Source organism: Streptomyces sp. NPDC091282, from assembly GCF_044757385.1.
In the GTDB taxonomy this organism is placed as follows: domain Bacteria; phylum Actinomycetota; class Actinomycetes; order Streptomycetales; family Streptomycetaceae; genus Streptomyces; species Streptomyces gramineus.
Map to the genome: position 1 here is coordinate 673,561 of NZ_JBIVUX010000005.1, position 114,044 is coordinate 787,604.

Consider the following 114,044-nt stretch of genomic DNA (forward strand, 5'->3'; position numbering starts at 1 on the left):
GTGACCTGTTCGCCGTACACGACGCGCAACTCGGCCGCCAGCCGGTGCGCGAGCCCGTCGTCCCCGCACACCACCATGTGCGCCGGGGCGCCACCACCTTGATACGGAACGCTCGCCACAAGGGAAAAGACTGCCTCAACGGCGTGCATGGTTCCAGCAACGAGGTGAACGGCCGCCGCCGCCCGCCCGTAGGGAAGAGGAGGGAGCACCCTCCCGGATCTGAACGAAGTGCCGGAGGTATCGGACCCGTGGCCATCACCGAGAAAGCCGCCCCGTCCGGCGGCGCGCCCGGCGACGGGACCGCGGGCCCCGAACCCGCCCGCACCCCGCCCGCCCAGGACGGCTGGCACCTCAGCTCGCCGCTGGCCCTGACCCTGCTCCTCGTCCTGGTCGTGGTGTTCCAGGGGCCGGTCCGCGGCGCGCTGTCACGCCCGGTGATGCAGAGCTGGATGACGGTGTTCGTGGCGGTCGTCGTCCAGGCGCTGCCCTTCCTCGTCCTCGGTGTGCTGCTCTCGGCGGCGATCGCGGTCTTCGTGCCGCCGTCCTTCTTCGCCCGCGCCCTGCCCGGCCGTACCGCGCTGGCCGTTCCGGTCGCCGGTCTGGCCGGTGCCGTGCTGCCGGGCTGCGAATGCGCGTCCGTGCCGGTGGCCGGCGCGCTGGTCCGCCGGGGCGTCACCCCGGCCGCGGCGATCGCCTTCCTGCTCTCCGCGCCCGCGATCAACCCGATCGTGCTGACGGCGACGGCGGTGGCGTTCCCGCGCGACCCCGAGATGGTGGTGGGCCGGTTCGCCGGCAGCCTGCTGGTGGCCTGCGGGATGGGCTGGCTGTGGCAGCGTCTGGGCCGTACGGACTGGCTGCGCCTGCCGGCGCACGCGCACCACGAGGGCCAGACCAGGGCGGAGGCGTTCTGGGACTCGGTCCGTCACGACACCGTGCACGCGGGCGGCTTCCTGGTCCTCGGCGCGATGGCGGCGGCGACCCTGAAGGCGGTGGCCCCGGCCGAATGGCTGCGCACGGCCGCCGCCAACCCGGTGGTCGCGATCCTCGCCCTCTCGCTCCTGGCCGTGCTGCTGTCCATCTGCTCGGAGGCGGACGCGTTCGTGGCGGCGTCCCTCACCCAGTTCTCGCTCACCGCGAAGCTGGCCTTCCTGATCGTGGGCCCGATGATCGACCTCAAGCTCTTCGCGATGCAGGCGGGCACCTTCGGGCGCGGCTTCGCCCTGCGGTTCGCACCGGCCACCTTCGCCGCGGCGATCGCCGGCGCGGTCCTGACCGGGGCGGTGCTGCTGTGAACCGGCAGGCCCAGGCGGCGGTGATGTTCCTGGTGGGCGTGGCCCTGCTGCACGCGGGCGGGACCAACCTCTACCTGCGCTACGTCAAGGCGGGCCTGCAACCGCTGGTGCTGGCCGCCGGCGCCGTCCTGATCGTCTCCGCGCTGGCGACGGCCTGGTACGAGTGGAAGCGCGCCCGCGCCCGCAAGGAAGCCACGGCCACGGCCGCCCCCACGGCACCGGCCGGGACACACCCCGAGGCGGACGCGCACTCCGAGGCGCACGTCCACCCGGAACCCCGCATCTCCTGGCTGCTGGTCCTCCCCCTGCTCGCCCTGATCCTCGTCGCCCCGCCCGCGCTCGGCTCCTACAGCGCGCTGCGCACCGGAACGGCCCTGCAACAGCCGTACGGCTATCTGAAGCTGCCCGCGTCCGACCCGGTCCCGCTGAACCTGGTCGACTACGCGGGCCGCGCGGCGTACGACCACGGCCGGTCGCTCGCCGGCCGCCAGGTCCGGATCGCCGGTTTCGTCGCCGTCGACTCGTCCGGCACCCCGTATCTCGTCCGCATGGCCCTCAACTGCTGCGCGGCGGACGCCCAGCCGGTGAAGGTCGGCCTCACCGGCACGATCCCCCCGGTGCTCCAGCCGGACGCCTGGCTCCAGGTGACGGGCACCTACACGACCAAGCGGAGCCGCGACCCGGTGAACAACGGCCCGATCCCGTTCATCAAGGTCACCGAGGCCAGGCCGATCCCGACCCCGGCGGACCCGTACGACGAGACCTGGAACAACTGACGGGCCCGGTGGGTGCCGTACGGGCCCCGCCGAGAGCCGTCTCAGGCGCGGTGGACCGTGTCCGGTTCCTCCGCGCCGGCCTGGGCGGGGATCATGGCGTCGGCCGGCAGGGGCTCGGCGGTCGTGGACCGGCCGGTGAGGCGGCGGGCCAGGGGTTCGGTGTAGCGGGCGGTGAGCGGGCCGAGGACGACGAGGATCAGGACGTAGGCCGTGGCCAGCGGGCCCAGGGACGGTTCGATGCCGGCGGTGACGGCCAGGCCCGCGATGACGATGGAGAACTCGCCGCGGGCGACCAGGGTGCCGCCGGCCCGCCAGCGGCCCTTGGCGGAGATACCGGCGCGCCGGGCGGCCCAGTACCCGGTGGCGATCTTCGTCAGCGCGGTGACCACCGCCAGCGCGAGCGCGGGCAGCAGCACCGGCGGAATGCTCGCCGGGTCGGTGTGCAGGCCGAAGAAGACGAAGAAGACGGCGGCGAACAGGTCCCGCAGCGGCGAGAGCAGATGGTGGGCGCCCTCCGCCACCTCGCCGGAGAGCGCGATGCCGACGAGGAACGCGCCGACGGCCGCGGACACCTGGAGCTGCTGCGCGATCCCGGCGACCAGCAGGGTCAGGCCGAGCACCACCAGGAGCAGCTTCTCCGAGTCGTCGCTGGAGACGAACCGGGAGATGTGGCGGCCGTAGCGCACCGCCACCAGCAGCACCAGCCCGGCCACGCCGAGGGCGATCGCCAGCGTGAGGCTGCCCGCGGCCAGGCCGGCACCGGCGAGCAGCGCGGTCACGATCGGCAGGTAGACCGCCATGGACAGGTCTTCGAGGACCAGGATGCTCAGGATCACCGGGGTCTCCCGGTTGCCGAGCCGCCCGAGGTCGCCGAGGACCTTGGCGATGACCCCGGACGACGAGATCCAGGTGACACCGGCCAGCACCACGGCCGCCACCGGGCCCCAGCCCAGCAGCAGGGCCATGGCGGCGCCGGGCAGCGCGTTGAGCGCGGCGTCGACCAGGCCCGCCGGGTACTGGGTCTTGAGGTTGGAGACGAGATCGCTGGCCGTGTACTCCAGGCCGAGCATCAGCAGCAGCAGGACGACACCGATCTCGGCGCCGATCGCGACGAACTCCTCGCTGGTGCCGAGCGGGTAGATGCCGCCGTTGCCGAAGGCGAGACCGGCCAGCAGGTAGAGGGGGATGGGCGAGAACTGGAGGCGTCCGGCGAGCCGGCCGAGCAGGCCCAGGCCGAGGATGATCGCCCCGAACTCGATCAGGAAGACGGCGGAGTCGTGCACGGAGGCCTCACTCCCGCCCGAGTATGACGGCGGCCGCGTCGACGCCTTCGCGGGTGCCGATCACGATGAGCGTGTCCCCGCCGGCCAGCCGGAAGTCGGGCGCGGGGGAGGGGACGGCCTCGGCGCGGCGCAGCACGGCCACGATGGACACCCCCGTCTCGGTGCGCATCCGGGTCTCGCCGAGGAGCCTGCCGTTCCAGTACGACGTGGCGCCCAGCTCGATCCGCTCGGCCACCAGGCCCAGGTCGGTGGTGGAGAGCAGGTTCGGGCTGTGGTGGGTCGGCATCAGCGCGTCGATGAGCGCGTCCGTCTCACCGGAGGACAGCCGTACCGACAGGGCGCAGGCGTCGGGGTCGTCCTGGTGGTAGGCGCTCACGATCCGCGAGCCGTCGCGGTGCGCGACCACGGAGAGTCTGCGCTGTTCCCGTGTGGTGAGGTCGTACCGCACACCGATTCCCGGCAACGGCGTCCTGCTCAGGCGTGGAGCCCCCAAGGCTGTCTCCTGTATCTCGTCGGTCTCGTTCCGCAGTCCCTTTGCGATTTCTTTAACGACACCCTAACGGTCCAGCGGGTGTCGCGGGATCTGCGGACGGGACGGACGAGCGGGCGGGGGCGGCCGTCAGTCCGGGTAGCGGGCGTAGCAGTCCAGGGCCGGGTGGTACAGGACCTCCCAGGTGCGGCCCTCGATCACGCCGCTCTCCGGGAGGCCGTGGCAGACCTGGATCCACTCGACCTTCTTCAGCGTCAGGTCGCCGTAGCGCCCGTCGGCGGCCAGCTTCGGCGGCACGCCGCCCCAGGCGTTGCTGAGGCACTGCGCCTGCCGGACCGCGGCGCCGGTGCTGCCGTAGGTGAGGGTGGGCCGGTAGTCCGAGGACACGTAGGAACAGCGGCCCTCGGTGCCGGCCGCGGCCGTGTGCGGCACGGCCAGGCCCAGTGCGGCGGCCGCGCCCAGTGCCGCGGCCGTGGTGAGCAGTCGGTTCCGTCGCATGCGCGCTCCTTCAAGGCCGACTCCTGCCATGGTCGCGCGCGGGCGGTGACCTCCGCGAGTCGGACACGGACCGGACACGGGGCTCTGCCTCGCCGCCGCACCGGTCCGCGACTCGCCCGGACCCGCCGCGTCAGCGCGGGCGCCGCGCCCCGGGGGCCGACGCGAGGGGGCCGGCCGGCCCCGCGACGTCCTCCCGCGCGGTCCGGTCCGCCGTCCCGGCCGCCGCCCGGAGGCCCGCGGTCCGGCGGTCGCGGACGGCGACCGTCACGCCGAGCAGCGCCGCTCCCAGGCAGCCGAGCACGATGACGGCGGACGGCGCCTTCAGCATCGACAGCCCGGACCCGGTCAGCAGGACGACCAGCGCCCAGCGCACCGCGCCGCCGGCGACCCGGCTGGAGACGACGGACCCGAGCAGCACGCCCGGCACGGCGCCGATCAGGAGGGTCGCCGCGAGTCCCAGGTCGGCGTCGCCGACCAGCAGGTGGCCGAGGGCCGCGGCGGCCACCATGGGGATGGCCTGCACCAGGTCGGTGCCGACGAGATGGTTCGCCTGCAGACGCGGGTGGGCCAGCATCAGCATCACGATGATCAGGGAGCCCGAGCCCACCGAGGTCATCCCCACGATCACACCGCCCACCAGCCCGATGAGCAGCGTCGCCACCGGCCGTACCCGGACCTCGGCGTCCTCGGCGTCCTCGGATCCCGCCCCGCCGACGGCCCGACGGCGGTCCAGCCACAGCCGGGCGAGCATCCCGGCGACGGCGAGCAGCAGCGCCGTACCGACGACGTACTTGACGCGTTGCTGCAGGTCGTCGCCGTCGCCGAGGGCGCGGAGCAGGAAGACGCCGCCGAAGGCCGCCGGGACCGCGGTGGGCAGCAGCAGGCGCACGATGTCCCAGCGCACGGTGCCCGCCCGCTGGTGCACCAGCGCGCCGAACGGCTTCATGAACACGGACGCGGCCAGGTCGCTGCCGATGGCCGCCGTCGGGTTCACCCCGAACACCATGACCATGATCGGGGTCATGAGGGCGCCGCCGCCCATGCCGGTGAGGCCGACGGCGAACCCGACCAGGGCTCCCGCGAGGACGATCGGGCCGGTGGAATCCATGCGGCGGACCCTAGAGACCATTCCTATGGGAAAGATATGGAAGCGGGGTCGGGGAGCGGCACGGAACGCGGGGTCCCAGCGCCCTGAAACCGTCCGGCCCGCGCTGAAACCCGGCTGAAGCCGTGCTGAACCGCCGCGGCGGCACGCTCTGCGGCATGACGACGACAGACGACGAACTCGCCATCGAGGCCACCGCGTTGCGCAAGGCCTACGGGGACCGCACGGTCCTCGACGGCATCGACCTGCGGGTGCCGGCCGGCACGGTCTTCGCCCTCCTCGGACCGAACGGCGCCGGCAAGACCACCGCGGTCAACATCCTCTCCACCCTGATCTCCGCCGACGGCGGCGAGGCCCGGATCGCCGGCCACGACATCCGCGGGCAGGCCCAGTCGGTGCGGGCCGCCATCGGGGTCACCGGACAGTTCTCCGCCGTGGACGGCCTGATCACCGGCGAGGAGAACATGCTCCTCATGGCCGACCTGCACCACCTCCCCAGGGGCGAGGGGCGCCGGGTCATCGCCGAACTGCTGGACCGCTTCGACCTCACCGAGGCGGCGGGCAAGCCGGCGTCCACCTACTCCGGCGGCATGAAGCGCCGCCTCGACATCGCCATGACCCTGGTCGGCAGCCCGCGGATCATCTTCCTCGACGAGCCGACCACCGGCCTGGACCCGCGCTCCCGCCACACCATGTGGCAGATCATCCGCGAACTGGTCTCCGGCGGGACCACGGTCTTCCTCACCACCCAGTACCTGGAGGAGGCCGACCAGCTCGCCGACCGCATCGCGGTGCTCAACGGCGGCAGGCTCGTCGCCGAGGGCAGCGCGCAGGAACTCAAGCGGCTCGTCCCCGGCGGCCACGTACGGCTGCGGTTCTCCGACCCGGTGACCTACGAACAGGCGGCCACCGAACTGCGCGAGACCACCCGCGACGACGAGGCGCTCGTCCTCCAGGTCCCGAGCGGCGGCAGCCAGCGCGAACTGCGCGCCATCCTCGACTGGCTCGACGCGGCCGGCATCGAGGCCGACGAACTCTCCGTGCACACCCCCGACCTGGACGACGTGTTCTTCGCCCTGACCGGCACCCCCGCGGCGGCCGCCGCCTCCACCGACAAGGAGACCGTCCGATGAGCACCGCATCCCCGTCCCCGCGCGCCCACGCCCTCCGCGACAACCTCACCATGCTGCGGCGCAACCTCCTGCACGCCCGCCGCTACCCCTCCCTCACCCTGAACCTCCTGCTCACCCCGGTCGTCCTGCTGCTCCTGTTCGTCTACGTCTTCGGCAACGTGATGAGCGCCGGCATCACCGGCGGCCACGCCGACCGCTCCGACTACGTCGCCTACCTCGTCCCGGGCATCCTCTTCCTGACCCTGGCCATGACCTCGCTCGGCACCTCGGTGTCCGTGGCCACCGACATGACCGAGGGCATCATGGCCCGGTTCCGCACCATGGCCATCTCGCGGTCCTCCGTGCTGATCGGCCATGTCCTGGGCACCGTGATCCAGACGCTGATGGCGCTCGTCCTGGTCCTCGGCATCGGCCTGGCCATCGGGTTCCGGCCGGACGCGACCCCGGTGGAGTGGATCGCGGCCGTCGGCCTGATGGCGCTGGTCAGCCTCGCGCTGACCTGGATCGCGGTCGGCATCGGCCTGGCGAGCCCGAACCCCGAGGGCGCCAGCAACATGGGCTACCCGCTGGTCATGCTGCCGTTCCTGTCCAGCGCGTTCGTCCCGGTGGACGCCATGCCGGGCTGGTTCCGCTGGTTCGCCGAGTACCAGCCGTTCTCGCCCTTCATCGAGACCCTGCGCGGCCTGCTGCTGGGCAGCGGGATCGGCACGAGGAACGCGGTGCTCTCCCTCGCCTGGTGCCTGGTGCTGATCGCGCTCGGCTACCTGTGGTCCCGGGCCCAGTTCAGCCGCGAGCCCCGGCGGTGAGCTCGTGCAGGGCCGCCAGACGCAGTTGATCCCGCCCCAGGGCCGCGTACTCCGACAGCGCGTCGGCGTACGCGGCCCGGTCCGCGTCCTCGGCCGCCCGCCGGGACCTCTCCCGCGCCAGCGTCGGGACCTCCCGTACCGCGGGCAGCCGCTCCGCCAGCGCCACCAGCCGTACGGCGGCGGTGTCGCCCGCGGCCAGCCCGGCGAAGCCGAGCGCGAGCAAAGCGGCCCCGTACGCGGGGATTTCGAGCACGGAGCCGTCCGCGCCGGGGGACCGCTCCGGAAGGCCGCGCCCGCCGGGACCGTCGGCCGGTGTCCCCGACAGCATGCCGAGGAGCCGTTCCCGCAGCTGCCCGGCCAGCGCGGCCACCGGTTCGAGCCGGCCGTGCTGCGCGTGCGCCGCGAGCGCCGCCGACTGCACCTGGAGCGCCCAGGGGTCCACGAACGGATCGCCCGCGAGCACCACGGCGTCCTCCCGGATCCGCTCCACCGCCCGGCGCCACAGCCCGAGCCCGACCTCGGTCAGCCCGCGGGCCAGCGCGATCTCCGCACGGGCCACCAGATCGGGCGCGTAGACACGCGTCGACTCCGGCTGCTGGTCCATGGCCGCGAGGTCCAGCCAGTACTCCGCCTCGTCGATCTCCCCGCGCTGCAGGCAGGCGAGCACCAGCCCCCAGCGGACGCCGATCGAGTCCGGCCAGCCCTCGAACTCCTCCAGCGTCCGCAGCGCGGCCCGCAGATGGTCGTACGCCTCCTGGCCCAGGTCGGCCTGCATGCACAGTTCGCTGATCCGCCCGTGGCTCAGCAGCCGCATGGCCGGGTTGCCCAGGGTCCCCAGCGTCCCGGGCAGCCGGCGGGCGCACTCCAGGGCCCGTGCCGTGTCGTGCCCGGCCTCCCAGACGTAACTGGCGATGCTCAGCGCCGTACCCGCCAGCAGCGGCGCGTCGGAGGCGCAGAGTTCTTGAAGGCGCGTGTACTCGGGCGGCCGGATGTCCGGGGTCGCGCACAGCACCAGGGCCATCGCGCGGACGACCGTGTCCGGCGGAGCGGGCGGCAGACCGCGCAGGGTGACGAGCTGCCGTACCGCGTGCGGGCCGAGCCCCACGAAGAGCGCGCTCGTGCACACCGCCGCCGCGCTGCGGGCCGTCTCCACGTCCTCGGGGCTGTCCGGCCCCGGGCGGAAACGGGACAGCGGGCCGCCGGTCTCCGCGCACAGGGTCACCAGCCGGCCGTAGCTGGAGTCGGTGACCCACAGGGCGGCGAGCACGGCGGTGGCCGCGGCGGTGGCGGGCCCGTCGGCGCGGGCCAGCGCGTACCGCAGGGCCAGGACCAGGTTGTCCTGCTCGGCCCGGATCCGGAACCACGCGGGCAGCGGGTCGCGGCGGAACAGCGCGTCGTGATGGGCCCGCCCGAAGTCCCGGGCCCAGACCAGGAACCGGCCCGTCACCGCCTCCTCCTCACCGGCCTCGGCCCGCCGCACGGCTCCGAACTCCCGCAGCGTCTCCAGCATGTGGAAACGCACCCCGGACGGCCCCTCGCCCACCTTGAGCAGGGACTGCCCGGCCAGATGCTCCAGCAGCGCCAGCGCGTCCCCGCCCTCGCCCAGCAGGCACTCGGCCGCCTCCTCGGTGAAGCCGCCGGGGAACACCGACAGGGCGCGCAGCGCGGCCCGGCCGTCGGGCTCCAGCAGATTCCAGCTCCACTCGACCACGGCCCGCAGCGTGCGGTGCCGCTCCGGCGCGTCGCGGGCGCCGCCGCGCAGCAGCGCGAAACGGTCCGACAGGCGGCGCGCGATGTCCGCCACGGACAGCACCCGCACCCGGGCCGCGGCCAGCTCCACGGCCAGCGGCAGCCCGTCCAGGTGCCGGCAGATCTCGGCGACCCGGTCGGCGGGCAGCTCCACGCCCGGCCGGGCCGCCCGCGCGCGCTGCGTGAAGAGTTCGACCGACGTCGCCGGCGACAGCTCCGCCAGCGCGTACACGGACTCCGAGGTCAGCCCGAGCGTGGCCCGGCTGGTGACCAGGACCCGCAGCTCCCTGGACCGCGAGACCAGCGCCTGGACGAGAGCGGCGGCGCCGGAGATCACCTGCTCGCAGTTGTCCAGCACCAGCAGCGCGGGTCCGGTGCCCAGCGCGGCGACGATCCCGCTCGGCGCGTCCGCGCCCCCGCCGAACCGGCCGCCCTCCCCGGCGCCGACCGCCGAGGCCACCTCGCCGGCCACGTCGTCGTCGGCGCGGACACCGGCGAGCGACACGAAGTGCACCACGGGCTGTTCGGCGGCCCGGCTCACCGCGTGCGAGAGCCGGGTCTTGCCGAGCCCGCCCGGACCGACGACGCTGACCACCCGGGACGTCCGCAGCAGCGCGCCCACGGCGGCGACGTCCGCGTCCCGCCCGAGCAGCGGGTTCGGCTCGTGCGGCACCCCGTGCCTGACCCGGGGCACGTCCGCCCGCACCAGTTCCTGGTGCACGGACCGGAGTCCGGGCCCCGGATCGCTGCCCAGCTCGTCCCGCAGCCCGCGGCGGTAGGCGTCGTACCGGGTCAGGGCCGCGGCCCGGCCGGTGGTCGCGGCCTCGCACCGCAGCAGCTCCGCCAGCACCTCCTCGTCCCGCGGCAGCTGCCTGGCCAGCGCGGCCAGCGGCGCCACGGCCTCCGCCCGCCGCCCCAGCCGGGCCAGCGCGAGCGCCCGGGTCCTGACCAGCGCGCGCCGCGCCCCGACCCGTCCGGCGCGCAGTGCCACCAGCGGATCGTGCAGGTCCTCACCCGCGCCGGCGCCCACGTTCCCGTCCCAGAGCGCGAGTCCGGCCTCGGCCCGCGCCAGGGCACCCGCGTGGTCCCCGGCCCGTGCCCGCTCGGCGCTCGCCGCCTCGCACACCAGCAGCGCGGAGCTGTCGACCTGCGTCTCCTCCAGCGCCAGCCGGTATCCCGTCGGCGTGCTCGCGATCAGCTCGGCACCCAGCTGCGACCTGAGCCGCGACACCAGGATCTGCACGGCCTTGCCGGGCCGCTCGGGCAGCTCCTCCGCCCACAGCCCCTCCACCAGCCGGCCGGTGCTGCACCCGCCGCGCAGATCCTCCGCGAGCAGCGCCAGCAGGCCGCGCAGCCGGGGCGCGGTGATCTCCCGTCCACGACAGGCGACTCGGGGCAGCAGGATCAGGTCGGTGGTCACCCGTGCAGAGTAGCCAGGGGGCCGGTGGAACGCCGGGCGGATACCGGGCGGCGACCCCGGCACCCGCGCCCGCACCCCGTGCCCGACCCACCCGGCCGAATTCCCTTGCGTGTGAGTCCAGTTGTCCGCCTCCCACTCCCCGCCGCCCCGTCCGCGCCGAAAGCCGCATCAGCCGATCGGCCCTCAGAAACCCTCCCTGTCCCCCCGGATGGCTTCCTCGAAGGGCGCCGGGCCGGATGTCGATCTAGCCTCCGAGATGAGCGCCGAGTGGATTTTCTGACGATCCGCTCATTTTTCCCGGAGGAGGAGATATGACCAGTTTTCGCAAGGTTGCCGTGGCGGTGGCGATCATAAGCGGTGTCGGATTCCTGGGCGCCGGCCCTGCCAGCGCGCAGGTCATGCACGGCATGCACGGCATGCAGGGCGGCGGGTGCAGGTCCCATGACCTGAACCTCGACGTCCTCGGTGAGGTGGGCATCCTCAACGGCCTGGGCGGCAACCTGCTCAACGGCGAGGGCAGCCCGGGTGCGCAGGGCACGGACATCGGCTCCGACTGCGACCGCGGCTGGTAGCCACCTCACTCCCTCCGACGACCGCCACAGACGCCCGGCCGGGAACCTCCCCGGCCGGGCGTCCCGCATGGTCGGGCCCGCACCCGTCCGGGCCCGGCACGGTTGGTGCGGACGGGGGGTCAGGTGGCCGCGAGCCGAGGCGAGCCGCGGAAGACCTGGGCGGTGTGCCAGGCCCGGTGCGTCTCGGCGACGGGCCGGATGCCGGGCTGAGGGCCGATCAGCTGCCGTCCGGCGAGTGCGGTGACGTGCTCGCGGGCGGCGGGGCTGCGGCCGACGAAACGCTGCGAGACCAGGACGCGGTGCCCCTCGCCCATCCCGAGGACACCCATGTCGAACAGCTTGTGGTGCAGCGAGCACAGGCAGAGCCCGTTGTCGACGTCGTCCGGGCCGCCGTACGCCCACCAGCGCACATGCGCCGCCTCCAGCCCGACGGGCACGGCACCGATCATGCCGTCGTAGCCGCAGAAGGCGCACTGGTACTCGTACGCGGTCAGCACCATCTCCCGCATCCGGCGGTCACGTCGGCGCTGCTCGGGGGCCGTCAGCGCCTCCGTCTCCGCCAGCTCCAGCTCCAGTCCCACCGCCTCGCACAGGTCCTGGTGCAGCGACGGCGGGAAATGCAGGTCCAGCAGCACCCGCGCCATCCGGCCCAGCAGGGACGGCTCCCGCCGCAGGGCCGCCCGCAGGTCCGGCGCCAGTCGCCCGACGGCGCCACCGGACCGCAGTTCCCGTACGCCCGTGCCGGGACTGCCGGGGCCGCGCTCGGTGCGGACCTCCCACACCTCGTCGCTGACCAGATGGTGGAAGGGATAGGCGGGCGAGGTCCCGCGCGCCGGACCGTACTCCGCCAGCAGCCGCTTCAGGTCCCCCTCCACCGCGGTGTAGCGCAACTCGCCCTCGGCATCGGACTGGAAGCGGGCCAGCGCGTACAGCAGCAGCAACGGCTTGTGCGGTGCCCGCACCCCGTGCCGGCTCCACTGCCTCAGCTTCGCGGCCCGCTCCAGCCAGTCCATGACGGCGATCGTAGTGATGCGCCGCCGCGCCTCACGCCGTGCGGTCCGCGCCCCCTCCCGCGCTTCCCGCCGGGGCGACGGGTTCTCCCGCGGACCTGCCGGCCCGCCACTCCAGCGCCTGCGGTTCCTCGGTGAACTCGATCAGATGCTGTCCGGCGAACCGCTGCAGTGCGTCCCGCACCTCCATCGGGGTCGCGTAGAAGAACTCCTTGCGGCTGTTGACCTGGTTGACCCGGCGCGCGGCGAACTGCCGGTGCAGTTCGGTCTCCAGGCCGACCGCGTCCTTGCTGAAGATCAGCGCGTGGACGTCGAACCGGAACGGAACCGCCGCACCGCTCAACTCGTAGATCCGCTCCAGCGGTTCGAGCCGACGGGTCATGCCGATCTTCACCATGCGATCGCCGAAGGCGCCGATGTTCGAGATGACGTACACGTACCCGGCGCGGATGTTCGCCGCGCGGGACTCGACGTCCTGCAAGGCGTTCTCGATCTCCGCCAGCTTGGCCCGCATCTCCGCCACGGCCGCCTCGTCACCGCGCTCGCGCAGACGGTCGAGCGCCACCTGGTAGTGGCCGAGTTCCTTGTTCAGCTTCTCCCGCTGACGGTCGAGTTCCCGCTGGACCGCGGCCTCCTCGCGCTCCCGGGCGCGCGCCTCACGCTGGGCCTCCTTCTCCTCCTCCTTCTTCTGCAGGTAGTCGGCCGTGAGTTCCAACTCCCGCACCCGCGCGTTGTGGTACTCGTCCGCGATCCGGATGTGCATGGTCGCGCCGAGCCGGGCGATCGTCTCGCGGCTCTTGTAGAGCCGGTCGACGAGGGAACTCAGCCGGTGCGGCCGCATGGACCGCACGGCGTAGTCGGCCTCGGCGTTGTAGGCGCGCAGCATGAGCTTGGAGAAGTCCCGGACCATCTTCTGGCCCTCGCGCTTGGAGCCGTTGACCGTCCAGTCGGTGGCGGCGAGAACGGCCCGGCCCGCGCGGGCGAGCGTCTTGATCTCGTTCTGGAGTGAGTCGAGCCGGCTGCGATACGCGATCGCGTCGTGCAGCGCGTGCCGGTACGCGTAGACCCCGGCCTCCTGGAGCATCGCGAGTTCGTCGGTCGCGACGATCCGGGCCTGCAGCTCGGCCAGCCGCCGCTCGGCGTCGGACGCCTCCCGACGGTGGCGGTCGGCCTCCTTGCGGACCCGCTCGGTCTCCTTCGCCGTCCGGCGCGCGTCGCCGAGAATCTCCTTCGCCGTCTCACGCGCGTCCTTGAGGATTCCCTCGGCCTCCTCGGCGGCCTCGGCGGCCGCTCTGTCCCGCAGCGCGGCTGCCTCCGCCTCGACCCGCCGGACGAGACCCGCGACCTGCGCGGCGTCCAGCCCCTGTGTCCGTGCGATCCAGGCGCGCAGCTCTTCGGCCTCGGAGACCGCACCCGCCCGCCGCCGCCCGAACAGCCCGCCCTTGCGCGGAGTCGGCACCGCCGCCGTACTCCCGGCAACGGTGACGTCGGGAGCGGGAGCGGGAGCGGGTGGGTGTGCGCCGGTGGCCGTGGCGACGCCGGACGCACCTGCGGCCGCGGCCGCGGCCGCGTCGGAGACCGCAGCCGCGTCGGACGCACCGGAGGCCGCGGCTGCCTCCGGAACCCACAGCTGCCATCCCGCGGGCATCGCGGGCCATGACGGATCGGGCCGCCAATCCGGCGGCGGCATCCACCCGGCGGGCGGCACCGGCCAGCCCGGCGGCGCATTGAATCGGTAAGCACTCATGTCCCAGCCCCCCTCGTTCCCGAGGCGTCCCAGCGCCCCGGGCCGCCGGACAAGTCCGGCAATAAACGGAGAGCAACATTCTGTGCTCGTTCCCGCACGCGCAAGCGGCATGTGCCACCTCGTGACCCTCTTGTGACCCTGGGTGAACGGTTGTTGTGGGTGACGCACGGCCCGCCGCACCCGAAGGCTGTGCGGAACCACCAACTACTCCCCACCACAAACGTGTTGGAATTCCCTCATGGCCACTCCCGCTGACGGAACCACCCACCTGAGTCCGGACGGGCCCGAGCGCCGCCTGCGCGCCGAGATCGAGCGGCTGAGGGACGAGGCGACGCGGCAGCGGGCACTCGCCCACCGCCGGTCCGAGTTCTGGACCAAGATGGACATCGCCCTCGGCTTCCCCGCGGCCCTGCTCGCCGGCACGGCGGGCACGGCGGGACTGGCCTCGGCGGACGCCCGCGTACCGGCGGCCCTCGCCGCCCTGGCCTCCGCCGGATTCGCGGCGGGAGCGGGCTTCCTGCGCAGCGACACCAGGCGCCGCGCCAACAAACGCGCCCGGCATGCCTGGGCCTCGGTCGAGGCCCGAGCCACCGTGGCCCTGACCCAGGAGCACGTGACCCCGGAGATCCTCGGCGACCTGCTGGAATGCCGCCAGACCGCACTGGCGGCCTACGACGGTGACGAACCCCGGCCCGGACCGTCCTGACCCGCACGGGACACGACGGTCCCGGGCTCCGCTACAGTCCCGCCGTGGACATGCCCAGGTGGTCGCTCTGGATCGTTCTCGGCCTCGTCGTTCTGCAGATCCTCGGTCTGCTTCCCGTCATCCACCGACTGCGCGGACCCGACGCGTCGGCACGTGCCCGCGCGCGCCTCGACCTGCTGGAGACCGTCGCCTCCCTGCTGCTCTTCGGCGGCATGCTGCTGGCCGGCGCGGTGGCGGAATCCTGGTTCTGGCTCGCCCTGGCCGGTTTCGTCCTCCTGACGGTCCTCTACGCCGCACAGGGCGTCCACCGGCTCCGCGCCCGCCGGTCTCCCTCGGCCGGACCCGGTGTCAGTGGCGATCGCTAGCGTGACCGCGTGACTCCTGCCGACGATCTCCGTTTCCCCGAGGCCCTCGCCGCCGCGCTGTCCCTTCCGTTCGAGTACGACGACGGGGACGGCGTGGACTTCGAGCCCTTCCCGGCCTTCCTGTCCGCCGAGGAGACCACCGACTGGTTCCGCTCCTGGACGGGCAACGCGGAGCTGACCGGCGACAGCTTCCGTGTGTTCGGCCAGGACGGCACCGGCGGATACGCGGCGTTCTGGCTCGTACGACCGGACCGCCCGCTCGTCGACCAGCCCGTCGTCTTCCTCGGTTCCGAGGGCGAGACCGGCGTCGTCGCCCGCGACCTGGGCGCCTTCCTGTGGCTGCTGGCCGGGGGCTACGGTCCCTGGGAAGCGGCCACGTCATACGAACCCGACTGGACTCCGCGCCGAAACCAGCAACTGACGACCATCGCCGAACACTTCGCCGCCGCCCACCGCCAACCGGCGTCCACGGTCGTCGAGCAGGCGACCGGAGAGTTCCCGCACTTCGACGACACCATCATGGAACTCTGCCGCTGACGGCACGACGGCAGACGGGATCGAACCGGCGTCCTCTACACCTCCGCCACCGGCATGCCACGCGGCGCCGACGCCGGCCCGATACACCTTCCGCCAGGCGCTCCATGGGTTCCGACCGTGATCCAGACCGGCGCCGTGGCGGGTGACGAGGACTTCGGCGTCGATCCTCAGCGGCCGGAAGCCGCAGCACGTTGGAAACTCGACCAGGTCGAAGAACCCGTGATGGCCGACATCCTCAACGGCATACACGTAGACCTCGTACGACGCCTTCGCAGGCAGGCCCTCGAACCAGCAGGGAAGGCTGCAACTCAGCGGCTGCTTTGGGTGGTTGTGATGCTGCGGGACTGTGCCGCGGCTCGTCGTCGAGCATCGGCTGCTTGGTCGGCGGAGTCGGCGGAGTCGGCGCACAGGAGGATCTCTCGGGTCCACAGGATCGAGAGCCTGATGTCGCCGTTGAGCAGGTTGGTGGCAACGTCGACTTCCGTGCCGTTGCCGGTGACGTCGTACACGTCGAGGTCCGGATTGCTGCTGTAGGCACCCATGCAGGCGAGCATGCCTGAGCCCGGTTCCAGGGCGAGGCGCTGGGCCGTCGAGTAGCAAGTGAACCTAGATCCTTCGCCCGGTGCCGTGGTCATGGGCGGGATCTTCGGTGCGCAAAAACGCCAGCGGTAGCCACGCAGGAAGCGGTGGTCACTCGGCTAGACACGATGCCCACAACAGATCAGCCACCGACTCACGTGAGTCGGTGGCTGATCTACTGTTTCGGCTGTCGGGGTGGCGGGATTTGAACCCACGACCTCTTCGTCCCGAACGAAGCGCGCTGCCAAGCTGCGCTACACCCCGGTGTCGCTGCGTCCTGCTCGCTGCGGCGACGTCGTTTACTCTAGCCCACCGGTGGCGTGAGACGAAATCCGGTTTATGGGCGGCGGCCGACGGGGTTCGGGCGGGCGTGGTCGAGGGCGACCAGGAGGACCGCGAGGCCGTAGATGGCGAGGCCCAGCAGGAGTGCGTTGGCGAGGGCGCCGCGGTAGCCGTGCTGCTCGGCGTCGAGGAAGGAATAGAGGTAGCGGCCCGGTGTACCGGGCAGCGACAGCTCCGCTCGGGTCAGGAAGAACGCCAGGTAGGCCAGGGGATAGAGCATCCAGGCCGCGGTCTGGCGCAGGTGCAGGCGGCCGGGCGGCGTGAGGATCAGCCAGTCCACGAGGGCCATCAGCGGGGCCGCCGTGTAGAGGAGCTGCAGGGCCAGCCACTGGCCGTGCCAGGCCACCGGCGGGTGGGCCGAGCCCGTCATGGAGAACGGCGGCGTGGTGTGGCCCAGCAGCAGGTGGTAGACCAGGCCCGAGATCACGATGTAGAGCAGTGCCGCGCCCGTCAGGGCCGAGGACAGCGGGCGGGACGCCTGCCAGGCGCGGCGGGCCGAGGCCAGGCCGGTCAGGGCGAGGATCACCGCCGCCTGGACGCCGAAGTAGCTCATGATCCGGTCCGAGCTGCCCAGCAGCAGCTCAAGGGCCACGCCCGCCGCCGCCACCGCCGCCGTCACGAGGCGGAACACCGCGGTCGCGGGGCGCCGGATGGGGGCCACCACCGCCGTCGCCGGGACGTAGCCGGGCAGCAGCACGGGCGTGCCCGGGACCGCGGGGAGGTCCGGGATGTCCCGGGGTATGGGAGCCGTCATGCCCTCAAATTAGGAACAAGGGGGCATGACCGGCACGTTGTCCTACGCCGAGTGGGTTACGCCGGGGCCTGGTCCCGGGGCACGAGCGTCAGCAGGGTCGCCTCCGGCGGGCACGCGAAGCGGACCGGCGTGTAGCGGTTGGTGCCGCAGCCCGCCGAGACGTGCAGGTAGGACGTACGGCCCTCCGCCGTGTGCCGGGAGAGGCCCTTGACGCGGTCCGCGTCCAGGTCGCAGTTGGTGACCAGGGCGCCGTAGAAGGGGACGCAGAGCTGCCCGCCGTGGGTGTGGCCGGCCAGGACCAGCGGGTAGCCGTCGGCCGTGAAGGCGTCCAGGACCCGCAGGTACGGCGCGTGGACCACGCCCATCGAGAAGTCCGCCGTACTGGAGGGGCCGCCCGCCACCTGCACGTACCGGTCCCGCTTGATGTGCGGGTCGTCCAGTCCGGTCAGCTCCACCGAGACGCCGTCGATCTTGAGGACACCGCGGGTGTTGGTCAGGTTCAGCCAGCCCGCGCCGTCGAACGCGTCCCGCAGGTCCTCCCACGGCAGGTGGATCGCGCCGACCACCGGCGGATTGCCGTTCAGGCCGTGCTTGCCGTTGACCTTCTCCAGCAGGTAGCGGGCGGGGTTGCGCGGCTTGGGGCCGTAGTAGTCGTTGGAGCCGAAGACGTAGGCGCCGGGGAAGTCCATCAGCGGGCCGAGCGCGTCCAGGACCTCGGGGATGCCCTCCGGGTCGGACAGGTTGTCGCCCGTGTTGAGCACGAAGTCCGGGCGCAGGCCCGCCAGCGACTGGAGCCAGCGCTGCTTCTTGCGCTGTCCGCTCACCATGTGGATGTCGGAGACCTGGAGCACGCGCAGCGGACGCATCCCCGGCGGGAGGACCGGGACCGTCACCCGGCGCAGGCGGAAGGATCGGACCTCGAAGCCGGCCGCGTACAACACACCGGCGGCGCCGAACGCCGCGATTCCCAGGGGTACTCCGTATCGAGCGCGCATACGACCATCGTGTCAGACGCGCGGGGGGACTCATGACCGGCCACCGGCCCCGTCCGCGGCCGGAGCCGGAGCCGGTGCCGGTGCCGGTGCCGGGAAAACGGCGGGCGGTCCGCGTGAGGCACCTGCGACAATCGGAACCATGACCACCACGCTCAAGTCGAAACTGCACGACGACCTCAACTCCGCGATCAAGGCACGCGACGAGCTTCGCTCCTCGACGCTCCGGCTGACCCTCGCCGCGATCACCAAGGAGGAGGTCGCGGGCAAGGAGAAGCGCGAGCTCTCCGACGACGAGGTGCTCAAGGTGATCGCCAAGGAGGCGAAGAAGCGCCGGGAGGCGGCCGAGGCCTTCGCGCAGGGCGGCCGTGCCGAGAGCGCCGAGCGGGAGAAGGCCGAGGGCGTGATCCTCGACGAGTACCTGCCCAAGCAGCTCAGCGACGAGGAGCTGGCGGGGATCGTCGCCGCGGCCGTCGAGGAGGCCAAGGCGGCGGGTGCCGAGGGGCCGCGGGCCATGGGGGCCGTGATGAAGATCGTGAACCCGAAGGTGGCCGGGCTGGCCGAGGGCGGCCGCGTCGCCGCCGCGGTGAAGCAGCGCCTCCAGGGCTGACACCCGAGGCCACTGGGGATCACCTTCCGGGCGGTACGACGGCGGGGCCGCACCTCTTTCGCAGAGGTGCGGCCCCGCCGTCGTACCCGTCGATGGACCGGAGCCGGCCGGATGCCGGCGGCCCGGTCAGTGCCTGCGGCCGCCGTTCCCGTTCCCGCCGCCGTTCCCGTTGCCCTGGATGAAGCCGTCGGGGAAGGAGAAGCCCGGGTTCGGAGTGGAGTTGCCGCCGTTGTTCCCGCCGTTGTTGCCACCGCCGTCGCCCGCGCCGCCGACGAGGCCGCCGATCAGGCCGCCCGTGTCGTTGCCGCGGCCGTGACCGTTGCCGTTCCCGTTGCCCTTGTCGCGGTCGGGCTCGTCCGGGATGTCGACGAGGTTGAAGGACTCCGACTGCTTGCCCTCCAGGGCGCCGGTCATGGCGTCCTTCCAGATCGGGCCGGGCGTGTCGGCGCCGAAGACCTCGGAGTGGTAGACACCGCCGATGGTGATGTTGGTCATCTCGATGTTCTGCTTCGCGCTGCCGACCCAGACCGCGCCCGCGAGGTTGGGCGTGTAGCCGACGAACCAGGCGTTCTTGCGCTGGTCCGTCGTACCCGTCTTGCCCGCGCTCTCGCGGTCGTCGAGGCCGGCCTCCTGACCGGTACCGGAGTCGACCACACCGCGCAGCAGGGTGTTGATCGTGTCGGCGGTCCGCTCGCTCATCGCACGCGAGCAGGTCGACTTCGGCACGGGCAGGGACTTCTGCTCGTTGCCGGCCTTCTGGGTGATCGACTCGATGGCGACCGGCGTGCAGTACATGCCGCGGTCGGCGAAGGTGGCGTACGCGCTCGCCATGGTCAGCGGCGAGAGACCGATCGCGCCGAGGGCGATGGCCGGGGTCTGCGGGAGCTTCGAGCCGTCGCCCTGGTGGACGTGGAGCGCGTCGGTCATCTTGACCACCGGGCACAGGCCGATGTCGGAGATCAGCTGGACGAAGTAGGTGTTGATGGACTTCGCCATCGCCTTCTTCATCTGGTACGGCCCGACCTCGGACTCGTTCTCGTTCTCGACCTGCTCGTTGGTCGTGTTGACCCACTGCTTGCCGTCGCACTGCTGGACGGGGCTCGGGTAGGCCATCTTGTACGGCGCCGAGTACTCCTGCGCCGCCGGCTTGCCGCCCTCGATGGCGGCCGCGGCCACGAACGGCTTGAACGTCGAACCCGTCGGGAAGCCGAAGTTGGACCCGCCGTAATCCCGGTCGACCGAGAAGTTGTACTCGGTCTCGTTCTTGTTGTAGCCGTACGGCTTCGACTGGCCCATCGCCAGGATCTTGCCGGAACCGGGCTCCACCAGGGTGGCGGCCGCGGCGACCGAGTCCGCCTTGTAGACGTGGTCCTTGACCGAGGCCTGCACCGAGTCCTGGGCCTGCGGGTCCAGGGTGGTGCGGATGGTCAGGCCGCCCTGGTTCCAGAGCTTGGCCCGCGCCTCGCGGGTCTTGCCGAACGTCGGGTCGGTGAGGAAGACGTTCTCGACGTACTTGCAGAAGAACCCGGCGCCCTTGGTGGCGGTGATGCAGCCGTTCTTGGGCTGGGTGACGTGCAGGCCGAGCGGGGCTTCCTTGGCCTTGTCGGCCTCCGCCTGCGAGATGTCACCGAGTTGGGCCATGCGTTCCAGGACGATGTTGCGCCGCTTGGTGGCCTCGGCCTCGTCGTTGACCGGGTCGTAGCGGCTGGGCGACTGCACGATGCCCGCCAGCAGCGCCGACTGCTGGAGGTTGAGGTCCTTGGCGTGCTGCGAGAAGTAGCGCTGGGAGGCGGCCTCGATGCCGTAGGCCTGCTCGCCGAAGAAGGTGATGTTCAGGTAGTTCTCGAGGATCTTCTTCTTGCCGAGCTTCTCCTCCAGCTGGATCGCGTACTTCAGCTCCTTGACCTTGCGGCCCAGGGTCTGCTGGGTGGCCTCGGCGACCTTGGTGGGGTCGTCGCCGGCCTCCTCGATGAAGTAGTTCTTCACCAGCTGCTGGGTGAGCGTGGAGGCGCCTTGGGCGACCCCGCCGCTCACCGCGTTCTTGTTCAGCGCGCGCAGGACGCCCTTCAGGTCGATGGCGCCGTGCTGGTAGTAGCGCGAGTCCTCGATCGCGACGATCGCCTTCTGCATGTACGGCGAGATGTCCTTGAGCTCCACCACCGTGCGGTCACGGGAGTAGACCTGGGCGATCTGGTTGCCCTTGCTGTCGAGGATCCTGGTCCGCTGGCTCAGCTGCGGGCTCTTCAGGTTGGCCGGGATGTCGTCGAAGCCCTGGACCGAGCCCTTGGCCGCGAGGCCCAGGGCTCCGGCGGCCGGCAGTGCGATGCCCGCCATCACGGCTCCCGCGAGCACACTGACACCGAGGAACTTGGCGGCCTGCTGCGTGGTCGACAGACCACCGCCCGAGCGCTTCTTTGGCATGGGGGCAGCCTAATCCGTAGGGATGAGCATTCCGCGTGAGCGGGCGGCTCTCGGGATGTTCGGGTGCCGGATCGTGACATAGAGGACGACACCGCCGGCACGGCCCGACGGCACGGCGGCATGAACGGTCTACCTTGTCATTCGCCGGACACGCGCGCAGGCCTTGGCCTAAGCTGCTCTCAACTGTCACAGCAGTGCGGCCACGTATCAATACGTCCGGCGACCCCGAATCGTTCCGGACCCGCCCACATTTCTTCGGGTGATGTGTTGATGGTGTGTCCGAATCCGCCTCGTGTGTCATCCGGCGTCCGTTGTGACGCGCCACGGCTGTCCCGCTTTGCCGGGATGATCACGCATGTCGCCAGCTCACTCCCGCGGGTGATCTGCCGCTTACCCATAGTCCGTTCGGGCCATTCAAGATTGGGCCCGAAGGGGGTGTTGCGCTGTGCCCACCTTCCGTAACGTCCTCAACTGGCGGCGGTGAATATGCCGCTGCCGCCGTGGGGGAGCCTCGATTCGGGAGAGGACGGCGCCGGTATGGGCTGGGTAACCGACTGGAGTGCGCAGGCCGCCTGCCGCACTACCGATCCGGATGAACTGTTCGTTCAGGGAGCAGCGCAGAACAGGGCCAAGGCGGTGTGCACCGGGTGTCCGGTACGCACGGAATGCCTGGCCGACGCGCTGGACAATCGCGTCGAGTTCGGCGTGTGGGGAGGAATGACCGAGCGGGAGCGCCGCGCACTGCTGCGCAGGCGACCCACCGTGACCTCCTGGCGCAGGCTCCTGGAGACAGCGCGTTCGGAGTACGAGCGGGGGACCGGCATCGTCCCCCTCGACAACGACGAGGTGTACGAGAACTACGCGGCGGTGAGCTGAGCCACCCGCCGCACCACCGACTGGACGGCCTGTCCGCAGCGCTGGCTGGACGGCCTGTCGGGTGACCGGCTGACCGAACCGTCGGACCTGCCGGAGGCATACGCCTCCGGATGACTCCACGGGCGCGTTACCGGGACGCCACGGGCAGCCTGCGGGTGTACGGCCGACCACCGGTGCACAGCCACGGCGACTCGGCTGTGGCTGCGCGGCTACGGCAGCTCCGAGCGTCCGGCCGCGAGCCGGTCGCCGATGTCCCGCAGTCCCGCGAGGTCGTGCACGTCGCCGGGCAGCGCGGCCACCTCCACCACGGCCACCTCGGGGTGGCGCGCGGTGAAGCGGTCACGTGTGCGCTGCTCGCGGGAGAGCAGCTGCATGCGCTCGGCGTGCAGCCTCAGCAGGCCTGCGGTGAGCTGGTCCACGGTGCGGCCCGGATCGCCGTCCGCGTGGGGTGCCGGGTGGGTCCTGGGCGCCGTCGTCCCGTCGAGTCCGGACGAGGGGGATTCGTCGGACTCGGACGCGGATGATTCAGAACTGCCGTACGTGTCGGGAGAGTTACGAAGTCCAGCTTTCCCGCCCCCCTGATCGACAATGCCGGACTCCTCAAGATTTTCCGCACCCTCGGGGTGCTCCGCGCCCTCGATGTTCTCCGCGGCGGAGAGCGCGCGCTCCGCGGACAGCCGGTCGGCGCCGCTGCCGTGGACACGGTTGAGGACCAGACCGACCAAGGGCATGTCCTCCGCGGCCAGCCGCTCCACGAAGTAGGCGGCCTCGCGGAGCGCGTCCCGCTCCGGAGCCGCCACCACCAGGAACGCGGTACCGGGCGCCTGGAGCAGCTTGTACGTCGCGTCCGCGCGCGTACGGAACCCGCCGAACGTGGTGTCCATGGCGGCGACGAACGTCTGCACGTCCTTCAGCAGTTGCCCGCCGAGCAGTTTGCCGAGGGTGCCGGTCATCATCGACATGCCGACGTTCAGGAAGGCCATGCCGGCGCGGCCGCCCAGCTTCGCCGGTGCGGTGAGCAGGCGGATCAGCTTGCCGTCCAGGAAGGAGCCGAGCCGCTTCGGCGCGTCCAGGAAGTCCAGCGCGGAGCGGGAGGGCGGGGTGTCGACGACGATCAGGTCCCACTCGTCCCTGGCCCGCAGCTGGCCCAGCTTCTCCATCGCCATGTACTCCTGCGTGCCGGCGAAGCCCGCGGAGAGCGACTGGTAGAAGGGGTTGGCCAGGATGGCGGCCGCCCGCTCGGCGTCCGCGTGCGCCTCGACGACCTCGTCGAAGGTGCGCTTCATGTCGAGCATCATGGCGTGCAGTTCACCGCCGCCCTTGCCCGGACCCCGGCCCGCCTCGTCCCCGTCGTCCGTGGCCGGACCGTCGTCCGCTGTCGGATCGTCGTCCGCTGTCGGATCGCCGTCCGCTGTCGGTTCGTCGTCCGAGGGCTCCGCGCCGTCCGCGGTGTCCACGTGCCGCGCCGGGTCCGGTGCCGCCTCGCCCTGGGACGCCTCGCTCCGGTCCTCCGTGCCCTTCACCTTCCGCGGCACGTTGTCGAGCGAGTCGATGCCCATCGACTGCGCCAGCCGCTTGGCCGGGTCGATGGTCAGGACGACCACCTTGCGGCCGCGCTCCGCGGCCCGCAGCCCCAGCGCCGCCGCGGTCGTCGTCTTCCCGACCCCGCCGGAACCGCAGCACACCACGATCCGGGTGTTCGGGTCGTCGAGCAGCGCGTCGACGTCCAGCGCGGGCGCGTGGGCCAGCCGGCGGCCGCCGTCCTGCGTCGGGTCCGGATCCGGCTCCGCAGTCATGACATCCCCTGTTCCCGCAGCTCGGTGGCGAGTTCGTACAGGCCCGCCAGGTCCATCCCCTCGGCGAGCAGCGGCAGTTCGTGCCGCGGCAGGTCCAGCTCGGCGAGGACCGCGCGCTGCTCGTGCTCCAGCGCGTACCGCTCGGCGTACTCGGTGGCCTGCGCGAGCAGCGGGCCGACCAGCTGCTCGGCCTTCCCGCCGCGCCGCGCCCCGCCCAGCCCCGCGGCGGACAGCGACTGCGCCACGGCGGTGCGCGGCACGCTCCGTACGAGTTCCAGATCGGCCGCGTCCAACACCTGCGGCCGCACCATGTTCACGATGACCCGGCCCACCGGGAGACGCGCGGCCCGCAGCTCGGCGATGCCGTCCGCGGTCTCCTGGACCGGCATCTCCTCCAGGAGCGTGACCAGGTGCACGGCCGTCTCCTTGGACTTCAGGACCCGCATCACGGCCTGCGCCTGATTGTGTATCGGGCCGATCTTGGCGAGGCCGGCCACCTCGTCGTTCACATTCAGGAAGCGGGTGATGCGGCCGGTGGGCGGGGCGTCCATGACGACGTAGTCGTAGATGAACCGCCCGGCCTTGTCCTTCCTGCGCACCGCCTCGCACGCCTTGCCGGTCAGCAGGACGTCCCGCAGACCGGGCGCGATGGTGGTGGCGAAGTCGATCGCGCCGATCTTCTTCAGGGCCCGGCCCGCCCCGCCGAGCTTGTAGAACATCTGGAGATAGTCCAGAAGGGCCAGTTCGGGATCGATGGCCAGCGCATGGACCTCACCTCCCCCCGGCGCCACCGCGATCTTCCGCTCCTCGTACGGCAACGCCTCCGTCTCGAAGAGCTGGGCGATGCCCTGCCGACCCTCGACCTCCACGAGAAGCGTCCGCTTCCCCTCGGTCGCGAGGGCCAGCGCGAGTGCGGCGGCGACCGTCGTCTTTCCGGTCCCGCCCTTGCCGCTGACGACCTGGAGCCTGCTCACATCTTCGAGACTAACCATTCGTCCGCAGACTCACGCGGGAGGCTGTGGACAACCGTGCGTACGGGGGGCCGCCGACGCGGGCCGGGGCCGGTCCTCACCTGCCCCGCGGCCGACCACGTGTCCCGCCCGTCACAGCGGATAAAGTCGCCCCCATGACCAAGTGGGAATACGCAACCGTGCCGCTGCTCGTCCATGCCACGAAGCAGATTCTGGACACCTGGGGCGAGGACGGCTGGGAGCTCGTCCAGGTCGTGCCCGGGCCCAACCCCGAGCAGCTCGTCGCCTACCTGAAGCGGGAGAAGTCCTGATGAGCGCCGTCGAGGACAAGCTGGCCGCACTCGGCCTCGCGCTTCCCGCGGTCGTCCCGCCGCTCGCCGCCTACCAGCCCGCGGTCCAGTCGGGCGTGTACGTCTACACCTCCGGCCAGCTGCCGATGGTGGACGGCAAGCTCCCCGTCACCGGCAAGGTGGGCGCCGAGGTCACCGCGGAGGAGGCCAAGGAACTGGCCCGCACCTGCGCGCTGAACGCCCTGGCCGCCGTGAAGTCCGTCGCCGGTGACCTCGACCGCGTCGCGCGGGTCGTCAAGGTCGTCGGGTTCGTCGCCTCCGCGGCCGACTTCACCGGCCAGCCCGGCGTGATCAACGGCGCCAGCGAACTGCTCGGCGAGGTCCTCGGCGACAAGGGCGTGCACGCGCGCAGCGCGGTGGGCGTCGCGGTGCTGCCGCTGGACGCACCCGTCGAGGTCGAGGTCCAGGTCGAACTGGTGCCGTGACCGTCCCGGCCGGCGCGGTGTCCGCGCCGGCCGGCGGCACCTCCGGGTGCTCCGGAGCCCCTCTCGAACATTCGCTCCCCAGGGGATAGCCTCCGGTAATGGCCGATGGACAGTGGTATCCCCCGGAGTGGCCGGACCGCATCCGCGCACACGCGGAGGGCACCCTCGTGCCGGTGACCCCGAAGCGCGCGGCGACCGTCCTGCTGCTGAAGGACACCCCCGGCGGTCCCGTCGTCCACATGCTGCGCAGACGCGCCTCCATGGCCTTCGCCGGAGGCGCGTACGCGTATCCCGGCGGCGGCGTCGACCCGCGCGACGACGACCGGCGGATCGGCTGGGCGGGCCCCACGCGCGCGTGGTGGGCGCAGCGGCTCGGCGTGGACGAGGCGGGCGCCCAGGCGATCGTCTGCGCCGCCGTGCGCGAGACGTACGAGGAGGCCGGCGTCCTGCTCGCGGGCCCGGCCGCCGACGCCGTGGTCGGGGACACCACCGGGGACGACTGGGAGGCCGACCGCGCCGCCCTGGTCGCCCGTGACCTGTCCTTCGCGCAGTTCCTGGACCGGCGGGGCCTGGTCCTGCGCTCGGACCTGCTGGGCGCCTGGACCCGCTGGATCACCCCGGAGTTCGAGACCCGCCGCTACGACACCTGGTTCTTCGTCGCCGCCCTCCCGCAGGGGCAGCGCACCCGGAACGCCTCCACGGAGGCCGACCGCACGGTGTGGATCCGTCCGGCGGAGGCGGCCGCCGGGTACGACACGGGCGAGCTGCTGATGATGCCGCCCACCATCGCCACCCTGCGCCAGCTGCTGCCGTACGGCACCGCCGCCGAGACGCTCGCGGCGGCGCCCGCGCGGGACATGACGCCGGTGCTGGCCGGCGCCCGCCTGGAGGACGGCGAGATCGTCCTGAGCTGGCCGGGCCACGGCGAGTTCACCAAGCGCATACCGATCGACCTCACGAGCGGGGGAGCCTGAGCATGACGAACGCAGCAGCCCTGCCCGGTCAGCCGCGCGGCGGGGTCCTGTCGGGTCCCGCCACCGCGCGGGCCGTCAACGTGCTGGCACCCAACGCCTCCGTGATGACCCTGGACGGCACCAACACCTGGATCGTCGCCGAGCCGGACTCGGACCTGGCCGTCGTGATCGACCCGGGTCCGCTGGACGACGCTCACCTGGAGAACGTCGTCGACACGGCCGAGAAGGCCGGCAGACGCATCGCCCTCACCCTGCTGACCCACGGTCACCCCGACCACGCCGAGGGCGCCGGCCGTTTCGCCGAGCTGACCGGCACGCGCGTGCGTGCACTCGATCCGGCGCTGCGCCTCGGCGACGAGGGACTGGCGGCCGGCGACGTGATCACGACCGGCGGTCTGGAGCTCCGGGTGGTGCCCACCCCGGGCCACACCGCGGACTCCCTCAGCTTCCATCTCCCGGCCGACCGCGCGATCCTGACCGGCGACACCGTCCTGGGGCGCGGTACGACGGTGGTGGCCCATCCGGACGGCAGGCTGGGCGACTACCTGGACTCGCTGCGGCGGCTGCGCTCCCTGACGGTCGACGACGGCGTCCACACGGTCCTGCCGGGCCACGGACCCGTCCTGGAGGACGCCCAGGGGGTCGTCGAGTTCTACCTGGCCCACCGCGCCCACCGGCTCGCGCAGGTCGAGACGGCCGTGGAGAACGGCTACCGCAGCCCGGCCGAGGTCGTCGCGCACGTCTACGCGGACGTGGACCGCTCCCTGTGGCCGGCCGCGGAACTCTCGGTACGGGCCCAGCTGGACTACCTGGGCGAACACGGGCTGATCTAGCCCGCAGCCCGCAGCCCGCAGCCCGCAGCCCGCAGCCCGCGCGCTGGGCGTGGGCGTAGGCGTCCGGTCAGTCCCAGCCGTCGGGTCTGGGGGTCTTCACGCCGTGCACGCGCGCGTACTCGTCCGCCAGCCACGGGCCCAGGTCGTCGACGTACGACCGCAGCACCGCGCGGTCGCCGACCGGCTCCTGCCCCAGCTCCGCCGCGCGGCGGAGCTGTCCGCCCCGCTTTGGGTAGTAGCCGGCGAACGCCTCGGCCATCTCTCCCAGATCGCTGGTCCAGCCGTTCCAGCGGGGCATGACGAGGGTGAAGCCGGTCCGTACGAGATGCCGCGACATGAACCGCACCAGGGGCCGCAGGGCCTCCTCGGTGTCGCCCGCGGCGGCGATCCGCCGCCGCCAGCGCGGCAGGAGCCCGGCCAGGTCGCCGTTGGTCTCGCGGGCGAGCAGGGAGTCGGGACGGTAACGGGGCAGGAACTCGGCGAGGTCCTCGCCGAGCAGCGGGGTGCACTGGCAGGCCACGAACCAGCCGACGTCGTACCGCTCCCGCTCGTCGAGCACACGCGCGCGGGAGTAGAGCAGGATCCCGACCCCGTCGATCTGCGGGAACTCCTTGTCGACGGCCTCGCCGAGGGCGCGGGCCGCGTCCCGGTCGCCGCCGGCCGGCTCCGCCCGCAGGACGACCACCAGGTCCAGGTCGCTGCGCCCCACGCGGGCCGTGCCGCGCGGCACGGACCCGTAGAGGTAGGCGCTGTCCAGCCGCGCTCCGAAGACCTCAAGGAGCCGGTCCCGGACCGCGGCGACCACGGGGCGGAAGACGAGCGGCACGCGCGCGTGCGAGCCCTCGCGCTCGATGAAGCCCAGCGGATCGAGTCCTCTGGGCGAGACCGTTTCAGCCATGGGGTGTTGCAGCCGTGGAGCGACCGGGTCCGGGGGCGGCGCCCCCGGATTCGGCGACTACCGCGAACGCTTCGCCAGGCGCTCGACGTCCAGCAGGATCACGGCCCGCGCCTCCAGGCGCAGCCAGCCGCGCTGGGCGAAGTCCGCCAGCGCCTTGTTCACGGTCTCGCGGGACGCGCCGACCAGCTGGGCCAGCTCCTCCTGCGTGAGGTCGTGGACGACGTGGATGCCCTCCTCGGACTGCACGCCGAAGCGGCGCGACAGGTCCAGCAGGGCGCGCGCGACACGGCCCGGGACGTCCGAGAAGACCAGGTCGGACATGGCGTCGTTGGTCTTGCGCAGCCGGCGGGCGACGGCACGCAGCAGGGCGGTGGCCACCTCCGGACGGGCGTTCAGCCAGGGCTGGAGGTCGCCGTGGCCGAGGCCCAGCAGCTTGACCTCGGTCAGCGCGGTGGCGGTCGCCGTGCGCGGGCCCGGGTCGAACAGCGACAGCTCGCCGATGAGTTCGCCGGGGCCGACGACGGCGAGCATGTTCTCGCGGCCGTCGGGGGAAGTGCGGTGGAGCTTGACCTTGCCCTCGGTGACGACATACAGCCGGTCGCCCGGGTCGCCCTCGTGGAAGAGGGAGTCGCCACGCGCGAGGGTCACCTCACTCATGGAGGCACGCAGCTCCGCGGACTGCTCGTCATCGAGCGCCGCGAAGAGCGGGTTGCGCCGCAGAACGTCGTCCACGAGTTCTCTCCTTGTCGACCTGCTCAGGGGATCTTGCTTCCCCTTGGTACCAGGGGACCGTGCTCCCCATTTTGCCGGACGAGTCAAACAGTGTGATCTGTCACAAGGATGCCGCACAGGTGTCCCGAGGTAAGCGGCAGGGGTCCAATCGGGGGCTGATCTTCAGGGTCCGGGGCGGATGTCGGCGCCGGGCTCTAGGCTGGCCGGGTGTCCAAATCGCCGGTGAGAGCACAGGCCAAGGGGGCTGGGCGGGTGGTTGTACGTCGTGATTCCGCTGTGGGCGAACAGGGGTCCGATACTGCCCCGGCTGAGCCAAAAAAGGCGACGAAGGCGGCGAAGGCCGTAAAGAAGGCAACTGTGAAGAAGACGCCCGCGAAGACGACGTCAGCGAAGAAGGCCGTGGCGAAGAAGACGGCGAAGAAGACGGCCTCCGCGGCAAAGGCGGCCGTACCCGCAAAGGCGACCGAATCGGTGGAAAAGGCCGCTCCGGCGAAACGGGCCGCGTCGGCGAAGAAGGCCGCACCGGCCAAGACCGCCGCACCGGCCAAGAGCGCGCCCGCGGAGACCGCAACGGCCAAGTCCGCGGCCGCCAAGACCGCGCCGAAGAAGGCCACGGCCAAGAAGGCCGCGGCCGGTCGGGCGGCCGCCGAGAAGCCGGTGGCCGCGTGGAAGCCCGAGTCGCGCACCGCCCTGGTGCGCCGGGCCCGCAGGATCGACCGCGAACTCGCCGAGGTGTACCCCTACGCCCACCCCGAGCTGGACTTCGAGAACCCCTTCCAGCTCCTGGTCGCCACGGTGCTCTCCGCGCAGACCACCGACCTGAGGGTCAACCAGACCACCCCGACGCTGTTCGCCAAGTACCCGACCCCCGAGGAGTTGGCCGAGGCCAACCCGGAGGAGGTCGAGGAGATCCTGCGGCCGTGCGGCTTCTTCCGGGCCAAGACCAAGTCGGTGATAGGGCTCTCCAAGGGCCTCGTGGAGTCGTTCGGCGGCGAGGTGCCGGGGCGGCTCGAAGACCTCGTCAAGCTGCCGGGCGTCGGCCGCAAGACCGCCTTCGTCGTCCTGGGCAACGCCTTCGGACGCCCCGGCATCACCGTGGACACGCACTTCCAGCGCCTGGTGCGCCGCTGGCGGTGGACCGAGGAGACCGAACCCGACAAGATCGAGGCGGCCGTCGGCGCGCTGTTCCCGAAGAGCGAGTGGACCGACCTCTCGCACCACGTGATCTGGCACGGCCGCCGCATGTGCCACGCCCGCAAGCCCGCTTGTGGCGTCTGCCCCATCGCCCCGCTCTGTCCCGCCTACGGCGAGGGCGAGACCGACCCGGAGAAGGCGAAGAAGCTGCTCAAGTACGAGAAGGGCGGCTTCCCGGGCCAGCGGCTGAAGCCGCCGCAGGCGTACCTGGACGCGGGCGGCAGGCCGGCGCCGCCGCTGGGTGCCGTATCCGGGACGTGACCGGCTGACCTGGGGGATGTGCCCCAAGGGTCTTCTGAGGGGCGGGACACGGAACGATCAAGGAGTCGTCGGGCGTTGGAACAGGCAGGCCGGGGCAGCAGGGCGGGACGGGGAATGCCATGACACAGGGCGGCAAGGCGCACACGGAGGATCCGCACGCGGACGTGGCGCTCAGCAAGGACGGCCTGCCGGAGTGGCTGGACCCGGTGGTGCGGGCCGCCGAGACGGTGCAGCCGCTCCAGCTCAGCCGCTTCCTGCCGCCGGAGGACGGCGCGGGCCGCCAGTCGGCCGTGCTGATCCTGTTCGGCGAGGGCGAGCAGGGCCCGGAGCTGCTGCTGATGGAGCGGGCCGGTTCGCTGCGCTCGCACGCCGGGCAGCCCTCCTTCCCCGGCGGCGCCCTCGACCCCGAGGACGGCGACCCGAAGGCCGACGGGCCGCTGCGGGCCGCTCTCCGCGAGGCCGAGGAGGAGACCGGGCTGGATCCGGCCGGGGTGCAGCTCATCGGCGTGCTGCCCAGGCTGTACATCCCGGTGAGCCAGTTCGTGGTCACCCCGGTGCTGGGCTGGTGGCGCGAGCCGAGCCCGGTCGGGGTGGTGGATCCGAACGAGACGGCGAAGGTGTTCACGGTCCCCGTGGCGGATCTCACGAATCCGGCCAACCGGGCCACCGCCGTGCACCCCAGCGGCCACCGAGGTCCGGCATTCCTGGTCGAATCGACCTTGGTGTGGGGGTTCACGGCCGGGGTGATCGACCGGCTGCTGCACTACGCGGGATGGGAGCGCTCCTGGGACCGCGAGAAGCTGGTCCCGCTCGACTGGCGGTCATGACAGGGTGTCCACCGTGAATGTGCTGGACATCCTGTTGCTGGTCGCCGCCGTGTGGTTCGCGATCGTCGGCTACCGCCAGGGGTTCGTCGTCGGCATCCTGTCGGTGATCGGCTTCCTGGGCGGCGGACTCGTCGCCGTCTACGTCCTGCCGGTGATCTGGGACGCGGTGACCGACAACGCCGAGGTGAGCACGACCGCCGCGGTGGTCGCCGTGGTCGTCGTCATCGTCTGCGCCTCGATCGGACAGGCCCTGACCACGCACCTGGGCAACAAGCTGCGCCGGTACATCACCTGGTCCCCGGCCCGCGCCCTGGACGCCACCGGCGGCGCGCTGGTGAACGTGCTGGCGATGCTGCTGGTCGCCTGGCTGATCGGCTCCGCGCTCGCGGGCACCACGCTGCCGACGCTCGGCAAGGAGGTCCGCAGCTCCAAGGTGCTCCTCGGAGTGTCCAGGGCGTTGCCCAACCAGGCCGACACCTGGTTCGCGGACTTCTCCACGGTCCTCGCGCAGAACGGCTTCCCGCAGGTCTTCAGCCCGTTCGCCAACGAGCCGATCACCAATGTGTCGCCGCCCGATCCGGCCCTCGCGAACAGCGCCGTGGCCACCACCGCCCAGCGGTCCATCGTCAAGGTGACGGGCACCGCGCAGAGCTGCGGCAAGATCCTCGAAGGCACCGGCTTCGTCTTCGCCGACCGCCGTGTCATGACCAACGCGCACGTGGTCGGCGGCGTCGACGAGCCCACCGTCCAGATCGGCGGCGAGGGCCGCAAGTACGACGCCAAGGTCGTCCTGTACGACTGGCAGCGCGACATCGCGGTGCTCGACGTGCCGAACCTGCCGGCGAAGGCGCTGAAGTTCTCCACGCGGGACGCCGAGACCAGTGACAGCGCGATCGTCGCCGGGTTCCCGGAGAACGGGTCGTACGACGTCCGCGCCGCGCGCGTGCGCGGCCGTATCACCGCCAACGGGCCGGACATCTACCACCGCGGCACGGTCCGCCGTGACGTCTACTCGCTGTACGCGACCGTCCGCCAGGGCAACTCCGGCGGCCCGCTGCTCACGCCCGACGGCCGCGTCTACGGGGTCGTCTTCGCGAAGTCACTGGACGACGCCGACACCGGATACGCCCTCACCGCCGACGAGATCCAGGCGGACATCGCCCGGGGCCGTACGGCGAATCAGCAGGTCGGTACCGACAGCTGCGCCCTGTGAGGGATCATGCGCGGGCGTGGCGCAGACGGACCGAGACCCAGCGGGCCCGGCGGCGCAGGATGTGCGGAATCCCCACCCTGAGGTCCGCGCCCGGCAGCTGCGGGGCGGCTCCTCGATGGGAGGTCAGACCGCCGGTCGAACGGCGGTTGCGGGGTGCGTCACTGTAGTCGTGCGTCCAGCCCATACCCCGACGTCTGCCCCCGCCCCAAGGTCGATAACCTCCGGCGCGCCCCTCAATCGGCCTATGCGCCGGGCATGTGGCTGTTCGTAGAACAGGTGTGCAGCTCCGGATACCGGGCGCGGCCGCTCGGTCACCGATCGGGTTCGGGATCCTTCAGCCAGCTGATCAGTTCGGTGGAGAACGCGACCGGGTCCTCCTCGTGCGGGAAGTGCCCGAGGCCGTCGAACAGCCGCCAACGGTAAGGGGCTTCGACGTACTCGCCGGAGCCGGCCGCACTGCGGGTGCGGGCCACCGGATCCAGGGAACCGTGCAGATGCAAGGTCGGCACGCGCACCGGACGCTTCATCCGGCGGTTGAACTGGATACCGTCCGGACGGGCCAGCGAGCGCACCAGCCAGCGGTACGGCTCGATCGCGCAGTGCGCGGTGGAGGGGATGCACATGGCCCGCTGGTACGTCTTCACCGCCTCGTCCTCGGGCAGCCGCGGGCCCGACCAGTCCCGGATCAGCCGGCCGACCAGCGCGCCGTCGTCGGCGGTGAGCTGCCGTTCGGGGATCCACGGCCGCTGGAAGCCCCAGATGTAGGAGGCGGCGGCGGACTGCCTGCGGTCCCGGAGCATCGCCGAGCGCCAGCGCCTCGGGTGCGGCATGGAGACCACCGCGAGCCGTCGTACCAGCTTGGGACGCATGGCGGCCGCCGTCCACGCCAGGTAGCCGCCCAGGTCGTGTCCGACCAGCGCGGCGTCCGGCTCACCGAGGGAACGGATCACGCCGGTGATGTCGAGGGCGAGGTTGGCCGGGTCGTAGCCGCGCGGGGTCCGGTCGCTGCCGCCGACGCCCCTGAGGTCCATGGCGACGGCCCGGAAGCCCGCGTCGGCGAGCGCGACCAACTGGTCCCGCCAGGTCCACCAGAACTCCGGGAAACCGTGCACCAGCATGACCAGCGGGCCGTCGCCGAGTTCGGCGATGTGGAAACGCGCGCCGTTCGCGGCGACGTCCCGATGGGTCCAGGGGCCTTCGAGCCGTACGGCCGAGGGGGCGGGATCGCTCATGACGACGAGCGTCCCACAGCTTCGATGGCGGGCATCTCGTCCCTCGGCAGCGCCGGACGCGGATGCGGCTTGGCGTTCTGCAGCACGCCCGCCGACTCCTTCATCGACGCGGCCACCTTCTGCGGGCCCTTGCCCTTCTTGGCCTTCTTCGCGAACACCACGCCGATCAGCGCGAGGGCGACCGCCACCAGGACGTTCGCCGCGAAGGAGAGCAGGAAGCAGATCGCCAGGTTCCAGTTGCTCCAGGTCCGAATGCCGTACGCCAGCGCGAAGTTGAGCATCGGCAGGGAGAACAGCAGCAGCGCGCCGGCCACCGAGAAGGCGCCGCCGCTCGTCGCCCCCCGCTTGACGTCCTGCTTCAGCTGGGCCTTGGCCAGCGCGATCTCGTCGTGCACCAGCGCCGACATCTCGGCCGTGGCCGAGGCGAACAACTGGCCGATGCTGCGTTCGGCACCGACCGGGCTGCCGTCGGGTGCGCTCATCGCGGTCTCCCTCTGCGTACGTGTCATCGTCTTTTGTACCGTCTCGTCAGATCATGCCGGACGGTTGCCCTGCGCGCCTGCCCCGCCCGGCACTTCGGCACGCGCGTCGTGCCGGTTCCGGCATCCCGTCGGCCCCTATCCGGCGGACCGCCCGGCCTTCTCGGCGGCGATCCGACGGTGTTCGGCGGCCTTCCGGTCGTAGATCTCCGCCATCCGCAGGTGGTAGGCCGGGTCGTCCTGCTCGTAGACGTCCGGGATGCCGTCGAGGTCCTCGTCCCGCTCCTCGGCCTCGACCAGCCGCCGGTAGCGGGCATTGCGGATCTTCAGCAGCACCGTGGCGCACAGGGCCGCGATCAGCGAGCCGCAGAGCACGGCGGCCTTGACCTCGTCGGTGAGCACGGCGTCACCGGCGAAGGCGAGTTCGCCGATGAGCAGCGACACCGTGAAGCCGATCCCGGCGAGCGAGGCGACCGCGAAGACGTCGGCCCAGGCCAGGTCCTCGCTGAGCGAGGCACGGGTGAAACGGGCGGTCAGCCAGGTCCCGCCGAAGATCCCGACGGTCTTGCCGACCACCAGTCCGAGGACCACCCCGAGCGTCTCCGGCTTGCGGAACACGTCCCCGAGCGCCCCTCCGGAGACCGCCACACCGGCGTTGAAGAGCGCGAACAGGGGTACGGCGAGCCCCGCCGACAGCGGCCGCACCAGGTGCTCGATGCGCTCGCCGGGCGAGCGCCGCTCGCCCTCACGGGTGGTGCAGCGCAGCATCAGGCCCATGGCGACGCCGGCGATGGTCGCGTGCACGCCGCTGTTGTACATCAGCGCCCAGATGACCACGGCGAGCGGCACGTACACGTACCAGCCGCGTACGCCCATGCGCAGCAGCAGCCAGAAGACCGCCAGCCCGAGGAAGGCGCCGCCGAGCGCGACGAAGTCGATCCGGGCGGTGAAGAAGACCGCGATGATCAGGATCGCGAACAGGTCGTCGACGACCGCGAGGGTGAGCAGGAAGGCGCGCAGCGCGCCCGGCAGCGAGGTGCCGATGACGGCCAGCACGGCCAGCGCGAAGGCGATGTCGGTCGCCGTGGGCACCGCCCAGCCGTGGGTGGAGCCGCCGCCGGTCACGTTGGTGAGGGTGTACACGAGCGCCGGTACGGCCATGCCGCACAGGGCGGCGACCACCGGCAGCGCGGCCGCCTTCGGGTCGCGCAGGTCGCCGGCCACCAGTTCGCGCTTGAGCTCGATCCCGGCGACGAAGAAGAAGACGGCGAGCAGGCCGTCGGCGGCCCAGTGGGTGACGGAGAGGTTCAGGCCGAGGGCGCCGGGGCCGAGGTGGAAGTCGCCTGCCGCCTCGTAGCTCCGGTGCAGTGCCGGGATGTTCGCCCAGACCAGCGCCGCCACGGCGGCGAACAGCAGCAGCACACCGCCCACGGTCTCGGTCCGCAGCGCGTCGGCGACGAAGGTCCGCTCCGGCAGGGAGAGCCGGCCGAGGACCCTGCGGACGGGCGTGGTGCGGGGCGCGGACACGGGGACCTCCGGTCGGTGGGCAGGGCTGAGCTACTTGCCGACCAGACTTCCCGGCACACCTTGAGAGACACGCTGCATTGCTTAGTTTACCTAAGGTGTGCCGGTGGTTGCCAGGTGAGTCTCACGGTAGGGGCAAAAGGAACGCCCGGCGCGTTCGCGCCGGGCGTCCTCGGGGTCGTCGAGAGGGGTCAGTCCTCGCTCGGCGCCGCCGGGAGCTTCGCCTGGATGAGGTCCATGACCGTGGAGTCGGTCAGCGTGGTCACGTCGCCCAGCTGGCGGTTCTCCGCGACGTCGCGGAGCAGCCGGCGCATGATCTTGCCGGAGCGGGTCTTCGGCAGCTCCGCCACCGGCAGGACCCGCTTGGGCTTGGCGATCGGGCCGAGCGTGGCGCCGACGTGGTTGCGGAGTTCGTCGACGAGGCCCTCGTCCTCGGCGTTCGCCGTGCCCCGCAGGATCACGAAGGCGACGATCGCCTGCCCGGTCGTCTCGTCCGCCGCGCCGACCACGGCCGCCTCGGCGACCGACGGGTGCGACACCAGCGCGGACTCCACCTCGGTCGTCGAGATGTTGTGCCCGGAGACCAGCATCACGTCGTCCACCCGGCCGAGCAGCCAGATGTCGCCGTCGTCGTCCTTCTTCGCCCCGTCACCGGCGAAGTACTTGCCCTCGAAGCGCGACCAGTAGGTGTCGAGGAACCGCTGGTCGTCGCCCCAGATGGTGCGCAGCATCGACGGCCACGGCTCGGTCAGCACCAGGTAGCCGCCACCGCCGTCGGGCACCTCCTGGGCCTCGTCGTCCACCACGGTCGCCGAGATGCCGGGCAGCGGGGTCTGCGCGGAACCGGGCTTGGTCGCGGTGACGCCCGGCAACGGCGAGATCATCATCGCGCCGGTCTCGGTCTGCCACCAGGTGTCCACGATGGGGGTCCTGTCCGCGCCGATGTGCTTGCGGTACCAGATCCAGGCCTCGGGGTTGATCGGCTCACCCACCGAACCCAGCACCCGCAGCGAGGACAGGTCGAACTTCGCGGGGATGTCGTCGCCCCACTTCATGAACGTCCGGATCGCGGTGGGCGCGGTGTACAGGATCGTCACCCCGTACTTCTGCACGATCTCCCAGAACCTGCCCTGGTGCGGGGTGTCCGGGGTGCCCTCGTACATCACCTGCGTCGCGCCGTTGGCCAGCGGTCCGTACACGATGTACGAGTGGCCGGTCACCCAGCCGACGTCGGCCGTGCACCAGTACACGTCCGTCTCCGGCTTGAGGTCGAACACCGCCCAGTGCGTGTACGACGCCTGGGTGAGGTAGCCGCCCGAGGTGTGCAGGATGCCCTTCGGCTTACCCGTCGTACCGGACGTGTAGAGGATGAAGAGCGGGTGCTCGGCGTCGAAGGCCTCGGGCGTGTGCTCGGCCGGCTGCCGGTCCACGATCTCGTGCCACCACACGTCCCGCGTCTCGTCCCAGGCCACTTCCTGCCCGGTGCGCCGTACGACCAGCACGTGCTCGACGTTGCCGGCCTTCCCGGCCGCCTCGTCCACGGCAGGCTTGAGCGCGGACGGCTTGCCGCGCCGGTAGCCGCCGTCGGAGGTGATGACCACCTTGGCGTCCGCGTCCTGGATGCGGGTGGCGAGCGCGTCGGCCGAGAAGCCGCCGAAGACCACGGAGTGCGCGGCGCCGATCCGGGCGCAGGCGAGCATCGCGATCGCCGTCTCCGGGATCATCGGCATGTAGACCGCGACCCGGTCGCCCTTGCGGACTCCCAGCTCCAGCAGCGCGTTCGCCGCCTTGGAGACCTCGTCCTTCAGCTCCGCGTAGGTGATGGCGCGGCTGTCGCCAGGCTCGCCCTCGAAGTGGATGGCGACCCGGTCGCCGTGGCCGGCCTCCACGTGCCGGTCCACGCAGTTGTACGCGACGTTCAGTTCGCCGTCCTTGAACCACTTGGCGAACGGCGGGTTCGACCAGTCCAGCGTCTCGGTCGGCTCCTTGGCCCAGGTCAGCCGGCGGGCCTGCTCGGCCCAGAAGCCGAGCCTGTCAGCCTTGGCCTGTTCGTACGCCTCGGCCGTGACATTGGCATTCGCGGCCAGGTCAGCGGGCGGCGCGAAGCGTCGCTCCTCCTTCAAGAGGTTGGCCAGGCTTTCGTTGCTCACGACATCTCCCTTTCCAAGGGTGTCCGTTGTGTCCCAGGCCACAGCTCATCAGACCTGGGGGTCCGGTGACAAGGGCCGCCGAAAAATTGGTTTAGACCTGTTGTGTGCGACGGTACGCACGGAGCCCGCCGGCGCCGGCCTGGACGGCACCTGCGGATCCCGCACCGCCTTCCCTCAGGCCGGGCCGCGCAGCTCCCCGACGCCCGTCACTCCCTCGAACACCGCTCCCTCGTCCTCGCCGTCGGCCCGGCGCAGCAGATAGGACTGCGCCTCGCCCACATGGAAGTACATCCCGTGCAGTTCCAGCTCGCCGGCCGCCAGCGCGCGCGACACCGACTCGTGCGCCCGCAGGTGGTCCAGCTGCTGGACCACATTGGCCAGACAGAGCCGTTCCGCCGTGTCCGCCGCCGCCCGCCCGGCCAGCCGCACTTCCGGCTCTGCGTCCTCGGCCAGGCGGGCGAGGCTCGGCAGCCCGTGCCGCAGCCAGCGCCCGAGCGGGCTCGTGCCGTCCTCGGACCCGGAACCCAGCAGCGCATGCATCGCCCCGCACCCGGAGTGCCCGCACACCGTGATGGACCGCACCTTCAGCACGTCCACCGCGTACTCGATCGCGGCCGCCACCGAGTCGTCGCCGTTCTCCTGGCCCGGAAGGGGGACCAGGTTTCCGACGTTGCGGACCACGAAGAGGTCGCCCGGACCACTGGAGGTGATCATCGAGGTGACGAGCCGGGAGTCGGCGCAGGTGAGGAAGAGCTGCGACGGCCGCTGTCCCTCGCGCGCCAGCCGGGCCAGCTCCTCCCGCACCAGGGGCGCGGTCTCGCGCTGGAACACTCCGATCCCGTCGGCGAGTTCATGCCCCGTGCCGGCCGGTCTGCCGCCGCCCCAGCGGGCGAGGGCCGGCCCGACCCGTCCCGGTCCGTGGCCGTGACCCGCACGGATCCCGGGACGCGACCCGGGCGCCGGCTCCCGCTCCGGTCCTCGCCCCTGTTCCCGCTTCCCGCTCCGCTCCGGTCCGTGTCCGTACTCCGGTGAGCGCACGCCCAGCCGGCAGCCGGTCAGCTCGGCCGAACCGCCCCGCGCGGTGTGGGCCCTGCGCCAGTCCCGCAGCGACTCGTACGCCGCGTGGTCCATGAACGAGCCGTCCAACTCGACCACGGCCCGTGCGCCTTGAGGTACGAGATGCAGGGCTCTGCTGAGCCGGGGCACCGCCAGGAACGTCAGCTGTCCTCTTACGTGCACACGGTGGACTCCTTCCTCTTCCTCATGGGTGATGCGGGTGTGGGCGAGACGGCGCAGGGCGACGGCGACGGCCACCGCGACCCCGAGGAGCACGCCCTGCAGGACGCCGAGCAGCACCACACCGAGCGTGGTGACGGCGTACACCGCGACCTCACGGTGGCGGGTCACCGTGCGGATGTGGTGCAGGGACACCATCTGGATGCCGACGGCCATCACCAGGGCGGCGAGCGAGGCGAGCGGGATGAGGTCCAGGACCGGGACCATCAGCAGCGCGGCGGCTACTACGAAAACGCCGTGCAGCATCGTGGAGTTCCGGCTGACGGCACCGGAATTCACATTCGCCGAACTGCGCACCGCCACTCCCGCGACCGGCAGTCCGCCGAGCGCCCCGGAGACGATGTTGGCCGCGCCCTGGCCGAGCAGTTCGCGGTCCAGGTCGGAACGGCCGATCCGGGACTGGGGCCCGGAGCGGCCGGCCACCAGCTTGTCCACGGCGACCGCGCCGAGCAGCGACTGCACGCTGCACACCAGCGTGGTGGTGAGCACGGCGGCGACCAGGCCGAGCACCGGCCCCTCGGGCAGCCCGGCCAGGGCATGGCTGCTCCAGGACGGCAGGTCGACCCGGGGCAGGGCGAGCCCGGTGAGCGAGGCGGTCGCGGTGGCACCGGCGACGGCGACCAGGGCCGCCGGAACCCTGCGCAGCACGCGGCCCGCTCTGCCGGGGATGCAGGGCCAGCCGAACAGCAGGGCCAGGGTCAGCGCGCTCATCGCCACGGCGGCCGGATGCAGGTTCGCCAGCTGGGCGGGCAGCGCCCGGACGTTGTCGAGGACCGCGCTCTGCGGGTTGCCGCCGAGCACGATGTGCACCTGGGCGACGGCGATGGTGACACCGATGCCGGCCAGCATGCCGTGCACCACGGCCGGGCTGACGGCGAGCGCGGTGCGGGCCACGCGCAGGCAGCTCAGGCCGAGTTGGGCCAGGCCCGCGAGGACGGTGATGCCGCAGGTGGCCCGCCAGCCGTAACGGTGGATGAGATCGGCGGTGACCACGGTGAGCCCGGCGGCCGGGCCGCTGACCTGGAGCGGGCAGCCGGCGAGCCGCCCGGCGACCAGGCCGCCGACGGCCGCCGCGACCAGACCGGCCTGCAGCGGTGCGCCGGTGGCGAGGGCGATGCCGAGGGAGAGCGGCAGCGCGATCAGGAAGACCGAGACGGACGCGGACAGGTCGGCGCTCTCGATCCGCGGGCCGCGGCGCGAAGGACCGGCCGGAGCCGGCGCCCGGCCGGCGTGCCCGACGGGCTGGGGGCTCGGGGCCTCGGCAGGGGCTCCGGAGCGGGCCGGGCCGGGGCTCTCGGGGTGGGTGGGTACGCAGGCTGATGACATGTTTCCCGTCTCCTCCGGGGCAGCGCGGTCGCGGAACAGGGGTCCCCTCGCCAGCGGGCCGGGGGCGTGGTCGCGGCCGTGGGTCACGGGCGTGCAGTGGCGGGATGAATCAACACTCGGTAAACGAATCGTAATGCAGAGTAAAGGTCAGGCATATATATTCTGCGCAAATGGGGCACCTCTTCACCTCCATGGGTGAAGTGAGCAGTTCATCGGCTTGTCGTATTAATCCCTCTCTCGGTCCTATGCGACCTTGGCGGCGCTGTCGGCACATCACCGGCAGACCGCCATAAAACGCCGTGATCGGCGTTCGCCGAGAGAAGGAAGAAGGTGGGCGGAATTGGCCGCCACCCAGAGGATCGCCGTCGGCGCCGTGGCCGCTGCGGCCTGTGCCGCGTCGCTGGCGGGCTGCGCGACCGGCACCAACACCAAGGAAGGGGCGCCCGGTCCGGAGAAGGGAGCGCCGGCGCCCCAGAGCGTGGTCCGTCTGATCGGTGACGGATCCACCGCCTACACCGGCGCGCAGCCCCACCTGCCCCGGCCGGAGAAGCTCAAGCCGGGCGAGAAGCCCCCGCAGTTCGTGGTGTTCTCCTGGGACGGCGCGGGCGAGGACAGCCAGAAGCTGTTCTCGCACTTCCGCAAGCTCTCCAAGGAGAACAACGCGACGATGACGTACTTCCTCAGCGGCGTCTACATGCTGCCCGAGGAGAAACGTGACCTCTACCGTCCGCCGCAGCACTCTCCCGGCCGTTCCGAGATCGGCTTCAACGACGAGCAGGGCATCTCCGACACCGTCAAGCAGCTACGGCTCGCCTGGCTGGAGGGCAACGAGATCGGCACCCACTTCAACGGGCACTTCTGCGGCCCCGACGGAGGTGTCGGCGAGTGGTCGGTGGCCGAGTGGAAGAGCGAGATCGCCCAGGCCAAGCGGTTCGTGAAGAGCTGGAAGACCAACACCGGCAAGAAGGACGCCGCGCCGCTGCCCTTCGACTACGACAAGGAGCTCATCGGAGCCCGCACCCCGTGCCTGGAGGGACAGAAGAACTTCGTAAAGGCGGCGAGCCAGCTCGGCTTCCGCTACGACACCAGCGGCGTCAACGACCAGGTCTGGCCCAAGAAGCGCGAGGGGCTGTGGGACCTGTCGATGCAGCTCGTCCCCTTCCCCGGCCACACGTTCGAGCAGCTGACCATGGACTACAACTTCATGGTCAACCAGTCCGGCACCTCGACCCAGGGCGACCCCGACAAGTACGACTACTGGGGCGACCAGATGCGTGACGGGCTGATCCAGGGCTTCAACCGGGCCTACAACGGCAACCGCGCACCGCTCGTCATCGGCAACCACTTCGAGTCCTGGAACGGCGGCACCTACATGCGGGCCATCGACGACGTCGTCGAGAACGTCTGCAACAAGCCCGAGGTGCGCTGTGTCTCCTTCCATCAGCTGGCCGACTGGCTGGACGCCCAGGACCCGAAGGTCCTGGCGAGGCTGCGCACCCTGGAGGTGGGCGAGGCCCCACGGCAGGGCTGGGCGTCCTTCCTCTCCGGCCGTCCCGCCCCGGCACCGAAGGGGGTGCCGGGGGCACCGGCGGTCAAGCAGTAACCGGTGGGCGGGCGCGGCGTCCCGCCGGCGGAGTGCCCACCTCCGTCAGACGGGCGCCGCCACACCTTCGCCGAGCACGAAGCCGGGGTCGATCTGCGCCGCCAGGTCGGCCCCGGTGCGTTCGTTGCCCCACGACTGGGCGTTCTTCAGGTGGAAGTGCGCCATCTGCCGGGTGTAGCGCTCCCAGTCCCGCAGCTCGTACGTGGCGTCGGCCGCGGTCTTCAGGGTGCGCAGGGCGCGGGAGTTGGCGTCCTCCAGGAGCTCGAAGCGGGGCGGGCGGCCCTTCTCCATGGCGCGCACCCAGTCCGAGTGCCCGACCGTGACCAGCAGGTCGTCCCCGACCTCCGCGCGCAGGAAGTCGATGTCGTCCTGGCCCTGCACCTTGTTGCCGACGACCTTCAGCACGATGCCGAAGTCCCGGGCATAGTCCTTGTACTGGCGGTAGACGGAGACTCCCTTCCGGGTCGGCTCGGCGACGAGGAACGTGATGTCGAAGCGGGTGAACATGCCGGAGGCGAAGGAGTCCGAACCGGCCGTCATGTCGACCACGACGTACTCGTCGGGACCGTCGACCAGGTGGTTCAGGAACAGCTCCACCGCTCCCGTCTTGGAGTGGTAGCAGGCCACTCCCAGGTCGGCGTCCGTGAAGGACCCGGTGACCATCAAACGGACGGCGCCGCCGTCGAGTTCCACGGGACGCGCGCAGGCGTCGTACACCGGATTGGGTTCCCGGACCCGGACCAGGCGGGAGCCCTCGCCGGGCGGGGTGGTCTTGATCATCGTGGCGGCGGAGGCGATGCGCGGGTTGTGGCCGCGCAGGTAGTCCTTGATCACGGAGAGCCGGTCGCCCATCGCGGGCAGTGCCGCCGACTCCGCCTCGTCGAGGCCGAGCGCGGGGCCCAGGTGCTGGTTGATGTCGGCGTCGACGGCGACGACCGGCGCGCCGGCGGCCGCGAGGTGGCGGATGAACAGGGAGGAGAGCGTGGTCTTGCCGCTGCCGCCCTTCCCGACGAAAGCAATTTTCATGTTCACGAAGAGTAGTCGCACGATAGCTGTACGTGTCAGGCGAAGTGAAGAAGACCACTCCTTCGTGGAGCGGCGGGCAGGGGATGCGTAGGGTCGTACTCATGAGTACGACACGTGCGACCGCCGATCCGCTCGCGGCCCTGGGCTCGCTGCCCGGAGTGGCCGAGTCCGTGGAGTCCGTGCGCAAGGCCGTGGACCGGGTCTACGGGCACCGGGTCATGCGACGCCGCAGCCACGCCGTCACGTCCGAGGCCGCGCTGCGCGGCGCCCGGGGCAGTGCGGCGTTGTCCGGTGCCGACTGGGCGCTGGAGGAGGTCCGGCGGCGCTCCGACTTCGGCTCCGACGACGAGGCGCGGGTGGTGGGCGCGGCGCTGCGGCTGACCGCGGAGGCGGGGCAACTGCTCTCCGTCTGGCGGCAGTCACCGCTGCGTGTGCTGGCCCGGCTGCACCTGGTGGCGGCCGCGACCGGCGGCGACGAGGTCGGACGGCCGCGCCGGGCGGGCGAAGGTGCCGACGAACCGCTGATCGAGCTGCCGCTGCCGGGCGCCGACGAGGTGTCCGGGCGCCTGGACGGGCTCTCCGAGCTGATCATCGCGGAAAGTGCCGCGCCGGCGCTGGTGACGGCCGCCGTGGTGCACGGCGAGCTGCTCGCGCTGCGGCCCTTCACCTCGCACAACGGGCTCATCGCGCGCGCGGCCGAACGGATCGTGCTGATCGGCAGCGGCCTCGACCCCAAGTCGATCTGCCCCGCCGAGGTCGGCCACGCCGAACAGGGCCGCGCTTCCTACGTGGCCGCGCTGGAGGGGTACGTCTCGGGCACGCCGGACGGCATGGCGGCCTGGATCGCGCACTGCGGCCGCGCGGTCGAGCTGGGGGTCCGGGAGTCGACCGCGGTCTGCGAGGCGCTTCAGCGCGGCGCGGCGTAGCGGTCCGGCACGGCCGGAGGGCCTGCCGCAACGGGTTGCGGCGGTACGAGGACTCGTACCGCCGCTGGCATGTTCACCGGGTTACCAGGCGTCCTCGGAATGTCGCCCATCAGGTCGGGAACTTTGCCCGTCACCTGGTGCGGCTGGCCCGTAATCGACGGGTCGACGTCGCGTGGGTGCTCGGTGTCCATGCTGGGTCCGTGGGGCCGAATGCGTTGGAAAAGGTGATCCTCTCGGATGTCCTCAGGTCTCGCGGGCCGCTAAACCCTTTGTACTGCAAGCCCGGGGCAAGCGGAACCCCTGCCTGCAGTTCTTTACTTTTGGCCTCAAAGGCGGACTAAAGGAAGCGAAAGGTGCCTCGGTGGGAGTGAACGGGTGAAAGGGGAGGCCGGCGCGGCCGTTCAGGCGACGGTGTTCCGGCGCCGGCTCGCGTACCAGACCAGACCCGCCGTGGCCGCCGCCGCTCCTATCGCCGCCGCGGCGACCAAGGCGGGCCGCGGGGGTGCGGAGATCCGCTGCTTGAGCCGGACCGGGCGGTGGAAGTCCAGGATCGGCCAGCCGCGCCCGAGCGCCTCGCGGCGCAGCGCCCGGTCCGGGTTCACCGCGTGCGGGTGCCCGACCGCCTGGAGCATCGGCAGGTCGGTCGCCGAATCGCTGTACGCATAGCTCCGGTCGAGGTCGTACCCCTCGGAGGCGGCCAGTTCCCGGACCGCCTCGGCCTTGGTCGGGCCGTAGGCGTAGTACTCCACCTCGCCCGTGTAGCAGCCGTCGTCGCCGACGACCATGCGGGTGGCCACCACCCGGTCGGCGCCCAGCAGTTCGCCGATCGGCTCGACCACCTCGGCGCCCGAGGTGGAGACGATGACGACGTCCCGGCCGGCCCGGTGATGGGCCTCGATGAGGGAGGCGGCCTCGTCGTAGATGATCGGGTCGATCAGGTCGTGCAGGGTCTCGGCGACGATCTCCTTGACCTGCTGGACATTCCAGCCACGGACCAGGCCGGACAGGTAGGCGCGGGTGCGCTCCATCTGGTCGTGGTCCATACCGCCGACCAGGAACACGAACTGGGAGTACGCGTTGCGCAGCGCCGCCCTGCGGTTGATCAGACCGCCTTGGTAGAACGACTTGCTGAAGGTGAGCGTGCTCGACTTCGCAATGACCGTCTTGTCCAGGTCAAAGAAGGCCGCTGTGCGGGGCAAGGAGTGGTTTTCCACGTCCCCGAGCATAGGCGCCCACCATTCGGCGTAAGGTGGGGCGCGTGGGTTTGCCTGAGAGGGCTCTCGGGTACACCATGGAAGTCACGGATCGTTCGCGACCGTGCTAACCCGGTCCGGCTCCTCCCCCCCCGAGTCGGCCGTGGAGACGACCCCCACTCTCCCCCCCGGTGGGGGTCGTCGCATGTCCGGACGGGTTTTTCCCCTCCTCTCCCGACTTCGAAGCCTCGGCCGGGCGGCTGCCGCCCGGCCTTTCATGCGTCCATGATCCGTCACCCTGGGTAGTCGTCGCGCTGCGCTGTGGAAGTCGCACAGAGCCCAGAACGGGCCTCACCGGTATGGGTGACGGCGATATTCACAGCCGCCGTCCTGTCCACAGTTTTCCACCAAGATCCACACGATTTCCGGGTTCGTCGCACCGTGATTCCAGCGCGCTCCGACGGGCGGCGAGTTCATGGCCGGTTCCGTTTGTCGGGCGCCCATGGCCGGTTTCTGTCGGCCGTGCATATGGAGACCGCAAGCCGGTTCTTCACACGTATGGGAATCGCGCGGCCCCGGAGGCCGCGCGCACGAACGCAGCCGAGGGGGAACCTCACGTGGCCGGAACTGTCACCTACGAATCACCGTCCGCCGCCCCGGGCAGGCCCGGACGCCCGATGATCGTCACCGAGGACGCAGCACTCCTCGACGACCTGCTGCGCCTGTGCGCGGCGGCCGGCGCCAAACCCGAGGTGCACCACGGACTGCCGGAACGCGGCGGCGGCTGGGAGTCCGCCCCGCTCGTCCTCGTCGGCGACGACGCCGCGTGCCGGGTGCGCGGAGCCACGCGCCGACGCGGGGTGGTGCTGGTCGGCCAGGACCAGGACGACCCCGACGTGTGGAAACGCGCCGTCCAGATCGGCGCCGACCACGTCCTGATGCTGCCCGACGGCGAGCAGTGGCTCGTGGACCGGATCGCCGACGTCGTCGAGGGCGTGGGCCGCCCGGCCCTCACCGTCGGGGTGATCGGCGGCCGGGGCGGGGCGGGAGCCTCCACACTCGCCTGCGCGCTCGCCGTCACCTCCGCGCGAGAAGGACTGCGCACCCTCCTCGTGGACGCGGACCCGCTGGGCGGCGGAATCGACGTCCTCCTCGGCGCCGAGACGACCGAGGGACTGCGCTGGCCCGCGTTCGCCGCCTCGCGCGGCAGGCTCGGCAGCGGCGCGCTGGAGGAGTCGCTGCCGGAACTCCACTCGCTGCGGATCCTCAGCTGGGACCGCGGCGACAGCGTGGCCGTCCCGCCGCCCGCCGTCCGCGCGGTGCTCGCCGCCGTCCGCAGGCGCGGCGGCACGGTCGTCGTCGACCTGCCGCGCCGCCTGGACGACGAGGTCGCCGAAGTCCTCACCCAGCTCGACCTCGCCGTCCTGGTGGTCCCCGCCGAGATCCGCGCGATCGCGGCGGCGGGCCGGGTGGCGGCCACCGTCGGCATGGTCGTGCGCGATCTGCGGGTGGCGGTACGGGGCCCCTACGCACCGGGACTGGACGACCGCGAGGTGGCCCGGCTGCTCGGCCTGCCGCTGGCCGGCGAAGTACCCGCCGAACCCGGCCTGTCCCGCCCGAACCGGAAACCGCCGGGCTCCGCCGCACGGGGACCGCTGGCCCGCTTCTGCAAGGGCTTCTGGGAGCGCACGCTCGTCGAGGCGGGCGGCGCATGAGGCCCGGCACGGCGGCGGCCGACGGCCCGGCCCTGCTCGACGGGGTCCGGCGCTGGCTCGCCGAGCACGGCGCCGAACCGACCCCCGCGCGCGTGGCGCAGGCGCTGCGCGCACAGGGCCGGGTACTCGGCGACGCCGAGGTCCTCGGAGCGGCCGAACTGCTGCGCTCCGAACTGATCGGCAGCGGCCCGCTGGAGCCCCTGCTGGCCGACCCCACGGTCACCGACGTCCTGGTCTCGGCCCCGGACCGTGTCTGGGTCGACCGCGGCGGCGGCCTGGAACTGACCCCGGTCACCTTCCCGGACGCCGCGGCCGTACGGCGGCTCGCGCAGCGCCTGGCCGCGGTGGCCGGTCGGCGCCTGGACGACGCCCGGCCCTGGGCGGACGCCCGGCTGCCCGACGGCACCCGCCTGCACGCGGTGCTGCCACCGGTGGCGGTCGGCTGCACCAGCCTGTCGCTGCGGGTGGTGCGACCGCGGGCGTTCACGCTCGGCGAACTGGTGGCGGCCGGGACCGTGCCGCCGGGCGGTGACCTGATCCTGCGCGCGCTGCTGGCGGCCCGGCTCTCCTTCCTGGTGAGCGGCGGCACCGGAACCGGCAAGACGACCCTGCTCAGTGCCCTGCTCGGCCTGGTCGGCCCGGGGGAGCGGATCGTGCTCGCCGAGGACTCGGCGGAGCTGCGGCCCGACCACCCGCACGTCGTGCGGCTGGAGACCAGACCCGCCAACCAGGAGGGCGCCGGCCTGGTCACCCTGGAGGACCTGGTGCGACAGGCGCTGCGGATGCGCCCCGACCGGCTGGTCGTCGGAGAGGTGCGCGGCCCCGAGGCCGTCGACCTGCTGGCCGCGCTCAACACCGGGCACGAGGGCGGCTGTGGCACGGTCCACGCCAATGCGGCCGCGGACGTCCCCGCCCGCATGGAAGCGCTCGGTACGGCCGCCGGGCTCGACCGGGCGGCCCTGCACAGCCAGTTGGCGGCCGCGCTGTCGGTGGTGCTGCACCTCGTGCGGGACCGCGCGGGCCGGCGGCGGATCGCCGAGGTGCACGTCCTGGAGCGGGACTCCTCGGGTCTGGTGCGGACGGTGCCGGCCCTGCGCTGGGGCACCGAGGCCTTCGAGCGCGAACCGGGGTGGGAGCGCCTGCGGGGGCTGCTGCGAAGTGACGAACGTGATCTGTGAGCCGGAAGGGCTGTGTGCGATGGGTGAGATGACGGTCGGTGCGGCTGTGGTGTGCGGCGGGATCCTGGCATGGCTCCTGGCCGAGCGGCAGCGCGAGGTACGGCGGACACGGCTGTTGCTCGCCGGGGGCGGGGCGATGGCGGCAGGACCGCCCTCCTGGGAGCGGACGGCCGGGGAGCTGAGGCGGCTGCGCGCCCGCTGGCGGGGCGAGTGGTGGGCCCTGGCCGCCGGCATCGCGCTGGCCCTGGTCGCCGCCTCGGTGATTCCGCTGCTGGCGGGGGCGGCCGGGGTGCCGGTCCTGCGCCGGCTGCGGCTGGCCCGAGAGGCCGCCCGGGTCCGGCAGGCACGTGCGGACGCGGTGATCGCCTTCTGCGGGACGCTCGCCGGTGAGCTGCGTGCCGGACGACAGCCCGGTGAGGCGCTGCTGCGGGCCGCGCGGGACTCCGGCGGACTCGGTGAGGCCCGGGCGGCCGTGGTGGCGGCGGCCCGCTTCGGCGGGGACGTCCCGGGCGCCCTCGTGACGGCAGCGCGCCGGCCGGGCGCCGACGGCCTGCTGGGGCTCGCCGCGTGCTGGCGGGTGGCCGTCGACCAGGGCGCCGGGCTCGCGGCCGGACTGGGCCGACTGGAGACGGCTCTGCGTGCCGAACGGGACCAGCGCGCCGATCTGCGCGCCCAGTTGTCCGGCGCCCGGGCCACCGTGGTGCTCCTCGCCGCCCTGCCCGCCCTCGGTCTGCTGCTCGGCTCGGCCATGGGCGCCGACCCGCTGCGCGTGCTGCTGCACACCGGGGCCGGGCTGGGCTGCCTGGCCGCCGGAGCCGTGTTCGAGGGCGCCGGGATGTGGTGGGCGGCCCGGATCGTGCGGGGAGCTGAGGCGGCATGACCGCGGATCTCGGGCTCGGGACGGCGGCCCTGGCGCTGTCGGCCGCGGGCTGGCCCGCATGGCGGCTGTGGACCGCGGGCCGCGGACGCCTGGCCCGGCGCAGGGCGGCCCAACTGCTGGGCCTGGAGCTGCCGGAGCGGCGGTCCGGCAGCGGCCGCGCCGTCCGCCGGTGGCTGCCGGCGGCCGGTGCGGTGTGCGGCGGCTGGGTGCTGGTCGGCGGAGTCGTCGGCGTGCTGGTGGGGCTGGGCGTCGCGGCGGTGCTGTGGCGCCGGCGGTCCCGGGAGGCGGACGCGGGACGGGCGGCCGAGGCCGAGGCGTCCCGGGCCGCCCGTCAGCTCCCGCTCGCCTCCGACCTGCTGGCCGCCTGCATCGCCGCCGGGGCGGCCCCGGCGGTCGCCGCCCAGGCCGTCGGCGAGGCGCTCGGCGGCCCGGTCGGCGAGGGACTGGCCCGCGGTGCGGCGGAAGTCCGGTTGGGCGGCGAACCGGCGGACGCCTGGAAGCGGTTGGCGGCGCTGCCGGGAGCCACGGCCTTGGCCCGGCTGCTGGAGCGCGCGGCCGAGTCCGGCCTCCCGGCGGCCGCCCCGGTCGCCCGGCTCGCGGCGGACGCCCGCGCGGAATGGGCCAGGGGCGCGACCGAGCGGGCCCGGCGGGCGGCCGTGCTGATCTCCGCCCCGGTGGGGCTGTGCTTCCTGCCCGCGTTCATCGCGGTCGGCGTGCTGCCCGTGGTGATCGGGCTGGCCGGCGGGGTGCTGCGAGGGGGTGGTGGATGAAACCGCTGATACAGGCTCTCAAGCAATCAGATCATCGGAATTCGTAATGCTTCGGAATATCAAGGAGTCGGGATGTACGGGAAAGTGCGGAAGGCGCTGCGCCGGGACGCGGGAATGGTCACCTCCGAGTACGCGATGGGGATCATCGCCGCCGTCGCCTTCGCGGCGGTCCTCTACGCGGTCGTGACGAGCGGAGAGGTCAGCGCCGAACTTCAGGACATCGTGAAAAGGGCCCTCAGTGCGCGGATGTGAGCGGGAGCGCGGGGCGGACCGCGGGTTCGTGACGGCGGAGACGGCCGTGGTGCTGCCGGTGCTGGTGGCGTTCACGATGGCGCTGGTGTGGGGGCTGCTCGTGATCGCCGACCAGATCCGGTGCGTGGACGCGGCCCGCACCGGAGCGCGGGCCGCCGCGCGGCAGGACGCCGAGGGCGCGGTGGTCACCCTGGCGAAGGAGGCCGCGCCGGACGGGGCGTCGGTCACCGTCGGGCGGGAGGGCGACCTGGTCAGGGTGACGGTGGTGGCCAGGCCGCCGGTGCTCGGGGCACTGCCGTTCGAGGTGCGGGAGTCCGCGGTGGCGCTGGCCGAGGAGGCGGGGCCATGAGACGCCGGTACTCGGACCGGGGGTCGGCCACCGTCTGGAGCGTCGGCGCGATCGGTGTCCTGTGCGCGGTGTTCGGCGTCCTGCTCGGGCTCGGGCAGGCGGTCGTGGTCCGGCACCGCGCGGCCGGGGCCGCCGACCTGGCGGCCCTCGCCGCGGCGGCCCACTGGGCCGAGGGCACGGCGGCGGCCTGCGCCCGCGCGGACCGGGTGGCCCGGGCGCAGGGGGCACGGCTGACGCGGTGCGTGATCGTCGGGGACGTCTCGGACGTGACGACGGCGTCGGGCGGCGGACCGTTCGGAGCGGAGGTCCGAGCCAGAGCTGGCCCCGCCGCACCGGCCCGCGCCGCGCCCACCCCGGCCCGCACTGCCATCACACCGGCCCGCGGCGCCCCCGCCCCACCCCACGGCGGCCCGGCCTCCGGAGTCGGGTCTATCGGGCCTGGTCGGGAGCCCCCTTCAGCAGCACCGTGAGCAGGCGTACCGCCCCTCGCTTGTGCAAGGGATCGTTCCCGTTCCCGCACTTGGGCGACTGGATGCAGGACGGGCAGCCGGCCTCGCACTCGCACGCGGCGATGGCCTCGCGGGTGGCCGTGAGCCATGTGCGGGCGGTGTGGAAGGCGCGTTCCGCGAAGCCCGCGCCGCCCGGGTGGCCGTCGTAGACGAAGACCGTCGGGAGGAGGGTGTCGGGGTGCAGCGGGATCGACACGCCGCCGATGTCCCAGCGGTCGCAGGTCGCGAAGAGCGGGAGCAGGCCGATGGAGGCGTGTTCGGCGGCGTGCAGGGCGCCGCCGAGGATCTCCGGCGTGATCCGGGCCTCGTCGAGCTGGTCCTCGGTGACGGTCCACCACACGGCGCGGGTGCGGAGGGTGCGGGGCGGCAGGTCGAGTTTCGTCTCGCCGAGGACCTCACCGGTGATGAGCCGGCGGCGGAGGAAGGAGACCACCTGGTTGGTGACCTCGACGGAGCCGTAGCAGAGGCGACCGTCGCCCCAGGGGATCTCGGTGTCGGTCTCCAGGACGGAGATGGCCGTGGTGTCGCGGGCGACCGTGGAGTACGGCGGCTCGGCCTGTTCGACGAGCGCGACCGAGTCCTCCAGGTCCAGGGAGCGCACCAGATAGGTGCGGCCCTGGTGCAGGTGGACCGCGCCCTCGTGGACCGTGGAATGGGCGGCGCTCGCGTCCACCGTGCCCAGCAGCCGTCCCGTGCCCTCCTCGACGATCTGCACCGGGCGTCCGCCCTCGCCGCGGATGTCGGTCAGGTCCGCGGCCCGCTCCCGCCGGGTCCAGTGCCAGGCCTTGGTGCGGCGGCGCAGCAGCTTCGCGGCCTCCAGTTGCGGCAGCAGCTCCCGGGACGCGGGACCGAACAGGTCGAGGTCGTCGTCGGTCAGCGGGATCTCGGCCGCGGCGGCGCACAGGTGCGGGGCGAGGACGTACGGATTGTCGGGGTCGAGGACCGTCGATTCCACCGGTTGGTCGAACAGGGCCTCGGGATGATGGACGAGGAAGGTGTCCAGCGGATCGTCGCGGGCCACCAGGACCGCCAGGGCGCCCTGGCCGGAGCGGCCGGCCCGACCCGCCTGCTGCCACACAGAGGCCCTCGTACCCGGGTACCCGGCGATCAGTACGGCGTCGAGCCCGGAGACGTCCACGCCCAGCTCCAGGGCCGTCGTGGCGGCAAGTCCGAGGAGCTCCCCGGAGTGCAGCGCGCGTTCCAGGGCGCGCCGCTCCTCGGGGAGGTAGCCGCCGCGGTAGGCCGCGACACGCCGGGCCAGGGACCGGTCCACCTCGGCCAGCCGTTCCTGGGCGATGAGGGCGATCAGCTCGGCGCCACGCCGGGAGCGCACGAAGGCCACCGACCGCACGCCCTGCACGGCGAGGTCGGTCAGCAGGTCGGCGGTCTCGGCGGTGGCGGTACGGCGGACCGGGGCGCCCTTCTCGCCGTGCAGCTCGGTCAGCGGCGGCTCCCAGAGGGCGAAGACAAGTTCGCCGCGCGGCGAGGCGTCGTCGGCGATCTCCACCACCGGCAGCCCGGTCAGGCGGCGGGCGGCGACGGCGGGCTCGGCGGCGGTCGCGGAGGCCAGCAGGAAGACCGGGGAGGCGCCGTAGCGGGCGCACAGGCGGCGCAGCCTGCGCAGCACCTGGGCGACGTGCGAGCCGAAGACGCCCCGGTAGGTGTGGCATTCGTCGATGACGACGTACTTCAGCGACTTCAGGAAGGAGGACCAGCGGGCGTGCCCGGGAAGTATCCCGCGGTGCAGCATGTCCGGGTTGGTGAGCACGTAGTTGGCGTACTGGCGCACCCACTCCCGTTCCTCGTACGGGGTGTCACCGTCGTACACCGCGGCCCGTACGGCCGTGTCCAGCGGTTGTGAAAGTTCCTTCACCGATCGCCACTGATCCGCCGCGAGCGCCTTGGTGGGCGCCAGGTAGAGGGCGGTGGCACCGCGGCCGTTGGGGGCCTCGGAGCCGTCCAGGAGGGTGGAGAGGACCGGTACGAGGTAGGCCAGCGACTTGCCGGAGGCGGTGCCGGTGGCCACCACCACGGACTCGCCGTCCAGGGCGTGCTCGGCGGCCAGCGCCTGGTGCTCCCAGGGATGGTCGATGCCCGCGGCCTGCACGGCGGCGACCACCTCCGAACGAATCCGGTCAGGCCAGACGGCATGCCGACCCGCCCGCGGGGGCAAGTGCTCCGTATGAGTGATGCGCGAAGCCCGGCTCGGCCCGGAGGCCAGCCGGCCCAGGACCGTGCCCGGGGAGGACCCGGAAGCGGCCGGAGCCGAGGGTCGATCGGATCGGTGATTTATGGCCATCGGGACCGAGTGTGTCACCGGCGTGACGGACAATGGGGCCAAGGCGTCGTGCACGCCTGCCGGTAAGTGATTGAATGCCATCGCGGCTGGCGTACCGTCCCGGGGGCCGCAAGCCGAGGTGTCCCAAGGGGCGACCCGCTCGATAGCAAGGTGCTGGAGGATCCGTGGACCTGTCCCTGTCGACCCGTACCGTCGGCGATCGTACGGTCGTCGAGGTCGGTGGTGAAATCGACGTATATACCGCGCCCAAGCTGCGCGAGCAGCTGGTCGAGTTGGTGAACGACGGGAATTTCCACCTCGTCGTCGACATGGAGGGCGTGGACTTCCTCGACTCCACCGGACTCGGCGTGCTGGTCGGCGGCCTGAAGCGGGTGCGTGCCCATGAGGGCTCGCTGCGCCTGGTCTGCAACCAGGAGTGCATTCTGAAGATCTTCCGCATCACCGGTCTCACCAAGGTGTTCCCGATCCACACCTCGGTCGAGGAAGCGGTGGCGGCCACCGACTGACCCGGGCCGGCCGACGGCTTCCGGACCGCGGATCGGTCCGGGTGCCGTCCGGCCGGCCTCTGACACGGGCTCGTACGGAACCGTACGCAGGGCCCGTGTCGCTCCCGCCCGCTCGGGCCCGCATGCCCGTGCCGGCAGCCGTTCACGGGTCGCAGGCCCGTGGCGGACGCAATTCATCGGGGGGCCCGGGTTTTCGGCGACCCGGCCCCCTACCGCACGCCCGTAGTTCCGAGGGGGACGTATGGCCACCGTTGAACTCCGCTTCAGCGCGCTGCCCGAGCACGTCCGCACCGCCCGACTGGTGGCGGCGGCGGTGGCGCGCAGGGCCGGAGTGGACGAGGCCGTCCTGGACGAGGTCCGGCTGGCCGTCGGCGAGGCCTGTTCCCGCGCTGTCGGACTGCATCAGAGCGCCGGCATCAACGAGCCGGTGCGCGTGGCGCTGATCGAAGAGGAGAAACAGTTCTCCATCGAGGTCGGCGACGACGCACCGCGATCCGTTCCCGTCGACCGGGCGACCGGTGCGGCGCCGGACGCGGACGTGGAGGCCGAGGAGGACGAGATGGGCCTCGCGGTCATCAGCGGCCTCGTCGACGACGTGGAGGTCACCGCCGGCGAGCACGGCGGCCTCATCCGCATGAGGTGGCCGACCACTCCGCCCGGGGTCACGCTCGTCTGAGCGCACCCGACCGGGCGTCACCCGATCATGAGCAGGGCCCTGCCGAGCAGGGCCCTTCCTGTTATTTTCCGGCCGATGTCATCCGTTCGCCGAATTCGTGAAAGAATTCACGATCGAGGGCTCCGGCGGATCGCCCGATAATTTGATCAAGCGCCGAATAGGCCAGTGGTGATCGTCAATGCTTTTAGGGCGTTACCGCTTTCGGGTTCGCCGCCGTGACCTCGATCATTTGCTGAAGAGCACGAGAAGGCCAATTCCGCTTACCGTCCCCTTTTTAGATCACTCGCGGGTACCTAGAATCCGTCCACATCTTGAGCTCAGCCCAAGCGTCAAGGAGGACGAATGGCGGGGCTTTCTACCCCTCATCAGCTGGGTCACCCCACAACCCTCGCGGCGGCGGTCCTGACCGACGACAACCGGGTCCTGGTCGCGGTGATCGCCGTCGTGGCGCTGGCCGCGCTCGTGGTCGCCTGGATCCTGGTACGCCAGGTCCTCGCGGCCGGCGAGGGCACCGACAGCATGAAGAAGATCGCGGCGGCGGTCCAGGAAGGCGCGAACGCCTATCTGGCCCGGCAGTTGCGCACTCTCGGCGTATTCGCCGTCGTGGTGTTCTTCCTGCTCCTGCTGCTGCCCGCGGACGACTGGAATCAACGCGCCGGCCGATCGATCTTCTTCCTGATCGGCGCGGCGTTCTCGGCGGCCACCGGCTATATCGGCATGTGGCTCGCCGTACGCAGCAATGTCCGTGTCGCGGCGGCCGCCCGGGAAGCCACCCCGGCCGAAGGCGAACCGGAAAAGGATCTCACCGCCGTCTCGCACAAAGCCATGAAGATCGCTTTCCGTACGGGCGGCGTCGTCGGCATGTTCACCGTGGGCCTCGGCCTGCTCGGCGCCTCCTGCGTGGTGCTGGTGTACGCGGCCGACGCGCCGAAGGTGCTCGAAGGCTTCGGCCTGGGCGCCGCCCTGATCGCCATGTTCATGCGTGTCGGCGGCGGCATCTTCACCAAGGCCGCCGACGTCGGCGCCGACCTGGTCGGCAAGGTCGAACAGGGCATTCCGGAGGACGACCCGCGCAATGCCGCGACCATCGCCGACAACGTGGGCGACAACGTCGGCGACTGCGCGGGCATGGCCGCCGACCTCTTCGAGTCCTACGCGGTGACCCTGGTCGCCGCGCTGATCCTCGGCAAGGCGGCCTTCGGCGACGCGGGACTCGCCTTCCCGCTCCTGGTCCCGGCCATCGGTGTGCTGACCGCCATGATCGGCATCTTCGCGGTCGCCCCGCGCCGCAGCGACCGCAGCGGCATGAGCGCCATCAACCGCGGGTTCTTCATCTCCGCGGTGATCTCGCTCGCGCTGGTCGCGGTCGCGGTCTTCGTGTACCTGCCGGGCAGCTACGCCGATCTCGACGGGATCTCCGACGCGGCCATCAAGGCCAAGGACGGCGACCCGCGGATCCTCGCCCTGGTCGCGGTCGCCATCGGCATCCTGCTGGCGGCCGTCATCCAGCAGCTGACCGGCTACTTCACCGAGACCAACCGGCGTCCGGTCATGGACATCGGCAAGTCGTCGCTGACCGGCCCGGCCACCGTGGTCCTCGCCGGCATCTCGATCGGCCTCGAATCGGCCGTCTACACCGCCCTGCTGATCGGCCTCGGCGTCTACGGCGCGTTCCTGCTCGGCGGCACGTCGATCATGCTGGCGCTGTTCGCGGTGGCGCTGGCCGGCACCGGCCTGCTCACCACGGTCGGCGTGATCGTCGCCATGGACACCTTCGGGCCGGTCTCCGACAACGCCCAGGGCATCGCCGAGATGTCCGGCGACGTCGAGGGCGCGGGCGCGCAGGTGCTCACCAACCTGGACGCCGTGGGCAACACGACCAAGGCCATCACCAAGGGCATCGCCATCGCCACCGCCGTGCTCGCGGCGTCGGCGCTGTTCGGGTCGTACCGGGACGCGATCACCACGAACGTGCAGGACGTGGGCGCGAAACTGACCGGAGCCGGCGCGCCGCTGACCCTGTCGATGGACATCTCGCAGCCCAACAACCTGGTCGGGCTCATCGCCGGCGCGGCGGTCGTCTTCCTCTTCTCCGGACTCGCCATCAACGCGGTGTCGAGGTCCGCGGGTTCGGTCGTCTACGAGGTGCGGCGGCAGTTCCGCGAGCACCCCGGGATCATGGACTACACGGAGACGCCGGAGTACGGCAAGGTCGTCGACATCTGCACCAAGGACGCCCTGCGCGAGCTGGCCACGCCGGGACTGCTCGCCGTGATGGCGCCCATCTTCGTCGGGTTCACGCTCGGCGTCGGCGCGCTCGGCTCCTATCTCGCGGGCGCGATCGGCGCGGGCACCCTGATGGCCGTCTTCCTGGCCAACTCCGGCGGTGCCTGGGACAACGCCAAGAAGCTCGTCGAGGACGGCCACCACGGCGGCAAGGGCAGCGAGGCCCACTCCGCCACGGTCATCGGCGACACCGTCGGCGACCCCTTCAAGGACACCGCGGGCCCCGCGATCAACCCGCTGCTCAAGGTCATGAACCTGGTCTCGCTGCTGATCGCACCGGCGGTGATCAAGTTCTCGTACGGCCATGACAAGAGCATCGGGATCCGGATCACGATCGCGATCCTCGCGCTGCTCGTGATCGTCGGCGCCGTGTACATCTCCAAGCGGCGCGGCATCACCGTCGGCGACGACGACGAGGACGGCGCCGAACGCGTCGCCAAGTCGGCCGACCCCGCGGTGGTTTCGTAGGCGGCCTTACGGCGGCCGGCACGGCTCGCGCGAGCGGGCCGGGCCAACGGGCGGGCGGACGGTGTGTGCTGACACGCCGTCCGCCCGTTTCGCGTGCCGGGGGCCGCTCGCCGGTGCGGGCACGTGGTGGGACGTGGTCCCGCGCGCCGGTCCGGGTGTGCCCGGCGTCTCGTCGTGAGCCTTCTCTCTCCCCGGGCAAATCAACCTAAAAGCATCTTTAAAGCATGGTCTCCATGAGGGTGCTGTCCGTGCGCCGTGTAGATTCCGGGGGCCGAGAGCCATTGAAGGGACCTATCCGGTGAACAAGAAGCTCGCGGCCGCACTGTCCGGCGGTGCGGTACTCGTAGTGGCGCTGTCCGGGTGCAGCAGCAACAAGGGGACCGATCCCAAGCTGATCTCCTGGGCCAAGACCGTGTGCGACGCGGTTCCGGCGCAGGACGCGAAGATCAAGGCGGCCAACGCGGCGATCTCGCAGACGGCCTCGGACACCACGAGTTCGCCCGCCACCATCCAGAAGACCGACTCCAAGGCCTTCCAGGACATGTCCGACGGCTACAAGGCGCTCGCCGCGGCCATCAGCGGCGCCGGTGCGCCTCCTGGGATCGACGACGGCGCCAAGCGCCAGCAGGACGTCGTCAAGAACCTCAACAGCCTCTCCGCCTCCTACGCCGACCTGAAGAAGAAGGTCGACGCGCTGGAGACCAAGGACCAGGCGAAGTTCGCCTCCGGTCTGCACGACGTCGCCTCCCAGATGGCGAACCTGGAGACGCAGAACAAGAGCGGCACCGCCGCGCTGGAGGCCCTGGAGCAGGGCGAGGTCAAGGACGCGATCGCCGAGCAGGCCAGCTGCAAGAAGGTCTCCGCGACGGCGTCGGCGTCCGCCTCGTCGACCGCGAGCTGAGGCGGTCCGCGTGCGGGGGCGCGGGCCACAATGGAGGGCGTGACTGACTCCGGCCTCGCCACCCTGCCCGCCTCCGACCGCCCCGACGTCGCCGCCCTGCTGCGCACCGCCCTGCTGGGCGCCTCCTTCACGGCCGACGGACTTCTGGAACTCCTCGGCGCGCCCGCCTACGCCGCGCTGGCCCGCAGCGAGACCGTGCCCGCGCTCCGGGCCACCCGCGGCGACACCCCGCTGGAGATGCTGGTCCGGCTGTTCCTGCTCCAGCAGCCCGTTCCGCACGCGCGCGTGGCGGACACGCTGCCCGTGGACGGCCTCCTGGAGAGCGGCTGGCTGGTCCACGCCGGCTCCGACGAGGTCGCGGCCACCGTGGACGTCCGGCCGTACGGCGGACCGGAGGGCGAGGACTGGTTCATCGTCTCCGACCTCGGCTGCGCGGTCGGCGGTGCCGGCGGCATCGGGCAGCGCCACGAGGGCGTCGTCCTCGGCGTCGGCGGCGCCTCCACGACGCTGGCCGGCATCACCGTCCGTACGCCCGTCTCCGCCGCCCTCGACCTCGGCACCGGCTCCGGGATCCAGGCCCTGCACGCCGCCCAGCACGCCACGCGCGTGACGGCGACCGACCTCAACCCGCGCGCGCTGCACATCACTGCGCTCACGCTGGCCCTGTCCGGCGCCCCGGCGGCCGACCTGCGCGAGGGCTCGCTGTTCGAGCCCGTCAAGGAAGGGGAGTCGTACGACCTCATCGTGTCCAACCCGCCGTTCGTGATCTCGCCGGGCGCCCGGCTGACGTACCGGGACGGCGGGATGAGCGGGGACGATCTGTGCCGGTCGCTCGTTCAACAGGCCGGGGAACGGCTGGCCGAGGGCGGGTTCGCGCAGTTCCTCGCCAACTGGCAGCACGTCGCGGGGGAGGACTGGCAGGACCGGGTCAGGTCGTGGGTGCCGCGCGGGTGCGACGCGTGGATCGTGCAGCGCGAGGTCCAGGACGTCAACCAGTACGCCGAGCTGTGGCTCCGGGACTCCGGCGACCACCGCGGGGACGTGGCGGAGTACCAGGCGCGGTACGACGCGTGGCTCGACGAGTTCGAGGCGCGGAAGGTGAAGGGGGTGGGCTTCGGCTGGATCACGCTGCGCAGGACGGACGCCGCCGACCCCGTGATCACCGTGGAGGAGTGGCCGCATTCGATCGAACAGCCGCTCGGCGAGACGATCCGCACGCACTTCGACCGCCTCGACTACCTCCGTGCCCACGACGACGCGGATCTGCTCGAAGGCCACTTCAGGCTCGCCGTCGAGGTGGTCCAGGAGCAGGTCGGGCTGCCCGGCGCCGAGGACCCGGAGCACGTGGTGCTGCGCCAGCACCGCGGGATGCGCCGCGCGACCAAGGTGGACACGGTCGGCGCGGGCTTCGCCGGAGTGTGTGACGGTTCACTGAGCGCGGGGCGGATTATCGACGCCATCGCCCAGCTGATGGGCGAGGACCCGGTGCTGCTGCGGGACCGCACGCCCGCGCAGATCCGGCTGCTGGTGGAACAGGGCTTCCTGGAGCCCGTGGGCTGACCGCCCGGAGGGTCGGCGGGTCGGAAACCGGTCGGTTCGGCGGGCGCCGGGGGGTGGTCCGGCGGTCCGGAGGACACGCCGGAGAAGGAAAAGGGCCGGAAAAATGTGGCCGGAATGTTCGTCTCGTAGTCAGTCGGTCGAATGTTCGAGATGTCGGCGGTGCCTCGTTCACCTCGATTTCGCCCGCCGGCCTCCCGTCCGCCGTCCGTCCGTGGCAGTCTCCCGGCGCTGGGCAGTCACGGGCGGACGGGAAGGGGCGCACGGGCCATGGAGAGCGGACCGGCGATCTTCGCGGGGGCGGTGTTCGCCCTGTTCGGAGGCGCACTGCTGGTGTGGACCGGCGTCCGGGTCCGGCGCGGTGAACCCGTCGCCCACGGCGTGAGCCAGGGCGCGTCGGCGACCCTCGCGAGCCTCGCCGCGGTGATCGCGCTGGGCCTCGGGGCGTACTGCCTGACCCGCCTGTGAGACCCGCCTCCCGGTGACCGGAGCGTCACGCTCCGGACAGGGCCGGGAGAACGGCCGGGGACTCCGGGCGGCAGGAATGGCGGTAGTCGGGTTACCGTTCGAGTGGCCGTTGCGGGCTTTTCCCGTTTGACACGGGGGCGGGATGTACCGTCACACTCCGCAGCGTCACCAAGTGAACGGGCACCCGTGCCCGTGCCGCGCCCCCGGGAGCAAGGCCTGGGGAGGCCCCAGCGTCGACCGGAGAGAAGAGCGAAGTTGTCCCCGACCAGCGAGACCGCACAGGGCGGCCGCCGACTCGTCATCGTCGAGTCGCCTGCCAAGGCGAAGACGATCAAGGGCTATCTGGGCCCCGGATACGTCGTCGAAGCGAGCGTCGGGCACATCCGTGACCTTCCCAACGGCGCCGCGGAGGTGCCCGAGAAGTACACCGGCGAGGTCCGGCGCCTCGGCGTGGACGTCGAGCACGACTTCGAGCCGATCTACGTCGTCAACGCCGACAAGCGGGCACAGGTCAAGAAGCTCAAGGACCTGCTGAAGGACTCCGACGAACTCTTCCTCGCCACCGATGAGGACCGCGAGGGCGAGGCCATCGCCTGGCACCTGCTGGAAGTCCTCAAGCCCAAGGTCCCCGTCAAGCGGATGGTCTTCCACGAGATCACCAAGGACGCGATCCGCGCGGCCGTCGCCAACCCGCGCGACCTGAACCAGCGCATGGTCGACGCCCAGGAGACCCGCCGCATCCTCGACCGCCTCTACGGCTACGAGGTCTCGCCGGTCCTGTGGAAGAAGGTCATGCCGCGCCTGTCGGCCGGCCGTGTGCAGTCCGTCGCGACCCGGCTCGTGGTGGAGCGGGAGCGCGACCGCATCGCGTTCCGTTCCGCCGACTACTGGGACCTGACCGGCACCTTCGCGACCGGCCGGGCCGGCGATCCGTCCGACCCGTCCTCGCTGGTCGCCAGGTTGCAGGCGGTCGACGGCAAGCGCGTCGCCCAGGGCCGCGACTTCGACTCGCTCGGCCGGCTCAAGACCGCGAACACCCTCCACCTCGACGAGGCGAACGCCCGCGCGCTCGCCGCCGCCCTGGAGAACACCCGCTTCGCGGTCCGCTCGGTCGAGTCCAAGCCGTACCGCCGCTCGCCGTACGCCCCGTTCCGTACGACGACCCTCCAGCAGGAGGCCAGCCGCAAGCTCGGCTTCGGCGCCAAGGCCACCATGCAGGTCGCGCAGAAGCTGTACGAGAACGGCTACATCACGTACATGCGTACCGACTCCACGACGCTGAGCGACACCGCCGTCGCCGCCGCGCGGGCCCAGGTCACGCAGCTCTACGGCGCCGACTACCTGCCCTCGTCGCCGCGCGTGTACGCCGCGAAGGTCAAGAACGCCCAGGAGGCGCACGAGGCGATCCGCCCCTCGGGTGATCGTTTCCGCACCCCGGCGGAGACCGGCCTGACCGGCGACCAGTTCAAGCTCTACGAGCTGATCTGGAAGCGGACCGTCGCCTCGCAGATGAAGGACGCGACCGGCAACAGCGTCACCGTGAAGATCGCCGGCACCGCCGCCGACGGCCGGGACGCCGAGTTCAGCGCCTCCGGCAAGACGATCACCTTCCACGGCTTCCTCAAGGCCTACGTCGAGGGCGCCGACGACCCGAACGCCGAGCTGGACGACCGCGAGCGCCGGCTGCCGCAGGTCGGCGAGGGCGACGCGCTCTCCGCCGAGGAGATCACGGTCGACGGGCACTCCACCAAGCCCCCGGCCCGCTACACCGAGGCCTCGCTGGTCAAGGAGCTCGAAGAGCGCGAGATCGGCCGCCCGTCGACGTACGCGTCGATCATCGGCACGATCCTCGACCGCGGCTACGTCTTCAAGAAGGGCACGGCCCTCGTGCCGTCCTTCCTCTCCTTCGCCGTGGTCAACCTGCTGGAGAAGCACTTCGGCCGGCTGGTCGACTACGACTTCACCGCGCGCATGGAGGACGACCTCGACCGCATCGCCGCCGGCCAGGCGCAGGCGGTGCCGTGGCTGAAGCGGTTCTACTTCGGCGAGGGCGGCGAGGACACCGCCACCGGCGGCGCGGCCGACGCGGGCAACGGCGACGGCGACCACCTCGGCGGCCTCAAGGAACTGGTGACCGACCTGGGCGCGATCGACGCGCGCGAGGTGTCGTCGTTCCCGGTGGGCAGCGGCATCGTGCTGCGGGTCGGCCGCTACGGGCCGTACATCGAGCGCGGCGAGAAGGACTCCGAGGGCCACCAGCGCGCGGACGTGCCGGAGGACCTGGCACCCGACGAGCTGTCCGTCGAGCTCGCGGAGGAACTGCTCGCCAAGCCGAGCGGCGACTTCGAACTGGGCGCCGACCCGGAGACCGGCCACCAGATCATCGCCCGCGCGGGCCGCTACGGGCCGTACGTCACCGAGGTGCTGCCCGAGGGCACCCCGAAGACCGGCAAGAACGCGGTCAAGCCGCGCACGGCGTCGCTCTTCAAGACCATGTCCCTGGACACGGTCACGCTCGCGGACGCGCTCCAGCTGATGTCGCTGCCCAGGGTCGTCGGCGCCGACGCCGAGGGCCAGGAGATCACCGCGCAGAACGGGCGCTACGGGCCGTACCTGAAGAAGGGCACGGACTCGCGCTCGCTCACCTCCGAGGACCAGCTCTTCACGATCACCCTCGAAGAGGCGCTGGCGATCTACGCCCAGCCCAAGCAGCGGGGCCGGGCCGCCGCCAAGCCGCCGCTGAAGGAACTGGGCACCGACCCGGTCAGCGAGAAGCCGGTCGTGGTGAAGGACGGCCGCTTCGGCCCGTACGTCACCGACGGGGAGACGAACGCGACCCTGCGCTCCGGCGACAGCGTCGAGGAGATCACCCCGGAGCGCGGCTTCGAACTGCTCGCCGAGAAGCGGGCCAAGGGTCCCGCCAAGAAGACGGCGAAGAAGGCGCCCGCGAAGAAGACGACGGCCGCCAAGAAGGCCGCCCCGGCGAAGAAGGCGGCGGCCAAGAAGACTGCCGCCAAGACGACGACCGCGAAGAAGACGACCGCCAAGAAGGCGACGGCCGCGAAGGCCGCCTCCTCCGAGGACTGAGCCCCCCTCAGGCACCTATGACGGTCGTACCGGTTCACGCCGGTCGATCCGGTCCATATCGGTCGCACTGGTTCACACCGTCTTCGCAAAGCACACGCCCCGGCATCAACTTGGTGTCGGGGTGTGCGTACCTGTGGACGGTCGCGTCAGCCTGTCGGCGGCTGCCGATAGGCTGAAAGCATGACGCCAGCCGAGCAGCCAACGGCCCCCCAGACAGAACCGGACGACGCACTGGTAGCGGATTCCCGCGAACGCGCCGTCCGCTCGCTGCTGCGCCGACCCGAGCTGAGGCGGTTGTGGAGCGCCCAACTGGTCAGCGGAGTCGGCGACACGCTGGCACTGCTGGTGCTTGTCGTGCTCACGCTTCAAGCGGCGATCACGCAGGGATCGTTCGGCGGGGGCTACCGCGGCGTGGCGTTCGCGGTGGCGGTCGTCTTCGGCGTGCGCATCCTGGCCACCCTGCTCTTCGGCGCGGTCCTGCTGGGCCCGCTCACCACGCTGACCGCTCAGGACGGCCCGCTGGACCGCCGCTGGACGATGGTCGGCGCCGACGGCCTGCGCGCGCTGCTGCTGATCGTCGCCCCGCTGTGGATCGACTGGACCCCGGACAACGCCCCGGCGGTGCTCCTGGTGACGGCCTTCGTCACCGGAGTCGCCGAGCGCTTCTGGACGGTCTGCCGGGAGGGCGCGGCCCCCGCGCTGCTGCCCGCCCCGCCCCCGGAGGGCGCGACGGTACGGCCGCTGCCGGACCACCTGGACGCACTGCGCCGCCTGTCGCTGCGCACGACCTTCCTGGCCGTCCCGCTCGCGGCCGCCGCGCTGGTCGTCGCCTCCCTGATCAACAACCTGCTGGGCACGGGCATCGCCTGGTTCGCCCAGCACCAGGCGGCCCTCGGGTCGTACGTGGCGGCGGGCCTGTTCGCCGCCTCCCTCTCGGTCCTGGTCTACCTGGAGGTGCCCGGCACGCGCACCCCGCGCCCGCGGTCGCCGCTGGAGGGCCTGCGCCGTCCCAAGGCCGGCACCGGCACCGACCGGGGCCGTACCGGCGTCATCCCGCTGCTGGTGACGGCCTGCGCCGCCGTCGCCGGTGCCGTCTCCGCCGCGGTCGCCGTCTCCGTGCTGCACGCCAAGGACCTGGGCGGCGGCCCGGTGCTCTACGGCCTGCTGGTGCTCGGGCTGACCGGCGGCGTCGCCGTCGGCATCCGCACGGCACCCGCGCTGCTGCCGACGCTCTCCCGGCGCCGGCTGCTGTCGCTGGCGATCGCCTTCACCGGCATCGCACTGCTCGCCGGCGGCCTGGTCCCGGACGTCACGACCGTGCTGCTGATCGTCACGCTGGCCGGCGTCGGCGCGGGCGTCGCCGCCAACACCGGGCACACCCTGCTCGACCAGGAGACCGAGGACCAGCGCAAGGCGCGCACCACCGAGCACCTGCACGCGGTGGTCCGGGTAGCCATCGCGGCCGGCGCGCTGGTCGCGCCCCTGATCGCCGCCCTGATCGGCCCGCACCGCCTGGAGAACGGCAAGTTCGTGTTCGCGCACGGCGGCGCCGCGTTCACGCTGATGCTGATCGGCGCGCTGCTGCTGCCGGTGGCCGCGCTGGTGCTGGCCAAGGTCGACGACCGCGCGGGCGTACCGCTCCGGCACGACCTGCGCGACGCGCTGCTCGGCGGTGACGACCCGACGCAGGCGCCCACCTCCAACGGCTTCTTCATCGCCCTGGAGGGCGGCGACGGCGCCGGGAAGTCCACCCAGGCCGAAGCCCTCGCCGAGTGGATCCGCGCCAAGGGCCACGAGGTCGTCCTCACCCGCGAGCCCGGTGCCACCCCGGTCGGCAAGCGGCTGCGCTCGATCCTGCTCGACGTCTCCTCGGCCGGTCTGTCGCACCGCGCGGAGGCGCTGCTGTACGCCGCCGACCGCGCGGAGCACGTCGACACCGTCGTCCGGCCCGCCCTGGAGCGCGGCGCGGTCGTCATCTCCGACCGGTACATCGACTCCTCCGTCGCCTACCAGGGCGCCGGCCGCGACCTGTCCCCGACCGAGGTCGCCCGCATCAACCGCTGGGCGACCAACGGACTCGTCCCGCACCTGACCGTCCTGCTGGACGTGGAGCCGGAGACCGCCCGCGAGCGGTTCACCGAGGCTCCCGACCGGCTGGAGTCGGAGCCCGCCGAGTTCCACGCGCGCGTGCGGGCCGGTTTCCTCACGCTGGCCGCCTCCGACCCCGGCCGCTACCTTGTCGTCGACGCGGGCCAGGAGCCCGAGTCGGTGACCACCGTGATCCGGGCCCGGCTCGACACCGTGCTGCCGCTGTCCGAGGCCGAGATCAAGGCCGCCGAGGAGGCCCGCAAGGCCGCCGAGGAGGAGGCCCGGCGCAAGGCCGAGTTGGAGGCCGCGCGCAAGGCCGAGGAGGAGCGCGTCGAACGCGAGCGCCAGGAGCAGCTCGCCAAGCTCCGCGCCGAGGAGGAGGAGCGCAAGCGCCGCGAGCTGGAGGAGGCGCAGCGCCGCGAGGCCGAACGGCAGGCGGAGGAGGCCCGGCTGCGTGCCGAGGAGGCCCGTCGCCGTGCCGAGGAGGAGCAGGCCCGCCTGCTCGCCGAGGAGAAGGCGCGCGAGGAGGCGGAGGTCCGCCGCCAGGCCGAGGAGGCACGGCGCCGCCATCAGGCCGAGGAGGAGGCCCGGCTGCGCGCCGAGGCCGAGGAACTGCGCCTGGAGAAGCAGCGCAAGGCCGAGGAAGCCCTGCTCAAGGCCGAGCAGGCGCGCCGTGCCGCGGCGGAGGCCGCGGCCGCGGCCGACGTGGCGGCCCGCGAGTCCTCCGCGCCCCGGCCCACCGCGCCCGGTGTCACCCCCGAGGCGACGACCATGCCCACGCCGGTGGTCCGCCCGGACGACGAACCGCCGGCGGCGCCGAGCCGCGCGGCGGACGAGACGGCGGTGCTGCGCCCGGTGCGCGCCGACCGCGAGCCCGCGGCCCGCGAATCCGAGTCCGAGGTGACCACGCAGCTGCCGCAGCCGCCGGCGGGCGCGGCCGACGAGACGGCGGTACTGCCTCCGGTGGTGCCGGGGGCCGCGGACGAGACGGCCGTGCTGCCCGCGGTGGGCGCGGCCGACGAGACGGCCGTGCTGCCTCCCGTGCGCGACGAGGCGGCCCCGCCGGCCGACAGCCCGGCGGACCGGATGCCGTCCGGCTTCTTCCGGGACGAGCGGACGGACGGCGCGGCCGGGAACCCGGACGGCTCCGAGGGCCGCACCCGCGAGCTGCCGCAGGTCGACGACGGCACGGGCCGGCGCCAGCGGCCCCGGCCCGACTGGGCCGAGGAGACCCCGCTGGACGACCTGCCGTCGCTGGCCGACGAGCTGCTGGGCTCCTCGTACGAGGAAGAGGAGTACGACGAGGGACGGGGCCGCCGGGGCCGCGGGCGGCGGGGCTGACCCGTCACGCGGACCGGAGACGCTCGTACGGGGGCGGTGCGGGTCGGGGTGCCGACCGGTGCCGCCCCCGTCGTCGTGGGCGCCCGGTTGTCAGTGGGCGCCCGCACAATGGAGTCCGGTCGAAAAGCGATGGCCGGAGAACCGGTGGCCGAAGAAGCGGTGGCCGGCAGGCCGGTCGCCGGGACCGGGAATCGGGGATCAGGACGTGGCACGGACGGAAGGGCGGCGTGACCCATGACCGTATGGGACGACCTCGTCGGGCAGGAGCGGGTGAGCGAGGTGCTCACCGCCGCCGCCCGTGACGCCGACGCCCTGGTCACCGCCGCCGCGGCCGACCGGCCGCCGCCGGAGACGTCGAAGATGACGCACGCCTGGCTGTTCACGGGCCCGCCGGGCGCCGGGCGCAACCAGGCCGCGCGGGCGTTCGCCGCCGCCCTCCAGTGCGTGAGCCCCGACCGGGCCCTCGGCGGAGCCCCCGGCTGCGGCTTCTGCGACGGCTGCCACACCGCACTCGTCGGCACCCACGCGGACGTCAACTCGGTCGCCGCCGTCGGCGCCGAGATCCTGGTCAAGGACATGCGCGACACGGTCCGCAAGTCCTACACGGCCCCGGCGACCGGCCGCTGGCAGATCATCCTCGTCGAGGACGCCGAGCGGCTGAACGAGAAGTCGGCCAACGCCGTCCTCAAGGCCGTCGAGGAGCCCGCCCCCCGCACCGTCTGGCTGCTGTGCGCGCCGTCCGTCGAGGACGTGCTGCCCACGATCCGCTCCCGCTGCCGCCACCTGAACCTCACCACCCCCTCGGTGCAGGCGGTCGCCGACATGCTCGTACGGCGGGAGGGCATCGAGCCCGAGGTGGCCGCGTCGGCCGCCCGCGCCACCCAGGGGCACGTGGACCGGGCCCGCCGCCTGGCCACCGACCCGGCCGCCCGGGCCCGCCGGGCCGCCGTGCTGAAGCTGCCGCTGCGGCTGGACGAGATCGGCGCGTGCCTGAAGGCCGCCCAGGAACTGGTGGACGCGGCGGCCGAGGACGCCAAGCAACTCGCCGAGGAGACGGACGGCAAGGAGACCGAGGAGCTGAAGGCGGCGCTCGGCGCGGCCGAGGGCGGCCGGCTGCCACGCGGCACGGCGGGCGTGATGAAGGACCTGGAGGACATGCAGAAGCGCCGCCGCACCAGGACCCAGCGGGACAGCCTCGACGTCGCCCTCACCGACCTCACCGGTTTCTACCGCGATGTCCTCGCCCTCCAGCTGGGTTCCAGGGTCGCGATCGCCAACGGGGACGCCGAGGAGGCCCTGGAGCGGCTGGCCCGCGCGGGCTCGCCCGAGGCCACGCTGCGCCGGATCGAGGCGATCGCCGCCTGCCGGGACGCCCTGGACCGCAATGTGGCGCCGCTGCTCGCGGTGGAGGCGATGACGATGGCACTGAGAGCGGGCTGACACGACCGCGGCGGGGCCGGGGTCCCGTGAGCCGGTGGATCCGGCGCTGCGAGGCTCGTCCGTCGGTCTGTCGGTCCGTCCGTCGGTCCGTCGGTCCGTCGGTCCGGCGCCGGAGGGCGGTGGTCGGCCGGTTGACCGGGGTCACCCGTACGAGCCACGGTCAACACGCACCGCACGGAGATCATCTCTCAGCGTTACGCTCGATTGATGCACATCAGGCGAACCCCCCGCCGTACCAGGACCCGGACGCGCACCGGCGCCCTGACCGCCGCCGCCCTGCTCTCGGCCGCCGCCCTGCTCGTCTCCGCGTGCTCCGGCCGGGACGGCGCGTCGACATCGGCCTCGGCCGGCATCGCCCAACTGGCCGCGCTGCCCCGCTCGACCCCGTCGGCGCTCGCGTCGTACTACGACCAGAAGCTCAGCTGGCGCAGCTGCGGAGTACCCGGCTTCCAGTGCGCGACGATGAAGGCCCCGCTCGACTACGCGAATCCCGGCGCGGGTGACGTCCGGCTGGCGGTCGCCCGGAAGAACGCCACCGGCAAGGCCGAGCCGCTGGGTTCGCTGCTGGTCAACCCGGGCGGTCCGGGCGGCTCGGCGGTGGACTACCTCCAGCAGTACGCCGGCATCGGCTACCCCGCCGAGGTGCGGGCGCGCTACGACATGGTCGCGATGGACCCGCGGGGCGTCGCCCGCAGCGAACCCGTCGAATGCCTCGACGGACGGCAGATGGACGCGTACACCGAGACCGACGTGACGCCCGACGACCAGCAGGAGACGGACCAACTGGTCGGCGAGTACAAGAAGTTCGCGGAGGCGTGCGGGGCGCACTCGGCGGACCTGCTGCACCACGTCTCCACCGCCGACTCGGCACGCGACATGGACATCCTGCGGGCGGTGCTCGGCGACCCGAAGCTGAACTACGTGGGGGCGTCGTACGGCACCTTCCTCGGCGCGACCTACGCGGGGCTGTTCCCGGACCGGGTCGGGCGGATGGTCCTGGACGGCGCGATGGACCCGTCCCTGTCCGCGCGCCAGATGAACCTGGAACAGACCGCCGGGTTCGAGACGGCCTTCCAGTCGTTCGCGAAGGACTGCGCGAAGCGCACGGACTGCCCGCTGGGCGCGAAGGGCAGCACGCCGGCCCAGATCGCGGACAACCTCGGCACGTTCTTCCGCAAGCTCGACGCACACCCGATCCCGACCGGCGACCCGGACGGCCGCAAGCTCACCGAGTCCCTCGGCACGACCGGGGTGATCGCGGCGATGTACGACCAGGCGGAGTGGGAGCGCCTGCGTGACGCGCTGCACACCGCCATGAAGGAGAACGACGGCGCCGGCCTGCTCGCCCTCTCCGACAGCTACTACGAGCGGGACGCGGACGGCCGGTACTCCAACCTGATGTTCGCCAACGCGGCGGTGAACTGCCTGGACCTGCCGCCCGCCTTCACCGGCCCCGAGCAGGTCGAGAAGGCGCTGCCCGAGTTCGAGAAGGCCTCACCGGTGTTCGGGGCCAACCTGGCGTGGGCCTCGCTGAACTGCGCGTACTGGCCGGTGCGGGCCACGGGGCAGCCGCACCGCATCGAGGCGAAGGGCGCCGCCCCGATCGTCGTGGTCGGCACCACCCGCGACCCGGCGACGCCGTACCCGTGGGCCCAGTCCCTGGCCCGCCAGCTCAGCTCGGCCCGGCTCCTCACCTACGTCGGCGACGGCCACACCGCGTACGGCCGGGGCAGCGCCTGCATCGACTCGGCGATCAACACCTACCTCCTCAAGGGCACCCCGCCGGCGGACGGAAAGCGCTGCTCATAGCCCCTGCGCACGCCCCGGGAGCCCGGCTGCCGGGGCGTGTCCCGAGCACCCTCGGAAACTGTGTAGACTTACCGACGTCGCTGATCGCACCATAGTGCGGGCGACGCGCCGCCTTAGCTCAGATGGCCAGAGCAACGCACTCGTAATGCGTAGGTCTCGGGTTCGAATCCCGAAGGCGGCTCCATCGAAACCCCAGGTCGGACTTGTCCCGGCCTGGGGTTTTTCGTCGGGGTGGGGTGCGTCAGCCGGTCGGCGGGGTGGAGTCGCCCAGTTCCGGGAGGCGTTCGGCGAGGCGGGTGCCGAGGTTCGCGTGGCGGAACTGGTAGGTGCGGCCGAACTGGATGAGGACGTCCCGGCTGTGGAGGGCGTCCAGGTAGGTCCCGATGCGCCAGGGCAGGCGGCCGTGCAGGGCGTGCCAGGCGTGGCCGACCGTCACCGGGATGGAGGCGGTGTAGCAGGACGCCAGGATCCAGCCGATGGCCAGGCCGAAGAGGACGCCGTGGTGGACGTGGAGGACCAGGACGGTCCTGCCGTCGTGGTTCAGGAGCCGGTCGCCGAAGCCGTGGACCACGGTCGCGGCGCCGGCCGTCTCCAGGAGGGTCGCGCCGAGGACGCAGCCGGCCAGGACCCGGCGGTCGTTGGTGAGGGAGCCGCGGGCCGTCGCGGAATCGCCGTCCGGACGGTGCTGGTTGTACCAGAGCAGCAGCCCCGCGAGGATCCCGGTCGGTACGCCGAGGCAGAGCCCGAAGACCACGATCAGCGCGGTGCCGTAACTCCAGCCGAACTGCAGGGTGAGGAACAGCCCGGCCAGGCTGCCGATGCCCACCGCCGGGACGATGCCGCGGACCAGGCAGAGCCAGAGCTGCTGGAGCCGCGGGCGGTTGGTGAGGGCGACGCGGCTGGCCTCGGGAGCCGCGGCCGGCTCGGACAGCCACCGGCAGGTGAGGGTGCCCAGGCCGGTGCCGATCAGCATCGAGCCGTACGCCTGGAACCAGCCGCCGCCCTTGGGCAGCTGCCAGCCGCTCAGCAGCAGCGCCGCCACCACGAGGGTCCCCGCGACCGGTACGGCGAACAGCGCGCCGATCGCCCGGCCGCGGGACGCGCCGGTCAGACGCGGCAGCAGCAGGAGCACGGCCGTGAAGGCGCAGCCCAGTTCGAGCGCGTCGATCACGCCGCCGCGCAGGTCGATCAGCGCGGTGCCCACCGCGGCCACCCCCGCCGCCCCGGCGATGCCGGTCAGCACCTCGGCTCGTGGCCAGCCGGACGGGCGCGGTTCGCTGTCGCGCAGCATGCCCATGGTCAGGACCGTCGTGAAGCCGATCGTCAGGCCGCGGGTGAAGCCCACCGGCATGTGCAGCCCGAGGAGATAGCCGAGGACGAGCACCGGCGCGCAGGCGCCGACCAGGACCCCGTGGGGTGTCCAGGCGGTGATGCCCCACCAGGTGAGCACGCCGGGGGTCGCCGTCCGGCCGTGGCCGGTCCGGTCGGCCAGCCAGGCGGCGTGGTAGGCGGCCCGCCGCGCACCCGGCAGGCTCGGTGTGCGCGGGTCCGCTCCGGACCGGGTCCGGCGCCGGTGGAAGGCGACGGCGATGAAGCCGTCCATCAGAGCGGTGCGCGTCCGGTCGGGAGCCTCCCGGGCCAGCGCCGCCAGTGCGCCGGGTGTGGCCGGCAGCGCGGTACCCGGCGGCGCGTCGCGGCCGCCGTACAGCCGCCAGGCCATGTCCAGGTAGAGAGGCACGGTGAGGAGTCCCGCGACGGCGTCGGATCCCTGCCGGAGTTCCTGGATCAGCGGCTCCCAGCGGGCCAGGGTGCCCGAGTCGGTGGCCAGCTGGGTCAGATAGCGGCGGACCCTGGCGGGTTCGGGCGGCAGCAGGTCGAAGCGGCCGAGGCGGCGCGCGGCCAGTCCCTCGGCGAGCAGGGAGGCGAAGTCCGGGCGGGCGAGCACGAGCAGCTGGCGTTCGGCGGAGATCTCCCGGAGCTGGGAGACGGCGTCCTCCCAGGCCTCCCGCGGGATCTCGTCGGCGCCGTCGAGGATCAGCCATACGTCGGGGCTGGCCAGCAGGCGTCTGCCGAGCCGTCCGTGGCCCCACTCCGCCGAGCGGGCCAGTGAGCGCAGCTGCCCGACGGCCGCGTCCTCCAGCCAGCGTTCGAAGGACTCGTGCCGGGCGTCCCAGGAGGCGAGGCGGAGCAGCAGCGGGACCGGTCCCGTCGGCCCCTGCAGCGCGCTGCGCGTGATCAGCAGTGCCAGGGTCGTCTTGCCCGCGCCCGGACCGCCCGAGACGACCGCCCGGAACAGCGGGCCGTCGGGCCGGACGAGGGAGGCGTAGTAGGAGCCGAGGTCCGCGCCGTACTGTCCGGCGGCCGTTCGCGGCAGGCCGGTCGGCGCCGGGCCGTCGAGCGGGTCGAGGACCACCCGGTGGTCCCGTCCGGCCGGGCCGGACGGGGCGGACAGCGGCAGGGGGAGGAGCACTCCCGCGTCCAGTCCGCGCCGGACGGCCTCCTGGACCCAGATCAGGTTCAGGGTGTCCTTGCGCTCGTGGGCGAGGATCTCGTCCAGCGCGGCGGCGCCGGGCGGCGGGACGGCCTGCGGGGCCAGGACCGCGTAGGCCGTGTAGGCGAGGCTGAGCAGCGCGACCGCGGTGGCCAGCCAGCGTTCCGGTTCGGTGGCGAGGAGGGCCGCGCAGGGGATCGAGATCAGTGACAGCCGGGCCAGTCTGGGTGCGGTGGACCACCGCCCGCGTAACCGGCGCAGAGGTCTTCGCATGGTCCGTGCCCCCGTTCGTGGTACCTGTGCCGACAGGTGGTCATGTCCTGTACTGGGGTGGGTGGTGAGGAAGCGTCATGGTCCGGTGCGATGTTCCGTCGTCATGTCCCCTTCCCGGTGGGGGAGTGCGAATCCCCTGGTTCCGGCGGGCGGATCGGGCGGCGGTGCGGGCGTGAGGCGGGCGTCGGGCGGGTGACCTTATGCCCGGCGGAAATGGCCGATCAAATCATCGTCAAAGCCGACACAAAGAGGGCTCATGCCCGGAGCTCTGTCATATGTGGGGCAACATCCTGGTGAACGGTGAGTGACCCGCGGCCGGACGTGGGCACCGCCGTCGGCCGGATGAGGTGAGGGCATGGCGCAGCCGAGGCTCGCGGTGGCCGTGGTGACCATGGGGAACCGGCCCGACGAGGTCGACGCCCTGCTCAGGTCCGTCGCCAAGCAGGATCTCGTCCCGGACCGCATCGTGATCGTCGGCAACGGCTGCCTGCTCCCCGAGTTCGCCCGCCGCCTCGACCTGCCCGGCGAGGTGACGACCGTCGACCTCGACGACAACCTCGGCTGTCCGGGCGGCCGCAACGTCGCCCTCGCCCGGCTGCGGGCGTTCGGGGACGTGGACGTCGTCGTGGAACTGGACGACGACGGAGTGCTCGTCGACGTCGAGGTGTTCCGGCAGGTCAGGGACCTGTTCGCGGCCGACCCCCGGCTCGGCATCGTCGGCTTCAGGATCGCGGACGAACGGGGCGAGACCCAGCAGCGGCACGTGCCCCGGGTCGGCAACGCCGACCCGATGCGCGGGGGTTACGTCACCGGGTTCCTCGGCGGCGGGCACGCCCTGCGCATGACGATGCTCACGGAGACCGGCGACTGGCCCGCGGAGTTCTTCTTCGCGCACGAGGAGACGGACCTGGCGTGGCGGGCCGCCGACGCCGGCTGGCGGATCCTCTACGCGCCCGAACTGCTTCTCCAGCACCCGCGGACCTCACCGGCCCGGCATGCCGTCTACTTCCGGGTGACCGCCCGCAACCGGGTCTGGCTGACCCGCCGCCGTCTGCCGCTGCCGCTCATTCCGGTGCACCTGGCCGTGTGGACGCTGATCACCGTCCTGCGCACCCGCTCGACGGGCGGGCTGCGGGCCTGGTTCGGAGGGTTCGTGGAGGGTCTGCGCGAACCTGCCGGCGAACGCAGACCGATGCGCTGGCGCACGGTCTGGCGGCTCACCCGGCTCGGCCGCCCACCCGTCATCTGACGCCGGCGGCCCCACTCGCAACGGGACGAGGGTCCCGGTCGTTCACCTCCGCCGACCGGGACCCTCTTGCGTCCCCGGATCAGAGCCTGCGGCGACACTCCCCCGAGTTGCGCGTGATACACGCGCGCCGTCGGGCCTGATCCGATACGAAGATCACATCAGGGCTCACCAACGAATCGCTAACATATGGCCAGCGGTTCGCCCGGAGGTCGCCGATCGGTTGGCGTGAAGCCGTCGTACGACTCCGGGAACAGGCCGGAAATCCTGCGGATTCCGGTCCCGGCGGCACGGAGAAGGTGGCGGGAACTCGCCCTGGACGGGGGCGAATTCCGCCAGGAGCCAGGTCAGGCGCCAGGTCCCGGCGGGCATCCCCGCCGTGCGGCGCGGTCGGCACGACCGTACGGGAAGGGGATGGCGCGGTGATGCGGCGGTACGAGCTGCGGTTCGGACTGCTGGGGGCTCCGGCGCTGTACCTCCCGGGCGGCGACGTCCGGCCCGTCGGCAGCCCCAAGGTGCGCGCGCTGCTCGCTGCGCTGCTCCTGGAGGCGGGACGGATCGTCTCCGTCGACTCGCTCAAGGACGCGCTGTGGGCCGGAGCGCCGCCGGTGTCCGCGCAGGCCTCGCTGCACAACCACGTCACCCGGCTGCGCCGCCTGCTCGACGATCCGGAGCGGCTGCGCGCGGTACCGCCGGGTTATCTGCTGCGGGTCGACGGCGGTGAGCTGGACGTCGAGGTGTTCGACCGGCGGGTGGCGCAGGCGCGCGCGGCGCACGGGCGCCGTGAATGGGTGCCGGTGCTGGGCGCGTGCGCCGACGCGCTCGCGCTCTGGCGCGGCAGCCCGCTCTGCGGCCTCCCGGTCGGCTTCGGCGGTCACGCCTTCGTGCAGCGCCTGGAAGAGGCCAGACTCCTGCTGCTGGAGTGGCGCTACGACGCCGAACTCGCCCTCGGCGGGCCGCGGCTCGGCGGCGTCGTGCCGGAACTGGCGGCGCTGGTCGCGGAGTACCCGCTGCGCGAGGCCTACCACCGTCAGCTGATGCTCGCCCTGCACCGCACCGGCCGTCAGGCCGAGGCCCTCGCGGTCCACCGCGACCTGCGCCACCGTCTGATCGAGGAACTCGGCGTCGAGCCCGGAGCCGCGGTGCGCGAGGCCCATGTGCAGGTGCTGCGGGGGAGTGCCGGGACGGCGGAGAGCGGGGCGGAGCAGGGTGCGTCCGTCGAGGGCGCGCCGGGTGCGAAGGCGCGGGACGGGGCGGTGACCGGCACGGACGCGGTCGCGGGCGGGCCGGGTCCGGTCGCGGGGCTCGCCGTGCGCCCGTCCGGTCGGCCTCGGCCCGGAGACGCGGGCGGGACGGCGGGCGAGAGCGCGGGCGAAGGAGCGGGCAAGGGTACGGGAGCGGGTGAGGGCGCGGGCGGTGGTCCGGGGCCTGCCCCGGACGGCGCGGCGGAAGGGTCCGTCGGGCCCGGTTCGCCGCCCGCCGCCACCAGGTCTCCCCGGCCCGCCCAACTTCCGCCGCCCCCTGCCCACTTCACCGGGCGTGCCGCCGTCGGCGAGGCGCTGGGCGAGGCCCTTCTCGCGGCAGGTACCCCGGCCGTCGCCGTCGTCAGCGGTATGGCCGGGGTCGGCAAGAGCGCGCTCGCACTGCATGTGGCCCATCACCTGAGGGAACGTTTCCCCGACGGTCAGCTCTACGTCAGCCTGCACGGCGCCACCCCGGGCGTCCCACCGCTCGCCCCCGCCCAGGCGCTCGCCGCGCTGCTGCGCGACCTCGGCGCCGACCCCCGGCACATCCCCGAACACCCCGACGCGGCCGCCGCGTTGCTGCGCTCCCTGCTGGCGCCGACCCGCACCCTGCTGCTGTTCGACGACGCCGCGCACGCCGCCCAGGTGCGGCCGCTGCTCCCCGGCGGCCCCGGCTGCGCGGTGATCGTCACCAGCCGTTCGCCGCTCACCGCGCTCGACGGCGCCCGCCGGTTCCCGCTCGCGCCGCTGACAGGCGAGGACAGCGCTGCCCTGCTCCGCTCGGTCAGCGGGCGGGCGGAGATCGACGCGGCTCACCCGCTCGTCGGCCTCACCGGCCGGCTGCCGCTCGCCCTGCGCGTGGTCGCCGCCCGGCTGGCCGCGCGCCGCGCCCTCACCCCCGACGCGCTCGCCGGTCAGCTCACCGCCACCGAGGGCAGGCTGCAGCATCTGGAGTACGACGACCTGAGCGTCCGGCGCTCCCTCGCCGTCGCCCATGACGCCCTCGCCGCCTCCGCCCGGCCCTGCGACCGCGACGCCGCCCTCGCCCTGCGCCGTGTCGGGGCCCTCGACCTGCCCACCTACGGCGCCCCGCTGGTCGCCCGCCTCACCGGTCTCGACGAGCGCCGGGCCGAGGCCGCCCTGGACCGGCTGGTCGAGGTGGCCCTCCTGGAGGAGACCGCCTACGGCCGCTACACCCCGCACGACCTGGTGCGGGACTTCGCCCGGGAGCTGGCCGAGGGGAGCGACACCGCCGAGGCCGCGCTCACCGCCCTGCAATGGTTCGCCGCCGTCGCCGAACTGGCCCTCGTCGCCATCGTCGAACCCGGCCTGGACCAGGGCGACCGCCGCCGGCCCACCGCCGCCCAGCCCGCCGAGCACCAGCCGTACGCGGCCTCCCTGGAGCCCTTCGACTGCGCCGAGCACGCCTTCGCCTGGGGCGACCTGGAGCTGGAGAACATCGTCGCCCTGGTGAAACGGCACGCGGCCACCGCCGATCCACGGATCAGCGCCTACCTCTCCACGCTGGTCCGGCTGCTCTTCCCGTACGTCCTGCGCGGCGGCCGGGTCGCCGAGACGGAGGTGCTCGGCACGGCCGCGCTGGCGGCCGCCCGGCGGCTGGGCGACGAACCCGCCGAGGCCTACGCCCTGGGCGACCTCGCCGGGCTGCACTTCCTGGCCGGCCGCCAGCGGGAGGCCCTGGCCCTGACCGACCAGGCCCTCGCCATCTGGCGGCGGCTGGACGTGGCCTCCTGGATCCGGCGCTGCCTGAACAACCGGGGGCTGCTGCTGGAAGGGCTCGGACGGTACGACGAGTCGGGCGAGGCGCTGCTGCAGAGCCTGGCCTACTCCCGGCAGCTCGACGACCCCTACGGCGAGGCCGTCACCCACAGCCACCTAGGCAACCTCTACGAGCACACCGATCCCCGGGCCGCCATCGAGCAGCACCGGCGGTCACTGGCGATCGGCGACGCCATCGGCGCCGTCATCGTGCAGCACTCGGCGCACTGCAACATCGGCTACGCCCACCTCACCCTCGGCGAACCGGACGCCGCCGCCGTGCACTTCGAGGACAGCCTGCGCATCCTCGGTGGACACGGCGACTGGCACGGCGAGTCCCAGACCCGGCTCGGGCTGGTCCGAGCCCTGCGCGGCATCGGCCACACCGACCGCGCGCACCGCGAATGCACCGAACTCCTGGAGCGCGCCGACGCCCGTGCCGACCGCTACAGCGGCGGTCTCGCCCGCCACCAGCTCGGCCTGATCCTGAGCGAGCAGGATCGCACCGGCGAGGCGCACGACGTCTGGCGCGCCGCCCTCACCGCCCTGGACGGCACCGACGAGCCCGGCGTCATCGAGGAACTGCGCGCACTGCTCTCGGCCGACGGCTGATCACTTCGCGTCGGCATAGCACTCCACCACGGCTGTCGTGAACGGGAAACGGACCGGTGTCTCTCCGAACGTCAGCCGCCCCGCCAGGTCGGCCGCCTCCCGGATCGCCGCCACGACCACGTCGGTCTCCTCCTCGGGGCAGTGCACGATCACCTCGTCGTGCTGGAAGAAGACCAGCTCGGCGGCCAGGTCGGCGCAGCTCCGGCGCAGCGCCGCCAGCATCAGCAGCGCCCAGTCGGCGGCGCTGCCCTGGACGACGAAGTTCCGTGCGAAGCGGCCTCTGGCACGGGAGTTGGTGGACGCGTAGCCCGGCACCCAGCCGTCGGCCGCCTGCTCCTCGGCGTCCTGCTGGGGCATGCCCGCCTCCTCCGCGCCGTCGCCCGCACCGGCCGCCGGCGGACAGGTCCGGCCCAGCCAGGTCCGCACCAGCCGGCCCTCCTCGCCGGCCCGTGCCGCGTCGTCGACGTACGCCACCGCCGTGGGGAACCGGCGTCTGAGCGCGGCCAGGTTCTTCAGGCCGTCGCCGGAGGTCTGGCCGTAGACCGCCCCGAGGACGGCGAGCTTGGCCTGTCCGCGGTCGCCGGAGAACGCGCGGTCGGAGACGGCCTGGTAGAGGTCGGTCTCGCGGCCCGCGACCTCCATCAGCCCGGGGTCGCGGGAGATCGCCGCGAGCACCCGCGGCTCCATCTGGTCGGCGTCGGCGACGACCAGCCGCCAGCCGGGGTCGGCGACCGCGGCCCGCCGGATCACCCTGGGGATCTGGAGCGCGCCCCCGCCGTTGGTCACCCAGCGTCCGGTGACCGTGCCGCCCGCCTGGAACTCGGGACGGAACCGGCCCTCGCGCACCCAGTCCTGGAGCCAGGTCCAGCCGTGCGCCACCCAGATCCGGTACAGCTTCTTATAAGCGAGGAGCGGCTGCACCGCCGGGTGGTCGATGCCGGAGATCTCCCAGCGGCGGGTGGACTTCACCTTGATCCCGGCCTGGGCGAAGGCCTTGACGACGTCGGCGGGCAGGTCCGGCCGGACCCGTCGGCCGAACGCGGCCGACACCTCGTCCGCCAGCTCGGCCAGCCGGCGGGGCTCGCCGCCGCCCGTGTACCGCTCGCCGAGCAGCTCGCGCAGCACCTCGCGGTGGACCTCGGTGCTCCAGGGCAGGCCGGCGCGGTTCATCTCGGCGGCGATCAGCATGCCCGCCGACTCCGCGGCCGTCAGCAGGTGCATCCGGTCCGGGCGCTCGGTGCGGTCGTGCCGGCGCTGCTGCTCGGCGTAGACCGCGAGGAGTTCGTCGAGCGTCAGGCGGGCGCTGCCCTGCGGCTCGAACAGCGGGGACTGCGCGCCCGGTTCGGCGGAGCGGTGGGGCGGATCGGGCGGTACGGGGCCGCCGCGGAGGCGGGCCAGGGCGGCGGCGGCCGAGTGCGGCTCACCCGACCGTCCCTCGTGGCCCAGCAGCAGGGTCTCGGCGTCCTCGATGTCGTAGCACCGCTCCACTCGCACCCCCGTGGCGAGCAGACGCGGGTAGACCTCGGCGGTCGACCGCCACACCCAGCGCGTGACCTCCGGGCGGCCCCTGACCGCCCCGGCGAGATCGGGCTCCCGCCGCACCGGCCCGGCGGGCAGCCCGTCCGGGCCGAGGGGGGCGACGTCCACGCCACCGTCCTCGGCCGGTGCGAGAGCCCACCGGTCGGTCATGCGGTGAGTCTGTCACCCGGCACTGACAACGCCTCCGACCTGCGCATTCGCTGCCGACGGGAGCCTCTCAGCTGCCGGAGGCATCCTCGTTCGTCTTCCCCGCTTTCCCCGCTTTCGCCGCGTCCGCCGCCTCCGCGACCGCGTCGCGCTGTCCGGTCCACAGGCTCAGCACCTTGGCGACGTACTCCTCGGCCGCGGGCTTGGTGACGCCGAGGCCGCTGAGGACGCCGTCGCCGTTCTCGTGCTCCAGGAGGGCCAGCAGCAGGTGTTCGGTGCCGATGTAGTTGTGGCCGAGGCGCAGAGCCTCGCGGAAGGTGAGTTCGAGGGCCTTCTTGGCCTCCGGGCCGTAGGGGACGAGGTCCGGGACGTCGTCGGCGGCCGGCGGGAGGGCGGCCGTCGCCGCCTGGCGCACGGTGTCGAGCGGGACGCCCTGCGCGACGATCGCCTTGGCCCCGATGCCGTCCGGCTCGGCCAGCAGGCCGAGGACCAGGTGCTCGGGCCGGCCCTCGGGGTTGCGTGCCGCGAGGGCCTCGTTGTGGGCCGCCATGATCACGTTCTTCGCCCGCGGGGTGTAGCGGCTGAAGCCCTGGTTCGGGTCGAGGTCGGCCGACTCCTTGGGCACGAAGCGCTTCTGGGCCGCCTGCCGGGTCACGCCCATGCTCTTGCCGATCTCGGTCCAGGACGCGCCCGAGCGCCGGGCCTGGTCGACGAAGTGGCCGATCAGGTGGTCGGCCACGTCGCCCAGGTGGTCGGCGGCGATCACCGCGTCCTGGAGCTGGTCGAGGGGTTCGGGGTGAACCGTCTTGATCGCCGCGATGAGGTCGTCGAGGCGTACGGATGCCGTGATGTTCGGGTTGGTCGCCATGTGTCAACCGTAGGTTGACAAGAGAGGAGTGTCAACCGTCGGTTGACATGGGTCCGGCCTGTGGGGGGAGGCTTCCGCCCGCCGGGAGGGAACGGTGTCCGGACAGTTGTCCACAGGGTGTGGACGGCCATCGGCCGCCGTCCGCCGCGCATGGCACGATCGACGTGTGAGCAGCAGTGGACCCAGCACCGTCGACCGAGCCTTCCAGACCGCCCTGTACGACGGCACCGACTCCGGCCTCGACACGGGAGCGTCCCTCCTCGCGGCCGATTCCGGCGCGGACGCGGAACTGGCACGCCGGGGACGGGAGTTCGTCGCGGCGGCCTGGCGGCGCGGCTGGCAGCCCGCCGACGTCGTACGACTGGTGCGGCGCGAGCTGGACGACCCGCACGTCCGGCTCGCCGCCGGGCTGATCGGCGCGCAGCGGGCCGACGACGGGCCGCGCGGGCCCCGCTGGCGGGCGCAGCTGGAGGCGCTGCCGGAGGGGCAGGCGCGCGTCGGCGACCGGTTCTCGCACGCGACCGCCGTCCTGGAGCTGTACCGGCTCCTGCTGCGGCTGCCCTCCCTGGAGCCGCTGGACGAGCCGGGACCCCGCGCCGGCGCGCACCGGCCGCAGTCCCGCATGCTCACCCGCATCCGCGCGCTGCTCGCCAAGGCCGAGGCGACCGGGTATCCCGAGGAGGCGGAGGCGCTCAGCGCCAAGGCGCAGGAGCTGATGGCCCGGCACAGCGTCGACGAGGCCCTGCTCGCGGCGGCGGCGCCCGCCCCGGACGCGCCGGGCGCCTGCCGGATAGGTGTCGAGCCGCCCTACGAGCAGGCCAAGGCGGTGCTGCTGGACGCGGTCGCCACCGCCAACCACTGCCGGGCGGTGTGGAACGAGCCGCTGGCCTTCTCCACGGTCGTAGGTTTCGAGGCCGACCTGGAGGCGGTCGAACTGCTCTACACCTCGCTGCTGGTGCAGGCCACGCACGCGATGACGAAGGCGGAGGCGGCGCAGCGGGCGGGCGGCCGGAAGCGGACCAAGACCTTCCGTCAGTCCTTCCTGGCGGCGTACGCGCACCGGGTCGGCGACCGGCTGGCGGCCGCCGCGCGGACGGCCGTCACCGGGACGCGGGAGGCCGAGGACCTGCTTCCGGTCCTGGCCACCAGGGAGACGGCCGTGACCGACCGCATGGAGCGGATGTTCCCGCAGACCACCACGACCCGGCTGCGCGGGGTGACCGACGAGGCGGGCTGGACGGAGGGCACGAGAGCGGCCGACCGCGCCCAGGTCCACTCCCGCTCCCCGCTGCCTTAGGGCCTGTCTGACTCAGTCGCCCGCCTGCTGGAACGCCCCGACCGTCGCGTCCGGCTTGTCCGCGGAGCCCTTGCCCGCGACCGTGCCGTACTTCCACGGGAAGCTCTGCGTCGCGTCGTCGCCCGGCAGGGACACCGTCATCGAGGTGGCCGCGACGCCCGTCGTGTCGCCGTCCTTGCCCCGGACGTAGCTGACCGAGAAGGTCGCGGAGTCGCCCTTGGCGAGCTTCAGCTTCTCGGGCTTCGCGCCCGGCAGCGAGGACACCGCCGCCGACGTGCCGCCCGCCTTCAGCGTGACGCCGGGGAAGCCGTCCAGCGTGCAGGGCGCGCTCTGGTTCGTGAGGCTCACCGGCACCTCGCCGGTGTCGCCCGCGGCCGGCGCGACGCTCGCGGAGCCGATCTCGACGGAGACGTTGCCGATCTGGCAGGCCGAGCTGTTCTTGCCGCTGGTACCGCCCTTGCCGTCGTCGCAGGCGGTCAGGGCGAGGGCGGCGGCGAGGGCCGTGACGGTGAGCGGAATGGCGCGCATGAGCAGATCCCCATCGAGGTCGTGGCGGTGTCCCTGCATCATCACGCCCCGGCCCGGGTGCCGCGCGCCCGCCCCCGTCACCGACCGGCCGGCGGCCCGCACACGTCGGCGGGCGCGGGCCGGTGAAAATACGACTCAGCCGCCGGGAATGCCCTCTCTTGCCCCGGTAACTCCTATTGGCCGAGGCTCGCCGTCGGCAGTCCGGACGGCAACTTGCCGCCCTCGGCGCGGGTGTAGGTCTCCTCGCCGGTTTTTCCGGACCAGGTGACCTTCATGCTGCTCTTGCTGACCGAGTCGACCATTCCGGTGACCCGGTCCTTGCCGCCGCCCGTGCAGGTGAGCCGGATCATCCGCATCCCGGACTCCTCGCCGGCCGATCCGCTGCACACGGATCCGCCGGTCTCGAAGAGCCCGGCCTGCTTGCCGGTGACCACGAGGGCGACGATCTTTCCGCTGCTGGTGGTGATCCAACTGCCCTGCAGGGCGTCGGACTGCGCCCCGGTCCCGTCCGAGCCGGACGAGGCGGTCGCGGCCGCGGACGACGTGCCCGAGGAGGTGGCGGAGGAACCGCCGCCGGAGTCGCCGCCGCCGCTGCACGCGGCCAGCGTGAGCGCACCCGCCAGCGCCGCCGCGGCGGCGGTCACGATCCGTGCGGCCGGCCGCACCGCAGGCCGTGCGTCCGCATGTGCCGTCCCTGCGTGCGTCGCAGCCGTACTCGCCGTCGTAGCCGTACTCGCCGTAGTCGTGGTCACCGCAGCGCTCCCGAGCTCTAGGACCTGTCTGACAATTCCCGTCTGCCGCGCGACGCCATGCACGCACTCTCGCCGCACCGGGCGCAGACCCGAGTACGTCCAGTACGAGGGTCTGCGCCCGGCACGCCGAGAGCACGCACCTGACGCCGCGCGGCCGCCCTCCGGGCGACGACGGGAATTGTCAGACAGGCCCTAGGGTCGGCCGCCCGGACGCCCGGACGACAGCCGCAAGCTACCAGCACCGGCCCGGAGGACTCGCGGACGCCGGGTGGGCGTCTCCGGTGAGGCCGCCCTCCGAAGTTTCACGGGAGCGGTGCTCACCGGACCATCACACGGACCCTGGAACAGGAGGGGCGCGGTACGCGTCTCTCTCTAGTACACGCGGGGTCCGATCCGGTCGGCCCGGCACCGACGAGCACGCGCACGATCATGGACGGAACCGGCGACCGCATGTCCGGGCAGGTCCGGGGCAGACGCTGGGGCAGCTTGGGTAAAGCGGTCGTCAAAGCTGTAATCGCAGGAACACCCCCCGTGCACGTGCATCTGCTCATGCATCTGCACGTGAACAGGGTTATGATCCGGGTCTGTTGACCATTGCATCAATGGCCACATCAGCCAGTTAGTGCACCACCGGGGAGCGACCTGTGGACCTCGACGTTGACGGCGTGTACGGGGGGTTTGACGTGTACAACGGCATGGCTGCGACGCAGCTGGACGGAGTGGCCTGGCAGAAGAGCAGGCACAGCAACTCGCAGGGTTCCTGCGTCGAGTTCGCGCGGCTGCCGGGCGGCGACGTGGCGGTCCGCAACTCGCGCTTCCCGGACGGGCCGGCGCTCGTCTACACGCGCGCGGAGATCGAGGCGATGCTCCTCGGCGTGAAGGACGGCGAGTTCGACCACCTGATAGCGGGCTGAGGCCGGACGTGGCGTGAGGAACCCCGCACACCGGCCGTGAGGTGTGGGACGATCGCGCGCCGACGCGCGTAGAAACCCGGCGTCACGGGACGCCGGGTTTTCCTATTCGGCGGACCGGAGCCGGAACAGCGCCCAGACCACCTTGCCGCTGAGGGTCCCGGCCAGCGGGTGCCAGCCCCAGCTGTCGCTGAAGGAGTCGACCAGGAACAGCCCGCGTCCCGACTCCGCCGAGAAGTCGTCGGAGTCCCTGGGCACGGGGGTGTCGTGGCTCGGGTCGCGCACCGCGCACACCAGCCGCTCGGTCCACCGCATCAGGTGCAGCCGTACGGCCGGGGCCTGCGGCGCGGTGAGACGCTCGGACTCACCGGGCACCGCGTGCCGCAGGGCGTTGGTGACGAGTTCCGAGACGACGAGGCAGATGTCGTCGAAGCGCTCGCCGACGTCCCACTGGTCGAGGGTCCGCCGGGTGAACGACCGGGCCTCGCGCACCGCTTCGTAGCGGGCCGGGAGGGCACAGGAGGCGGCGTCGGACACGGCCGCGGGATCCAGCGGCGGAAGGCCCTGCCGTAACGGCTTGAGCATGGTCGATCCATTCGTCCCCATGCGAGGCACTCCCGGGAATTCGCGGTCGTTGCGATGCAGCGGTGGCGCGGGACCATGGTTTCGGATGCGCACAGCAGATGCAAGGGCAGATGCACGTGCACGCGACCGAATTGGACCCTCCCGTACCGCTTGTTGGCCATTTTTTCCGCCAACTTGCAGCTGTTGGCTCACTACCTGCTTGCAACTTCCTGCGCTTAAACTTTGGCCGCTTTCCGTTTCCGTAACCGGGCGAGTACTGCTCGGAGTGTTTTAGTGGCAGACTGCGGGCCCTGAAGACGGTTGGGGAGGCTGGCGAACGTGAGCGCGGGAGAGCCCGGATCGGTGGTGCGGCGAATGCTGCTCGGCTCGCAACTCAGGCGGCTGCGCGAGGCCCGGGGCATCACCCGCGAGGCCGCGGGGTACTCGATCCGTGCCTCCGAATCCAAGATCAGCCGCATGGAGCTCGGCCGGGTGAGCTTCAAGACCAGGGACGTGGAAGACCTGTTGACGCTGTACGGCATCACCGACGAGGTCGAGCGCGAGCAGCTCGTCTCCCTCGCCAGGGAGGCCAACGTGGCGGGCTGGTGGCACAGCTACTCGGACGTCCTGCCGAGCTGGTTCCCCACCTACGTCGGCCTGGAGGGCGCGGCGCATCTGATCCGCGCGTACGAGGTCCAGTTCGTGCACGGCCTGCTGCAGACCGAGGAGTACGCGCGCGCCGTGGTGCGCCGCGGCATGAAAGGTGCCAGCGAGGCCGACGTCGAGCGCCGGGTCACCCTGCGCATGGAGCGGCAGAAGTACCTGGTGGCCGAAAACGCTCCCGACTTCCACATCGTCCTCGACGAGGCGGCCCTGCGCCGGCCCTACGGCAGCCGCGAGGTGATGCGCGGTCAGCTCCAGCACCTGGTGGAGATCTCCGAGCGGTCCAACGTACGGCTGCAGATCATGCCGTTCAGCTTCGGCGGCCACTCCGGCGAGGGCGGCTCCTTCACGATCCTGAGCTTCCCGGAGTCCGACCTGTCGGACGTGGTCTACCTGGAGCAGCTCACCAGCGCGCTCTATCTCGACAAGCGCGAGGACGTCGCCCAGTACGAGCAGGCGCTCAAGGAGCTCCAGCAGGACAGCCCCGGGCCGGACGAGAGCCGGGACCTGCTGCGCGGACTGCTCCAGCTGTCCTAGATATATCTCCGCACGTGGGGATTACCCTCGGCCCTGACCGGAGATCACCGAACTGGTGTCCCAACTGCCCTGTCACGCAGCTACGATGACGCGTGATCAGACCGTGATGTGGATGTGGATCGAGTGGCCGCATCGACTGCCGACGCAGCAGGGGATCGAGGGATCACATGTCGTCCTACTTCACCGACCTGGCCCAGCAGTACATCGACGGTGAGTGGCGCCCGGGGACCGGGTCCTGGGACATCATCGACTTCAACCCGTACGACGGCGAGAAGCTGGCCTCGATCACCATAGCCGCGGTCGACGAGATAGATCAGGCCTACCGGGCCGCCGAGCGCGCCCAGAAGCAGTGGGCCGCCACCAATCCCTACGCCCGCCGCGCCGTGTTCGAGAAGGCCCTGCGCCTCGTCGAGGAGCGCGAGGCCGAGATCACCGAGGCGATCATCGCCGAGCTGGGCGGCACGCATCTGAAGGCCGGCTTCGAGCTGCACCTCGCCAAGGAGTTCCTGCGCGAGTCGATCCAGTGGTCGCTGCGTCCCGAGGGCCGGATCCTGCCCTCCCCGGTGGACGGCAAGGAGAACCGCGTCTACCGCGTGCCGGTCGGCGTCGTCGGCGTGATCAGCCCCTTCAACTTCCCGTTCCTGCTGTCGATCAAGTCGGTCGCGCCGGCCCTCGCCCTCGGCAACGCCGTGGTCCTCAAGCCGCACCAGAACACCCCGATCGTCGGCGGCACCCTGGTGGCGAAGCTCTTCGAGGACGCGGGCCTGCCGGGCGGCCTGCTCAACGTCGTCGTCACCGACATCGCCGAGATCGGCGACGCCTTCATCGAGCACCCGGTCCCGAAGGTCATCTCCTTCACCGGCTCCGACAAGGTCGGCCGGCACGTGGCCACCGTCTGCGCCTCGCTCTTCAAGCGCTCGGTGCTCGAACTGGGCGGCAACAGCGCGATCGTGGTCCTCGACGACGCCGACATCGACTACGCGGTCGACGCGGCCGTCTTCAGCCGGTACGTCCACCAGGGCCAGGTCTGCATGGCCGCCAACCGCGTGCTCGTCGACCGCTCGGTCGCCGACGAGTTCACGGAGAAGTTCGTCGCCAAGGTCAGGACCCTCAGGGCCGGCGACCCGCAGGACCCGCGGACCGTCATCGGCCCGCTGATCAACTCCCAGCAGGCGGAGTCGGTTTCGGCCACCGTCGAGCAGGCCGTGTCCGAGGGCGCGACGGCCCTGCTGCACGGCAGGACCACCGGCAACCTGGTGGAGCCCTCGGTCCTCACCGACGTCCCGGCCGGTTCCGAGCTGCTGCGGCAGGAGGTGTTCGGCCCGGTCGCCTTCCTCATCCCGTTCGACGGCGAGGAGGAGGCCGTACGCATCGTCAACGACACCCCGTACGGCCTCAGCGGGGCCGTGCACACCGGGGACGTCGAGCGGGGCGTGGCCTTCGCCCAGCAGATCGACGCCGGCATGTTCCACGTCAACGACGGCACCGTGCACGACGAGCCGGTCGTGCCCTTCGGCGGCGAGAAGCACTCCGGTCTCGGCCGCCTGAACGGCGAGAGCACCGTGGACGCCTTCACCACCCAGAAGTGGATCTCGGTCCAGCACGGCCGGAGCGGCTTCCCGTTCTAGCCGCGCCCGGACCGGTCCGGCCACCACGGGCCCTTTAGGACGCGACCTGTCCTAAAGGGCCCGTAGCTTCGTCGGTGTCAGGGCAACAGGACCCGAGGAAAGGCGGCCGGTCATGGTCACTCACGTTCCCGCGGAGACACAGGGCGACGAGCGCGGAGCACTGCTCTCCTTCATCGAGGAGCAGCGCGGCGGCATCCGCCGGGCCCTGCTCGGCCTCACCGACGAGCAGGCGGCGAGCAGGCCGAGCGCGAGCGAGCTGTCGCTGGCCGGGGTGCTCAAGCACTGCGCGGAGGTCGAGCAGAGCTGGATCGCCCGCGCCAGGCAGGAGCCGCCGGCGATCGAGCGCGACCAGTCCAACTGGCACGAGACCTTCCAGCTGGTCGGTGACGAGACGGTGGCCTCGCAGCTCGCCCACTGGGAGCAGGTCGCGGCCGAGACGGAGAAGTTCATACGCTCCGTCCCGAGCCTCGACGACACCTTCCCGCTCCCGCCCCAGCCCTGGTTCCCGCCGGAGGGCCGGGTCTCCATGCGCTGGGTCTGCCTCCACCTGATCCGCGAGACCGCCCGGCACGCGGGCCACGCCGACATCATCCGGGAGTCCCTGGACGGCAAGACGGCCTTCGAGCTGGTGGCCCTGGAGCAGGGCTCCTAGCAGCTCCCTTCCACCGCTAGTGGTGGAAGCTGGTGGCCGCCTCCTTGTCATGGGTCAGCGGATGCGGCTGCCGGCGCAGTTCGGGCAGCAGCCGGGACAGGTCCTCGACGAACAGGTCCGCGAGGTCCTTCGAGAAGCCGTTGCGGCACACCACCCGCAGCACGGACAGGTCCTCCCGGTTCTTCGGGAAGGTGTACGCGGGCACCAGCCAGCCGCCCTCGCGCAGGCGCCGGGAGACGTCGAAGACGTCGTACGACGTCACGTGGTCGGCGGTGGTGAAGGCGAACACGGGCAGCTGGTCGCCCCGGGTGAGCAGCCGGAAGTCGCCGAGATCCTCGATGCGCCGGGCGAGCCCGGTGGCCACGTCCCGCGAGGCCTGCTGCACCGCGCGGTAGCCGTCCCGGCCGAGCCGCAGGAACGTGTAGTACTGCGCGACCACCTGGGCGCCGGGGCGGGAGAAGTTCAGGGCGAAGGTGGGCATGTCGCCGCCCAGGTAGTTGACCCGGAAGACCAGTTCCTCCGGCAGCGCCTCCTTGTCGCGCCACAGCGCCCAGCCGACACCCGGGTAGACCAGGCCGTACTTGTGCCCGGAGGTGTTGATCGACGCCACCCGCGGCAGCCGGAAGTCCCACACCAGGTCCTGGTCCAGGAAGGGCGCGATCATCGCGCCGGAGGCTCCGTCGACGTGCACCGGGACGTCGAGGCCGGTCCGCTCCTGGAGGGCGTCCAGGGCCGCGCAGAGCTCGGCGATCGGCTCGTACGAGCCGTCGAAGGTGGAGCCGAGGATGCCGACGACCCCGATGGTGTTCTCGTCGCACAGCTCGGCGGCCGCCTGCGGGTCCAGGTGGTAGCGGTCGCCCTCCATGGGCACGAACCGGGGCTCCACCTCCCAGAAGTTGCAGAACTTCTCCCAGCAGACCTGGACGTTGATGCCCATGACCAGGTTCGGCCGGGCGGTGGCCGGATAGCGGTCCGGGTTGCGCTGCGCCCAGCGCCGCTTCATCGCGAGCCCGGCCAGCATGCAGGCCTCGCTGGACCCGGTCGTCGAACACCCGATGGTGCCGGTCGGGTCCGGCGCGTTCCACAGGTCGGCGAGCATCGCCACGCAGCGCCGCTCCAGCTCGGCGGTGCGCGGGTACTCGTCCTTGTCGATCATGTTCTTGTCGTCGCACTCCGCCATCAGGACGCCGGCCTGCGGCTCCATCCAGGTGGTGACGAACGTGGCCAGATTCAGCCGGGCGTTGCCGTCCAGCATCAGCTCGTCGTGCACCAGCTGGTAGGCGGTCGAGGGCGGCAGCGGGCCGGCCGGCAGCCGGTGCGTGGGCGGGGCCTCGTCCATGCCGGCCACCGGGTTCGCCTCGCCGAAGAACGGGTTGACGGACATGGAGCGCTCGTGGTGCTTACCGTTTCCCTTGTGGAGCGGCATGTCAGGTGCCTCCTAGAGCGAATTCACAGGGTTCAGCGCAGGGCCGTGCCGTCCGCCCGCAACTGCATCTTCGGGCGTCCGGTCACCAGCAGCCAGGCGGGCAGCGAGGCGATGCACAGCAGGGTGATGATCGACGGCGAGGCCACGAGCACGGCGGCCGTGAACAGGCTCACCCAGCCCTGCCTGGTGATCGCCAACAGCATGCCCAGCACACCTGCCGCCACGCCCACCGAGGGCTGCACGGCGGGGACCAGGGCGTGGGCGCAGAGCCCCAGGGCCGCGCCGATGAAGACCGAGGGAAAGATCCGGCCGCCGCGGAAGCCGCAGGCGGCGGCCACCATCAGCGCGGCCAGCTTGACGACCGTCATCACCGCGAACTGCCCCGCCGACCAGCCCGCGGGGTCCTTCGCCAGTTCCGCGACCTCGTCCAGCCCCTTGAAGAGCGTCAGATGGCCGCCCAGCGCCCCCAGCAGGCCGAGGACGAGACCGCCGGCCGGCAGCGCCACCATGGGGTGACCGAGGCGCCGGAAGACCGCGTGGACGTACGGGAAGGCGCACACGGCGACCATGCCGAGCAGCGCGGCGACCGGGGCCAGCACCAGGGCCGACAGCAGATCGGGCCAGCGCAGCCTGCCGATCGCGGGCAGCCCGAGGTCCAGGGTGGGACGGGCCAGCAGCGCGGTCGTCATCGCGCCCGCGCCCGCGGCCGTCAGCGGCCCGAAGAGGTTGTCCCACAGCGCGCCCTTGAGCGGCTTTCCGGCCAGCGCCTCGGAGATCACCAGGGCCGCCGCCACCGGCGTGCCGAACAGCGCGCCGAGCGTCGCCGCGTCGGCCAGCGCGGGCCACAGCGAGCCCGGCAGCCGGGGCATCGCCAGCCGGCCCAGCCACAGCGCGAGCCCGACGTTCACGGCGATGATCGGGTTCTCCGGTCCGAGGCTCGGCCCGCCCGCCAGCATCAGCACGGTGGCCAGCAGCAGTCCCGGCAGGGCGGCGGGCGGCAGCGCCACCGCCTCCAGGCCCAGGCTCGCCGGATCGGGCCCCGCGTGGCCGGGGACCTTCCAGACCACCAGGCCGACCGCGACACCGGTGGCGGTCAGCATCACCAGCATCCACAGCACCGAGTACCGGCCGACGCCCAGCGCGTCCGGCAGGTTGTTCCACAGCACGTGCTGCAACCGCTCCGCCAGCGAACTGACGATCAGGAACAGCAGGCTGCACCCGACGCCGACGACGAGGGACGGCACGATCAGCGGCAGCAGGGCGCGCGCGGGGGTCGAGGGCGGAGTGGGGAGCGCCTGCCGCGCGGTGTCCTGGGCCACGCGCTCACCATAAGCGGGCGAATCCGGCACAACATCCCGGCGTGAGCCGCCGCCCGGAGCCCCGGGACGCCGCCGACTTGCACCTCACGCGACGTGAGGACCCAAGGTGGAGCACGGAAAGGAGCGGAAGTGGACTACTCCGTCGGACAGGTCGCCCGATTCGCCGGCGTCACCGTGCGCACCCTGCACCACTACGACGAGATCGGCCTGCTGGTCCCGGGCGAGCGCAGCCCCGCCGGGCACCGGCGCTACGGCGACGCCGACCTCGACCGGCTGCAGCGGATCCTGTTCTACCGGGAGCTGGGCTTTCCGCTGGAGGAGGTCGCGGTACTGCTCGACGACCCCGGCGCCGACCCGCACGCACACCTGCGCCGACGGCACGAACTGCTGACCGCCCGCATCGAGAGGCTGCGGAAGATGGCCGCGGCCGTGGAACACGCCATGGAGGCACGCAGAATGGGCATCGATCTCACCCCCGAGGAACGCTTCGAGGTCTTCGGCGACGACGACCCCGGGCAGTACGCCGAGGAGGCCGAGCGACGCTGGGGCGGCACCGGGGCCTACGCCGAGTCGCAGCGCCGGGCCGCCCGCTGCACCAAGGCCGACTGGCAGCGCGTGAAGGCCGAGTCCGACGACTGGGGACGGCGTTACGCCGCCCTGGTGAACGAGGCCGAGCCGGCCACCGGCGCCCGCGCCATGGACCTGGCCGAGGAGCACCGGCGGCACATCTCGGAATGGTTCTACGACTGCCCGTACGAGATGCACCGCGCTCTCGCCGAGATGTACGTCTCCGACCAGCGCTTCACGGACTTCTACGACGCGCTGGCCCCCGGGACGGCCGCACACCTGAAGACGGCGATCGACGCGAACGCGGCCCGGCACACGCCCTAGTCGGTCCTGTCGACGACGACCGCGGTGCCGTACGCGCACACCTCGGTGCCCACGTCCGCCGCCTCGGTCACGTCGAACCGGAAGGCCAGCACGGCGTTGGCGCCCCGCGCGCGTGCCTGCTCCACCAGCCGCTCCATGGCCTGGGTGCGCGTCTCGACGAGCGTCTTGGTCAGTCCCTTCAGCTCACCGCCGATCATCGACTTCAGACCCGCGCCGATCTGACTGCCCAGGTGCCGGGAGCGCACGGTCAGTCCGAAGACCTCGCCCAGGACCTCCCGCACCCGGTACCCGGGCAGATCGTTCGTCGTGACCACCAGCACATCGGGCCGGGGTCCCTGTCCGCCGCCGTATTCTTCGATTCCCATGTCCACAGCCATTCCCCGGGGTGGGCACAGCGCATCCGGGTTCCACCCGTGGAACCTGGAGCCGACACCTTGCGTTGATAGCTTTGTGCGGCCGCACAAGGAACTCGTAGTGCCCTCACCCCACAGGAGCCCGGAACCGTGACGACCGGAACCGCGATGACGCTCGCTCTCGGCCCGAGCTGGCTGGATCCGAACAACCTTCTCGACTCGTTCGGCATCTGGGGCCTGCTCCTGGTGGTCTTCGCCGAGTCCGGCCTGCTCATCGGCTTCTTCCTGCCGGGTGACTCCCTCCTGTTCACCTGCGGCCTGCTGATCACGTCCCACAAGCTCGACTTCCCGCTGTGGGGCGCCATCGCGCTGATCTGCGTGGCCGCGATCCTCGGCGACCAGGCGGGCTACATGTTCGGCAAGAAGGTCGGTCCCTCGCTCTTCAACCGCCCGAACTCCCGCCTCTTCAAGCAGGAGAACGTCGCCAAGGCGCACGAGTTCTTCGAGAAGCACGGCCCGAAGTCCCTGATCCTGGCCCGCTTCGTCCCCGTGATCCGCACGTTCACGCCGATCATCGCGGGCGTCAGCGGCATGGCCTACCGCTCGTTCGTGGTCTTCAACGTCGTCGGCGGTGTCCTGTGGGGTGCCGGTGTCACCCTGCTCGGCTCCTGGCTCGGCAAGATCGACGTCGTCAAGAACAACATCGAGGCGATCCTGATCCTGATCGTCCTCGTCTCGGTGGTCCCGATCGCCATCGAGTTCCTGCGGGCCCGCTCCAAGAGCAAGAAGGAGGCGCCGGCGGAGCAGCAGCAGCCGCTCCAGCAGCACCCCGCCCCGCCGGTGATGGACGACGCGACGACCCGGCTCCGCAGGATCGAGCCGGCCTACACCCCGCAGCAGCCCCAGCAGCAGTACGGCCGGCAGCCTCAGCGGCCGTACGGCCAGCAGCAGCCGCCCCAGCAGCAGTACGGGCAGCAGCAGCCCCACTACGACCAGAACGGCTACGACCGGAGCGGCTATGGCCAGGACGGTTACGGCCAGGCTGGTCACGACCAGAGCGGCTACGGCCAGGACGGCTACGGCCAGAACGGCTATGGCCAGGGTGGTTACGACCAGAGCGGTCAGCAGGGCCGGCAGCGCAACCCGTACAACGAGGACCAGTACCGGACGCCGTGAGCGGTCCGGGGCCCTCTCGGGCGCCCGCCTCGGCAGCCGCTCAGAACCCGCGCGTCCGCTTCGCGGCGCGCCGCTTGCGGGCGGAGCCCACCCGCAGCCCGAGCCGTGAGATCTCCGAACCCAGGTTGACCCCGATGGCGATGGCCATGGCGAGCGAGGCCGCCTTGGCCAGCGACACCAGCCCCTTGTCGACCTCGTTCTGCGCCATCGACAGCAGCCCGAAGTAGGTCGCCGATCCCGGCAGCAGGGGCCCGATCGCCGCGGTCGTGTACGGCAGCGCGGAGGCGAACCGGTACCGCGACAGCAACTGCCCGAACAGCCCCACCAGCCCGGCCGCCGCGGCCGTCGAGGCGACCGGCGAGATCCCGCCGGCGTAGTGCATCGCGCCGTAGACGCACCAGGCCACGCCGCCGTTGAGGGTCACGGCCAGCACGGTGGACCGTTCCTGCTGGAGCAGGACGGCGAAGGTCAGCGACAGCACCATCGACGCGGCGATCTGCAGCAGCGGCCGCTCGGAGCCGATCAGGGCCGCGTCGGGGTTGAGGCGGCCGCCCAGCTTCACGCCGAAGTACAGGACCGTCAGCACGCCGATGACGATGCCGACGAAGAAGTACATGACCTCCAGCAACCGTGCGGAGGCGGTGATGTAGAAGCCGGTGAGCCCGTCCTGGACGCCCGCCACCAGGGCCCGTCCCGGCAGCAGCGCGAACAGCCCACCGGTGACGACCGCGGACGCCTTCACATCGACGTGGGCGAGCGCGAAGGCGACCCCGATCGCGGCCGGGGGCATCGCGGCGATCATGAACTGGTAGAACTCGGGCAGGCCCCGCCCCGCGCACAGCCAGGCCAGCCGGTCGCCGAGCATCGCGCCGATCGCGGCCGCCACGAACACCAGGAAGTCACCGCCGACGAGCACCGAGGCGGCCCCGGCGAGCAGTCCGCTCGCGCCGGTCAGCGCCCAGCCGGGGTAGGGGTGCCGGTTGCGGCGGATCTCCGCCAGCCGCCGGTAGGCCTCCTCCAGGGAGACATGGGTCTCGGGGTCGGTGAGGTCGTCCACGAGCCGGAAGACGGCGGCCAGACGCGTGTAGTCGGTCCCGCGCCGCCGCACCGTCCGGGACGCCGTCACCGGGTCGTCGACCAGGGACGGCTGGTAGGAGATCGCCAGCAGGGTGAACGTGACACCGGGCTCGCAGCGGTCGAGGCCGTAGGACCGGCAGACCGCGAACATCGCGGCCTCGACGTCCTCCGCGCCCTCGCCGCCGGCCAGCAGCAGCTCACCGATACGCAGCGTCAGGTCGAGCACGCGCGGGACGGCGGGCCCGTCGTCCTCGGTCTTCTGCACCGTCTCCGGAGCCGGGCGCTCGGCGACCGGCATGCGCAGCATCGTGCGCATGCGGTCCTGCCAGGGCGCGTCCTTGACGAGGCTGACGCGGGGAAATCCGGAAGCGGGCGTGAAGCCGGGGTCCTGGGCGCTGTAGGTGCTCGGCAGGCTGAACGCCGAGCCCTCCGGCTCACCGGCCGCCTGCTGCGGTGTCGCCAGCCCCTTCGGCACCACGAACTCGGAGGTGGTCTCCGGTTCGACGCCGGCCTCGGGGACCGCGATGCCCGCCGGAAGGGCGAACTCGGACGTGATCTCCGGGTCGTACCGCGCCTCGTCCGACCGGGGCTTGCGGTCCTCCTCCTCCGTCACCGTCGTAACGCTCCCTGAACGACAACTTCATGTACGCCTCAGTATGCGCATGACCGTTCAGCGGCCACAAAAACCTGGTCCGCCGCCCGGCGGACGTCCGGCCGCACGGGATGCGGGCACGAAAAACGGGCCGCACGCGTGCGTGCGGCCCGTTCTCCGTGCGCGGAACGGTCAGTGACCGCCCGACTCCTTGAAGCGCTTGTACGACCGCTCGATCTCGATCTCGGCGTCCGTGCGGCCCACCCAGTTGGCGCCCTCGACGGACTTGCCGGGCTCCAGGTCCTTGTAGACCTCGAAGAAGTGCTGGATCTCCAGGCGGTCGAACTCCGACACGTGGTGGATGTCGCGCAGGTGCTCCACGCGCGGGTCGGTGGCCGGGACGCACAGCAGCTTGTCGTCTCCGCCGGCCTCGTCCGTCATCCGGAACATGCCGATCGCCCGGCACTTGATGAGGCAGCCCGGGAAGGTCGGCTCGTCCAGGATGACCAGCGCGTCCAGCGGGTCGCCGTCCTCGCCGAGGGTGTTCTCGACGAAGCCGTAGTCGGTCGGGTAGGCGGTCGAGGTGAAGAGACGACGGTCCAGGCGGATCCGACCGGTCTCGTGGTCCACCTCGTACTTGTTCCGCGAACCCTTCGGGATCTCGATCGTGACGTCGAACTCCACCGGTGGCTCCTCCATGATCAACACATAGTTCTGGTGGTTAAGTGTCCCTCACGCTGGTGTGTGATCGCGAAAGGGGCTGGTGGTCGTGCCAGAGCTGAGGCCTTGGCAGTCCGCGAAACCGCGTGTGCGGAAGATCGCGAATGCCGTGCGACCGGGTCTGGCACGCGTGGTGACCGTCACGAAACCGCAGGTCAAGCGGTTGACGCAGGCGGTCGGGCCGCGGCTGGCGCGCATCGGACAGGTGGTCGGGACCCGGTCCGGCGACCCGGCCCGTGCCCCTCGTCCCCGGACTCTGCGGACCTGGCAGTACACCGCGGGCGCCGCCACGGCGGGACTCGCGCTGGCCGCCGGCGCGGTGACCGTGGCGGGCCCCTGGGACGCCAACGGTCAGCGTACGGCCGAGCGGGACCGCGCGGCCGCCGAGGGACGGACGGGTGGCGCAGATCACGGTTCCGCCACCGCCGTGGGCGAGCCCGCCCCCGCGCCCAGCGCCGGATCCGTCCTGACGGGCCTGGGCACGGCCACGAACGCCGTGAAGTCGGCGCCGAGCGGCGAGCCCGCCGGAATCTCCGGAACGGCCGTCACGGACCTCCTGGGGCCCCTCCTGGACGCCTCGGCGCTCGGCGGCACCCGCACCGCCGTGGTCGTGGACGTGGCCACCGGCAGGCGCCTGTACGACGCCGGCGCCGACACGGCCCTCACGCCCGCCTCCACCACCAAGATCGCCACCGCGGTCTCGGCTCTGTCCGCCCTCGGTCCCGACCATCGCATCACCACGCGCGTGGCCCTCGAACCCGGCACCAGGGAGGCCGTCCTGATCGGCGGCGGCGACCCGACCCTGACCGCCCGCGCGAAGGCGGACGGCTGGGCCAGCCTGCGCACGCTCGCCGCCCGGACGGCGACGTCACTGACCGCGCGGGGCATCCGGCAGGTCACGCTCTCGTACGACACCACCCTCTACAGCGGCCCCGACCTGCACCCCATCGGGGTCAACGACAACCTCGCGCGCGTGAGCCCGCTGATGGCCGACGAGGGCCGCACCGACGGCTCCTTCAGCGGACCGGTGGCCCGGGTGAGCGACCCGGCGGCCGACGCGGCACGCAAGTTCGCCGGTTTCCTGACGGCCGCCGGCATCAAGACCTCGTCGCCCGGCACCTCCAAGGCGAGCGGCCGCGCCGAGACCCTCGCCACCGTCACCTCGCCCCCGCTGTCCGCGATCGTCGAGCGCATGCTGACCAACAGCGACAACGACATCGCCGAGGCCCTGGCCCGCCAGACGGCCCTGGCGGGCGGCGGACCGGCGAGCTTCGCCGGGGGAGCGGACGCGATCCGCGCCCGGCTGTCCGCACTCGGCCTGCCGATGACCGGCGCCTCCTTCCACGACGGCAGCGGCCTCGACCGCGACGACCGGCTGACGGCGAACCTGCTCACCGCCCTGCTCGTCAAGGCCGCCGACGCCGACCGGCCCGGTCTGCGCCCGGTCCTCACCGGCCTGCCCGTGGCCGGTTTCACGGGGACCCTGAGCACCCGCTACACGGACGGCGCGGCCGGCGTCGTACGCGCCAAGACCGGCACCCTGACCGGGGTCAACACCCTGGCGGGCACGGTCGTCGACAAGGACGGGCGGCTGCTGGCGTTCGCCTTCCTCGCCGCGGACACCACCAGCCCGCTGGACGCCCAGGAGGCACTGGACCGGACGGCGACCGCGCTGGCGGGGCTGTGACCGCGGCGCCCCGCCCGCGAGGCCCCCGGACCGCACCCGGGCACACACGTCACGCCGGCCTCGCCAGCCTCCACGGCCTGCCCCAAGTGGGAGCGCTAACGTACGGTTGACGCATGACGAGCATCGGTGGCGCTGCTTCATCTGGGATGGTCGACTGGAATCTCGCGGTGGCGACCGCGACCCGGCTCGTGCGGCCGGGCCCCGAGGTGAGCCGCGACGAGGCCCGGGCCATCGTCGCGGAGCTGCGGCGGCACGCGAAAGCCTCGGAGGAACACGTCCGGGGCTTCACTCGTATGGGCAACGACGACATCCACGACACCCCCGTCCTGGTGGTGGACCGCCCCGGCTGGGTGAAGGCCAACGTCGCCGGGTTCCGTGAACTCCTCAAGCCGCTGCTGGACAAGATGCAGGAGCGGCGGGCCGCCGGTCCCGGCGGTGCCGTCCTCGGCGCGGTCGGCGGCAAGGTCACCGGCGTGGAACTCGGCATGCTGCTGTCGTTCCTGTCGTCCCGGGTGCTCGGCCAGTACGAGACCTTCGCGCCCGCCTCCCGCGACCTGCCCGCGGACGAGCACGGCGGCGGACGGCTGCTGCTGGTCGCCCCGAACATCGTCCACGTGGAGCGCGAACTCGACGTGGCGCCGCACGACTTCCGGCTCTGGGTGTGCCTGCACGAGGAGACGCACCGCACCCAGTTCTCGGCGGTGCCCTGGCTGCGTGCCCATCTGGAGGGCGAGATCCAGGCGTTCCTCTCGGAGACCGACGTCGACCCGATGACCGTCCTCGAACGCGTCCGGGACGCCGCCCAGTCGCTCGCCGGGGGCCGGCCCGAGACCGAGGAGGACGACGGCGGACGGTCGTTCGTCGAACTGGTGCAGACCCCGGCCCAGCGCGAGATCCTCGGCCGGCTCACCGCCGTCATGTCGCTCCTCGAGGGCCACGCCGACTTCGTCATGGACGGGGTCGGACCGTCGGTCGTGCCGACCGTCGCCGAGATCCGCGAGAAGTTCCAGCAGCGGCGGGCCAAGGGCGCCTCCCGGCTGGACATGACGCTGCGCAAGCTGCTCGGCCTGGACGCCAAGCTGCGGCAGTACCGGGACGGCGAGCGGTTCGTGCGGGCCGTCGTCGAACAGGTCGGCATGGACGGCTTCAACCGGGTGTGGACCTCCCCGAACACCCTGCCGACGAAGTCCGAGATCGCCAAACCGGCGGACTGGGTCGCGCGGGTGCACCGCAAGGCCGAGTCGTGAACCGACGCGGGCGGGGTGAACCCGGTCCCGCCCGCGGCAGGCGAACGCCCCTCCAATCACCCGTCCGAGGGACCGTGAGCGATGGGTAGGCGTGCGATGCTCGGGGAACGGCCCGTTTCTGTCACCATCGACACACTCTGAGTGACCGATCTCGGGTTCACCCCCCGAAAACTTCATGAAGGGAACCGGACATGGGTCCCCATCCTGCGGTCGCGGCGATACGCCTGGCGGTCCGCCGCGTCCTCCACGACATCCTCAACGACGACAGCTGTCACGGCCGTACCACCAGCGAACACGCCGGTGGGCGCATCCTCGCGCGCCGCACGCGCCCCGTCGGAGAGATCCCGGAACAGTCGCCGAACGAGCGGCCCCCCTCCCCGCTCGTCCTCGTGGCCTGCTCCGGCGGCGCCGATTCGATGGCGCTCGCCTCCGCCCTCGCCTTCGAGGCCCCCAAACTCGGCGTCCGTGCGGGCGGTATCACCGTCGACCACGGCCTGCAGCCCGGCTCCGACCTGCGGGCCGAGGAAGTCGTGGTCCGGCTGCGCGGACTAGGACTCGACCCGGTCGAGTCGATCACGGTGACCGTCGGCCGCGACGGCGGGCCCGAAGCCGCTGCCCGCGACGCCCGGTACGCGGCCCTGGACGGCGCCGCCGAGCGCCACGGCGCCACCGCGGTCCTGCTCGGCCACACCAGGGACGACCAGGCCGAAACCGTCCTGCTCGGCCTCGCCCGCGGTTCGGGCATCCGCTCCCTGTCCGGAATGGCCGCGGTCTCGGGGGCCGGCGGCCGTTACCGGCGCCCGTTCCTCCAGCTGGACCGGCAGACCGCCCGCAAGGCCTGCATGGTGCAGTCCCTCCAGGTCTGGGACGACCCGCACAACACGGATCCCGCCTACACTCGCTCCCGCCTCCGCCACGAGGGCCTGCCCGCCCTGGAGAAGGCGCTGGGCAAGGGCGTCGTCGAGGCCCTCGCGCGCACCGCCCAGCTCTCCCGCGACGACGCCGACGCCCTCGACACCTGGGCCAGCCAGGCCGAGGCCTCCGTACGGGACGCGGCGGGTCTGCTGGAGTGCGCCAAGCTCTACGCCCTGCCGCCCGCCGTCCGCCGCCGGATCCTGCGCCGCGCGGCCATCGAGGCGGGCGCACCGGCCGGTTCGCTCTTCGCCCGGCACATCGAGGAAGTGGACCGGCTGATCACCGGCTGGCGCGGGCAGGGAGTGATCAATCTCCCGGGCAAGGTCGTGGCCCAGCGGCAGGGTGGCAGACTGGTTATCCGGCAAGGCTGAATCCGCACCCTCCGGGGTCCGGGCTTGGCCGGTGGGACGACCGAAAGTGATGCGGGTGGACGCGAAAGACATGGGTGCCGACCTCCAGCGGGTACTCATCACCAAGGAAGAGATCGACGCGAAGCTGGCCGAGCTGGCCGCGAAGATCGACGCGGAGTACGCGGGCAAGGACCTGCTGATCGTCGGTGTGCTCAAGGGCGCCGTGATGGTCATGGCGGACCTCGCCCGGGCGCTGTCCACCCCCGTCACGATGGACTGGATGGCCGTGTCCTCCTACGGCGCGGGCACCCAGTCCTCCGGTGTGGTGCGGATCCTCAAGGACCTCGACACCGACATCAAGGGCAAGCACGTCCTGATCGTCGAGGACATCATCGACTCGGGGCTGACCCTGTCCTGGCTGATCAACAACCTCGGCTCCCGCGAGCCCGAGACCCTGAAGATCTGCACCCTGCTGCGCAAGCCGGACGCGGCCAAGGTCGCCATCGACGTCGAGTGGGTCGGGTTCGACATCCCCAACGAGTTCGTCGTGGGATACGGCCTCGACTATGCCGAGAAGTACCGCAATCTCCCGTTCGTCGGTACGCTCGCGCCCCACGTCTACGGCGGCTGAACCCCCGGCTGATACGCCGGAGGGGCCACTTGCGTAAGACGATCGGGAACCCCAGCGGGTTTCGCGCCGTTGGAGCATGCAGAGACGGGCTTGACAGCCGTCCGAGCCGCTCCGTGCGGCTTTGGGCGACAAAGCTGGGGTACCGTCAGAAGAACTGTCTTATCAAACTCACTATGGCAGGAGGGACGGGGCGTCTCGCTCCGTATGGATGGACGTGAAGCGATACTTCCGTGGGCCGGTCATGTGGATCGTGCTGGCCGTCCTTGCCGTGGTCGTGTTGATGCAGGTCGTCGGCTCGTCCGGCGGCTACAAGACGGTGGACACCGGCCAGGTCGTGGCGGCGATCAACGACAACAAGGTGGAATCGGCCAAGCTGACCACCGGTGACGAGCAGACCATCAAGGTCACGCTCAAGGACGGTCAGAAGGTCTCCGGCAGCTCGAAGATCCAGGCGAGCTACATCGGCGACCAGGGCGTGACCATCGCCAACACGCTGCAGACCAAGTACCAGGACAAGCAGATCCCCGACGGTTACACCGTCTCGCCGACCAAGCAGAACGCTTTCGTCGGTGTCCTGCTCTCCCTGCTCCCCTTCGTCCTCATCGTGGTCGTCTTCCTGTTCCTGATGAATCAGATGCAGGGCGGCGGCTCCCGGGTCATGAACTTCGGCAAGTCCAAGGCGAAGCTCATCACCAAGGACACCCCGAAGACGACGTTCTCGGACGTCGCGGGCTGTGACGAGGCCGTCGAGGAGCTCCACGAGATCAAGGAATTCCTCCAGGAGCCGGCCAAGTTCCAGGCGGTCGGCGCCAAGATCCCCAAGGGCGTGCTCCTGTACGGCCGTCCCGGTACCGGCAAGACGCTGCTCGCGCGTGCCGTCGCCGGCGAGGCCGGGGTGCCCTTCTACTCGATCTCCGGTTCCGACTTCGTCGAGATGTTCGTCGGTGTCGGTGCCTCCCGGGTCCGCGACCTCTTCGAGCAGGCCAAGGCGAACGCCCCGGCGATCGTCTTCGTCGACGAGATCGACGCGGTCGGCCGGCACCGTGGCGCAGGCCTCGGCGGCGGTCACGACGAGCGCGAGCAGACCCTGAACCAGCTGCTCGTCGAGATGGACGGCTTCGACGTCAAGGGCGGCGTGATCCTCATCGCCGCGACGAACCGGCCCGACATCCTCGACCCGGCGCTGCTGCGTCCCGGTCGCTTCGACCGCCAGATCGCGGTCGACCCGCCGGACCTGCAGGGCCGTCTGGAGATCCTCAAGGTCCACCAGAAGGGCAAGCCGGTCGCGCCCGACGTCGACCTCGCGGCGGTCGCCCGTCGCACGCCGGGCTTCACCGGCGCGGACCTGTCGAACGTGCTGAACGAGGCGGCGCTGCTCACGGCCCGCAGCGACCGCAAGCTCATCGACAACCAGATGCTCGACGAGGCGATCGACCGAGTGGTCGCGGGCCCGCAGAAGCGGACCCGGATCATGTCGGACAAGGAGAAGAAGATCACCGCGTACCACGAGGGCGGACACGCCCTGGTCGCGGCGGCCTCCCCGAACTCCGACCCGGTCCACAAGATCACGATCTTGTCCCGCGGCCGTGCCCTCGGCTACACGATGGTCCTGCCGGACGAGGACAAGTACTCGACCACGCGCAACGAGATGCTCGACCAGCTCGCCTACATGCTGGGCGGCCGCGCGGCCGAGGAACTGGTCTTCCACGACCCGACCACCGGCGCCGCCAACGACATCGAGAAGGCCACGGCCACCGCCCGCGCGATGGTCACGCAGTACGGCATGACCGAGCGTCTCGGCGCGATCAAGTTCGGCGGCGACAACACCGAGCCCTTCCTCGGCCGTGAGATGTCCCACCAGCGCGACTACTCGGAAGAGGTCGCCGCCCTGGTGGACGAGGAAGTCAAGAAGCTCATCGAGAACGCGCACAACGAGGCCTGGGAGATCCTCGTCGAGAACCGCGACGTCCTCGACAACCTGGTGCTCCAGCTCCTGGAGAAGGAGACCCTGGGCAAGGAGGAGATCGCCGAGGTCTTCGCGGCGATCCACAAGCGGCCCGCGCGTCCCGCGTGGACCGGTTCCTCCCGCCGTACGCCGTCCACCCGCCCGCCGGTGCTCTCCCCCAAGGAGCTGGCACTGACCAACGGGGCGAACGGCTCGACGCCGGCGATCAGCACCGCGAAGTCCACGGCGGCCGAGTCCGCCCCGGCGGTCGAGAAGGCCCCGGAGGACCGTCCCGAGAGCTGAGTCACACCGGTCTCACCCGGCTCGGAATGGATGCCGCGCCCCCCAGGATCTAGCCTGGGGGGCGCGGCTTTTCGGTTTGCCCGCATGGCCCGCATATGCGGCGCGTGACCCACAGGCGCCACCTTCGAGGAACGAGGCACCCCAGATGACCGACCCCGTGACCCTGGACGGCGAGGGCACCATCGGCGAATTCGACGAGAAGCGCGCCGAGAACGCCGTACGCGAACTCCTGATCGCGGTCGGCGAGGACCCCGACCGGGAAGGGCTGCGGGAGACTCCGGCGCGGGTGGCGCGGGCGTACCGAGAGCTGCTGGCGGGCAATCACCAGCAGCCCGAGGAGGTCCTGACGACGACGTTCGACCTCGGGCACGACGAGATGGTCCTGGTGAAGGACATCGAGATCGTCAGCCTGTGCGAGCACCACATGCTGCCGTTCCACGGTGTGGCCCACGTCGGCTACATCCCGGCGGAGACCGGCAAGATCACGGGGCTGTCGAAGCTGGCGCGCCTGGTCGAGGTGTTCGCCCGCCGCCTCCAGGTGCAGGAGCGGCTGACCACGCAGGTCGCCGACTCCCTGATGAGGATCCTGGAGGCCCGGGGGGTGATCGTCGTCGTGGAGGCGGAGCACATGTGCATGTCGGTGCGGGGGATCCGCAAGCCGGGCGCCAAGACGACGACGTCCGCGGTCCGCGGCCAGCTCCGGGACGCGACCACGCGCGCCGAGGCGATGAGCCTGATACTGGCGCGCTGACCGGCTCGGACGGCGGGGGTCAGGCGACCGGCTCGGCCCCGCCGTGGTGGTTGTCGTCGTCCTCCGGGAGCCGGCAGACCCGCTCCAGGAACATCGCGGCCGCTATGACGCCGATGCCCGCGACCACCGAGAAGGCCGCGTAGAGGGCCTGGTCGCGGCGGGCGGGGAGGTCGAGGAGTTCCAGCAGGAACAGGCCCGTGCCGCCGTACATGCCGGCGACCAGGGCCGCGACCAGGGCGCTGGCCTGGCCGAAGACGACCGCGCGGGCGGCCATCAGGGGGTCGACGCCCTTGGCGCCGGGGCGGCGCTCGCGCTGGGCCCGGAGGCGGCCGCGCAAGGAGAGCGCCGTGGCGAGCAGCACCACGGCGATCAGGGCGAGGACGATCGGGGCCGCCACCGGCACGCTGGGCAGGGTCCCCACCGCGTTCCACAGACGGGCCCCCGCCCAGGACAGCACCGCGGCCACGACGAACACGCCGGCCAGCACCCTGATCCGCAGCTCTTTCACTGTCTTCCTTCAGCTCCCCCGCAGCGATGTGGTCGTGTCGACCTTAACGACTACTCGGGCAGTCGGAGTTCCAGGTCGGCACGTGCTTCCACGCCGTGCCGGGTGACGGCCGCCAGCAGCTCGGCGACCGTGCCGCGGCCGGGCACCTGGGCCTCGGGGTCCACGTCGTACCAGGGCGCCAGGACGAAGGCCCGCTCGTGGGCGCGCGGGTGCGGGAGGGTGAGCCGGGGATCGTCGGAGACGACGTCCGCGTAGGCGACGATGTCGACGTCCAGGGTGCGCGGGCCCCAGTGCTCGTCCCGCACCCGGTTGAACGCCTCCTCCACCGCGTGCGCCCGCTCCAGCAGCGAGGACGGCGGGAGGGTGGTCTTGAGCACCACGATCGCGTTGTAGTACGTCGGCTGGCTGCCGGGATCGACGCCCCACGGCTCCGTCTCGTACACCGGCGACACGGCCTTGATGCGGACGCCCGGGGTGTCCTCCAGGGCGTCGACGGCGCCCTGGAGGGTCTCCAGGCGGTTGCCGAGGTTGGAGCCGAGGGCGACCACGGCGCGTTTGGGGTTGGAGAGGGTGGTGTCGGCGGCGTCGACCTGTTCGACGACGGAGGCGGGCACCGGCTGGACGGTCGGGTCGCTGGGACCCCGCAAAGAAGATGCGGTCATACTCGGCTCCGGGTGATGGTGACGGTGACGTCGTCGAAGGGGACGGTGATGGGCGCGTCCGGTTTGTGGACCTGGACCTCGACCTCTCTTACCCCTTCGTGCTTGAGGCAGACCTGGGCGATCCGCTCGGCGAGCGTCTCGATCAGGTTCACCGGCTCCCCCTCGACCACGGCGACGACCTCCTCGGCCACCACGCCGTAGTGCACGGTCTTCGTCAGGTCGTCGTCGGCCGCCGCAGGCCGGGTGTCCAGGCCGAGGACGAGGTCCACGAGGAAGGTCTGGCCCTCCTCGCGCTCCTTGGGGAAGACACCGTGGTGCCCGCGGGCCTTGAGGCCGCGCAGCGCGACACGATCCACGCGAATCACTCCTGCAATCGTCGGTAACGGCGAGGTCGCGCCGCGTGCGGGCGGGCGACCGGCCTCAGACGAATCTACCTGCGGGCACCGACAGCACCGGGTCACGGGGCGGGGCCGGTGCCGGGGTCGTCAGGGTTCATCGCGTGTTTCCCCTGGAGAACCCGGCGGCTCACGGGCCGGTAGCCGCACCTACCGGCGAGTTCGTGATTCCAGCCACTCCTTGCGCCAGGCGGGCCGCAGGGCGGGGCCGCAGGGCTCAGGACGGCGTGTCGCCGTCCTCGTCCTCGTCGGTCTCGGACAGCACCGGCGAGGCGTGGTGGGACCAGAGCTTCCAGCCCTCCGGAGTGCGCCGGAAGACGTTGGTGGCGACGACCAGCTGTCCCACCAGCGGGCCCAGCTCCTCGCCGCCGGCGGGGGCCGGGCCGCCGCTGAGGATGTTCTCCGTGCAGGTCACCAGGGCGGTGTCGCCGGTGACGGAGACGTGCACGTCGGTCAGGAAGAACTGGATGTAGTCGGTGTTGGCCATGATCAGCGCGTACGACCGCAGCACCTCGCCGCGGCCGGTGAGCACCGGCCAGCCCGGGTGCACGCAGGAGACCACGCCGGTGTCCGCCGGATCGTGGTACTCCTCGTCGACGCCCAGGTCGGCGGGGGCGAGCCAGAGGCCGGACACCGCCTCGAAATCGGCGCGCTCCACCGCCTCGTAGAAAGCGGTGTTGGCGGCCTCGACCTGCTCGACGTCGGTGTGGGGGGCGCTCACCGGGTTCCTTCTGCGCGGTGCGGGAGGTGCAGCGTGGCCGCCGCGGCGGCCGGAGCCTGCGAGGCGGGCGCGCCCGGCGTGTCCGCCTCGGTGCGCGCCCCCTCTATCGCGCGCGCGACCCGTACCGCGTCCGCGGTGGCGCGCACCTCGTGCACACGCACCGCCCACGCGCCCGCGTGCGCCGCGAGCGCGGACACGGCGGCCGTCGCCGCGTCGCGCTCCCGGGCCGGCGGCGGCGCCCCCTCGGGCCCGGCCAGGACCCGGCCGAGGAACCGCTTGCGGGAGGCGGCGACGAGCACGGGGTGTCCCAGCGCGTGCAGCTTGCCGAGGTGGGCGAGCAGGCTCAGGTCGTGCTCGGAGTCCTTGGAGAAGCCGAGGCCGGGGTCGACGACGACGCGGTCGGGGGAGATGCCGCCGGCCAGGACCGCGTCCACCCGCGCCCGGAGTTCGTCGATGACCTCGGCGACGACGTCGCCGTACACGCCCCTGACGTTGCCGCCCTCCAGGAAGCCGCGCCAGTGCATGACGACGAAGGGGGCGCCGGACTCGGCCACGACGGGGATCATGCCGGGGTCGGCGAGGCCGCCGCTGACGTCGTTGACCAGGGCGGCGCCGGCCGCGAGGGCCTGCCGGGCGACGGAGGCGCGCATGGTGTCCACGGAGACGACGACGCCCTCGGCCGCGAGGCCGCGCACCACGGGGACGACCCGGCGCAGTTCCTCGTCCTCGTCGACGCGGGTGGCGCCGGGGCGGGTGGACTCACCGCCGACGTCGACGAGGTCCGCGCCCTCGGCGACGAGGTCGAGGCCGTGCTTGACGGCGATCGCCGTGTCGAACCAGCGGCCGCCGTCGGAGAAGGAGTCGGGGGTGACGTTCACGACCCCCATGACCGCGCACCGGTCCCATGCCGGAAGCCCTGTCACCTGGCCACGTCCGCTGTGGTTGCTCATACGTTCAGCGTAGGCCCAGGGCTCGGCGGGCCCGGCGGACGGCCGTGGGGCGGGCCGAGCGGCGCCCCCGGGCCGGAGGGGGAGGGGCCGTCCGCTCGGGCCGGTCACGGGGTCACGCCGCGTGCACGCCCTGTTCGGCGACGCCGTGGGCGCAGGGGCGGGCGGCCGGTGCGCCGCGGCGCAGGAACCGCGGCAGCGGGAGGGCGAGATCGACGAAGCCCTCGGCCTGCATGGCGGCCAGGCCGATGCGCGGGAGGTCGCCGGAGGCGCGGTAGACCACGAAGCGCGGCTCCCAGCGCGGCTGGAACTTGGCGTTGAACTTGTACAGCGACTCGATCTGGAACCAGCGCGACAGGAACACCAGCAGTCCGCGCCAGGCGCGCAGCACCGGGCCCGCGCCGATCTTCTCGCCCCGGGCGAGCGCCGAGCGGAACATCGCGAAGTTGAGCGAGATCCGGGTGATGCCGAGCTTCGGGGCGGCCTGGAGGGCGGCGACGATGAGCAGCTCGTTCATGCCGGGGTCGGCCGCCCGGTCGCGGCGCATCAGGTCCAGGGAGACGCCGTCGGTGCCCCAGGGCACGAAGTGCAGGATCGCCTTGAGGTCGCCGTACGGCCCCGGCGTCTCGTCGGCTTTGTGCGCGGTGGCGATCAGGCAGTCGCCGTCGGTCGGGTCGCCGATGCGGCCGAGCGCCATCGAGAAGCCGCGCTCGGTGTCGGTGCCGCGCCAGTCCTCCGCCGCCCGGCGGATGCGGTCCAGTTCGGCCTCGCCGAGGTCACGGATGCGCCGCACCCGGGTTTCGTAGCCGGCCCGCTCGATGCGCTTGACCATCTGGCGCACGTTGCGCATCGCGCGTCCGGCGAGCGAGAAATCCGCCACGTCCACCACCGCCTCGTCGCCCAGTTCGAGGGCGTCCAGGCCGGTCTCGCGGGTCCACACCTCGCCGCCCGTCTCCGAGCAGCCCATCACGGCGGGGGTCCAGGAGTGGGCCTTGGCCTCGTCCATGAAGCGTTCGATGGCGCCGGGCCAGGCCTCGACGTCGCCGATCGGGTCGCCGCTGGCGAGCATCACGCCGGAGACCACGCGGTAGGTGACCGCCGCCTTGCCGCTGGGCGAGAAGACGACCGCCTTGTCGCGGCGGAGCGCGAAGTGGCCGAGGGAGTCGCGGGCGCCGTGCTTCTCCAGCAGGGCGCGCAGCCTGGCCTCGTCCTCCTCGGTGAGCCGTGCGGCGGGATGTTCGGGACGGAAGGCGAGGTAGACGGTGGTGACCGCGGTGATCAGGCCGAGGGCGCCGAGGGAGAAGGCGACCGTCCAGGAGGTGGAGCCCTCGTAGTCGACGGGGCCCTCGAAGCCGAACAGGCCGTACAGGACGTGGGTGAGGCGGTCCGCCAGGCTCGGGTCGCCGATCGTGCGCCGGGGGTGGGCGCTGACGACGACCAGTCCGAGCGCGAGAGAACCGGCGCTCATGAGTACGAAGTTGGCGAGCGCGCGCCACCGGCTGCGCGGGTCGGGCAGCGCCTTGAACTCGTCCCGGTGGAGCACCAGGGGCACGAAGAGCGCCAGTGAGATCAGCGCGCCGATGACCGAGTGCCGGTACACGAACTGCGAGACCGCGCCGGCCGGCAGGAGCGCGACCGCGGCCCGCCACGCCCGGCGCTTGCGCCGCTTGAGGCCGTGCGCGAGGAGCAGCAGCAGTACGCCGGCGCTGAGCGAGAGCGCGGCGGCGAACGGCCCGAGCGATCCCGGCAGTACCTCGGCCATGGCGTGCATACGGCTGTGCCGGAAGCGCGGGAAGACGCCCGCGGCGATGTCCAGGACGCCCACGACCGCGCAGGCCCTGCCGACCAGAGCGGGGACCGCCTCGGGACGCGGACCACGGACTATGCGCCGCGCCCGGCTTGATCGGCCCGGAACCCCGCCCGACATTTCCCCATCTATCCTGACAGACATCGCATCCCGTAGTTCTGCGAGAGACCTTGAATCCGGTGCCGATTCGGGCATCCGGCGACATTGCGCCCTCTAGGACGGTGTCACGGGGGGAGAGGTTCACTCCCCACCGGAAAGCCGGGTCAAAGGCCGAGGAAAGTCCGGGGCAAGCCTCGCTCAACGCGGTGGTCGCCACGGGGGAAAGCGCAGGCAGGAAGCACCTCATGGGACTCACGAGTGACAAGATCCTGGCATCGGCGATTCTGGTCGCCGCACTGCTGTTCGTCGGCACGGTGTGGCTGTGGCCCCGGCTGGGGCGCCGGAGCTGGCGGGCCGTCAGCGGCCGTGTCGGCCTGTTGCTGGCCACCCAGCTGGCGCTCTTCGCGTGCGTCGGGATAGCCGTCAACCAGGCTTTCGGTTTCTACGCGAGCTGGGCGGACCTGTTCGGCACGGAGACCGACCAGGGCGTCGTCGTCGACCACACGGGCGCCGGACCCGTCCAGCTGATGTCCACCTCCGAGGTGCACGGCATGGGCGGCTCGCTGCCCCGGACGGCGGGTCAGATCCAGCAGGTCGGCATCGTCGGCCGTACGACCCGCATCGCCACGCCCGCGTACGTGTACCTGCCGCCGGAGTACTTCCAGCCGCGGTACCGCACGCGGACCTTCCCGGTCGTGGTCGTGCTCAGCGGCTATCCGGGCACCGCGCGGGCGCTGGTCGACAAGCTGCACTACCCGCGCACCGAACAGCACCTGGTCCGGGAGGGGAAGATGCGGCCCACGATCCTGGTGATGCTGCGGCCGACGGTCGCACCGCCCCGGGACACCGAGTGCGTGGACGTCCCGCGCGGCCCGCAGACCGAGACCTTCTTCGCCGAGGACCTGCCCGACGCCGTGCGCGCGCACTACCGGGCCGCGGGGAAGCCGGGCGGCTGGGGGATCGTCGGCGACTCGACGGGCGGGTACTGCGCCCTCAAGCTCGCGATGCACCATCCCGGCGTGTACGCGGCCGGCGCCGGGCTCTCGCCGTCGTACAAGGCGCCCATCGACGCCACGACCGGCGACCTCTTCCAGGGCGACCGCGATCTCAAGAACCGCGCGGACCTGTGGTGGTGCCTGGCGCACCGGCCCGCCCCGGACACCTCGCTGCTGGTCACCAGCAGCAAAGTCGGAGAGACCAATTACCGGGCCACATTGAAATTCATCAAAAGCGTGCAGGCCACGAACATGACCCGGATCTCGTCGATCATCCTCGACAGCGGCGGCCACAACTTCAACACCTGGCGCCGCGAGATCCCGGCGACGCTCCAGTGGCTCAGCGGACGGCTGAGCGACCACTGAGCGCGGCTCGCGGCGATGCCGGACGAAGACTTCCTTGTCGCTGTGTTTTTACGGTCCGGGGCACCACGATTCGCCTACGCGCGGTAAGTTTCTGGCCATGCCACGTGGACGCCACCGTCATTCCCCGCCTTTGCACAGGCTGTTGCCTCCCTCGGCGATCGCCGGTGTCTCCCTCGTCTGCGCTCTGGGGCCCTGGTTGTTCTCCCAGCCGACGGCGCTGCGCACGCTGGCCGCGATAGCCGCGGCGACCGCGGCCGTCGGTGCCGCCGTCATGCGCCGCTGGGACAGCGAGGCGGGCAAGCAGGTGGCCGACCTGTCACGCGCGCGTGCGAGTGACGAGTGGCGCCACGAGGAGCGGATCGCCGAGCTGGAGACCGACCTCGAGGAGTCGCGGGAGCTGCGCGCCAAGCTGGAGCAGCGGCTGCGCGCGAAGCGGACCGAGCTGGCCGGCCTGCGCAACGAGCACGCGTCCCTGCTGCGCCGCTACGCCACGGCCGAGACGGAGCGCGCGAGCGCCCTGGAGGGCCGCCGCCTGCTGGAGATCGAGGCCGTCGCGCCGTCGAACGCGCTGCCGGCACCCCGGACCCCCGACGAGGCCGAAGAGCCCGCGGAGGCACCAGAGGCCGCGGAGGCCGTCGAGCGGCCGGCGGTCGAGGACACGCTCCCGGCGGTCTTCTCGCCCGAGGGCTCCAAGCTGTTCCTGCGGGCCAAGGTGGCACTGGCCCGCTTCGACGACGGCGAGGGTCCGTCGGCCCGGACGGAGACCGAGGCCGACGCCGGCACCGGGAGCGCGGCGCGGACGGCCGCCGTGCCCGAGCCGCCGAAGGCCGAGCCGGCACCGGAGGACGAGGGACAGGGGCAGCCCGAGGCGGTCGACGGGCACACGCGCGCGGCCGCCGTCACCACCGACGAGCCGGCGGACACCGCTCCGGCTCCGGCGGAGCAGGACGCCCCCGGCACGCCGGCGCCCTCCGCCAACTCCGTGAAGCCCTCCGGGCACTTCACCGTGCCCACCGCGGTCGCCGTGCTGCCTGCGGCGCCCATCCCGCGGCCCCTGGTCACCGGCGGGTTCGACTTCTTCGGCACGCAGAAGGGCGCGGGTGCCGAGGGGCTGGAGTCCGTGCACAACGAGGACCTCGCGGACGTCGTCGGCCAGGAGGCGCTCGCGCTCCACAAGGCCGAGTCCGAGGCCGAGTTCAAGCCCGCCGACCCGGAGACCCGGGGCGTCGGCCAGGTCATCGACCTGACCGCGCACGACGAGACCGAGCAGATCAACATCGGCGGCCTGCGCAGCGCCGCCTCCTGAACACCGGTCCTGAGCCGGGGCATCCGCCGGGTGCCCCGGCTCAGGCGTTCCCCGGGCCGCCCGCGCGCCGCCCGCGGCACGGCGCTCAGGCCATCCAGCGGTCAGGGCGCGCCGTCCTGCGGCCCGTCCGGGACCGTTCGGCCTGCTCCCGCAGCAGCGCCGCGGCCGCCTCCGCGTCCCGCAGGCGGGCCGTCACGGTCTTGTCGGCCCCCGTGTCCACATGGACGTCCGCGAGCCGCCACAGCCGCTTCCAGGGCCCCTGCGTCAGCCGTACGCTCTGGACCTTGGCGTGCGGGACCAGCGCCAGACGCCGGCGCAGCAGCCCGTGCCGCGCGGCGAACACCGTCTCCGTGACCGCGAGCCCGTATCCGCGCCACCACAGCGGCACGCACCAGCGGGCCCGCCGCGGCGGCCGGGGCAGCTCGCCGGGCACCGTCGCACCGGGCAGCACGCGCGTGAGGACGGACTCGGCGACCGCGCGCGGCGCGACCGGCACCAGCACCGAGTTCGAGGACCCGGCCACGTCCAGCTCCACCCGCACCCAGCGCAGCGGCCGCCACAGCAGCGGCTCCACGATCCGCACGGTCTGCACCCGCCCCGGCGGCACCGTCTCGTGGGTGCGGTCCAGCAGCCCGTGGTCGATGCGCAGCCCGTCAGGGGACTCCCCGACCGTCCAGTCGTACTCCCCGACGAACCGGCCCACGCTGGTCGTGGCCGCCGCGCCGAGCAGCGGCAGGGCGGTGGCGAGGACCGTCCACACGCTGTGGGTGGCCAGCCACAGCACCGGCGGTACGACCAGGGCCGCGGCCAGGGAGCCCCAGGTGGCGCCCGTCAGCAGGAGGGAGAGCGCGAGCTTGCCCGCGGGCACGCGCATCAGCTCCTGGGCCGGAGCCTCGCCGACCTCCCGTGCCGTCTCCGGCGCGAAACCGGCGGCACGCGCCAGCAGTTCCGCGCGCAGCGCACGCGCCTCGCCCTGTCCCAGGAAGGCCAGCTCGTCCTTCTTGTCGGTGCCGACGACGTCGATGCGCAGCTTGGCGACGCCCGCCACGCGCGCGAGCAGCGGCTGCGTCACGTCGACGGCCTGGATCCGCTCCAGCCGGATGTGCGCGGTGCGCCGGAAGAACAGGCCGGTGCGTATGCGCAGTTCGCTGTCGGTGACCGCGAAGTAGGTGAACCACCAGGACAGGAAGCCGTACAGGGCGCCCGCGGTGACCAGGACGGCGAGTCCGGCCAGGAGCATGGTCGTGGTCAGCTTCGTCAGCTGTTCCTGGGCCTGGTTCGGGTCGTGCACCGCCCAGCCGGTGAGCACCGCGACCGGGGCCCAGGCCCGCCGGAACGGCGTCACCGGGTGCAGCCGCCGCTCGCCCGCCGCCTTGCCGGGGCGTATGGCGCCGTCGACGCCGGGCGCGGTCACAGGCCCGCCGATCGGGCTTCGCCGAGTTCGGTGAGCCGGTCGCGCAGCCGCTCCGCCTCGGCCGGGTCGAGGCCGGGGATCGCCGCGTCGGTGGCCGCGGCCGCCGTGTGCAGCTGCACGCTCGCCAGGCCGAAGTACCGCTCGACGGGCCCCGAGGTCACCTCCACCAGCTGCATCCGCCCGTACGGCACCACGGTCTCCTCGCGCCACAGCACACCGCGGCTGATCAGCAGGTCGTCGGCGCGCTCGGCGTACCGCCAGGAGCGCCAGTTGCGGCCGACCAGCACCCAGCCCCAGGCCAGCACGGCCAGCGGCAGCAGCGCGAAGGCCGCCCACACCGGACCCGCCAGCAGGCCCGGCAGCAGGCCCGCCGCGAGGGCGATCAGCCCCAGCCACACCACCAGCAGCAGCCGTCGCATCCGCAGCAGCCCGGGCGGCAGCCCCGTCCACACCGGCTCGGTCTCCGTCGCCCCGGCACCGGCCGGGCTCCCCGTCTCCATGAGGTCAGCGTACGTACGAGAGACTGGGTCCATGACTCCCACGACGGAGACCACGGTCGGCATTGGCGGCGCCGCGGAGAGCACCGACATGGTGCTCAACATCGGCCCGCAGCACCCCTCCACGCACGGTGTGCTGCGGCTGAAGCTCGTGCTGGACGGCGAGCGGATCGTCTCCGCCGAGCCGGTGATCGGCTACATGCACCGGGGCGCGGAGAAGCTCTTCGAGGCGCGTGACTACCGGCAGATCATCATGCTCGCCAACCGCCACGACTGGCTGTCGGCCTTCTCCAACGAGCTGGGCGTGGTCCTCGCCGTCGAGCGGATGCTCGGCATGGAGGTGCCGGTCCGCGCGGTGTGGACGCGCACGCTGCTCGCCGAGCTGAACCGGGTGCTCAACCACCTGATGTTCCTCGGCTCCTACCCGCTGGAGCTGGGCGGGATCACCCCGGTCTTCCACGCGTTCCGCGAGCGCGAGGTGCTCCAGAACGTCATGGAGGAGGTCTCCGGCGGCCGCATGCACTACATGTTCAACCGCGTCGGCGGCCTCAAGGAGGACCTCCCGGCCGGCTGGACGGCACGCGCGCGTGCCGCCGTCTCCGCCGTCCGCTCCCGCATGGACGTCTTCGACGGCCTGGTGCTCGGCAACGAGATCTTCCGCGGCCGCACCCGCGGCGTCGGCGTCCTCGCGCCGGAGGCCGCGCACGCGTACGGCGTGAGCGGGCCCATCGCGCGCGCCTCGGGCGTCGACTTCGACCTGCGCCGTGACGAGCCCTACCTGGCCTACGGCGAGCTCCAGGACACCCTCAGGGTGGTCACCCGGTCCGAGGGCGACTGCCTGGCCCGTTTCGAATGCCTCCTGGAGCAGACCCACAACGCCCTGGACCTGGCCGACGCCTGCCTGGACCGGGTCGCCGAGCTGCCGCCGGGCCCGATCAACCAGCGGCTCCCGAAGGTCCTCAAGGCGCCCGAGGGCCACACCTACGCCTGGACCGAGAACCCGCTCGGCATCAACGGCTACTACCTCGTCAGCAAGGGCGAGAAGACCCCGTACCGGCTGAAGCTGCGCTCGGCGTCGTTCAACAACATCCAGGCGCTCACCGAGCTGCTGCCGGGGACGCTGGTGGCGGACATGGTCGCGATCCTGGGGTCGATGTTCTTCGTGGTGGGGGACATCGACAAGTAGGGCGCGGTCCCGCGCCCGCCGGGGCGGTGTCAGGTCAGCGGGTTCGCGATGCCCACCGGCTGCAGCAGCCAGCCGAAGTCGCCGAGACCTCCGGCGGCGGTCAGCTCGGCGGCCTCACCGGCGCTCGCGAGGGCGCGCACGTAGGCGGCGGGGTGG

General features: G+C 72.2%; 99 protein-coding genes and 2 tRNA genes (2 of these 101 only partly in view). 55 read left to right on the forward strand and 46 right to left on the reverse strand.

What is annotated here, in order from left to right; translation table 11 throughout:
* Positions 1-77 carry the 5' end (the start) of an NAD-binding protein gene (locus tag ACIQOE_RS26445; RefSeq protein ID WP_365560900.1) on the reverse strand. Its footprint begins 1,804 nt before the window's first position, so the window shows 77 of its 1,881 coding nt (coding positions 1-77); its start codon is at positions 75-77; its stop codon lies off the left edge, out of view.
* 171 nt (positions 78-248) lie between these two features.
* On the opposite strand from ACIQOE_RS26445, the gene ACIQOE_RS26450 reads away from it, so the two are divergent.
* Positions 249-1,292, forward strand: a complete 1,044-nt coding sequence (locus ACIQOE_RS26450; RefSeq protein ID WP_362643156.1) for a permease — start codon at positions 249-251, stop codon at positions 1,290-1,292.
* Positions 1,289-2,068: a TIGR03943 family putative permease subunit gene (locus ACIQOE_RS26455; protein ID WP_401414100.1), complete on the forward strand. Its 780-nt coding sequence runs from the start codon at positions 1,289-1,291 to the stop codon at positions 2,066-2,068. Before ACIQOE_RS26450 ends, ACIQOE_RS26455 begins: the two co-directional genes overlap by 4 nt.
* Positions 2,069-2,109: 41 nt before the next feature.
* Here the strand turns inward: ACIQOE_RS26455 and ACIQOE_RS26460 are convergent, their stop codons facing one another.
* From ACIQOE_RS26460 to ACIQOE_RS26475, 4 genes are all read right to left on the reverse strand, one after another.
* Positions 2,110-3,351: a cation:proton antiporter gene (locus tag ACIQOE_RS26460; protein ID WP_365560575.1), complete on the reverse strand. Its 1,242-nt coding sequence runs from the start codon at positions 3,349-3,351 to the stop codon at positions 2,110-2,112.
* Positions 3,352-3,358: 7 nt separating this feature from the next.
* Positions 3,359-3,844 (reverse strand): TrkA C-terminal domain-containing protein, encoded by a 486-nt coding sequence (locus ACIQOE_RS26465; protein ID WP_351317495.1) that lies wholly within the window; start codon positions 3,842-3,844, stop codon positions 3,359-3,361.
* A 126-nt stretch (positions 3,845-3,970) separates the two neighbouring features.
* Positions 3,971-4,339 carry a peptidoglycan-binding domain-containing protein gene (locus tag ACIQOE_RS26470; protein WP_362643153.1) on the reverse strand — a complete coding sequence of 123 codons (369 nt, stop codon included), beginning with the start codon at positions 4,337-4,339 and terminating at the stop codon, positions 3,971-3,973.
* A gap of 130 nt (positions 4,340-4,469) precedes the next feature.
* Positions 4,470-5,447 (reverse strand): sulfite exporter TauE/SafE family protein, encoded by a 978-nt coding sequence (locus ACIQOE_RS26475; RefSeq protein WP_401414103.1) that lies wholly within the window; start codon positions 5,445-5,447, stop codon positions 4,470-4,472.
* Between the two features lie 155 nt (positions 5,448-5,602).
* Between ACIQOE_RS26475 and ACIQOE_RS26480 the strand changes: the two genes are divergently transcribed.
* Entirely contained in the window at positions 5,603-6,577 is a 975-nt protein-coding gene (locus tag ACIQOE_RS26480; RefSeq protein ID WP_351317504.1) for an ATP-binding cassette domain-containing protein, read from the forward strand.
* Positions 6,574-7,383: an ABC transporter permease gene (locus ACIQOE_RS26485; RefSeq protein WP_401414105.1), complete on the forward strand. Its 810-nt coding sequence runs from the start codon at positions 6,574-6,576 to the stop codon at positions 7,381-7,383. Before ACIQOE_RS26480 ends, ACIQOE_RS26485 begins: the two co-directional genes overlap by 4 nt.
* Here the strand turns inward: ACIQOE_RS26485 and ACIQOE_RS26490 are convergent.
* Entirely contained in the window at positions 7,361-10,552 is a 3,192-nt protein-coding gene (locus tag ACIQOE_RS26490) for an ATP-binding protein (protein WP_401414107.1), read from the reverse strand. The two genes, ACIQOE_RS26485 and ACIQOE_RS26490, sit on opposite strands and share 23 nt — an antisense overlap.
* A 311-nt stretch (positions 10,553-10,863) precedes the next feature.
* Between ACIQOE_RS26490 and ACIQOE_RS26495 the strand changes: the two genes are divergently transcribed.
* Positions 10,864-11,124 carry a hypothetical protein gene (locus ACIQOE_RS26495; protein ID WP_351317513.1) on the forward strand — a complete coding sequence of 87 codons (261 nt, stop codon included), beginning with the start codon at positions 10,864-10,866 and terminating at the stop codon, positions 11,122-11,124.
* Between the two features lie 119 nt (positions 11,125-11,243).
* Here the strand turns inward: ACIQOE_RS26495 and ACIQOE_RS26500 are convergent, their stop codons facing one another.
* Positions 11,244-12,137, reverse strand: coding sequence for a phosphorothioated DNA-binding restriction endonuclease (locus ACIQOE_RS26500; protein ID WP_365560561.1), 894 nt, complete (start codon positions 12,135-12,137; stop codon positions 11,244-11,246).
* A 31-nt stretch (positions 12,138-12,168) separates the two neighbouring features.
* Complete coding sequence (locus ACIQOE_RS26505) at positions 12,169-13,881, reverse strand: DUF4041 domain-containing protein (protein WP_401414110.1); 1,713 nt, start codon at positions 13,879-13,881, stop codon at positions 12,169-12,171.
* A gap of 238 nt (positions 13,882-14,119) precedes the next feature.
* On the opposite strand from ACIQOE_RS26505, the gene ACIQOE_RS26510 reads away from it, so the two are divergent.
* Genes ACIQOE_RS26510 through ACIQOE_RS26520 form a run of 3 tightly spaced genes read left to right on the forward strand, consistent with a single transcriptional unit; the run spans position 14,120 to position 15,489 of the window.
* Complete coding sequence (locus ACIQOE_RS26510; RefSeq protein ID WP_365568872.1) at positions 14,120-14,587, forward strand: hypothetical protein; 468 nt, start codon at positions 14,120-14,122, stop codon at positions 14,585-14,587.
* A 50-nt stretch (positions 14,588-14,637) separates the two neighbouring features.
* Positions 14,638-14,952 carry a hypothetical protein gene (locus ACIQOE_RS26515; RefSeq protein WP_365569553.1) on the forward strand — a complete coding sequence of 105 codons (315 nt, stop codon included), beginning with the start codon at positions 14,638-14,640 and terminating at the stop codon, positions 14,950-14,952.
* A gap of 9 nt (positions 14,953-14,961) precedes the next feature.
* Positions 14,962-15,489 carry an SMI1/KNR4 family protein gene (locus tag ACIQOE_RS26520; RefSeq protein WP_401414112.1) on the forward strand — a complete coding sequence of 176 codons (528 nt, stop codon included), beginning with the start codon at positions 14,962-14,964 and terminating at the stop codon, positions 15,487-15,489.
* Positions 15,490-15,797: 308 nt separating this feature from the next.
* Here ACIQOE_RS26520 and ACIQOE_RS26525 read toward each other — a convergent pair whose 3' ends face one another.
* The 4 genes from ACIQOE_RS26525 to ACIQOE_RS26540 form a co-directional block, all read right to left on the reverse strand.
* The gene (locus ACIQOE_RS26525) at positions 15,798-16,124 is read right to left on the reverse strand and encodes a hypothetical protein (protein WP_401414114.1); all 327 of its coding nucleotides are present in this window, start codon (positions 16,122-16,124) and stop codon (positions 15,798-15,800) included.
* Positions 16,125-16,258: 134 nt separating this feature from the next.
* Positions 16,259-16,332, reverse strand: a tRNA-Pro gene (locus ACIQOE_RS26530).
* Positions 16,333-16,405: 73 nt separating this feature from the next.
* Complete coding sequence (locus tag ACIQOE_RS26535) at positions 16,406-17,164, reverse strand: Pr6Pr family membrane protein (protein ID WP_401414116.1); 759 nt, start codon at positions 17,162-17,164, stop codon at positions 16,406-16,408.
* Between the two features lie 56 nt (positions 17,165-17,220).
* A complete protein-coding gene (locus ACIQOE_RS26540) occupies positions 17,221-18,159 on the reverse strand; it encodes a metallophosphoesterase (protein ID WP_351317533.1) in 939 nt (312 codons plus the stop codon).
* A 139-nt stretch (positions 18,160-18,298) separates the two neighbouring features.
* Here ACIQOE_RS26540 and ACIQOE_RS26545 point away from each other — a divergent pair, with 139 nt between their 5' ends.
* Positions 18,299-18,766 carry a GatB/YqeY domain-containing protein gene (locus ACIQOE_RS26545; protein WP_351317536.1) on the forward strand — a complete coding sequence of 156 codons (468 nt, stop codon included), beginning with the start codon at positions 18,299-18,301 and terminating at the stop codon, positions 18,764-18,766.
* Between the two features lie 126 nt (positions 18,767-18,892).
* Here ACIQOE_RS26545 and ACIQOE_RS26550 read toward each other — a convergent pair whose 3' ends face one another.
* Positions 18,893-21,187, reverse strand: a complete 2,295-nt coding sequence (locus ACIQOE_RS26550) for a transglycosylase domain-containing protein (RefSeq protein WP_363012729.1) — start codon at positions 21,185-21,187, stop codon at positions 18,893-18,895.
* Positions 21,188-21,724: 537 nt separating this feature from the next.
* Here ACIQOE_RS26550 and wblA point away from each other — a divergent pair.
* Complete coding sequence (gene wblA, locus ACIQOE_RS26555; RefSeq protein WP_063777071.1) at positions 21,725-22,063, forward strand: transcriptional regulator WblA; 339 nt, start codon at positions 21,725-21,727, stop codon at positions 22,061-22,063.
* A 209-nt stretch (positions 22,064-22,272) separates the two neighbouring features.
* Here wblA and ACIQOE_RS26560 read toward each other — a convergent pair whose 3' ends face one another.
* Both ACIQOE_RS26560 and ACIQOE_RS26565 read right to left on the reverse strand, forming a co-directional pair.
* Positions 22,273-23,859, reverse strand: coding sequence for an ArsA family ATPase (locus ACIQOE_RS26560; RefSeq protein WP_401414118.1), 1,587 nt, complete (start codon positions 23,857-23,859; stop codon positions 22,273-22,275).
* A complete protein-coding gene (locus ACIQOE_RS26565) occupies positions 23,856-24,833 on the reverse strand; it encodes an ArsA-related P-loop ATPase (protein ID WP_362643142.1) in 978 nt (325 codons plus the stop codon). The genes ACIQOE_RS26560 and ACIQOE_RS26565 overlap by 4 nt, the downstream gene beginning before the upstream one ends.
* Before the next feature lie 152 nt (positions 24,834-24,985).
* Here ACIQOE_RS26565 and ACIQOE_RS26570 point away from each other — a divergent pair, with 152 nt between their 5' ends.
* The 4 genes from ACIQOE_RS26570 (at position 24,986) to ACIQOE_RS26585 (ending at position 27,412) form a co-directional block, all read left to right on the forward strand.
* Positions 24,986-25,141, forward strand: coding sequence for a DUF4177 domain-containing protein (locus ACIQOE_RS26570; RefSeq protein ID WP_176101022.1), 156 nt, complete (start codon positions 24,986-24,988; stop codon positions 25,139-25,141).
* Positions 25,141-25,605: a RidA family protein gene (locus ACIQOE_RS26575; RefSeq protein WP_351317548.1), complete on the forward strand. Its 465-nt coding sequence runs from the start codon at positions 25,141-25,143 to the stop codon at positions 25,603-25,605. Before ACIQOE_RS26570 ends, ACIQOE_RS26575 begins: the two co-directional genes overlap by 1 nt.
* Positions 25,606-25,703: 98 nt before the next feature.
* A complete protein-coding gene (locus ACIQOE_RS26580) occupies positions 25,704-26,579 on the forward strand; it encodes an NUDIX hydrolase (RefSeq protein ID WP_351317551.1) in 876 nt (291 codons plus the stop codon).
* 2 nt (positions 26,580-26,581) lie between these two features.
* A complete protein-coding gene (locus tag ACIQOE_RS26585) occupies positions 26,582-27,412 on the forward strand; it encodes an MBL fold metallo-hydrolase (RefSeq protein WP_365564337.1) in 831 nt (276 codons plus the stop codon).
* Between the two features lie 67 nt (positions 27,413-27,479).
* On the opposite strand, the gene ACIQOE_RS26590 is transcribed toward ACIQOE_RS26585, so the two are convergent.
* Positions 27,480-28,310, reverse strand: coding sequence for a nucleotidyltransferase domain-containing protein (locus tag ACIQOE_RS26590; RefSeq protein WP_401414121.1), 831 nt, complete (start codon positions 28,308-28,310; stop codon positions 27,480-27,482).
* 57 nt (positions 28,311-28,367) lie between these two features.
* Entirely contained in the window at positions 28,368-29,042 is a 675-nt protein-coding gene (locus ACIQOE_RS26595) for a Crp/Fnr family transcriptional regulator (protein ID WP_018547939.1), read from the reverse strand.
* A 357-nt stretch (positions 29,043-29,399) separates the two neighbouring features.
* Here ACIQOE_RS26595 and nth point away from each other — a divergent pair, with 357 nt between their 5' ends.
* The 3 genes from nth (at position 29,400) to ACIQOE_RS26610 (ending at position 32,537) form a co-directional block, all read left to right on the forward strand.
* Positions 29,400-30,497, forward strand: coding sequence for an endonuclease III (gene nth, locus ACIQOE_RS26600; RefSeq protein ID WP_401414123.1), 1,098 nt, complete (start codon positions 29,400-29,402; stop codon positions 30,495-30,497).
* Between the two features lie 119 nt (positions 30,498-30,616).
* Entirely contained in the window at positions 30,617-31,324 is a 708-nt protein-coding gene (locus tag ACIQOE_RS26605) for a CoA pyrophosphatase (protein WP_351317562.1), read from the forward strand.
* 13 nt (positions 31,325-31,337) lie between these two features.
* Positions 31,338-32,537, forward strand: a complete 1,200-nt coding sequence (locus tag ACIQOE_RS26610) for a MarP family serine protease (protein WP_351317876.1) — start codon at positions 31,338-31,340, stop codon at positions 32,535-32,537.
* Between the two features lie 4 nt (positions 32,538-32,541).
* Here ACIQOE_RS26610 and ACIQOE_RS26615 read toward each other — a convergent pair whose 3' ends face one another.
* The 6 genes from ACIQOE_RS26615 to ACIQOE_RS26640 all read right to left on the reverse strand — a co-directional run bounded on the left by ACIQOE_RS26615 (position 32,542) and on the right by ACIQOE_RS26640 (position 40,544).
* On the reverse strand, positions 32,542-32,721 hold the full coding sequence (locus ACIQOE_RS26615) for a hypothetical protein (protein WP_351317564.1): 180 nt from the start codon (positions 32,719-32,721) through the stop codon (positions 32,542-32,544).
* Positions 32,722-32,848: 127 nt separating this feature from the next.
* The gene (locus ACIQOE_RS26620; RefSeq protein ID WP_401414126.1) at positions 32,849-33,769 is read right to left on the reverse strand and encodes an alpha/beta fold hydrolase; all 921 of its coding nucleotides are present in this window, start codon (positions 33,767-33,769) and stop codon (positions 32,849-32,851) included.
* Positions 33,766-34,251 (reverse strand): phage holin family protein, encoded by a 486-nt coding sequence (locus tag ACIQOE_RS26625; protein WP_351317570.1) that lies wholly within the window; start codon positions 34,249-34,251, stop codon positions 33,766-33,768. The genes ACIQOE_RS26620 and ACIQOE_RS26625 overlap by 4 nt, the downstream gene beginning before the upstream one ends.
* Positions 34,252-34,386: 135 nt before the next feature.
* On the reverse strand, positions 34,387-35,775 hold the full coding sequence (gene nhaA, locus ACIQOE_RS26630) for a Na+/H+ antiporter NhaA (protein ID WP_401414128.1): 1,389 nt from the start codon (positions 35,773-35,775) through the stop codon (positions 34,387-34,389).
* A gap of 188 nt (positions 35,776-35,963) precedes the next feature.
* Positions 35,964-37,922, reverse strand: a complete 1,959-nt coding sequence (gene acs, locus ACIQOE_RS26635) for an acetate--CoA ligase (RefSeq protein WP_351317576.1) — start codon at positions 37,920-37,922, stop codon at positions 35,964-35,966.
* 174 nt (positions 37,923-38,096) lie between these two features.
* Entirely contained in the window at positions 38,097-40,544 is a 2,448-nt protein-coding gene (locus ACIQOE_RS26640) for a bifunctional SulP family inorganic anion transporter/carbonic anhydrase (protein ID WP_401414131.1), read from the reverse strand.
* Positions 40,545-40,884: 340 nt separating this feature from the next.
* Here ACIQOE_RS26640 and ACIQOE_RS26645 point away from each other — a divergent pair, with 340 nt between their 5' ends.
* Positions 40,885-42,147 (forward strand): hypothetical protein, encoded by a 1,263-nt coding sequence (locus ACIQOE_RS26645; protein ID WP_351317583.1) that lies wholly within the window; start codon positions 40,885-40,887, stop codon positions 42,145-42,147.
* A gap of 45 nt (positions 42,148-42,192) precedes the next feature.
* On the opposite strand, the gene ACIQOE_RS26650 is transcribed toward ACIQOE_RS26645, so the two are convergent.
* Positions 42,193-43,173: an ATP-binding protein gene (locus tag ACIQOE_RS26650; RefSeq protein ID WP_401414133.1), complete on the reverse strand. Its 981-nt coding sequence runs from the start codon at positions 43,171-43,173 to the stop codon at positions 42,193-42,195.
* Positions 43,174-43,274: 101 nt separating this feature from the next.
* On the opposite strand from ACIQOE_RS26650, the gene ACIQOE_RS26655 reads away from it, so the two are divergent.
* Entirely contained in the window at positions 43,275-44,099 is an 825-nt protein-coding gene (locus tag ACIQOE_RS26655; RefSeq protein ID WP_365564355.1) for an oxidoreductase, read from the forward strand.
* Between the two features lie 401 nt (positions 44,100-44,500).
* On the opposite strand, the gene ACIQOE_RS26660 is transcribed toward ACIQOE_RS26655, so the two are convergent.
* Complete coding sequence (locus tag ACIQOE_RS26660) at positions 44,501-45,325, reverse strand: HAD family hydrolase (RefSeq protein ID WP_351317595.1); 825 nt, start codon at positions 45,323-45,325, stop codon at positions 44,501-44,503.
* 584 nt (positions 45,326-45,909) lie between these two features.
* Here ACIQOE_RS26660 and ssd point away from each other — a divergent pair.
* The 7 genes from ssd to ACIQOE_RS26695 all read left to right on the forward strand — a co-directional run bounded on the left by ssd (position 45,910) and on the right by ACIQOE_RS26695 (position 50,906).
* A complete protein-coding gene (ssd, locus tag ACIQOE_RS26665) occupies positions 45,910-47,007 on the forward strand; it encodes a septum site-determining protein Ssd (protein ID WP_351317598.1) in 1,098 nt (365 codons plus the stop codon).
* On the forward strand, positions 47,004-48,185 hold the full coding sequence (locus ACIQOE_RS26670) for a TadA family conjugal transfer-associated ATPase (RefSeq protein ID WP_365564361.1): 1,182 nt from the start codon (positions 47,004-47,006) through the stop codon (positions 48,183-48,185). Before ssd ends, ACIQOE_RS26670 begins: the two co-directional genes overlap by 4 nt.
* Positions 48,186-48,204: 19 nt before the next feature.
* A complete protein-coding gene (locus tag ACIQOE_RS26675; RefSeq protein ID WP_401414136.1) occupies positions 48,205-49,065 on the forward strand; it encodes a type II secretion system F family protein in 861 nt (286 codons plus the stop codon).
* Positions 49,062-49,835, forward strand: a complete 774-nt coding sequence (locus ACIQOE_RS26680) for a type II secretion system F family protein (protein ID WP_365564364.1) — start codon at positions 49,062-49,064, stop codon at positions 49,833-49,835. The genes ACIQOE_RS26675 and ACIQOE_RS26680 overlap by 4 nt, the downstream gene beginning before the upstream one ends.
* Before the next feature lie 72 nt (positions 49,836-49,907).
* Positions 49,908-50,087, forward strand: coding sequence for a DUF4244 domain-containing protein (locus ACIQOE_RS26685; protein ID WP_351317610.1), 180 nt, complete (start codon positions 49,908-49,910; stop codon positions 50,085-50,087).
* A 28-nt stretch (positions 50,088-50,115) separates the two neighbouring features.
* Positions 50,116-50,436, forward strand: a complete 321-nt coding sequence (locus ACIQOE_RS26690; protein ID WP_365568830.1) for a TadE family type IV pilus minor pilin — start codon at positions 50,116-50,118, stop codon at positions 50,434-50,436.
* Complete coding sequence (locus ACIQOE_RS26695; protein ID WP_401414140.1) at positions 50,433-50,906, forward strand: Rv3654c family TadE-like protein; 474 nt, start codon at positions 50,433-50,435, stop codon at positions 50,904-50,906. The genes ACIQOE_RS26690 and ACIQOE_RS26695 overlap by 4 nt, the downstream gene beginning before the upstream one ends.
* Here the strand turns inward: ACIQOE_RS26695 and ACIQOE_RS26700 are convergent.
* The gene (locus ACIQOE_RS26700) at positions 50,866-53,325 is read right to left on the reverse strand and encodes a DEAD/DEAH box helicase (protein WP_362643051.1); all 2,460 of its coding nucleotides are present in this window, start codon (positions 53,323-53,325) and stop codon (positions 50,866-50,868) included. The two genes, ACIQOE_RS26695 and ACIQOE_RS26700, sit on opposite strands and share 41 nt — an antisense overlap.
* Before the next feature lie 83 nt (positions 53,326-53,408).
* Between ACIQOE_RS26700 and bldG the strand changes: the two genes are divergently transcribed.
* The 11 genes from bldG to ACIQOE_RS26755 all read left to right on the forward strand — a co-directional run bounded on the left by bldG (position 53,409) and on the right by ACIQOE_RS26755 (position 70,055).
* Positions 53,409-53,750 (forward strand): anti-sigma factor antagonist BldG, encoded by a 342-nt coding sequence (gene bldG / locus ACIQOE_RS26705; protein WP_359307155.1) that lies wholly within the window; start codon positions 53,409-53,411, stop codon positions 53,748-53,750.
* A gap of 241 nt (positions 53,751-53,991) precedes the next feature.
* A complete protein-coding gene (locus ACIQOE_RS26710) occupies positions 53,992-54,426 on the forward strand; it encodes an ATP-binding protein (RefSeq protein WP_351317622.1) in 435 nt (144 codons plus the stop codon).
* Positions 54,427-54,768: 342 nt separating this feature from the next.
* Positions 54,769-57,180, forward strand: a complete 2,412-nt coding sequence (locus ACIQOE_RS26715) for a sodium-translocating pyrophosphatase (RefSeq protein WP_351317624.1) — start codon at positions 54,769-54,771, stop codon at positions 57,178-57,180.
* A 298-nt stretch (positions 57,181-57,478) separates the two neighbouring features.
* On the forward strand, positions 57,479-58,081 hold the full coding sequence (locus ACIQOE_RS26720) for a small secreted protein (protein WP_351317626.1): 603 nt from the start codon (positions 57,479-57,481) through the stop codon (positions 58,079-58,081).
* A 30-nt stretch (positions 58,082-58,111) separates the two neighbouring features.
* The gene (locus ACIQOE_RS26725; protein ID WP_401414143.1) at positions 58,112-59,641 is read left to right on the forward strand and encodes a methyltransferase; all 1,530 of its coding nucleotides are present in this window, start codon (positions 58,112-58,114) and stop codon (positions 59,639-59,641) included.
* Between the two features lie 267 nt (positions 59,642-59,908).
* The gene (locus ACIQOE_RS26730) at positions 59,909-60,106 is read left to right on the forward strand and encodes a hypothetical protein (protein WP_351317630.1); all 198 of its coding nucleotides are present in this window, start codon (positions 59,909-59,911) and stop codon (positions 60,104-60,106) included.
* Positions 60,107-60,361: 255 nt separating this feature from the next.
* Complete coding sequence (gene topA, locus ACIQOE_RS26735) at positions 60,362-63,193, forward strand: type I DNA topoisomerase (protein WP_351317632.1); 2,832 nt, start codon at positions 60,362-60,364, stop codon at positions 63,191-63,193.
* A 180-nt stretch (positions 63,194-63,373) separates the two neighbouring features.
* Positions 63,374-66,622, forward strand: coding sequence for a dTMP kinase (gene tmk / locus ACIQOE_RS26740; protein ID WP_365568815.1), 3,249 nt, complete (start codon positions 63,374-63,376; stop codon positions 66,620-66,622).
* Positions 66,623-66,856: 234 nt separating this feature from the next.
* On the forward strand, positions 66,857-68,062 hold the full coding sequence (locus tag ACIQOE_RS26745) for a DNA polymerase III subunit delta' (protein ID WP_351317636.1): 1,206 nt from the start codon (positions 66,857-66,859) through the stop codon (positions 68,060-68,062).
* A 207-nt stretch (positions 68,063-68,269) separates the two neighbouring features.
* Positions 68,270-69,871, forward strand: coding sequence for an alpha/beta hydrolase (locus tag ACIQOE_RS26750; protein WP_399011487.1), 1,602 nt, complete (start codon positions 68,270-68,272; stop codon positions 69,869-69,871).
* A 107-nt stretch (positions 69,872-69,978) separates the two neighbouring features.
* A tRNA-Thr gene (locus tag ACIQOE_RS26755) sits at positions 69,979-70,055 on the forward strand.
* Positions 70,056-70,112: 57 nt separating this feature from the next.
* On the opposite strand, the gene ACIQOE_RS26760 is transcribed toward ACIQOE_RS26755, so the two are convergent.
* Positions 70,113-72,635, reverse strand: a complete 2,523-nt coding sequence (locus ACIQOE_RS26760; protein WP_401414149.1) for a hypothetical protein — start codon at positions 72,633-72,635, stop codon at positions 70,113-70,115.
* Positions 72,636-72,990: 355 nt separating this feature from the next.
* Here ACIQOE_RS26760 and ACIQOE_RS26765 point away from each other — a divergent pair, with 355 nt between their 5' ends.
* Together ACIQOE_RS26765 and ACIQOE_RS26770 are read left to right on the forward strand one after the other, a co-directional pair.
* A complete protein-coding gene (locus ACIQOE_RS26765) occupies positions 72,991-73,884 on the forward strand; it encodes a glycosyltransferase family 2 protein (RefSeq protein ID WP_401414151.1) in 894 nt (297 codons plus the stop codon).
* Between the two features lie 422 nt (positions 73,885-74,306).
* Positions 74,307-77,516 carry a BTAD domain-containing putative transcriptional regulator gene (locus ACIQOE_RS26770; RefSeq protein WP_401414154.1) on the forward strand — a complete coding sequence of 1,070 codons (3,210 nt, stop codon included), beginning with the start codon at positions 74,307-74,309 and terminating at the stop codon, positions 77,514-77,516.
* Here ACIQOE_RS26770 and ACIQOE_RS26775 read toward each other — a convergent pair whose 3' ends face one another.
* Together ACIQOE_RS26775 and ACIQOE_RS26780 are read right to left on the reverse strand one after the other, a co-directional pair.
* Complete coding sequence (locus ACIQOE_RS26775) at positions 77,517-79,205, reverse strand: bifunctional 3'-5' exonuclease/DNA polymerase (protein WP_351317673.1); 1,689 nt, start codon at positions 79,203-79,205, stop codon at positions 77,517-77,519.
* A gap of 67 nt (positions 79,206-79,272) precedes the next feature.
* Entirely contained in the window at positions 79,273-80,070 is a 798-nt protein-coding gene (locus ACIQOE_RS26780) for a Clp protease N-terminal domain-containing protein (protein WP_401414156.1), read from the reverse strand.
* 166 nt (positions 80,071-80,236) lie between these two features.
* Between ACIQOE_RS26780 and ACIQOE_RS26785 the strand changes: the two genes are divergently transcribed.
* On the forward strand, positions 80,237-81,367 hold the full coding sequence (locus ACIQOE_RS26785; RefSeq protein ID WP_365564401.1) for a DUF2786 domain-containing protein: 1,131 nt from the start codon (positions 80,237-80,239) through the stop codon (positions 81,365-81,367).
* A 12-nt stretch (positions 81,368-81,379) separates the two neighbouring features.
* Here the strand turns inward: ACIQOE_RS26785 and ACIQOE_RS26790 are convergent, their stop codons facing one another.
* Together ACIQOE_RS26790 and ACIQOE_RS26795 are read right to left on the reverse strand one after the other, a co-directional pair.
* On the reverse strand, positions 81,380-81,895 hold the full coding sequence (locus ACIQOE_RS26790) for a DUF4232 domain-containing protein (protein ID WP_351317679.1): 516 nt from the start codon (positions 81,893-81,895) through the stop codon (positions 81,380-81,382).
* Between the two features lie 173 nt (positions 81,896-82,068).
* Positions 82,069-82,539: a hypothetical protein gene (locus ACIQOE_RS26795; protein ID WP_365564406.1), complete on the reverse strand. Its 471-nt coding sequence runs from the start codon at positions 82,537-82,539 to the stop codon at positions 82,069-82,071.
* 752 nt (positions 82,540-83,291) lie between these two features.
* Between ACIQOE_RS26795 and ACIQOE_RS26800 the strand changes: the two genes are divergently transcribed.
* Entirely contained in the window at positions 83,292-83,561 is a 270-nt protein-coding gene (locus tag ACIQOE_RS26800; protein ID WP_390634274.1) for a DUF397 domain-containing protein, read from the forward strand.
* A 102-nt stretch (positions 83,562-83,663) separates the two neighbouring features.
* Here the strand turns inward: ACIQOE_RS26800 and ACIQOE_RS26805 are convergent, their stop codons facing one another.
* Positions 83,664-84,143, reverse strand: a complete 480-nt coding sequence (locus ACIQOE_RS26805) for an ATP-binding protein (RefSeq protein ID WP_365568640.1) — start codon at positions 84,141-84,143, stop codon at positions 83,664-83,666.
* A 354-nt stretch (positions 84,144-84,497) separates the two neighbouring features.
* Here ACIQOE_RS26805 and ACIQOE_RS26810 point away from each other — a divergent pair, with 354 nt between their 5' ends.
* From ACIQOE_RS26810 to ACIQOE_RS26820, 3 genes are all read left to right on the forward strand, one after another.
* On the forward strand, positions 84,498-85,322 hold the full coding sequence (locus tag ACIQOE_RS26810; RefSeq protein ID WP_351317878.1) for a helix-turn-helix transcriptional regulator: 825 nt from the start codon (positions 84,498-84,500) through the stop codon (positions 85,320-85,322).
* 167 nt (positions 85,323-85,489) lie between these two features.
* The gene (locus tag ACIQOE_RS26815; protein WP_365564411.1) at positions 85,490-86,950 is read left to right on the forward strand and encodes an aldehyde dehydrogenase family protein; all 1,461 of its coding nucleotides are present in this window, start codon (positions 85,490-85,492) and stop codon (positions 86,948-86,950) included.
* A 112-nt stretch (positions 86,951-87,062) separates the two neighbouring features.
* Positions 87,063-87,602, forward strand: a complete 540-nt coding sequence (locus ACIQOE_RS26820) for a DinB family protein (RefSeq protein ID WP_362170811.1) — start codon at positions 87,063-87,065, stop codon at positions 87,600-87,602.
* 16 nt (positions 87,603-87,618) lie between these two features.
* Here ACIQOE_RS26820 and ACIQOE_RS26825 read toward each other — a convergent pair whose 3' ends face one another.
* Together ACIQOE_RS26825 and ACIQOE_RS26830 are read right to left on the reverse strand one after the other, a co-directional pair.
* On the reverse strand, positions 87,619-89,028 hold the full coding sequence (locus tag ACIQOE_RS26825) for a glutamate decarboxylase (protein ID WP_351317689.1): 1,410 nt from the start codon (positions 89,026-89,028) through the stop codon (positions 87,619-87,621).
* Between the two features lie 32 nt (positions 89,029-89,060).
* The gene (locus ACIQOE_RS26830; protein ID WP_365564418.1) at positions 89,061-90,347 is read right to left on the reverse strand and encodes an ion channel protein; all 1,287 of its coding nucleotides are present in this window, start codon (positions 90,345-90,347) and stop codon (positions 89,061-89,063) included.
* Between the two features lie 129 nt (positions 90,348-90,476).
* Between ACIQOE_RS26830 and ACIQOE_RS26835 the strand changes: the two genes are divergently transcribed.
* Positions 90,477-91,238 carry a MerR family transcriptional regulator gene (locus ACIQOE_RS26835; RefSeq protein WP_365564420.1) on the forward strand — a complete coding sequence of 254 codons (762 nt, stop codon included), beginning with the start codon at positions 90,477-90,479 and terminating at the stop codon, positions 91,236-91,238.
* Here the strand turns inward: ACIQOE_RS26835 and ACIQOE_RS26840 are convergent.
* Positions 91,235-91,603, reverse strand: a complete 369-nt coding sequence (locus ACIQOE_RS26840) for a YbjQ family protein (protein ID WP_351317695.1) — start codon at positions 91,601-91,603, stop codon at positions 91,235-91,237. The two genes, ACIQOE_RS26835 and ACIQOE_RS26840, sit on opposite strands and share 4 nt — an antisense overlap.
* Before the next feature lie 156 nt (positions 91,604-91,759).
* Here ACIQOE_RS26840 and ACIQOE_RS26845 point away from each other — a divergent pair, with 156 nt between their 5' ends.
* A complete protein-coding gene (locus ACIQOE_RS26845; RefSeq protein ID WP_401414233.1) occupies positions 91,760-92,767 on the forward strand; it encodes a DedA family protein in 1,008 nt (335 codons plus the stop codon).
* 40 nt (positions 92,768-92,807) lie between these two features.
* Here ACIQOE_RS26845 and ACIQOE_RS26850 read toward each other — a convergent pair whose 3' ends face one another.
* Both ACIQOE_RS26850 and ACIQOE_RS26855 read right to left on the reverse strand, forming a co-directional pair.
* Positions 92,808-94,457 (reverse strand): threonine/serine exporter family protein, encoded by a 1,650-nt coding sequence (locus ACIQOE_RS26850; protein WP_365564423.1) that lies wholly within the window; start codon positions 94,455-94,457, stop codon positions 92,808-92,810.
* Positions 94,458-94,628: 171 nt separating this feature from the next.
* On the reverse strand, positions 94,629-95,120 hold the full coding sequence (locus tag ACIQOE_RS26855) for an inorganic diphosphatase (protein ID WP_217556031.1): 492 nt from the start codon (positions 95,118-95,120) through the stop codon (positions 94,629-94,631).
* 79 nt (positions 95,121-95,199) lie between these two features.
* On the opposite strand from ACIQOE_RS26855, the gene dacB reads away from it, so the two are divergent.
* The 6 genes from dacB to folE all read left to right on the forward strand — a co-directional run bounded on the left by dacB (position 95,200) and on the right by folE (position 102,985).
* Positions 95,200-96,843, forward strand: a complete 1,644-nt coding sequence (gene dacB, locus ACIQOE_RS26860; protein ID WP_399011473.1) for a D-alanyl-D-alanine carboxypeptidase/D-alanyl-D-alanine-endopeptidase — start codon at positions 95,200-95,202, stop codon at positions 96,841-96,843.
* A gap of 113 nt (positions 96,844-96,956) precedes the next feature.
* A complete protein-coding gene (locus tag ACIQOE_RS26865; RefSeq protein ID WP_351317702.1) occupies positions 96,957-98,090 on the forward strand; it encodes a zinc-dependent metalloprotease in 1,134 nt (377 codons plus the stop codon).
* Positions 98,091-98,281: 191 nt separating this feature from the next.
* Entirely contained in the window at positions 98,282-99,376 is a 1,095-nt protein-coding gene (tilS, locus tag ACIQOE_RS26870; protein ID WP_351317704.1) for a tRNA lysidine(34) synthetase TilS, read from the forward strand.
* A 49-nt stretch (positions 99,377-99,425) separates the two neighbouring features.
* Positions 99,426-99,986 carry a hypoxanthine phosphoribosyltransferase gene (hpt, locus tag ACIQOE_RS26875; RefSeq protein ID WP_351317882.1) on the forward strand — a complete coding sequence of 187 codons (561 nt, stop codon included), beginning with the start codon at positions 99,426-99,428 and terminating at the stop codon, positions 99,984-99,986.
* A 208-nt stretch (positions 99,987-100,194) separates the two neighbouring features.
* The gene (gene ftsH / locus ACIQOE_RS26880; RefSeq protein WP_351317706.1) at positions 100,195-102,234 is read left to right on the forward strand and encodes an ATP-dependent zinc metalloprotease FtsH; all 2,040 of its coding nucleotides are present in this window, start codon (positions 100,195-100,197) and stop codon (positions 102,232-102,234) included.
* 145 nt (positions 102,235-102,379) lie between these two features.
* A complete protein-coding gene (gene folE / locus ACIQOE_RS26885; protein WP_351317708.1) occupies positions 102,380-102,985 on the forward strand; it encodes a GTP cyclohydrolase I FolE in 606 nt (201 codons plus the stop codon).
* A gap of 19 nt (positions 102,986-103,004) precedes the next feature.
* On the opposite strand, the gene ACIQOE_RS26890 is transcribed toward folE, so the two are convergent.
* From ACIQOE_RS26890 to ACIQOE_RS26915, 6 genes are all read right to left on the reverse strand, one after another.
* Positions 103,005-103,493, reverse strand: coding sequence for a DUF3180 domain-containing protein (locus ACIQOE_RS26890; protein ID WP_351317710.1), 489 nt, complete (start codon positions 103,491-103,493; stop codon positions 103,005-103,007).
* 50 nt (positions 103,494-103,543) lie between these two features.
* The gene (folK, locus tag ACIQOE_RS26895) at positions 103,544-104,155 is read right to left on the reverse strand and encodes a 2-amino-4-hydroxy-6-hydroxymethyldihydropteridine diphosphokinase (RefSeq protein WP_351317712.1); all 612 of its coding nucleotides are present in this window, start codon (positions 104,153-104,155) and stop codon (positions 103,544-103,546) included.
* Positions 104,152-104,511 (reverse strand): dihydroneopterin aldolase, encoded by a 360-nt coding sequence (gene folB / locus ACIQOE_RS26900; RefSeq protein ID WP_351317714.1) that lies wholly within the window; start codon positions 104,509-104,511, stop codon positions 104,152-104,154. Before folB ends, folK begins: the two co-directional genes overlap by 4 nt.
* Positions 104,512-104,767: 256 nt before the next feature.
* On the reverse strand, positions 104,768-105,271 hold the full coding sequence (locus ACIQOE_RS26905) for a nuclear transport factor 2 family protein (RefSeq protein ID WP_351317716.1): 504 nt from the start codon (positions 105,269-105,271) through the stop codon (positions 104,768-104,770).
* Positions 105,268-106,221, reverse strand: coding sequence for a dihydropteroate synthase (gene folP / locus ACIQOE_RS26910; protein ID WP_365564429.1), 954 nt, complete (start codon positions 106,219-106,221; stop codon positions 105,268-105,270). Before folP ends, ACIQOE_RS26905 begins: the two co-directional genes overlap by 4 nt.
* A 112-nt stretch (positions 106,222-106,333) precedes the next feature.
* Positions 106,334-108,145 (reverse strand): phosphatidylglycerol lysyltransferase domain-containing protein, encoded by a 1,812-nt coding sequence (locus ACIQOE_RS26915; RefSeq protein WP_351317720.1) that lies wholly within the window; start codon positions 108,143-108,145, stop codon positions 106,334-106,336.
* Between the two features lie 224 nt (positions 108,146-108,369).
* On the opposite strand from ACIQOE_RS26915, the gene ACIQOE_RS26920 reads away from it, so the two are divergent.
* Both ACIQOE_RS26920 and ACIQOE_RS26925 read left to right on the forward strand, forming a co-directional pair.
* The gene (locus ACIQOE_RS26920; protein ID WP_351317722.1) at positions 108,370-109,485 is read left to right on the forward strand and encodes an alpha/beta hydrolase-fold protein; all 1,116 of its coding nucleotides are present in this window, start codon (positions 108,370-108,372) and stop codon (positions 109,483-109,485) included.
* Positions 109,486-109,582: 97 nt separating this feature from the next.
* Positions 109,583-110,791 (forward strand): hypothetical protein, encoded by a 1,209-nt coding sequence (locus ACIQOE_RS26925; protein ID WP_365564432.1) that lies wholly within the window; start codon positions 109,583-109,585, stop codon positions 110,789-110,791.
* Between the two features lie 85 nt (positions 110,792-110,876).
* Here ACIQOE_RS26925 and ACIQOE_RS26930 read toward each other — a convergent pair whose 3' ends face one another.
* Both ACIQOE_RS26930 and ACIQOE_RS26935 read right to left on the reverse strand, forming a co-directional pair.
* On the reverse strand, positions 110,877-112,205 hold the full coding sequence (locus ACIQOE_RS26930) for a PH domain-containing protein (RefSeq protein ID WP_399011465.1): 1,329 nt from the start codon (positions 112,203-112,205) through the stop codon (positions 110,877-110,879).
* Positions 112,202-112,705 (reverse strand): PH domain-containing protein, encoded by a 504-nt coding sequence (locus tag ACIQOE_RS26935; RefSeq protein WP_351317728.1) that lies wholly within the window; start codon positions 112,703-112,705, stop codon positions 112,202-112,204. The genes ACIQOE_RS26930 and ACIQOE_RS26935 overlap by 4 nt, the downstream gene beginning before the upstream one ends.
* A gap of 31 nt (positions 112,706-112,736) precedes the next feature.
* Here ACIQOE_RS26935 and ACIQOE_RS26940 point away from each other — a divergent pair, with 31 nt between their 5' ends.
* Entirely contained in the window at positions 112,737-113,888 is a 1,152-nt protein-coding gene (locus tag ACIQOE_RS26940) for an NADH-quinone oxidoreductase subunit D (RefSeq protein ID WP_401414166.1), read from the forward strand.
* A 29-nt stretch (positions 113,889-113,917) separates the two neighbouring features.
* Here the strand turns inward: ACIQOE_RS26940 and ACIQOE_RS26945 are convergent, their stop codons facing one another.
* Positions 113,918-114,044, reverse strand: partial view of an SAM-dependent methyltransferase gene (locus tag ACIQOE_RS26945; protein WP_365564436.1) — the 3' portion only. Its footprint extends 896 nt past the window's final position; 127 of the gene's 1,023 nt are visible here — the last part of the coding sequence; its start codon lies off the right edge, out of view; its stop codon occupies positions 113,918-113,920.

Bases quoted from the DNA above. Each gene is read 5' to 3' on its own strand.
- ACIQOE_RS26770 (WP_401414154.1), top strand. From the start codon at position 74,307: ATGCGGCGGTACGAGCTGCGGTTCGGACTGCTGGGGGCTCCGGCGCTG.
- ACIQOE_RS26845 (WP_401414233.1), top strand. From the start codon at position 91,760: ATGACGCTCGCTCTCGGCCCGAGCTGGCTGGATCCGAACAACCTTCTC.
- ACIQOE_RS26585 (WP_365564337.1), top strand. From the start codon at position 26,582: ATGACGAACGCAGCAGCCCTGCCCGGTCAGCCGCGCGGCGGGGTCCTG.
- ACIQOE_RS26655 (WP_365564355.1), top strand. From the start codon at position 43,275: ATGAGTACGACACGTGCGACCGCCGATCCGCTCGCGGCCCTGGGCTCG.
- ACIQOE_RS26920 (WP_351317722.1), top strand. From the start codon at position 108,370: ATGGGACTCACGAGTGACAAGATCCTGGCATCGGCGATTCTGGTCGCC.
- ACIQOE_RS26470 (WP_362643153.1), bottom strand. From the start codon at position 4,339: ATGCGACGGAACCGACTGCTCACCACGGCCGCGGCACTGGGCGCGGCC.
- hpt (WP_351317882.1), top strand. From the start codon at position 99,426: ATGCGGGTGGACGCGAAAGACATGGGTGCCGACCTCCAGCGGGTACTC.
- ACIQOE_RS26480 (WP_351317504.1), top strand. From the start codon at position 5,603: ATGACGACGACAGACGACGAACTCGCCATCGAGGCCACCGCGTTGCGC.
- ACIQOE_RS26570 (WP_176101022.1), top strand. From the start codon at position 24,986: ATGACCAAGTGGGAATACGCAACCGTGCCGCTGCTCGTCCATGCCACG.
- ACIQOE_RS26495 (WP_351317513.1), top strand. From the start codon at position 10,864: ATGACCAGTTTTCGCAAGGTTGCCGTGGCGGTGGCGATCATAAGCGGT.
- ACIQOE_RS26725 (WP_401414143.1), top strand. From the start codon at position 58,112: ATGGAGGGCGTGACTGACTCCGGCCTCGCCACCCTGCCCGCCTCCGAC.
- ACIQOE_RS26505 (WP_401414110.1), bottom strand. From the start codon at position 13,881: ATGAGTGCTTACCGATTCAATGCGCCGCCGGGCTGGCCGGTGCCGCCC.
- ACIQOE_RS26815 (WP_365564411.1), top strand. From the start codon at position 85,490: ATGTCGTCCTACTTCACCGACCTGGCCCAGCAGTACATCGACGGTGAG.
- ACIQOE_RS26790 (WP_351317679.1), bottom strand. From the start codon at position 81,895: ATGCGCGCCATTCCGCTCACCGTCACGGCCCTCGCCGCCGCCCTCGCC.
- ACIQOE_RS26485 (WP_401414105.1), top strand. From the start codon at position 6,574: ATGAGCACCGCATCCCCGTCCCCGCGCGCCCACGCCCTCCGCGACAAC.
- ACIQOE_RS26810 (WP_351317878.1), top strand. From the start codon at position 84,498: ATGCTGCTCGGCTCGCAACTCAGGCGGCTGCGCGAGGCCCGGGGCATC.
- ACIQOE_RS26540 (WP_351317533.1), bottom strand. From the start codon at position 18,159: ATGCGCGCTCGATACGGAGTACCCCTGGGAATCGCGGCGTTCGGCGCC.
- ACIQOE_RS26685 (WP_351317610.1), top strand. From the start codon at position 49,908: ATGTACGGGAAAGTGCGGAAGGCGCTGCGCCGGGACGCGGGAATGGTC.
- ACIQOE_RS26475 (WP_401414103.1), bottom strand. From the start codon at position 5,447: ATGGATTCCACCGGCCCGATCGTCCTCGCGGGAGCCCTGGTCGGGTTC.
- ACIQOE_RS26670 (WP_365564361.1), top strand. From the start codon at position 47,004: ATGAGGCCCGGCACGGCGGCGGCCGACGGCCCGGCCCTGCTCGACGGG.
- ACIQOE_RS26760 (WP_401414149.1), bottom strand. From the start codon at position 72,635: ATGCGAAGACCTCTGCGCCGGTTACGCGGGCGGTGGTCCACCGCACCC.
- ACIQOE_RS26715 (WP_351317624.1), top strand. From the start codon at position 54,769: ATGGCGGGGCTTTCTACCCCTCATCAGCTGGGTCACCCCACAACCCTC.
- ACIQOE_RS26605 (WP_351317562.1), top strand. From the start codon at position 30,617: ATGACACAGGGCGGCAAGGCGCACACGGAGGATCCGCACGCGGACGTG.
- ACIQOE_RS26560 (WP_401414118.1), bottom strand. From the start codon at position 23,859: ATGACTGCGGAGCCGGATCCGGACCCGACGCAGGACGGCGGCCGCCGG.
- ACIQOE_RS26545 (WP_351317536.1), top strand. From the start codon at position 18,299: ATGACCACCACGCTCAAGTCGAAACTGCACGACGACCTCAACTCCGCG.
- ACIQOE_RS26680 (WP_365564364.1), top strand. From the start codon at position 49,062: ATGACCGCGGATCTCGGGCTCGGGACGGCGGCCCTGGCGCTGTCGGCC.
- folK (WP_351317712.1), bottom strand. From the start codon at position 104,155: ATGACCGCATCTTCTTTGCGGGGTCCCAGCGACCCGACCGTCCAGCCG.
- tmk (WP_365568815.1), top strand. From the start codon at position 63,374: ATGACGCCAGCCGAGCAGCCAACGGCCCCCCAGACAGAACCGGACGAC.
- wblA (WP_063777071.1), top strand. From the start codon at position 21,725: ATGGGCTGGGTAACCGACTGGAGTGCGCAGGCCGCCTGCCGCACTACC.
- ACIQOE_RS26620 (WP_401414126.1), bottom strand. From the start codon at position 33,769: ATGAGCGATCCCGCCCCCTCGGCCGTACGGCTCGAAGGCCCCTGGACC.
- ACIQOE_RS26935 (WP_351317728.1), bottom strand. From the start codon at position 112,705: ATGGAGACGGGGAGCCCGGCCGGTGCCGGGGCGACGGAGACCGAGCCG.
- ACIQOE_RS26745 (WP_351317636.1), top strand. From the start codon at position 66,857: ATGACCGTATGGGACGACCTCGTCGGGCAGGAGCGGGTGAGCGAGGTG.
- ACIQOE_RS26765 (WP_401414151.1), top strand. From the start codon at position 72,991: ATGGCGCAGCCGAGGCTCGCGGTGGCCGTGGTGACCATGGGGAACCGG.
- ACIQOE_RS26750 (WP_399011487.1), top strand. From the start codon at position 68,270: ATGCACATCAGGCGAACCCCCCGCCGTACCAGGACCCGGACGCGCACC.
- ACIQOE_RS26700 (WP_362643051.1), bottom strand. From the start codon at position 53,325: ATGGCATTCAATCACTTACCGGCAGGCGTGCACGACGCCTTGGCCCCA.
- ACIQOE_RS26825 (WP_351317689.1), bottom strand. From the start codon at position 89,028: ATGCCGCTCCACAAGGGAAACGGTAAGCACCACGAGCGCTCCATGTCC.
- ACIQOE_RS26915 (WP_351317720.1), bottom strand. From the start codon at position 108,145: ATGTCGGGCGGGGTTCCGGGCCGATCAAGCCGGGCGCGGCGCATAGTC.
- ftsH (WP_351317706.1), top strand. From the start codon at position 100,195: ATGGACGTGAAGCGATACTTCCGTGGGCCGGTCATGTGGATCGTGCTG.
- ACIQOE_RS26580 (WP_351317551.1), top strand. From the start codon at position 25,704: ATGGCCGATGGACAGTGGTATCCCCCGGAGTGGCCGGACCGCATCCGC.
- ACIQOE_RS26805 (WP_365568640.1), bottom strand. From the start codon at position 84,143: ATGCTCAAGCCGTTACGGCAGGGCCTTCCGCCGCTGGATCCCGCGGCC.
- ACIQOE_RS26625 (WP_351317570.1), bottom strand. From the start codon at position 34,251: ATGAGCGCACCCGACGGCAGCCCGGTCGGTGCCGAACGCAGCATCGGC.
- ACIQOE_RS26650 (WP_401414133.1), bottom strand. From the start codon at position 43,173: ATGAAAATTGCTTTCGTCGGGAAGGGCGGCAGCGGCAAGACCACGCTC.
- ACIQOE_RS26820 (WP_362170811.1), top strand. From the start codon at position 87,063: ATGGTCACTCACGTTCCCGCGGAGACACAGGGCGACGAGCGCGGAGCA.
- ACIQOE_RS26500 (WP_365560561.1), bottom strand. From the start codon at position 12,137: ATGGACTGGCTGGAGCGGGCCGCGAAGCTGAGGCAGTGGAGCCGGCAC.
- ACIQOE_RS26590 (WP_401414121.1), bottom strand. From the start codon at position 28,310: ATGGCTGAAACGGTCTCGCCCAGAGGACTCGATCCGCTGGGCTTCATC.
- ACIQOE_RS26550 (WP_363012729.1), bottom strand. From the start codon at position 21,187: ATGCCAAAGAAGCGCTCGGGCGGTGGTCTGTCGACCACGCAGCAGGCC.
- ACIQOE_RS26515 (WP_365569553.1), top strand. From the start codon at position 14,638: ATGCCCAGGTGGTCGCTCTGGATCGTTCTCGGCCTCGTCGTTCTGCAG.
- ACIQOE_RS26780 (WP_401414156.1), bottom strand. From the start codon at position 80,070: ATGGCGACCAACCCGAACATCACGGCATCCGTACGCCTCGACGACCTC.
- ACIQOE_RS26525 (WP_401414114.1), bottom strand. From the start codon at position 16,124: ATGACCACGGCACCGGGCGAAGGATCTAGGTTCACTTGCTACTCGACG.
- ACIQOE_RS26695 (WP_401414140.1), top strand. From the start codon at position 50,433: ATGAGACGCCGGTACTCGGACCGGGGGTCGGCCACCGTCTGGAGCGTC.
- ACIQOE_RS26640 (WP_401414131.1), bottom strand. From the start codon at position 40,544: ATGTCATCAGCCTGCGTACCCACCCACCCCGAGAGCCCCGGCCCGGCC.
- ACIQOE_RS26535 (WP_401414116.1), bottom strand. From the start codon at position 17,164: ATGACGGCTCCCATACCCCGGGACATCCCGGACCTCCCCGCGGTCCCG.
- ACIQOE_RS26660 (WP_351317595.1), bottom strand. From the start codon at position 45,325: ATGCTCGGGGACGTGGAAAACCACTCCTTGCCCCGCACAGCGGCCTTC.
- ACIQOE_RS26940 (WP_401414166.1), top strand. From the start codon at position 112,737: ATGACTCCCACGACGGAGACCACGGTCGGCATTGGCGGCGCCGCGGAG.
- tilS (WP_351317704.1), top strand. From the start codon at position 98,282: ATGGGTCCCCATCCTGCGGTCGCGGCGATACGCCTGGCGGTCCGCCGC.
- ACIQOE_RS26675 (WP_401414136.1), top strand. From the start codon at position 48,205: ATGGGTGAGATGACGGTCGGTGCGGCTGTGGTGTGCGGCGGGATCCTG.
- ACIQOE_RS26865 (WP_351317702.1), top strand. From the start codon at position 96,957: ATGACGAGCATCGGTGGCGCTGCTTCATCTGGGATGGTCGACTGGAAT.
- folP (WP_365564429.1), bottom strand. From the start codon at position 106,221: ATGAGCAACCACAGCGGACGTGGCCAGGTGACAGGGCTTCCGGCATGG.
- folE (WP_351317708.1), top strand. From the start codon at position 102,380: ATGACCGACCCCGTGACCCTGGACGGCGAGGGCACCATCGGCGAATTC.
- ACIQOE_RS26840 (WP_351317695.1), bottom strand. From the start codon at position 91,603: ATGGGAATCGAAGAATACGGCGGCGGACAGGGACCCCGGCCCGATGTG.
- ACIQOE_RS26575 (WP_351317548.1), top strand. From the start codon at position 25,141: ATGAGCGCCGTCGAGGACAAGCTGGCCGCACTCGGCCTCGCGCTTCCC.
- ACIQOE_RS26615 (WP_351317564.1), bottom strand. From the start codon at position 32,721: ATGGGCTGGACGCACGACTACAGTGACGCACCCCGCAACCGCCGTTCG.
- ACIQOE_RS26510 (WP_365568872.1), top strand. From the start codon at position 14,120: ATGGCCACTCCCGCTGACGGAACCACCCACCTGAGTCCGGACGGGCCC.
- ACIQOE_RS26925 (WP_365564432.1), top strand. From the start codon at position 109,583: ATGCCACGTGGACGCCACCGTCATTCCCCGCCTTTGCACAGGCTGTTG.
- ACIQOE_RS26775 (WP_351317673.1), bottom strand. From the start codon at position 79,205: ATGACCGACCGGTGGGCTCTCGCACCGGCCGAGGACGGTGGCGTGGAC.
- ACIQOE_RS26710 (WP_351317622.1), top strand. From the start codon at position 53,992: ATGGCCACCGTTGAACTCCGCTTCAGCGCGCTGCCCGAGCACGTCCGC.
- ACIQOE_RS26730 (WP_351317630.1), top strand. From the start codon at position 59,909: ATGGAGAGCGGACCGGCGATCTTCGCGGGGGCGGTGTTCGCCCTGTTC.